Source organism: Nocardia sp. NPDC004573 (genome assembly GCF_053602135.1).
In genome coordinates, this window is the sequence record NZ_JBSGDA010000003.1 from 277298 (window position 1) to 390533 (window position 113236).

Sequence of the window (113236 nt, forward strand, 5' to 3'; positions counted from 1 at the left end):
GGAATCCACAGCGCCAGCGCGCGCATGCTGATCGCGACGGGCAGGTGCAGCAGGCGTCGCGCCTCCACCTCGGTGGGCTTGCGTGCGGCGTCGAGCCAGCCGAAGTACAGCTTCCGGTCGCGCACCGCCAGCACGATGCCGGCCAGGAACCCGACCGCCGGATAGATGCCGACGAAGGCCAGCGCCCGTGGCCAATCCGGGCCCAGCCTGCCCAGGAATCCGTTGAGCCACAGCTGGGTGACGATCACCGCGAGACCGCTGAGGTTCGCCGTAGTGACCAAGACGGCCAACCCACCTCGCGCTTTGAGCGCCCAGACGACGAACTTCGAGATCATCGGAGTCGCGATCGCGATGGCCGGCGATGGTCGGTGGCCGCCGACTCCGATGCGGTCGGCTCGGCCGGGATTCCTACGCCTGACCGAGCGAGCTCGCGGCTTCTCTCGTGGCCGCGCCCACGTCCGGGGTGCGGCACGGCGATGCCGTGCGCGGCGGCGAGGAGGAACACGAACGAGCAGCTTAGAGCCATGACGAGCGGTACAGGCGGTTTCCCGGTGAGCTCGCCGGGCATGCGCGGCGACCGGCCGTTCCGGAGCGCCGTGGGGCGCTCGCCATCCGGCCGTGTGCAGGCGATGGGATGGACGGGCGGGTACCGAAGCTCGCATTCACCGGCATCAGTCCGCTCCCGTCGGGGCGCATCCAGTCGTCGGCGGGCCGGGGACCGCGCCAGGGAGGTCGGGCCGCGTACCGCCGAGGAGACGAGTCCGGCGAGCACCGCCCGGCAGAACTCGGGCCCGCGCGCGTACCGGCGCGCTCGGCGCCGCATCGCCGCGCGGCTCTCGGACGCACGCTGTTCCATTGCCTGCGCCGCCCCTCTCGTCCGACCTCCCTGTCGACTCTATGCGCTCAGCGCAAGACGACGAGCCAGACGGCCGCGTAGTGAGTCAGTGCCGCGAGCACCGTGGCCGCGTGGAAGAACTCGTGGTGACCGAAGACGGTCGGCCACGGATTCGGCCATTTGGTGGCGTAGAGAATCGCGCCCCCGCTGTAGAAAAGGCCTCCGATCAGCAGCAGGATCAGCGGCGCGATGCCGATCTGGCCGTTGAGCTGCCCGGCCACCGGCACGATCGCCCAGCCCAGCAGCAGATACAGCGGAACACCGACCCAGCGGGGGGCGCCGGGCCACAGCAACTTGAGCGCCACTCCGGCCAGCGCGCCCGCCCAGACCACCGCCAGCAGCGTCTGCCCGGTGCTTCCGGGGAGGCCGAGCAGGGCGAACGGGGTATAGCTGCCCGCGATGAACAGGAAGATCATCGAGTGGTCCGCTCGCTTCATCCGGATGCGGGCGCGCGCGGTGGGCCAGGTCACCCGGTGGTAGACCGCGCTGACGCCGAACAATCCGCACACGGTGATCCCGTAGATCAGCGTCGACCATCCCGCGGTTGTCGAGACCGTGGCGGCGGTGGCGATCAGCACGATGGCCGCGATCGCCGCGACACCGACGGCCCAGGTGTGAATCCAGCCCCGCATGCGCGGCTTGACCAGCGCCTCCGCGAGCGCTTCGCCCGCCGAGCGGGGGACCGGTGCCACCGCTCCCGCGTCGGCGGTGCCGACCGATTCGGACACGAGTACCTCCTCGATGGGCAGCCGGGCGGTCACCTCGCGGCCCGGGAACGGGCGGGTCGGGACCGAGCGACTGAACCCGTCAGTAACCTACGCAACCGTAACTTGCGTGCTCCCGGCTACTGTACCGGCGTATCGCGGTCGATGCCGAGATCGTGTCCCCGAGGCGTAGGGTTGCCCGCGTGGAACTTCCGAGTCAGGTGCGGGGTCTGCCGTATCGCATCTACGAGGCCCGCCTGTCCAGGCAGCTGGCGGGCAAGCAACATCCCCGGCATGTCGCCGTGATGTGTGACGGCAATCGCCGGTGGGCGCGGGAGAACGGTTTCACCGACGTCAGCCACGGCCACCGGGTGGGCGCGCTGAAGATCGCCGAGCTGGTCGGCTGGTGCGAGGCCGAGGGCATCGAGATGGTGACCGTCTACCTGCTGTCCACCGAGAACCTCCAGCGCGATCCGGACGAACTGGAAACCCTGTTCGAAGTGATCACCGACGTGGTCGAAGAGTTGTCGGCGCCGGAGCAGAACTGGAGCGTGCGCATCGTCGGCTCGCTCGACGGCTTTCCCGAGCTGATCGCCAAACGGCTGCGCACCGCGGCCGAACGCACCGACGGCTGCAATGGCGTGCACGTCAACGTCGCGGTCGGCTACGGCGGCAGGCAGGAGATCACCGACGCGGTGCGCTCGCTGGTCCGTCAGGAGATCGCCGCGGGCGAGACCGGCGAGGACCTGGTCCAGTCGATCACCGTGAACGCGATCGGCCAGCACCTCTACACCTCCGGTCAGCCGGACCCCGATCTGGTCATCCGCACCTCCGGCGAGCAGCGACTGTCCGGGTTCCTGCTCTGGCAGAGCGCATACTCGGAGATCTGGTTCACCGAGGCGTACTGGCCGGAGTTCCGCCGGGTGGATTTCCTGCGCGCGTTGCGCGACTTCGCCGCGCGTCATCGCCGTTTCGGCGTCTGATTAGATCCCGGTCCGTGGAATCCGGGATCACCGGCGTCGGTCTCGCCTACCGTGCGGTCTTCTGAGCCCGTTCGACCGTCGGCCGCCGAAGCCGTACCGGGAGCCGGATGACTCGATCGGCTACGCGGATCCGCGATATCGACGTCGCGCACCGGCTGGAAGAGACGTGGAAATTGTAAGGCAAATCACAATTTCCGCAGCCGCAGGCGATTGATGCTGTGGTCGGCGTCCTTGCGTAGCACCAGGGTCGCGCGGGGACGGGTGGGCAGAATGTTCTCCACCAGATTCGGCCGGTTGGTGTTGTTCCAGATCTCCTGCGCGGCGGCGGTCGCCTGCTCGTCGGTGAATCCCGAGTAGTGGTGGAAATGCGCGTTCGGATCGGCGAAAGCGGTCTTGCGCAGAGTGAGAAACCGTTGCACATACCACTTCTCGATGTCCTCGATGCGGGCGTCGACGTAGATCGAGAAGTCGAACAGATCCGAGACCATCAGGCGCGGACCGGTCTGCAGCACGTTCAAACCTTCCACGATCAGAATGTCGGGCTGGCGCACGCAGTGCAGCTTGCTCGGCACGATGTCGTAGGAGATGTGCGAATACACCGGGGCGCAGACCTCGGCGGCGCCGGATTTCACCTCGGTGACGAAACGCAGCAGCTTGCGGCGGTCGTAACTCTCCGGAAAACCCTTGCGGTGCATGATGCCGCGCCGGGTGAGTTCCGCGGTGGGATAGAGGAACCCGTCGGTGGTGACCAGGTCGACCCGCGGGTGGTGATCCCAGCGGGCCAGCAGCGCTTGCAGCACGCGCGCGGTGGTGGACTTGCCCACCGCGACGCTGCCCGCCACCCCGATCACGAACGGTACCTGCTGGTCGGGATGGGTTTCGCCGAGAAAGGTCGCGGTCGCGGCGAACAACCGCTGACGCGCGGCGACTTGCAGATGGATGAGACGAGCGAGCGGAAGATAGACCTCCGCGACTTCCTCGAGATCGATCTGTTCCCCGAGACCGCGCAAGCCGATCAGTTCTTCCTCGGTGAGCACCAGAGGAGTCGATTTACGCAGGGTCCGCCACTGTTTCCGGTCGAATTCCACGTATGGACTCGGCTCGCTCATCCGTGCCACTTACCCGACGCTCCGTTTCGGCAAACACGCACAGTTACGGTGCGGATCCGGTGAGATTCGGTCTAGCTGTCGCCGCATAGCCGAATTCTGCTCCGCGCCACCCGAGTGGGATGAGCGGGGTACCACTACCCGTTGGTAACCCGCTCGATGACCCGGGTGTGAGCCGCTAATGTCGGCTGGCATGGAAGCGCATCCGCTCGTCACCGAATACCTGCGGCTCGGCCTCGCCTTCGACCGGCTGGAGGAAGGCTTCGTCGACGCCTACACCGGCGACCCCGCGCTGCGCCGCGAGGTGCAGAACGCGCCCGCGCCGCAGCCGCGCGAACTGGCTCGTCGCGCCGCCGAGTTGCGCGCCGCGGTGCCGGAGGCCGGGTTGGCGCCGGAGCGCACCGAATTTCTCGACGTGCACCTGCGCGCGCTGGAGTGTTCCGGACGGAAGTTCGCCGGCGACGACATCGGCTTCGTCGAGGAGGTCCGCGCCTACTTCGATGTCGACATCGCGCCCGGCGACGTGGACAACTACCGCGACGCGCACCGGCAGATGGACGAGGTACTCGCCGGAGACGGTCCGCTGGCCGAACGGGTGGCAGCGCATCGCAAGGCCGACGAGATCCCGCCGGAGCGCCTGGCGGTGTGCGTCGAGGCGTTCTCCAGCGCGCTGCGCGAACTGGTCCGCGCCCGGTACCCGCTGCCGGACCACGAGCACGTCACCTACGAGGTGGTCGGCGACAAGCCGTGGTCCGGATTCAACTACTACCTGGGCAACTATCACTCCCGAGTGGCGATCAATTCCGACCTGAAGCAGCACATGGCGCATCTGCCGCAGCTGATCGCGCACGAGTCCTACCCCGGGCACCACACGGAGCACTGCCGCAAGGAGGCCGGGCTGGTCGCCGCCGGGCAGGCCGAGCAGACGCTGTTCCTGGTGAACACGCCGCAGTGCCTGATGGCCGAAGGGCTCGCCGATCTGGCGCTGCGTTCGATCGTCGGACCCGGCTGGGGCAAGTGGGCGCAGGAGATCTACGCGGATCTGGGCCTGCGCTTCGACGGCGAACGAGCCGAACGTCTTTCGAACGCCTCGGCCGGACTGCTCAGCGTGCGCCAGGACGCCGCGCTGCTGCTGCACGACCGCGGGCGGTCGGCCGACGAGGTGGCGGAGTTCTTGCAGACCTGGAGCCTGACGACGCCGGAGCGGGCGCGCCAGTCACTGCGATTCCTGTCCTCGCCGCTGTGGCGCGCCTACATCTCCACCTACGTCGAGGGATACCGGCTGCTGGGCGGCTGGCTCGATCGCGCGGTGGACGCCGAGGAACGCGCCGATCGTTTCCGCAGACTGCTCGACGAGCCGCTGACACCGGGAGCGGTGCGCGCGGCGGCGTGAGGATTACTGGATCACCGCGCAGCCCTGTCCGCCCGCTGAGATGCTGCACAGCAGCAGCGAGAGGGTGCGCAGCAGCGCCTCGACCGGAGAGGTGGGCACCGAGACCGAGCCGACCATGTTCGTTCCCTTCGTCAGGTGTTCGTGAACTGTCACCAAGGAAACCGGTCGGCGCATCATCGTTCGTTACGGCTTGTGAAGCCCCATGAATCGGTGCTCAGGCGCCCGCGAACGTGATGCGCACCGAGATCGGGTCGCTTTCCAGCGCTTTCATGGTGCGCTCGGTGACCGAGGCGGCGACGCGCCCCTTGGCGAACGTGCGTGAGCGGGCCACCACGTCGTCCTCCGGAACGAACCTGGCCGTGCCGGTGCGCCAGTGGCTGCCCTGCCGGAGCCGGACGTGCGGGTCGGCGGCGATGTTGCGGGCCCAGCCGGACCGATGGCCGTGCTGCGAGATCAGCCACGCGCCCGTCGCGTCGATCGACGCGGTGACCGGCACGCGCCGCGGCAGGCCCGATTTCGCGCCGACCGTCTCCAGTTCGGCGATCAGCGACGACCGGAGGCCGAGCCGGTCGAGCAGGCCGACGGCCGGGTTGACCAGGTAGCGGCCGATCAAGCGTTCGCGCCGGAACTTGCGTACCGCGGCGCTGGGTGTTCGTCCCGCCATGGCAGTGCTCCTCAGGATCGATGGTGCGGGCGAAAAATGGCGCAGGTGGTGGTGGCGTGCGCGACCAGGCGGCCTTGCTCGTCGACCACGCGTCCCTCGGCGGTCGCGGTGGTGCGCCCGAGATGGATCGTGGTGCCGGTGGCGGTGAGGCGCTGTCCGTCGGTGGGCACGGCGCGGATGTAGTTGATCTTCAGTTCCAGCGTCGTGTACCCGACCCCGGCCTCCAGGGTGGTGTGCACCGCGCAGCCCATCACCGAGTCGAGCAGCGTGGCGCAGATGCCGCCGTGCGTGGTGCCGAGCGGGTTGGCGAAGTCGGGCCTGGTGCGCAGGGTGAAGACGACTTTGCCGTGTTCGAGCTCGCCGATCTCGATGCCGAGCAGGTCACCGATGAACGGCGGGCGGTCCGTCCTGGTCATCGCGGTGCGCAGGAGGTCGAGACCGGACAGCTGAGCCAGGTCGACGGTGGCTTCGGACATTTGCCCATCCTTTCGATGAACCGATCGGTCCACATCTGACATGATTGCAACATGGACCGATCGGTTCACGCAACCCTCGGGCAAGGAGTTCGCATGACGGCAGGGCCGCGCACCAGGCTGATCGAAAGCGCCATCGAACTGGTCCGCGAGCAGGGCGTGCACGCCGCGGGTCTGGCCACCTTGCTGGAACGCAGCAACGCCTCGCGCAACTCGCTCTACCAGCACTTCCCGGCGGGCAAGGGCGAGCTCGTCGAGACCGCCACCCGAGTCGCCGGCGCGCGGATCGGCGAGGTGATCGACAAGGTCACCGCCGCGCCGCCGCGGCGCTGGTTCGACGCGCTGCTCGGTTGGTGGGTCACCGCACTGGAGCGGACCGGCTATCGTGCCGGATGCCCGGTCGTCGGCGCCGCGCTGGCCGAGGCGGAGCCACGGGTGCAGGCCGCCGCGGGCGAAGTATTCGCCGCCTGGCACGAGCGGCTCGGTGCGGCACTGGTGGCCGCGGGCATGTCCGCCGAGGAGGCGCGTTCCTTCAGCAGCTTCGCGTTCAGCGCGATGGAGGGAGCCATCGTGCAGGCGAGGGCCATGAAGTCCACGCGTCCGCTGGAAGACGCGCAGCGGCATCTCGCGGCATTGCTGGCGAACTACCTGCCGGAGGACGACGAATCCCGCTGAACGTCGGTCCGCGGGGTCGGCGTAGGCCCGGGGCGTGTCGCACGTCACGAACGGACCGCGCGACGCGCCAGCGTCCACCGGGGAGGGATGAACCCCCTGCTCGAGGGCCGGGCGCACGGCCCATAGACTGAGGTCGTGACGCAGACGACCGCCTCTGTCAATTCCCAGTCTCTCGGTGAGCTCGATCCGGAGCTCGCTGCCGCGATGGCAGGCGAGCTCGCCCGCGAACGCGACACGCTCGAGATGATCGCCTCGGAGAACTTCGTGCCGCGCGCGGTGCTACAGGCGCAGGGAAGCGTGCTGACCAACAAGTACGCCGAGGGCTACCCCGGGCGGCGCTACTACGGCGGCTGCGAGCACGTCGACGTGGTGGAGACCTTGGCGCGCGACCGCGCCAAGGAGCTGTTCGGCGCCGAATTCGCCAACGTGCAGCCGCATTCCGGCGCGCAGGCCAACGCCGCGGTGCTGATGTCGCTGATGGACCCGGGCGAGAAGCTGCTCGGCCTCGACCTCGCGCACGGCGGCCACCTGACCCACGGCATGCGCCTGAACTTCTCCGGCAAGCTCTACGAAGTGCACTCCTACGGGGTGAGCAAAGAAGACCACCGCGTCGACATGGACGAGGTGCGTGACATCGCCTTGCGTGCGCGCCCGAAGGTGATCGTGGCGGGCTGGTCGGCCTACCCGCGCCACCAGGACTTCGCGGCGTTCCGCTCGATCGCCGACGAGGTCGGCGCCTACCTGTGGGTGGACATGGCCCACTTCGCCGGTCTGGTCGCCGCCGGTCTGCACCCCTCGCCGGTGCCTCACGCCGACGTGGTGTCCTCGACCGTGCACAAGACCCTCGGCGGTCCCCGCTCCGGCCTCATCCTGGCCAAGCAGGAATACGCGAAGAAGCTGAACAGCTCGGTGTTCCCCGGCCAGCAGGGTGGCCCGCTCATGCACGCCATCGCCGCCAAGGCCGTCGCGTTCAAGATCGCCGCGAGCGAGGAGTTCCGCAACCGTCAGGAGCGCACCCTGTCCGGCGCGAAGATCCTGGCCGAGCGGCTCACCGCCGCCGACGTCAAGGACAAGGGCATCAGCGTGCTCACCGGCGGCACCGACGTGCACCTGGTGCTGGTCGACCTGCGCAACTCCGAGCTCGACGGCCAGCAGGGCGAGGACTTGCTGCACGAGATCGGTATCACCGTGAACCGCAATGCCGTTCCGTTCGACCCGCGCCCCCCGATGGTCACCTCCGGCCTGCGCATCGGCACCGCCGCCCTGGCCACCCGTGGCTTCGGCGATACCGAGTTCGCCGAGGTCGCCGACATCATCGCGGGTGCGCTCGCCGGTAGCGCCGACCTGGACGCACTGCGGGCCCGGGTGAGCAAGCTGGCCGAAGACGTTCCGCTGTACGACGGCCTGGAGGACTGGCGCCTGCTGGGCTGACGCCGGGTTCGCTTCGTGCGTCCGGCGGGCCGGAGGCACGAAGCGGGCGCGCGACGAGTCAGCCGGGTAGGTCCATGCGCGCCCTGGCTCGCACGATCGACTCGTCCAGGTAGCGAGTGATATCGGCGCTGGTCCCGGGGCGGATCATCAGCGCCCGGTTCGCGGGGACCTCGCAGTAGCGGCCGTCCGGCGTGTCGATCCAGCGGAGGCGGCCGGTGCGCAACGGTTCGGCGTTGCGCGGGCCGAGGAGCACGACCGCGGTGCCCCGGGTGGTGCACGACTGCCGCCAGAAGCGCCGGTAGCGTTCCTTTGCCTGGCTGGCCGGCGCGTTCCCGAACAAGTCGGGGCGTTCGTCGTTGAGATCATCGAGCAGGAAACTCTTCTCACCGACGGTCCCGGCCGGGGTATCCGGCAGCAAGCGCACGACTTCGGTGGCGAGCTGGTCGGTTCGACAGCGCCGCAACAGCACTCGACCGCCATCGGGTGCGGGCGATTGCACGGCGAGCACGCCGGAGCCGCCGCGCGTCCCGCAGGCGACGACGCGCAGTTCGACCCCGTCGCGCGTGTTGTCGTAGCCGAACAGTTCGACGCGCCAGTCGGGAACGGCCAGCGTGGTGATCGCACCGCGCAGCGGCAGCCGCTCGTCGCGGCCGAGTTCCGCGCGGAACTGCCGCTGATACTCCTGGTACTCGTGCAAACCGGGGAACCGGCTGGTGAACCGGAACGGGAACGGCATGCGATCCTGTCCGGTCCCGAACCACGCCGCGGCGAACTGTTCGGCCGTCAGCGACCATTGCGCCGTCATTTCTCGCCCAGTGCGGGCGGCACGGTCGGCTGCACCTCACCGAGCAACTCCTTCGCGTGCTCCTCGGTGCGCAGGTATTTCGGCGACTTGTGCTCATCGTCCTCCGCGCGCCTGCCGCGCAGGCCCGGTGGGACCATGCCCGAGTAGCCCGAACCGGCGGACGCCGGCGAGCGTCCTGGCACGGTGGATTGCGGATTCGCCGCAGCCGGGGCGGTGGGCTGAGCGGGACGCGAAGTGCCCGATCGCGCCTGGTTGTCCGCGACGCCGGGGGAGCAGGCCGCTCCGGGCCTCCCCGGCCGGGCCTGCGTGCCGTTCGGCCTGCCGTCGAACGATGTCGGGACGACGGTGGCGGGTGTGGCGGCGGGCGTCGTCGGGACGAAAGATGTCGCCGGAGTTGTCGTCGTCTGCGTCCTCGCGGTGGACGCCGGCGTGGTCGATGCGGTGTCCTGGCTCTGCGACAGGGCCTGCGACGTGGTCGTTTCCCCGGTGCTCTCCGCCGTCGGCTGTGTCGGCTCGTCGGGCGTGCCTTCCCCCTCCGCCTCGCTGGGCGAGGCGGTGCCTTCGGATGTCGTCGGCTTGTCGTCGGTGGAGGAACTGCCGGGGGCAGGGCGGCCGCCGTCCACCGGCTGCGACCCGACGCTCGGGTCCACGTCCGTCGAGGCGCTCGTTTCGACACCCGTCGGCGTCGTGGCGGCGGGGCTGACCGGAGGCGGCAGCGTCGGGATGGCCGGGGCGGTGGCTCCGTACGGCTGGATGTACTGGGTGTTCATCTCGTCGCGGGCCTGCTCCTCCCGCGAGTTGCGCTGTTCCGGATTCGCCGCGCCGGCCGAGGCGTCCACCAGGTCGGGCACCGATGACTTGAACTTCGCCGCCGCGTTCGCCGCCGCCGACAGCGGCAGACTCTGCGCGCTCAGGGCCTCGCCCAGTTCGCCCACCCGCGCGGCGTAGTCCCGCACGCCACGGACCGCGCTCTCGGCCGCCGCGCCCTCCCAATGTTGTTCCACCGCCTTCTCGACGGCGTCCTCGAAGCGCTGCCCCGCGTTCGTGACCACGGCCGCGATGGCCGACCACGCGGCGAACGCGCCGTCGAGCCCGGCCGGATTCATGGCGTCGGCCGCCTGTTTGATCTCCGCGTGCGAGAAACTCTGCGCGTTCTCCGGATTGGTGATCGCGCGGCCGTCGGTTTGTCTCATAATTCGCTTCCCCGGTGCTCAGCTGCCCGCGGGCAGCAACGGTGCGACTGCTCGGGCGATATCGGTGGCGATATCGCAGGCGACGAGGTGCTTGTTCATCGACGTCTGCGGCACGTTCGTCAGGATGTAGAGCGAGCCGGACCCCATCTCGATGTTGATCGTGCAGCCGCCGGGGACATCCGGACGGGCTTCGTAGCGCACGGCTTTTCGATCGCCTGCCGGAATGTCCACGGCAGATGGATATCTGCTGCGCACCTGCTCCAGCGTGCCGTTAGTGGTCTCGATGACGAATCCGTACCCGGCCCGCGCGACGTATCGGCAGCCTTTCCAGCTGGTGCCGCCTTGGCTGTCCTGCCTGGGTTCCGGGGGTCTCGAGTCCCACTGGCGCGCTGCGAGGAATTGGGGTGTCAATGCGGTACAAGGATCGAACGCCGACTGCGCGTTCGGCCCTGACGATGAGTTCTGGCCGCCGGTCGCGCTGAGCGACGAGGTCACCGATTCGTCCGGTGCCATGTCGTCACCACATCCGGCGAGCAGGATGAGTCCTATCGCTCCGGCGGCGAATCCTGTTGTCCGAAGGTCTGTGCCCGCCCTCATACGCTGAGCTCCCGCATCGCGGCCGCGAATTCCGTATCTGTACGAACGTAGCCGTCGCGAATGGCTTGGAACAGGGAGCGGATCTCCTGCGCGGCGGAGATGTACTCCGTCAGCGTGTCGAATGCGTTGTTCGGACCGCCGAAGGCTTTCTCCCGGAACAGGCGCACGAGTTCGACTGCGGAGGTCAGCTTCGGATTGTCCTCGCCCAGACCCCAGCCCTGCCGTTCACCCAGCTCGCGCGCGTCGGTCTGTGCTGCCACCAGCGCATCGATCAACTCTCCGCACGCCTGGTCGATCTCCACGAACCCTTGCGGGTCCATCCGCACCCGCAAGGCCCCGGTTTTCGCAGCCTCGATGTACCCGGGAAACGGGCTGTCCGCCATCGCCGCCCCTTCCGTCAGTGCCGTCTGACCTTATAGACGCGCCCCGTCTCGCTCCGGTTCCATCGAAACACAGCGGGTTCCGCGGGGAGCCGCGTCGCGCCGATCGTCATGGCCGGTGCGACGGTCCCGAGCTGGGATGTTGTGCCGAAACCCGGTGGCCCGCAGGCTGTCAAGGCCGCTGACGAACGGTCAGCGCGGATACGTCGCTCCGACCAGCGCGGGGTAGTCCTGCAAGTCGATGTCGTTGGCGGCGCTGTCGCTGTATTTCGTCATCAGCGCGAACATCCGGGATCCGAGGAACCAGTTGCGCATCTTGATGCCGCGCGCGGTCCCCGGCGCCAGGAAGCGACCGGTGTTGCTGTTGCCCGCGATCTTCGAGTAACGCTTCATCATCGCGTCGTAGCGGGCGAAGGCGACGGTGTGATCCCCTTCTGCCGAGGCCAGTTCGCCCGCGATGACATACGCGCCGACCACGGCGAGCCCGGTGCCGAAGCCGCCCAGCGTGTTCCCGTACCCAGAGTCACCGACCAGCGCGACTCGTCCCCTGGTGTACCCGTCCGGCATCCTGACCTGACCGATCGAGTCCAGGTAGAAGTCATCGAATTCGTCGAGTTCGGCGAGCATTCGCGGCACCTCCCATCCCACCCCGGCGAAGGCCTCGGCGACGATGCGCCGCTGGGCCGCGCTGTCGTCGCGAGCGTAGTCGAGCTCGGGGGCGGCGAACATGTACATCTGCTGCGCCTTCGGGCCGCCGCTGATCGCGAGTCGTCCCGGCGCGTTGTGGGCGTGCGCGACCATCCGTTCGCGCGGCCCGGTGATCGTGCCGTGCCACGGGCTGGCGCCGGCGACGGCGTAGTAGTAGCCCAGGTGCTTCACGAAGTCCCGCTCGGGGCCGAAGGCCAGTCTGCGGACCCGCGAGTGGATGCCGTCGGCGCCGAAGACGAGGTCGAAGGTGCGGGCGGGCGCGTGCTCGAACTCGACGTGCACACCGGCCACGGTGTCCGTGAGCGCGGTGATCGAATCGCCGAACAGGTATTCGCAGTGGTCGGCAGTGCGCCGGTAGATGATCTCGGACAAGTCGCCGCGCAGGATCTCGACGTCGCCACCGGTGAATTCCCCCGACATCACCGCCAGTCGTGCGCCCCGCTCGTCCACGAAGACGGTGTCGGTGGTGCCGGTCCTGCGCTGCTCGATGTCGTCCAGGACGCGCATCCGCTCGAGCACGGTGCGGTGGGTTCGACCCTTGAAGTCGACCGCCTGACCGCCGGGGCGCAGTGCCGGAGCGCGCTCGACGACGGTGACCGCGAATCCGTAACGGTGCAGCCAGTAGGCCAGCGCGGGTCCGGCGATGCTCGCGCCGGAGATGAGAACGGTGGGGTTGCGCATGAGTGCTCCTCGGTGCTGATCTGCGTCCGACAGAAACTGTATCTGTCGGACGCAGATCAGCGTATGGTAGACACAGTTTTGCGTCAAGACGTTCTCCGGAAGGATTTCGGGCATGCCGACACCGACCGCACTCGAGTTGCTCTGGGGCACCGTTCAGCGCCCCAAACGGGGTCCGAAACCCGCCCTCTCACTCGAGCGGATCGTGGGGGAGGCCATCGCCCTCGCCGACGCCGAAGGGCTGGCGAACCTGTCCATGCAGCGGGTGGCCGAGCGGCTGGGCTTCACGAAGATGTCGCTGTACCGCTACGTGCCGGGCAAAGCCGAGCTCGTCGCGCTGATGCTGGACACAGCCCTGGGCGCGCCGCCGGAACTGCGCGCAGGCCAGGAGGGCTCGGAGGACGGCTGGCGCGAGCTGCTGAGCGTGTGGTGCGAGACGATCTACGAACGCTTCCGCGCCCACCCTTGGTCGCTGGAGGCGTCGGTGGGCGGGCGGCCGGTCGGCCCGAACGAACTGGCCTGGATGGAAGCCGCGCTCGGCGCGCTGGCCGGGACCGGACTCACCACCGCCGAACGCCTGGACACCATCGTCCTGCTGACCGGTCACGCCCGCAGCCTGGCGCAGCAGGTGCGCATGGTGGACTCCGACGAGTTCGAGAGGCAGGTCGCGGGGCAGTTCGCCGAAATGGTGGCCGCCGCGGCTGATCGATACCCGGCCTCGGCGGCGGCTTTCGCCGAGGAAGGCGCGGTCGGGGGAGGGGTGGGGGCGTTGAAATTCGGTATCGCGCGCATCCTCGACGGGCTGGCCGTGCTCATCGCGCGCCGCGGGTGACCGGCTCGGCCTACGCTCGGACCATGACCGACGAACCCGACCTGAAACAGGACGCGATCACCACTGTGCGGGAGTTCTTCGCCGCGCTCGCGATGGGCGCCTCCGAGGAGGCGATCGACCTGCTGCACCCGGACATCGTCTGGAAGAACACCTCGCTGCCCGATGTGCGTGGCATCCGGCGAGTCGGCGGCGTGCTGCGCGGGCTACGCCGCGACTGGCTCGGCTTCGGGGTGGACCTGCACCACATCGCCGCCGACGGCGACATCGTGCTCACCGACCGCACCGACTACCTGCGTTTCGGGCCGGTGCGCGTCGGGTTCTGGGTGACGGGCACGTTCGAGCTGCGCGACGGCCGAATCATCCTGTGGCACGACCACTTCAGCTGGGAGAACTTCTTGCGCGGCACGGCCGCCGGCCTGTGGCGCGCGGCGTCGGCCCGTCGCTGATCCGGTCTCAGGAATGCTTGGCGAGGTAGTCCAGATAGACCGGCCGCAATACCTCGGCGACCGCGCCGTCGCCCGCGTGCACATAGTCGTCGAGCATGGGCAGCACGTACTTGATGTCCGCCTCGCTTTCGCCGACATTGCCCGCGGCGGCCTCCGCGGCCGGGATCGACGTGAGCAGCCGCCACAGGAACTTCACGTCACCGCGTCGCACGGCGAGCCGCATCGCCCGGTCGTGCAGTTCCTTCGACGACAGCTTCTCCAAATCCTCGTTACCGGACATACCAGCGACTCTATCCGCCGAATCGGCCGACAGCGACGGCGTGGCGAATCCGGGGGCCGCTCGCACGCCGTGCTGCGATGACCGCCATGACCCAGCAACCGCAGCCCGGCTTCCGCGTCAAGCGCGTCTACGACGAACCCGACCCCGACGACGGCACCCGGGTGCTCGTCGACCGGCTCTGGCCGCGGGGCATCACCAAAGCGCAAGCGCGGGTCGATCGCTGGCCCAAAGCGCTCACCCCGTCCACCGAGTTGCGGCGCTGGTTCCACGCCGATCGGGACGCGCGGGGCCCGGAATTCGCCCGGCGCTACCGCGCCGAACTAGCGGTTCCGGAGGTTCGGCAAGATTTGCGGGATTTACGCGCTCTGGCCGCCGAAGGTCCGGTCACATTGCTCACGGCCGTACAGGATCCGGCGCACAGCCATGTTCCGGTGTTGCTCGATGTGCTCCGTTGAGCGCGGGTGACGTGCGGGTTTACCACAAATTCACGGACACGCCTCGCGGTCCCCGAGCGCGGAACGGGGGACCGCAGGTAGCGTCGGGTGTGCGGGCCGCGGCGGTGTGGCTCGTACGGGAGGTCCTGACCGTGACTGAGCTACTCAGTACGAGGGGGCCGGCACCCGGCCCTCGTGGCGCCTGACGGCAACGTCGGGTCCATCAGGACGGACCGGTCCAGCGAGATCGTTCGTGCGACTGCCGCGCGAACACAGAGGAGCCCACCGTGACTGCTGCACGCTCCGTTTCCGCTCCCTCGGCGAACTCCAGCTCCGCGAAAGGCGGAGCCGCCGCGAAGGGGGCCCGCCCCTCGCAATCAGCCGGCAAAACCTTCGTCATCGACACGTCCGTCCTGCTGTCGGATCCTTGGTCCTTCACGCGGTTCGGCGAGCACGACGTGGTGTTACCCCTGGTGGTCATCAGTGAACTCGAAGCCAAACGGCACCATCACGAGCTGGGCTGGTTCGCGCGCGAAGCCCTGCGCAACCTGGATGATCTGCGCCTGCAGTACGGCAGGCTGGATCAGCAGGTGCCGATCGGCACCGAGGGCGGAACGTTGCAGGTGGAACTGAACCACACCGATCCCGCGGTCCTTCCGGTCGGCTTCCGCACCGACACCAACGATTCCCGGATCCTCGCCTGTGCGCTCAACCTCGCGGCCGAGGGCCGCGAAGTGGTGTTGGTGTCCAAGGACATTCCGCTGCGGGTCAAGGCGAGCGCGGTGGGCTTGCACGCCGACGAGTACCACGCCCAGGACGTGGTGACCTCGGGCTGGTCCGGCATGGTGGAACTCGATGTCAGCACGGCGCGCATCGATCAGCTCTACGCCGAGTCCGTGATCGATCTCGATGAAGCGCGAGAGCTGCCTTGCCACACCGGCATTCGGCTGCTCGGCGTCAGTTCGAGCGCGCTGGGCCGGGTCACACCGGACAAGCGGGTGCAGCTGGTGCGCGAGCGCGAGGCGTTCGGGCTGCACGGCCGTTCCGCCGAGCAGCGCATCGCGCTCGACCTGCTGCTGGACGAGAGCGTCGGCATCGTCTCGCTGGGCGGCCGGGCGGGTACCGGCAAGTCGGCGCTCGCGTTGACCGCGGGCCTGGAGGCGGTGCTCGAACGGCGGGCCCAGCGCAAGGTGGTGGTCTTCCGCCCGCTCTATGCGGTGGGCGGCCAGGACCTGGGCTATCTGCCCGGCACCGAGAGCGAGAAGATGGGCCCGTGGGCCCAGGCGGTCTTCGACACGCTCGACGGGCTGGCCAGCCGTGAGGTGATGGAGGAGGTGCTCAGCCGCGACATGCTGGAGGTGTTGCCGCTGACCCATATTCGCGGGCGGTCGCTGCACGACTCCTTCGTGATCGTGGACGAAGCCCAGTCGCTGGAGCGCAATGTGCTGCTCACGGTGCTCAGCCGGCTGGGAACCGGCTCGCGGGTGGTACTCACCCACGATGTGGCCCAGCGCGACAATCTGCGCGTCGGCAGGCACGACGGTGTCGCGGCGGTGGTCGAGAAACTCAAAGGCCACCCGCTTTTCGCGCACATCACGCTGACCCGTAGCGAGCGCTCGCCGATCGCTGCGCTGGTCACCGAGATGCTGGAGGAGTACGGTCCCAACGCCTGATCCGGCGGTGCCGTCCGACGCGGTGTTTCACGGCATATCCGGTGGGTATCATCCGCCGCGATAGCTGTTCGGTATGACCCGGTGACCGTCCTCGGTCACCGGGTCATCGCCTGACAATCGGCCGAGGCTACTCGTGGCGCCGTCACGGAGTCCGTGGTGTGCCGGTAGCCCACAGCGAGAGGATGGACATGCACCACTTCGCTCGACGAACGGCTGGATTCACCGCAGTGCTCGCCGCGGCAGGGCTGGTCTTGGCCGGCTGCGGCGACGATGACGACAAAGGCGACGGCGCCAAGACCGGCATGGCCAGCATGACCGGCATGGTCACCTCGATGGTCAGCCCGGGCAGCGCCACCGGGAGCCCCACCCGCACCGGGGAGGAGCCGACCGGCACCACGGGCGCCACGGCCACCACGGGGGCGAGCGCGGAGGGCACCAAGATCGCCACTCCGGCCGGTGAGATCAGCGTCGACGGCGACATCTACGAGAAGTACATGCAGCTCGGTGGCCCGACCGGCACGCTCGGCCTCCCGCTGGAAGCCGAGGAGAAGGGACCCGACGACGGGGAATACCAGGACTTCGCGGGCGGCACGATCTACGAGCCCAAGGACGGCGAACCGCACGTCGTCTGGGGCGAGATCCGCAAGGCGTGGGAGGACAACGGTGGCGCGCAGGGGCCGCTCGGCTACCCGGTCAGCGACGAGAAGGATATCCCCGGCGGCAAGCAGAGCGACTTCTCCGGCGGCACCATCACCTGGGTGAACGGTACTATCACCGTCACGCCGAAGTAGGAGCCAGATATTCGGCGTCCGGGGTCGCGGTGTGGTCCCGGTTGCCTGTGAATCCCATCCATCCGCTCCCGCTCCGCGGGCCAAGCCGCTAGGTTATCTCGGTGCAAACTCTCCTGACCGACCGCGAACTGCTCGAATCGCTCGCGGTGGACGTAGAACTGCTGCTGCGTAAGCACGTCGATGTCGCCGACGGGTGGCAGCCCCACGACTTCGTGCCGTGGGACGACGGGCGCAACTTCGCCTTCCTCGGTGGTGACGACTGGACGCCGGAGCAGTCCGAACTCGGCGAAACCGCCAAACTGGCGTTGACCGTCTCGGTGCTGATCGCCGACAACCTGCCCTCGTATCACCGCGAGATCGGCAAGTACCTGCGCACCGGCGCCTGGTGGCGCTGGGTAGGCCGCTGGACCGCCGAGGAGAACCGCCACGAGATCACCATCCGCAACTACCTCATGGTCACCAGGGCCGTCGACCCGGTGGAGCTGGAGCGGTTGCGCATGGAGCACATGACCAAGGGCTTCCGCCGCCCGGCGATGCACCTGCTCGACGTGCTGGCCAACTGCGCTTTCGAGGAGGCCGCCAGCGCGGTCCGGCATCGCAACACCGCCGCGCTCGGCGAGAATCCCCTGGTCACCGCCATCGCCGAGCGGATCGCGGCGGACGACGAACTGCAGTCGGTGTTCTTCGCCGACCTGGTCGCCGCCGCGCTCGATCTGGTGCCCGACCAGACCGTTCGGGCCATCGCCGACCGGGTCGCCGGCTTCGAGGTCCCCACGGTGACGCTGCCCGACGGCCGCAGCAGCGACGCGGTGCTCGCCGAGGCGGGCATCTACGATCGCGCCAAGGAGGGCGAGCTGGTCTTCGCCCCCTTGCTGCGGCGGTGGAACATCTTCACTCGGACCGATTTCGGTCCGGACGGGGAGCTGGCGCGCGAGGAGCTCGCGCACTTGCGCGACTGACCTGGCGTCATCCGGTCCGTCGCGACGGCCTCGATCCCGAACGCCACCTCGGTAGCCGCACGGTTACCGAGGTGGCGTTCGTTTCGGCGGTGTGGCGCCGAGGGCGGTCTGGTCAGTCCTGGTCGGCCACCTTCGCCATGGCCAGGACATCGAGACGGCGGTCGAGTTCCTCCTCGGTCAGCTTCTCGCCCAGCAGACCGCGGTCGATGACGGTCTGGCGGATGGTCTTCTTCTCCTTCAGCGCTTCCTTCGCCACCGCGGCCGCCTCCTCGTAGCCGATCGCCGAGTTCAGCGGCGTCACGATCGACGGCGAGGACTCGGCGAGCGTGCGCAGATGCTCGACATTGGCGACCAAACCGCGCACGCACTTGTCGGCGAACAGGCGGGAGACGTTGGCCAGCAGGCGAATCGACTCCAGCAAGTTGCGCGCCATCACCGGGATGTAGACGTTCAGCTCGAAGGCGCCGTTCGCGCCCGCGAAGGCGACCGCGGCGTCGTTGCCGATCACCTGCGCGCCGACCTGGGTCACCGCCTCGGGGAGCACCGGGTTCACCTTGCCGGGCATGATCGAGCTGCCGGGCTGCAGATCCGGCAGCTGGATCTCGGCCAGTCCGGTGAGCGGGCCCGAGCCCATCCAGCGGATGTCGTTGGCGATCTTGGTGAGGCTCACCGCGATCGTGCGAAGCGCGCCGGACGCCTCGACCAGGCCGTCGCGCGCGGCCTGTGCCTCGAAGTGGTCCTCGGCCTCGCGCAGCGCGTCGATGTCGGTGGCGCGCACCAGTTCCGCGACGACCTTCGCGCCGAAGCCCTCCGGCGCGTTCAGGCCGGTGCCGACCGCCGTTCCGCCGATCGGCAGTTCGCCCAGCCGCGGCAGCGTCGCCATGATGCGGTCGATGCCCGCGGCGACCTGACGGGTGTAGCCGCCGAATTCCTGGCCGAGCGTCACCGGGACCGCGTCCATCAGGTGGGTGCGGCCGGACTTCACCACGGTCCGCCATTCCACCGACTTGTCCAGCAGCGCCAGCCGCAGATGCTCCAGCGCGGGAACCAGATCGGTGATGACCGCTTCGGTAGCGGCGAGATGCGTTGCGGTGGGGAAGGTGTCGTTGGACGACTGCGACATGTTCACGTCGTCGTTCGGGTGGACGGTGACACCTTTCGCCTTGGCCAGCGAGGCGATGACCTCGTTGGCGTTCATGTTCGAGCTGGTGCCGGAACCGGTTTGGAAGACGTCGATCGGGAACTGGTCGTCGTGCCTGCCCTCGGCGATCTCGTTCGCCGCGGCGATGATGGCATCGGCCTTCGCGGGATCGAGCAGACCCAGGTCGCGGTTCACCGTGGCGCACGCGGCCTTCAGCAGGCCGAGCGCGCGAATCTGCGCCCGTTCCAAGCCGCGTCCGCTGATCGGGAAGTTCTCCACGGCCCGCTGGGTCTGCGCCCGCCACAAAGCGTCCACCGGAACCCGGACCTCGCCCATGGTGTCGTGCTCGATGCGGTACTGCGTCTCCTCGCTCATGATCCCGACCCTATGCCGCACCCGCGTTCCGTGGGGCAGCCACGCCTGAGGTCATTCGCACACCTCGGCAGGCCTTTGTCGGGAATACGTACCGTTCGCTTGGTGGCGGCGCCGCATGCCGGGAGCTGCGCCTACCTACCAACCGCCATACGAGGTACATGCGAAGCAGACAATCGATCCGCGATAGGCCACACGGTGAAGAGCGGGGGGTCGAAGCGGGTGGCGGCCGAGCATGAAGCGGACCCTCCTCGACCAGAGTCCGCGATGCTGCGGAAAGCCACACCATCCGGTCGACCGTGCACAACAGCGCGCTCAGCACGCCATCGATATCCCATCGGTAGAAAGCGACCTGGACCCGATGAACGGCGCACATCCGGAGGCGCGATCTCCCAGCAGGAGTCAATGGCCGCGCAGCACGGAGCGCGCCGCCAAAGCCACGGCAGCGGTATCGGTACATGGAGGTGGAGGTGCGATCACCGCCCCCGCGCCCAGCGCACCTCAACCACGTCTTTCGAGCGAAGCGAGACCGAGCATTGCCCGTTCGCGGCCCGGCTCGCGTTTGCGGGGCCGCCGCGTCCGCGACGAAGTCGCAAGCGGTGGTCGCGCAGACGCGAGCCACAAAGGGGCCGCGAACACCCAGCGCCGCAGGCGCTGGAAAAAATTACGGCAGCGGCGGGACCGCGTGTTCGTCACCGATGAAATCGACCGAGGAGTATTCGCGCAGCTTGGTCAGGCGGTGGTAGGCGTCGATCATGCGGACCGTGCCGGACTTCGAACGCATGACGATCGACTGCGTGGACGCGCCGCCGCCGTAGTAGCGCACGCCGCGCAGCAGGTCGCCGTCGGTGACGCCGGTGGCGCAGAAGAAGACGTTCTCACCGGAGACGAGGTCCTCGGTGGTCAGCACGCGGTCGAGATCGTGACCCGCGTCGATGGCCTTCTGCCGTTCCTCGTCGTCCTTCGGCGCGAGCATGCCCTGGAGCTCACCGCCCATACAGCGCATCGCGGCGGCGGCGATGATGCCCTCGGGTGTGCCGCCGATGCCGACCAAGATGTCGGTGCCGGAGTCGGGGCGGGCCGCGGCGATCGCGCCGGCGACGTCACCGTCGGAGATCAGGCGGATGCGAGCGCCCGCGTCGCGCACCTGCTGGATCAGCTCGGCGTGCCGGGGACGGTCCAGGATGCAGACGGTCAGGTCGGACTTCGCGGAGTTCTTCGCCTTGGCGACCCGGCTGATGTTCTCGCCGATCGGGGCCGAGATATCGATCACGTCGGCGGCGTCGGGGCCGACGGCGATCTTGTGCATGTAGAACACCGCGGAGGGGTCGAACATGGCGCCGCGCTCGGCTACCGCGAGCACCGAGATCGCGCCGGGCACGCCCTTGGACATCAGCGTGGTGCCGTCGATCGGATCCACCGCGAAGTCCACTTCGGGGCCGGTTCCGTCGCCGACGGCCTCGCCGTTGTACAGCATGGGCGCTTCGTCCTTCTCGCCCTCGCCGATGACGACGACGCCGCGCATGGACACCGAGCTGACCAGCTGCCGCATGGCGTCGACGGCCGCGCCGTCGCCCCCCTCCTTGTCGCCGCGTCCGACCCACCGGCCCGCGGCCATCGCCCCGGCCTCGGTCACGCGGACCAGCTCGAGTGCGAGGTTGCGGTCGGGCGCCTCGCGGCGGCTAGGTGTGGGAGAAGTTGCCGTCATTGCGGGGTGCCTCCTGTGCGTCGGTACGTACCGGTCAATTGTCTCATTCGATGTGGCACGGGCGTACACCCCTGCTCGAGGTGTCGGGGTGCGCGGGGCGATGTCGCCGCGCGAGTGGATACTGGGAGCGTGTCGTACCAAAAGCCGCGCATCCTGAACGACTACCGGGATCTGTTCTGGTCGCTGATCCCGTTGGTCCTGATCGCGCTGGTGTTCGCGGGGCTGGCCAGCCAGTGCAGTTTCGCCGCCAACGGTCCGACGCAGGGTCAGATCCCGCACTTCGACGCGCGGGCGGCGCTCACCGCCGATGCTCGCTCCCTGCCGTTCCCGATCCGCAACCCGGATCTGCCCGCGGAGTGGACGCCGAATTCGGGTAGTCGCGAGTCCATCGGCGGCAACGGCGGCGGTCCGGTCAGCACGGTCGGCTACATCACGCCGCAAGGCACCTACATGCGTTTCAGTCAGAGCAATGCGACCGAAGAGGCGCTGGCCCGATTCGTGCTCGGGTCCCGGTACGCCACCGGCACCGAGCAGGTCGGCGCGCAGAAGTGGGTCGTCTACGCCGAGCAGGGCTCGGAGACGGCGTGGATCACCGACCTCGGCCGGTCCCGCGTGCTGATCACCGGCGCGGGCAACCAGGCGGCGTTCAGCACGCTCGCACAGGCGATCGCCGCCGCCCAACCACTGAAGCCCTGAAACACGCTTGCCTTCGTCCGCGCGCGGCCGTTAGGTTTGCCGCGGTAGGAGACACGTGCCGAACCGGATCTCGGAGGTCGATGAATATGGCTGTCATCAGCTGTATCCCGCATGCCCTTCGCCGGTTCGCGCGCCACTGATTCTTCCCGCAGACGCGTCGGCGCGAACCGGTCTTTTCTCGATGACCAGGAGTGTCACGTGTCTGTTTCTCTCTTCGCCGATCTGCTCACCGACCGCCTGATCCTGCGCTCGTGGACCGCCGCCGCGGCCGCCGACGTGCTCGGCGACGGGCGTCACGCCGGGTGGGCGGCGGACTTCCCCGCCGAGGGCGATCGCGTCATCGCCGGTCTGCTCGCCGCCCATCAGGACTGGTACGGGCCGTTCGGGCACCAGCTCGTCGTGGAGCGAGCCGGTGGGCTCGTGGTCGGATCGATCGGGCTGTTCTGGCCGCCCGCCGACGGTGAGCTGGAGATCGGCTACGGCATCGTCGCCTCGCGTCGCGGCCGCGGCTACGCCACCGAGGCCACCGTCGCGTTGACGGCGCACGCGCGCACCGCGCCCGGCGTCCACGCGGTGCGCGCCGACGTGGAACTGTCCAATCCGGCGTCGGCACGCGTACTGGAGAAAGCCGGGTTCGAGCAGGTGAGCAGCGCGGACGGCGTCGCACGGTTCCGCATCACACTGCGCTGACGGTGACCATGGGGACTGTCGTCAGCGGTGGCTGACCACGTTGACGACGGTCCCGCTCGGGTCGCGCACGAAGAAGCGGCGCACACCCCAGGGCTCGTCGCGCAAGGGGTAGACGACCTCGGCCCCGGCGGCGGTCACCGCCGCGTGCACGGCGTCGACGTCATCCACCTCCACACTCATATCCGGCTGGAGTTGTTCGGCGTCGGGACCGACGAGCAGGACTTGGGCGGTCGGGTTGGACGGCGAGGCCATCGCCACGACCCAGCCCAGGTCCATCGCCTCCTGGAAGCCGAGCAGCCGGTAGAACGCGCGGCTCGCGGCCAGGTCGGTGGTGCGGATATCGGGCGTGGCCCGGCGGATCGTCATTCCTGCCGCTCCAGGTCGGTGCGGTGCAGTGCGTCCTCGACGCGCTTGCGCGCGCCAGCCAGGTGCTCTTCGCAGCGAGTGGCCAGCGCCTCGCCCCGCTCCCACAGCGACAGCGATTCGTCCAGGTCGAGGCCGCCTTGCTCGAGCATCTTGACCACGTTGACCAGTTCGTCGCGCGCGCGTTCGTAGCCGAAACCGGCGATCTCGGCCGCGTCGTCGGCCGGATCGGCGCCTGTCCCGTTCTTGTCCGTGGACTTGCCGGATTCGGCCAAGATCAGTTCCTCCCTGTGTCGGTGTGCCGCGCGCCGAGCGCCTGGGTGCCGAGCGCGGCGGCGGTGACGGCCCCGTCGGCGACCCGGATGCGCAACTGGCTGCCCGCGGGCGCGTCCTCGATCGAGCGCACCACCTCCCGCTCCCGGCCGGTGACACGCTGTACGACAGCGTAGCCACGGGCCAGCGTGGCGGCGGGGCCCACGGCGGTGAGTTGCTCGCGCAGGTGCCGGGTGGCCGTCGCCTCGGTGCGGATCAGCTGCTCGGTGGAGCGGTGCGCGGCCGCGCGCAGGCGTTCGACCTCTTCCTGACAGCGCTCGATCTCGCGCAGGGGATCGGCCAGCACGGGCCGCGAGCGCAGCTGAGCGAGCGCCTTGGTCTCCCGGTCCACCCAGCCGCGCAGTGCGGCGGCGGTGCGTTCGCGCAGTTCGCGGATGCAGGCCAATTCGGCGGCGGCGTCCGGGACGATCCGCTTGGCGGCGTCGGTCGGGGTGGCCGCGCGCAGATCGGCCACGAAGTCGCTGAGCGGATTGTCCGGCTCGTGGCCGATCGCGCTGACGATCGGCGTGGTGGCGGCCACGATGGCACGACACAGTGCCTCGTCGGAGAACGGCAGCAGGTCTTCCACGCTGCCGCCGCCGCGCGCGAGCACGATGACCTCGACGGCCGGATGCCGATCGAGCTCGGCGAGTGCCGTGAGCATCTGCGCCACCGCGGTGGGTCCCTGTACGGCTGTGTTGCGAATTTCGAAGCGCACGGCGGGCCAGCGGTTCCGGGCGACGCTCAGCACGTCGCGCTCCGCGGCGCTCGCGCGTCCGGTGATCAGGCCGATGGTGCCGGGCAGGAACGGGATGGGGCGCTTGAGCCGGGGATCGAACAAGCCCTCGGCGGCCAGCAGCGCCTTCAAGCGTTCGATGCGGGCCAGCAGCTCGCCGATGCCGACGGGCCGGATCTCCAAGACGCGCAACGAGATCGTGCCGCGTCCGGTGAAGAACGAGAGCTTGCCGTAGACGACAACCCGGCTGCCCTCTTGCAGGGGCACGGGGGAATTGCGGATGAGATCCGGGTCGCAGGTCACCGACAGCGACATATCGGCGGACGGGTCGCGCAACACCAGGAACGCGGTGCGGGTGCCCGGACGGAGATTGATCTGGGTGATCTGGCCCTCGACCCAGATGCTGCCGAGCCGGTCGATCCACTGGGCGACCTTGATGGACACCGAGCGCACCGGCCAGGGGTGCTCGGCGGAGTTGGCCGGTGTGGCGGGTTGGCCGGAGGTCTCCCGGCCAGCCGCCGACGAGGGGGTCCGGGGTTCGGTCACTGGGCCTGCACAGTGGCGATCCGGTTCGTGAGCATGGTCACGAACGGCGCCCTGGCGCGGGTGTGCTGCTCGTACTCCAGCAGCGCGGTGAGGTCTTCGATCGTCAGCAGGCGCAGCCGGGCGCGCAGCTGGGCCAGGGTCATGTTGGCGTAGTCGTAGCGGACGGCGACCTCCGGCTCGGCGATGGCGGGCGCCTCGGCGACGGGGTCGGGGTCGGTGTCCGGATCGGCCGGTTCCGGCTCCACGGCCGGCGGCTCGGCGATCGTCGTCACCGACGCGATGTGGCCGTTGGTCGCACCGGTACGGGTGTCGTCGGTGAACGATTCCGGCGCGCGGAACGGTTCGGGATCGTCGGGGGTGTAGAGGTCGAATCGACTGGCGCGGAGCGTGGTGGGGCTCGGGTCGTCGGCGATGTCCTCGTCGAACGTGGCCCACTCCGGCTGTTCGACCGAGCGCTGGGACAAACGGTCGAAGACCGCGTCGCCCTTCAGCGCCAGACTCGTCACGAACTGCTGGACGTGCATCGTCGTCTGCAGCACCTGACTGATGGCCGTGATCGGGAAATTCATTGCCGCCGTGGGTAGGCGGCGGGATTCCTCGAGGGCGTATACGGCGGCTCCGGCGGCGACCCGGGCCAGAAAGGGTGGTCGAAACATGGTCCTAGCCTGCCCGAAATGGTGTGTTATGCAAAGGAGGGGTGCGCGCGGTTCGGATATTCGCCGGTTCCCACGCGCGGCCGATCGGCGGGAATTACGCGGCACTGTGCTCATAATGCGGAGAATAAACCCAGGTCCCGGCGGGAGTGTCCGAGACATTCGCCGCGGGCGGTTCGGTCATCCGATCGGGCCGGGCTTTCCACCGCAGTTCGCGGCCGTACGCGGCGGGCCGCGCGGCGATGTGACGGGCAACTCCCGGACGTGGCGTGCTCCCGGTCCGCACGTATCCTGTGGGCATGTCTTCGGCCATTCCCTTGAACGTCGGAATCGCCCGCTCGGCAGGCGCCGGAAACGCCGTCGCCGAGGGCGGAAAACGCGTGCTGCTCGCGGAGCCGCGCGGATACTGCGCCGGCGTGGACCGTGCGGTCGAAACCGTCGAGAAGGCGCTGGATAAGCACGGGGCGCCCATCTACGTGCGCAAGGAGATCGTGCACAACCGGCACGTCGTGGAGACGCTGCGCGACCGCGGCGTGGTCTTCGTCGACGAGACCGACCAGGTCCCCGAGGGCGCGGTCGTGGTGTTCTCCGCGCACGGCGTGGCGCCCACGGTGCACGCGACGGCCGCCGCGCGCAATCTGCACACCATCGACGCCACCTGTCCGCTGGTGACCAAGGTGCACCAGGAGGCGAAGCGCTTCGCCCGCGACGACTACGACATCCTGCTGATCGGTCACGAGGGGCACGAAGAGGTCGAAGGCACCGCCGGTGAGGCGCCCGACCATGTCCAGTTGGTCGACGGTCCCGACGCGGTGGACAAGGTCAGCGTGCGCGACGAGTCGAAGGTGATCTGGCTGTCGCAGACCACGTTGAGCGTGGACGAGACGATGGAGACGGTGCAGCGGCTGCGCGAGCGCTTCCCCGCCCTGCAGGACCCGCCGAGTGACGACATCTGCTACGCCACGCAGAACCGCCAGGTGGCCGTCAAGGCGATGGCGCCGGAATGCGACTTGGTGATCGTGGTCGGCTCGCGCAACTCGTCGAACTCGGTGCGCCTGGTGGAAGTGGCGCTCGGCGCCGGCGCCAAGGCCGCCTACCTGGTGGACTTCGCCCGCGAGGTCGACCCGGCCTGGCTGGACGGTGTCCGCACGATCGGTATCACGTCGGGCGCCTCGGTGCCCGACATCCTGGTTCGCGGCGTGCTGGACATGCTGGCCGAGCACGGGTACGGCGACGTCCAGCCGGTCACCACGGCCAACGAGACCCTCGTCTTCGCCCTTCCCCGCGAACTGCGCGACGCGCGCCGCTGACGCCGGGGCCACGCCGAGGGTGCGGGCTCCGATTACCTGATCGTCGGCTCAGGAATCCGGTATCACACTGCTGAACGGCCGCGGTCGTAACCGGGTGGGTCGTCCGGGTCCCGAGAGACGAGGTGCGGTGGGTCTTGACTGCACCGGTCACTTCGTCGTCGGCTGTCGCCGGGTACGCGTGGACCGCGGTGCGAGTCCGGCGGGATCGCGCGAATCCGTCTCCGTATCCGGCAGCGCAGAGCCTGGCCACCCGTCTCCGGGCGATCCGGCAGCGCAGAGCCTGGTCACCCGGTCCGGGCGGATCCGGCAGCGCCGTGCCGGAGAAGTCGAGGGACGCGGGTCACCGCCACCCGGTGGCTCTCCGCTGTGGGCGACTCGCACGATCCCGCGATGTCCGGCTCGTTGTGGGTCAGCACGGTTCTCGCCGATCAGCCGGCACGGTGTCGGCATGCGACGCTCGGACCGGTGGCGCCGAGGCAGACTTCGCGAGCCCGGTGAACGCGCTTACGAGTTCTCCGGCCTGCGCCGTTCCGGACGGCCCGGATCGCGCTCGCGGTAGCGCACATTGGGCTGGGGATGCGGCGGCATGTCGCGGCGGCGGTTCGCGCCGCGCGGTGGTTCGCCCTCGGGACGCGGCATGGCCGCTGTCGGGCGAGGGGCGCCCCGCGCGGGAGCCCGTCCTTCCCGCGGACGAGAGGGCGCGACGCGCGGCGGGGTGTCGGCGACCTGCGCGGCGGGTCGGCGAGCCGGGCGCGCAGCGGGCTCGTTCAGGTCGGCCGACTCCGGTTCGTCCGGCTCGTCCTTCGGGCGGCGGCCTTTGCGGCGGGCCGAAGCGGGGGCGCCGGGGGACGAACGGCCGGGCCTGCTCTTCTTCGCCGGCGACTTGCCCCAGCTGTCGCCGCGGCGCGGCGCCCGCGGCCGGTCGGTCTCCTCTTCACGGCGGTGCAGATAGATCCGAGCGCCACCGATCAGCAGAACGACGACCGTGGCGAGCACCATGGTAGGGAACCGGTTCACCAGCGGGATCGCCAGATTGAGCAGGATGTCCTTCAGCGACGTCGCGCCGCGGCCGGTGAGCTGCTGATAGGCCAGCGGCACGGCGACGAAGAGCAGCAGTGGTGGCAGCACCATCGTGCTGAACAAGCCGCGGTAGCGGACGGCGGCGACGGCCACCACACAGCCGAGGACGTACAGGGCGGCGAACGTGCCGGTCAGCTCGGCACCGCCGCCGACGGCATCGATCAAGAATCCCAGGAACGTGCAGGCAACCGCGATCGAGATCGCCGCGCCGACCGGGATCCCCGGCACCGACGGCAGGATCGAGCGTTGCGGCGCGGGCACCCGGGATCGCACACGTTCGGAAGCAGCCACGATATGCACACTAGTTGCCGTCGTTCGCGGCGGCGTGGCGGCACGGCCATAGTCCTGGTTACTCGCCCGCGCCGGCGAAGCCCACCGCGCGGGGCCGGGAATCCACCCGCCCGATCTCGGGCACTTCCTGCTCGGCTATCTCCAGATCGTGCAACTTGCGCGCGGTGACCAGCACACGCGACTCCACCGAGGCCACGGTGTAGTTGAAAGCCTCCACCGCCCTGCCGAGTTGCACGCCCAACCGGTCCAGGTGCTTGCCCGTCGTCCCCAGCCGTTGATACAGCTCACGTCCCAGCCGCTGCACGGTGGCCATATCCCTGGACAGCGCCTCCTGCCGCCAGCCGAAGGCGATGGTCCGCAGCAACGCGACGAGGGTGGTCGGAGTAGCGAGGATCACGTTGCGGCCGAACGCGTACTCCAGCAACTCCGAGTCGGTGGTCACGGCGGCGTCCAGGAACGGGTCGCCGGGTACGAACAGCACGACGAACTCCGGTGCGGGATCGAAGGCGGCCCAGTACGCCTTGTCGGCCAGCTGGTCGACATGCGCGCGCAGGTGTTTGGCGTGCCGGGTGAGCAGCTCGGCCCGCATGTCGGGCTCGTCGGTGTCGCAGGCGTCCAGGTACGCGGCGAACGGAACCTTCGCGTCCACCACGATGTGCCGTCCGCCCGCCAGCCGCACCACCAAATCCGGCCGGACCGTCCGGTCGTCCGCGCCGCGGCCGGTGCGGCTCACCTGGGTCTGGAAATCGCAGTGCCTGGTCATCCCGGCCAGCTCGACCACCCGCTCCAGCTGGATCTCGCCCCACCGGCCTCGTACCTGCGGCGCGCGCAGCGCCGCGACCAGCCGCCCGGTCTGCCCGGTGAGCTGATGGGAGGTGCGCTGCATGCTCGCCACCTGTTCGCGCAGGCCGGAATACGCGGTGAGCCGCTGCCGCTCCACCTGCTGGATCTGCTCGTTCAGCGCACCGACGGCCGCGCGCAGCGGCTCCACCATCGCGCCGACGGCATGCGAATGCCTGCGTGCGGCATCCTCGTTCGCCGCGGTGAGCGACTGCCGCAGCAGCCGTTCGTTGTCCGCGGCCGCCGCCAGCCGCGCCTCTGCCGCCGCGGCGCGCTGCCCGGCCCGCGCCGCGTGGCCCAGCCAGCCCAGGGCGCAACCGGCGGCGAACACCAGCAGCAGTGCGGCGAGCATCGGTGCGGTCATAGCGCAGATAGTGCCGTACGTCACCGACAAGAACGAGCACCGAGCAACTGTCCGGCATCGCGTCGGCCACCGGTCCTGCCAGCGGATCTCCGTCTGTGTCGGATACCTATCCGGCTGCTGGCATCCGGGCCTTCCCAGGTCGGGACGTGGTAGAGGTCAAGGGGTTGTGCGATGTTTCGGCCGGTCCGGCCAGGCGCCCCAACACGTGCGCCCGCTCGGACGGACACGCCGTGCCCGGGCTGGGCGAACCCGACTCAGCGGCCGGGGCGATTGAAGTCTGTCGGTGGGTTGCCCTACGGTTTCGCGGCATGCGGATGCTGCACACCTCGGACTGGCACATCGGGCGCACGTTCCACGGGGTCGATCTGCTTGCCGACCAGGCTCGTTCACTGACCGCGATCGCCGAGCTGGTGGCCGAGGAGTCGGTCGACGTGGTGGTGCTACCCGGTGATGTGTACGACCGGTCCATTCCCAGCGCCGACGCGATCGCGGTGTGCAACCGGGGATTCGAGGCGATCCGCGCCGCCGGTGCCCAGATCGTCGCCACCTCCGGCAATCACGATTCGCCCGCGCGTCTGGGCGCGGGCGCGAGTTTCGCCGCCGCAGGTGGGCTGCACCTTCGCACCACCGTGGCCGAGGCCGATAGCCCCGTCCTGCTGGCGGACGCGCACGGGCCGGTGGCGTTCTACGGCATCCCGTATTTGGAACCGGAGATCACCCGCGCCGAACTCGAAGTGCCGCAGGCGCGCTCGCATGCCGAGATCCTGGACGCGGCCATGGCCCGGGTACGTGCCGACATCGCGCGGCGACCGGGGGTGCGGACGGTGGTGCTGGCGCACGCCTTCGTCGTCGGCGGCGAGGCCACCGGATCGGAGCGCTCCATCTCGGTCGGCGGTGTGGAGACGGTCCCGCTGGCCGCTTTCGACGGCATCGACTACGTGGCGCTCGGCCACTTGCATTCGCCGCAGACGCTCGCCGACCAGGTCCGCTACTCCGGCTCGCCGCTGCCGTATTCGTTCGGCGAGAACGCGCATCGGAAGGCGGTCTGGATCGTCGACTTGGACGCGTCCGGCTTACAAGCGGTGCGCCGCCGGGAGCTGCCCACGGTCCGGGGCCTGAGCAAAGTGACCGGCACCCTGGACGAGCTGCTGAACGGCGCGGAGTACGGCGCGGCCGAAGAGCACTACGTGTCCGCCGTACTCACCGACGTCGCCCGCCCGGTCGACGCCATGCGCAAACTGCGCCAGCGGTTCCCCTACGCCGTCCACGTCGAATGGGCGCGGCCCGAGGGGAGCCCGGAACTGCGCTACCGTGAGCGGGTGCACGGCCGCCGCGACATCGAAGTAGCCCGCAGCTTCCTCAGCGACGTCCGTGGCGCACCCAGCTCGAGCGAGATGGCCTGGCTGGAGCGGGCGCTCTCGGCCGCCGTCGCCGAGCCGGAGCAGATCTCCGCCGTGGCCGCCGCCGAGGAACTGACCGCATGAGCGTCCTGCCGAAGCCGGGCGTAGGCGCGGTGGCATGAGGCTGCACAAGCTCGAGATGACCGCTTTCGGCCCGTTCGCGGCAACCACGGTCGTCGACTTCGACGCGCTCGGCGCCGACGGATTGTTTCTCCTGCACGGCCAGACCGGCGCGGGCAAGACCACGGTGCTGGACGCCATCGCGTTCGCCCTCTACGGTCGCGTTCCCGGCGCGCGAGGGGAAAGCAAGCGACTGCATTCCGATCACGCCCCGGAGCACACGCCGCCGCAGGTGGTGCTGGAGGCGACCCTCGGCGGTCGGCGGCTACGGCTGACCCGCAGCCCCGAGTTCCAGCGTCCCAAGCGCGACGGCACCGGTATGCGCACCATCAACCCGAAGGCGACGCTGACCTGGCTGGACGGCCGCGGGGAAAACCTGTCCCGGATACCGGATATCGGGGAGGAGGTGTTGCGCCTGCTCGGTATGAGCGCCGATCAGTTCTTCCAGGTGGTGCTGCTGCCGCAGGGCGATTTCGCGCGCTTCTTACGAGCGGACAACGAAGATCGCGAGAAATTGCTCGAAAAGCTCTTCGACACCAGACGTTTCGGCACCGCCGAACAGTGGCTGGCCGACAAACGCCGCGCTGCCGAAGCGGATCTGGATGCTCGTACCGACGGGATCAAGCGGCTGATCACGCAGGTGGGCATGGCGGCCGGAGTGGCGGATTCGGTCGGTACCGCGGAGTGTGTCGCTTGGTCCCAGGACCTGCTGGCCACCGCTCGCACGGACCTGGCTGCCGCCGTCACGGAAATGGAACGCTGCCAGCGGGAATCGGCGCGGGCCCGGGAACAGGCCGAACAGCAGCGTCGCCTGCACGAGCTGCGGCGCCGCATGAGCGCGGCACGCGCGCACCTGGACGATTACGCCGCGGGCGCCGATCGCCGGGCCGCATTACAAGCCGAGCTCGACCTCGCCCGCCGGGCCGACCCGGTCGCCGCCGCGATCGATGAAGCGCGTGCGGCGGTCCAGACTCAGCGTCGGCTCGACAGCGAAAAGCGCACAGCGGCAGAGCGGCTCGCGGTCCGGCTGCGAGAGCCGGCGAGCGCCGAACTCGGCGGCGCGGAACTGCTGCATTCCGACGCCGCGCAGGTGCGCGACGACGCCGATCTCGACGCGGCGATCCGGCGCTGGAGCGCGCAGATCGGCGCGCTGGACGAAGTGCGGACCGATGCCGCCACCGCCACCCGGCTGGGCGGGGAGATCGACGCGTTGCGCACCGAGGACGCGACGTTGGCCCGGCGCGTCACCGCGCTCACGGCCCGGCGCGACGAACTGCCCGCGGCCCGCACCGCGGCCGAGGCCAGGTTGCGGGAGGCGGCCGAAGCCGTGGCGGCCCTGCCGGGCATCACCGCGGAGACCGAACGGCTGCAGGCCGCGGCGACGGCCGCGGTCGAGCTGGCCGCCCGCCGCACCGCGCTCGACCACGCCCGCGTCGAGTTCGACGCCGCCCGCATCGCGCATCTCGACGCCCGAGAACTCGTCCTGGATCTGCGCGAGCGCAGGTTGAGCGGGATGGCGGCCGAATTGGCCGGCGAGCTGGTCGACGGCAGCCCTTGCGCGGTCTGCGGTTCCGCCGAGCATCCCGCACCCGCCCGGCCCACCGCCACCGCGGTGTCCAAGGACGAGGAGGAGGCCGCCGCCGCGGCCGAGCGCGCCGCGGAGGACACCCGCGACCGAGCGCTGGCCCGCATCACCGATCTCGAGCGCGAGATCGAAGCGCTGGTCGCTCGCGGCGGCGATACCGATCGAGTCGAGCTCGCCGCCGCCCTGCGCGCCGCGACCGACCGCTACGAGGACACCTCGGAGCTGGCCGCCTGCGCCGATGGACTGGAAGCCGAAGTCATCCGCTTGCGCGAGGACGAGGCACGCCTGCACGAGGAGCTGCGCACGTCCGAGGCGCGCCGTGGCGCGGTGGCCGCCACCATCGTCTCCGGCGAGACCCGCCTGGCCGAACTCACCGAACGGCTGCGCACCGCGGCGGGCGCCGACCAGACCATCGACCGCCGCCGCGCCCGGCTGGCCGCGCTGGTCAGGGACGCGACCGCCCTGCGCGATGCCCGCGCCGAAGCGGTGGCGGCGCGGGAGCAGGTGTCGGCGATCGCCGGCCGTGTCGAAAGTCTCGCTCGGGCGGCGGGTTTCGTGCCGAAGGGCGAGGTCGGCGGTCCACTGCCCACTTCTGCCCCGGCCGGCGCGGCGGACTCGCCCAGTACGGATTCGGCCCCGGAGTCCGGCGACACGGAAGCCACCCCTTCGGCAGCTGCAGGCGCGGAGGATCAGCTGCGCCGCACCGCCGACATCGAGGTCACCGCACGCGACGACGTCGCACTCTTGACCGCCTACGCGAAGGTGGTCGCCGCCGCGTCACGCAGCCCGCAGCAGCAGGCGGAGACGGAAGCGGAACTGGTGGCCGCCGACCGTGCCCGCGCCGCGGCGGAAGCGGTGCTGGCGGAACCGGAGGTCCGCGCGGCGGCCGAACAGGAGCCCGGCGATCCGGCCGAGCTCGACGCGCTCGTGGCAGCCGCGCAAGCAGCGCTCAACGCGGCGGTGGCCGCCCATGCGGAGGCGAGCAGGCGCGCGAGCCAGCTCGAGGAACTCGGTGGCCAGCTCTGGGCCGCCGTGGATCGGGTCGCCCCGGCACAGCAAGCGTTCGAGGAACTGAACGGTCTCGCCGACGTGGTCGCCGGACGCGGCGCGAACAACCGCCGCATGTCCCTGCACTCCTACGTCCTGGCCGCCCGTTTGGAGGAAGTCGCCCAGGCGGGATCGCTGCGGTTGCGCAGGATGTCCGGCGGACGGTACGAATTCGTCCACTCGGACAAGGCCGGTCCGCGCGGCCGTCGGGGCGGACTCGGCTTGGACATCCGGGACGACTACACCGGAGCCGTCCGCCCCGCCAAGACGCTCTCCGGCGGCGAGACCTTCATGGCCTCACTGTCGTTGGCGCTCGGCCTGGCCGACACCGTCGCCGCCGAATCCGGTGGCCTGGTGCTGGACACCTTGTTCATCGACGAGGGTTTCGGCGGCCTGGACGCCGACACCTTGGACGCCGTGATGGGCGTGCTGGACGAACTCCGTGCCGGCGGCCGCGTAGTCGGCGTGGTCAGTCACGTGGACGAGATGCGCCAACGCATACCCAGCCGCCTGCACGTCCTGCGCGGCCGCGACGGCTCCCACCTCCAGGCGACCATCGCCTGAGGGTTGGCTGTGCCGCCGTCGCCGGCTCACCCCTCGTGGTCGAGCAGCCACCGCTTCACCGGCAACCCCCAACGGAAGCCGCCGAGTGCGCCGCCGATGCGGAGAATGCGGTGACAGGGCACGAAGAGGGCGGCGGCATTGCGAGCGCAGGCGTTGGCCGCGGCGCGCGTGGCGTCGGGGCGACCGGCGCGGGCGGCGAATTCGGTGTAGGTGAGCGGGCTGCCCGCCGGGACGGCGCGCAGTATTTCCCAGGCGTGCACGAGGAATTCTCCGGACCGCTGGCGAACCGGAATCGGGTCGATCGCGGTGAGATCACCTTCGTGGTAGGCGGTGACCGCGCCGGTCACCTCGCCCAGCGAATCCCGTTGCCGTAATCCGCCGGGGCGCAGGGCGGGGTGGATCAGGCCGCGCAAGTTCTCCGCGTCGGAGGTCCAGCCGGAGGCAAGGACCGCGCCGTCGGAGTCGACGAGCGTGGTGAACGGTCCGAGCGGAGTCGCGGTGACCGCGAAATCCGCTGTGCTGGTGGAAATGCCGCCGATCGCGTTGTCGACGGCGATGCTGGTGCTCATGATTCGTCACTGCCTTTCGTGGTGGCGAGCGCGGGGCTACCGGAAGCTGTGGCGCGGCTGGTCAGCGCCGCTTTCCACAAATGCATGGACAGGTACGACCGCCACGGCGCCCAGCGAGCGGTGTCCGTGAGATGGATGCCGAGCAGGCTCGCGCCGCGGCGGACGACCAGGTCGGTGCCGAGCAGGACGTCCGGATCGGCGAGCAGGCGCATGGTCACGTAGTCCGCCGTCCACGGTCCGACGCCGTCCAGCGCGAGCAGGTCGCGGCGCAGGTCGGCGGCGGTGCGTCCTTGGTGCAGCAGCAGCTCACCGGACGCGAGTGCCTCGGCTGCCGCGATGATGGAACGGATGCGCCGCGCCGGTCCGGTCAAGACTTGGGCGCCCCGCTCGGCGATCACATCCGGTGCGGGGAAAAGCAACGGGATCGGCCCGTCCACCCGCTCGCCGAGCGCCTCGACCAGTCGCGCGGTGTGCGTGGCCGCGGCGGACACCGAGATCTGCTGCCCGATCATCGTGCGCAGCAGGAGTTCGGGTGCGTCCACGCACCCGGGCACCCGGATACCCGGTGTGAACGACGGGCCCGCGAGCGGAGGCAGCTCGGGCGAGTTCTCGCTCTCGGGCGGCGAGCCCGCCCCCGCATCCGGCAGGTCCTCGGCAGCATGTTCCGGCAGGCGGTTCCCGGAGGACCCGCGCGCCGCGGACCCGACACCGAGCGCTTCATCGATCCCGACCGGATCGGCGTCCAGATCCAGCAGGTGCCGCAGCCTGGTCACCGTCGGTGCGAGATCGCGCATATCGTGCAGGGACAGTTCCGCCCGCACGTGGTCGCGCTGGAAGCTCAGTCGCGCGGTGGCGTGCCCGTGCGGGGTGCGCAGATTCCTGGTGTAGGCGCGGTTCTCCCACAACTCCATGCCCGGCACGGCGTGCGCGGACAGGAACCACTCCAGCCAGGCCCGGTCCAGGGGCTCGCGATAGGGCAGCCGCAGCGTGAGCGAGCCGCTCCCGCCCGGCGCCGGGCGCGCGGGGGCGGCGGTTTTCGCGCGCTGCGCCTCCAGCCGCATGGTGGTGGGGCTGACCGCGAACACCTCGCGCACCGTGTCGTTGAACTGGCGGATCGAGGCGAAACCCGCCGCGAACGCGATATCGGACATAGCCATCGCGGTGGTCTGGATCAGCAGCCGCGCGGTGTGCGCCCGGTGCGCCCGGGCCAGCGCCAGCGGCCCGGCGCCGAGTTCGGTGGTCAGCACCCGGGTGAGCTGCCGCTGCGAGTAACCGAGCGTGGCGGCCAGCCCGGGCACGCCTGCCCGCTCGACCACACCGTCACCGATCAATCGCATCGCCCGCGCGGCCAAGTCCGCCCTCGTGTTCCACAGCGGCGAACCGGGCGCCGCGTCGGGCAGGCAGCGGCGGCAGGCGCGGTAGCCCGCCTGCTGGGCCGCGGCGGCGGTCGGCAAGAACGTCACGTTGGCCCGCTTCGGCGTGATCGCCGGACACGAAGGGCGGCAATAGATTCCGGTGGTGCGCACCGCGGTGAAGAATTGCCCGTCGAATCGAGAGTCCCGGGTCGACACCGCCCGGTAGCAACGTTCGAAATCAAATGCCGTGATCGTCACGTCCACCACAATGGCAGCTGCGGCGAACCCGTGCTAGCGGGAATCGGTCACCACCGCGGGGGGTGGTCACCACCTCACACAACGGTCATGGCATCGCACAGTTGTCGCCTGGTCGGCGGGTGTGACGACTACCGAAGCGGTGTGTGGCGGCTCGGCCGGAAAATCTTTTCAGCAGCACCGGTTGGTCGGATTGCGATCCGCCTCGGCATGCCGCTGCCGCCAGTACTCCCGCTCGGTCGGCACGGCGCGGTCCGGATGCCTGCGCCGCAGGTGCTCGACGTAGCGCTGGTAATCCCGGCCCCCGAGGATCGAGTCGAACCACCAGACGCCCGCCCGGATGCCGTCGCCGCACACGCGGGCCGCGGCGCGCAGCCGGGCGCCGACCGGTCGCGCGGACCGATCGGCACCCGGCGTCGCGGGGTCGCTCATTGCGCGTGGACGTGCGCCGCGCCGGAGGGGCGCGCCTTCCCGGACGCGATCAACTCGTCCCACTGCTTCTGGACTTCCTTCTCCGCGGCGGTGGCGACGAACCCGCTGGGTGCGAAGATCTTCGACGGCTCTTCCGGCGTCTCGGAGGTCGTCGTCTCCCCGGAGCGCCAGGCGCGGAAGGCCACCAGCGCGCCGACCACCGCCACGATCAGCACCAGCACCGCGAACACGATCGACAGCGTGCCCTGGATGAAGGTGTTGCGCACGATCGCGTTCATGTCGTCCTGGGTCTTCGCCGTCAGGCACAGCTTCCCGGCTTCCTGCGCGGCCTGGCAGATGCTGTGCTGCTTCCAGTAGCCGAGCTTCGGATCGGCGGAGAAGATCTTCTGCCAGGACGCCGTCATGGTCACCAACAGATCCCAGACCAGCGGAATCGCCGGAATCCAAGCCCATTTCACGAGGCCCTTCTTCACCACGATCACCAGCACCACGGTCAAGGCGATGGCCGCGAGCAACTGGTTGGCGATGCCGAACAGCGGGAACAGCGTGTTGATCCCGCCCAGCGGGTCGGTGACGCCCATCAGCAGGATCGAGCCCCACGCGCCGACCACGACGGCCGAGCACAACCACGCGCCCACCCGCCAGGACGGATCACGGAACTTCTTCGCCGCGCCACCGAAGTTGCCCAGCGCGTCCGAGAGCATGAACCGGGCTACGCGGGTGCCCGCGTCGATGGTGGTAAGGATGAACAAGGCCTCGAACATGATCGCGAAGTGGTACCAGAACGACTTCATGCTCGCGCCGCCGAGGAACTGGTGGAACACCTCCGAGATGCCGACCGCCAGCGTCGGCGCGCCGCCCGTGCGCGAGATGATCGACGATTCGCCGACATCGCTCGCCGCCTGGCTCAACTCCGCCGGAGTCACCGCGGGTCCGCTCAGCCCGAGGCTGTTGGTGTAGGCCGCGGCCTTCTCCGCGGTGCCGCCGGTGAGACCGACCGGCGCGTTCATCGCGAAGTACAGGTGCTGGTCGATGATCGAGGCGGTGATGATGGCCATGACCGCGACGAACGACTCCATCAGCATGCCGCCGTAGCCGATCATCCGCGCATGCGATTCCTTCTCCAGCAGCTTCGGCGTGGTGCCGGAGGAGACCAGCGCGTGGAAACCACTCAGCGCGCCGCAGGCGATGGTGATGAACAGGAACGGGAACAGCGAGCCCGCGAAGGCCGGTCCGGTGCCGCTGGCGGCGAACGACGAAACCGCGGGCGCCTGCAGCACCGGCAGCGTGACCAGGATGCCGACCGCGAGCAGCACGATGGTGCCGACCTTCATGAACGTCGACAGGTAGTCGCGCGGCGCCAGCAGCAGCCACACCGGAAGCACCGAGGCGACGAAGCCGTAGGCGATCAGCAGCCAGGAGATGGTCACCGGCGAGAGCGTGAACCAGTCCGCGCCCCAGTCGGTTTCGGAGACCCAGCCGCCGCCCACGATGGCCAGCAGCAGCAGCGCGAACCCGATCACGGAGACCTCGCCGACCTTGCCCGGCCGCAGGAATCGCAGGTACACGCCCATGAACAGGGCGATCGGAATGGTCATGCCGATCGAGAAGACGCCCCACGGGCTGTGCGCCAGCGCGTTGACGACCACCAGCGCGAGTACCGCCAACAGGATCATCATGATCACCAGGACGCCCACGATGGCCGCCCAGCCGCCGATCACGCCCAGTTCGTCGCGGGCCATCTGCCCGAGGCTGCGCCCGCGCCGCTTCATCGAGACCCACAGCACCAGGTAGTCCTGCACGGCGCCGGCCGCCACCACGCCGACCACGATCCAGATGGTCCCCGGCAGGTAGCCCATCTGCGCGGCCAGCACCGGTCCGACCAGCGGACCCGCGCCCGCGATGGCGGCGAAGTGGTGCCCGTAGAGCACCCGCCGGTCCATCGGCATGTAGTCCTTGCCGTTCTCCAGGATCTCGGCGGGCGTGGCCAGGTCGTCGCGCGGTTTCACGATCTTGCGTTCGATGAACCTGGCGTAGAACCGATACGCGATGACGTAGGTGCACACCGCCGCGATCACGATCCACACCGCGTTGACCGATTCGCCGCGTGAGATGGCGAGCACCGCCCACGCTATGGCGCCGAGGACCGCGATTCCGGCGAAGATCAGTTTCTTGGCCGGGGTGATCGGGGACTTGTCGACCACGCCGACAGGCGGCAGATCGGGATCGGTCCGCAGATATTCGATTGTCGCCATCTGCCTACTCTCCTGTAAAACGCGCAGGATCTTGCTGAAACACGTGACAACGTATCCGATCGATGAGCGCCGTCGTGCCGATTCCGGACGCCGGGCGGGCACCGTGAAATATTGTTCATGTGTCGGCCGTCACCACGTGATTGCCGAACGTATGCTGCCATGCGGTTCGAGAAGCTCCACATCCGCCCCGGAGGAGGGCTGTGTTGCGTGCGAATCCCGTCGGCCGGGTCCGTCGCCGGACGGTGCTCGGGTCGGCGCTGGCCGCCCCGCTGCTGGCGAGCGGCTGCGGCTCCGACGACGACGCGTTGACCTTCTTCTTCCAGGCCAGGCCGGAAGAGGCCCGGGTCCGGCGGAAGATCATCGACGAATTCCGGAAGCTGCACCCCGACATCAGGATTCGCACCGTGATGTCCGGGCCGGACCCGCTGCAGCAGATGCTCACCTACTGCGCGGGCGGGAAATGCCCGGACGTGCTGATGGCGTGGGAGCTGCTCTATTCCGGACTGGCCGAGCGCGGGGTGCTGCTCGATCTCAACACGCTGCTCGCCCGCGATCCGCAGTACGCCGCCGAGCTGAAGGCCGACAGTTACCCGGCGCTGTACGACACCTTCGCCTACGCGGGCGGGCAGTACGCCTTGCCCGAACAGTGGTCCGGAGTGTTCCTGTACTACAACCGGGAACTGTTCGACGAGGCCGGGATCATCCCGCCCGCGCGCTGGCGTGACGCCTGGTCGTTCGACGAGTTCCTGTCCGCTGCGCAGGCGTTGACCAGGTACGACTCCTCCGGCCGGACTCGGTGGGGCTTCGCCGACGCCTGGGTGCCGTACTTCTCGGCGGCTTGCTTCGGCATGAACAACGGCGCCGAATGGTTCTCGCCCTCGGTGCGCCCGACCAGAACCAACCTCGGCGATCCGCGGTTCGCCGCAGGATTCCAGTTCTACGCCGACCTCGCCGTCCGTCACCGGGTGGCGCCGAAAGCCGCCGATACGCTCTCGGTTTCGGCGCCCGACCTGTTCCGGCGGGGTCGAGCGGCGATGGCACTGGGCGGACACTGGCTGTATTCCGAGTTCGCCGGGCACGACGACCTCCCGATCGACGTCACGGTGCTGCCGGTCGGCCCGCACGGCGGTCCCGGCGCCGTCACCGACGTCGGCAGCACCGGGTTGGCTATCGCCGCGGACAGCCCGCGCGTCGAGCAGGCCTGGGAATTCGTCAAGTTCGCGACCGGGCCGGTGGGGCAGGCTATCATCGCCGCGTCCGGCCTGTTCGTGCCGGTGCTCGAGTCGGCGATGAGATCGCCGGGGTTCGCCGACGCGCACCGTGAGATCCGCAATCTCGCGGTGTTCACCGAGGGCCCGGCCAGCTCCCGCCCCTTGCCGGTGACGCCCGCCTGGGGCAAGGTGTCGGCCTTGCTCGAACACGGCTCCAACCGGGTGCTGCGTGGCGCCGCCACCGCCGCGTCCTTGGGCGGGCGTTTCGCCGCCGACGTCGACGCACTGCTGGACGCACCATGACCGGAGCGCAGCCGTCGCAAACCTCGGGCAAAGACCTGCGCGGCGTCGCGTCCCGGTTGGCGCGGCGGCGAGAGCGCGCCGGGTGGGTATTCGTCGCGCCCAACGTGGCAGCTGTCGCGATTTTTCTGTTGTTTCCGTTGGGATTTTCGCTCTATCTGAGTTTTCATTCGTGGGACTTGTTCGGCCCCATGCGTTTCGTCGGTGTGGACAACTATCGGCGGCTGTTCGCGTCCGATCCGTTGTTTCTCATCGCGGTGCGCAACACGGCCGTTTTCACGGTGTCGACGCTGGCGCCCACGGTGGCGATCGGACTCGCCGTCGCCGCCGCGTTGAATCGAAAGTGGCGCGGTATCGGCATATTTCGCACCATCGCGTTTCTCCCGCTGGTCGCCTCGGCGGTCGCCATGGCCGTGGTGTGGCGGTTCCTGTTCACCGACGACGGGCTGCTCAACGTCGCGCTCGGCCGGCTCGGCATCGATCCGGTGCCCTGGCTGACCCACCCCGACTGGGCGCTGGTCTCGCTCAGCATCGTCACCGTGTGGAAAAGCGTGCCGTTCGCGACGGTCATCCTGCTGGCTGCCATGCAGGGCGTGCCGGAGACGCTCTACGAGGCGGCGAAGATCGACGGCGCCGGCGCGCTGCGGCGGTTCTTCTCGATCACGCTGCCGCTGATCCGGGGCCCGCTGTCGTTCGTCTTCATCATCACGATCATCAATTCGGTGCAGGCGTTCGACCAGGCCTACGCGCTGACCGGCGGCAACGGGGGACCGGAGACGGGTACGTATCTGCTGGGGATCATGTTGTTCCAGAACGCGTTCGGCTTCTACGAAGTCGGTTACGCCTCCGCCCTCGCCTGGGTGATCTTCGCGATGCTGTTCCTGCTGACTCTGGTGCAACTGCGGATGGCCCGGCGCTCGGAGGTGGAACAGTGAACACCTATGAAGCGGCCCGGCGCGCCCTGCCGGTGCGGCGCGACCGCGCGATCGTCGCGGTGGGCAGGGTCGACCGGGCCATCGTGCGACGGGTTGTGCGCGGGACCGCGACATACGCGGTGCTGGTCGGCATCGCATGGTGCGCGTTGCTGCCGATCCTGTGGGCGGTGTCGGGTTCGCTGAAGCGGGATGGCGAGATCGCCGACGCGGCATTGCTTCCACAACGGCCGCAGTGGTCGAACTACGGGAAGGTCTTCGAGCTGCTGCCGATGGGGCGGATGCTGCTCAACACGACGATCTACGCGCTGTGCGTCACGGCCGGGCAGGTGTTCTTCTGCTCGCTGGCCGGATACGCGTTCGCGCGCTTGCGTTTCCGGGGACGGGACATGCTGTTCCTCGCCTACCTCGCGACGCTCATGGTGCCGCTGACCGTGACGGTGATCCCGCAGTTCCTGCTGATGCGGGCGTTCGGCTGGGTGGACACCCCGTGGGCGATGATCGTGCCCGGCCTGTTCGGTAGCGCCTTCGGCACGTATCTGATGCGGCAGTTCTTCCGCACGTTGCCCGAGGAACTCGAGGAGGCCGCCATTCTCGACGGCTGCTCCACCTGGCAGGTCTACTGGCGGGTGCTGCTGCCGCACACCCGCCCGGCCCTGATGGTGCTCGCCGTGCTCACCTGGATCACCGTGTGGAACGACTTCCTCTGGCCCCTGGTCATGATCCAGCGCGAGGACGTCGCCACCGCGACCCTGGGGCTGGTCCGGCTGCAAGGTCAGTACCACACCCAGTGGCCGATCCTCATGGCCGCCGCGATCGTCATCCTGCTTCCGCTGCTGCTCATCTATGCGATCGCCCAGCGCGCGTTCATCCGCGGAATCGCGATGTCGGGGCTGGGCGGGCGCTGAGGGGAGGCGCCCAGTCCCGGGCGGCTTCGCGCGCTCTCTCCGTTGCCGGTGAGCACGACGGTCGTTCGGCGCGTTCGTCTGCACCATGCCATTGCGTCCTCGCTCGGCGCGGGCGGTGAACGAGCTTTCCGCACCTGCTCCGGTTGCCGATCTGCGATCGCCCTGCGCGCGTTCATCCGCGGAATCGCGATGTCGGGGCTCGGCGGGCGCCAGTGGGTGCGCCTGGTCCGGAGCGGCTTCGCGTGCGTGCTGTGTTACCGGTGGCCACGCTGATCGTCCAGTGCGTTCCTTCGCGCCATCGTGACGTTCGGCGGTCGGTGGCCGAGTGGGCTACCCTCGCGTCGGTTCGACCACGCGCGGTCGGCGGGAGAACGCGGCCCGCCTGATTCGGCCGGTGATCCATCTGGCCGCCCGGCGCCGCTCTCGGGTTCGCCCGGTCCCGGATGGGCGGCTTCGTTCGGCCGGTCAGGTACCGAGAGCACGGGGATCGCCAGCGCGTCGGTCTCCCGCCGACACAGTGTTCGGCGAACGATGACTGGCTGCGCTCCGGTTCACTGCGGCCGGGGTAGTCGCGGCTGAACTTCGCCCGCGTCCTCGGCGCGGTACCGCGGCCGGGCGGAGGTCTTCGCCGGCCGCGGCTGCGCTCTGTGAGGGGGCGTCGCTTCCGCGCCGATCAAGCGCCCCAATAGGTGCCGAAGCTCCAGAGGTTGCCCTCTGGGTCGCGGACGGTGAAGCCGCGCGAGCCGTAGTCCTCGTCGCGCAGGCCACGGACCACTTCGGCGCCCGCGGCGGTCGCGCGGGCGAACAAGGCATCGGGCTCTTCACAGACCAGGTAGACCGAGTCGGTGCCGGTCGGGCGGGTGCTGAACGGACTGTCGTCCTTACCAGCCGAGCCGAACATGACGCCGCCGCCCAGCGGCCAGCGCAGTTCCGCGTGCTCGATGATCGACGGGTCGTCCTCGCGGGTGTAGCGCGCGGCCTCCCGGAAGCCGAACGCCTCGACCAGGAAGGTGGCCATGGCGCGGGCATCGCGGAAGGTCAGCGTTGGCCAGACGGCGGTACGGGTACTGGTTTCTGTCGGATTCGTCATGGATGAATCGTCATCCGGCGGACAGGTCGGGGGCTTGGACGGATGGAACCTCCTCGGCCAGCCACGACGTCGGGCTCGTGCCGGCGAGATCGGCGAAGTCGCGATCCAGATGAGCCTGGTCGTAGTACCCGCACGCGGCGGCCACCTGGGCGATGGTGACGTAGGAGGGCGTGTGCGCGAGCATGCGACGGGCCCGTTCGAAACGGGTGATCCGGGCGGCCAGTTTCGGGCCCAGACCGAATTCTCTGTTGAAACGGCGCGCCAGATGCTGCCTCGTCCACCCGATCTGCTCGGCCAGCGGGCCGATCGCGATGCCGCCCCCGGAATCGACCACAGTCCGCCAGGCCCAGCTGAGTTCCGGACCGACCGAGCGATCCGGATCGGCGAGCGCCGAAAGCACCTGGTCGCAGGCGGTGAAACGGTCCCGCCAGGTCGGCGCGTATTGCAACCGCTCCCATAACTCGAGGCCGACGGGCCCGACGACATCGGAGAATTCGACGGACGTATCCCAGAGCGCCGCCGCCGGCATGCCGAACAAAGTGCGGCAGCCGAGCGGCGTCAGCGCGACGGCCACGCCCTCCTGGTGACCGTTGTGCGTGATCAGCGCCGTGCTCGCCTGTAAGCCGCTCAGCACGCACCGGTAGTTCTGCGGCGACTGGCGCGGATCGGTCTGCTCGACGACGTCGATCGTCGGACCGATCGCGACGATGAACGTCATGTGCCGCGACGGCAACCCGCGATGGATCGACGCCGCGAACCCGGACATGCGATATCCCACGTAGCGGTCGATGAACGCGGCGAGCACGGGCGCCGGACGCGCAGTCACCACCTCGGTGGTCGGCTCCATACAGGCCACGCTACGCCGGGGGACCGTTTCCGGCGTGTTCAGGAAACGTCGCGTCCTTCAGAGCAGAACCCGTGGGGGTGGCGGAGAGCGGCAGTGCAGAGGAAATCCTGGCGCCGTTCTGATGCTTGGGTGCCCGCGCTCGTGGTACGGGGTGTCGTAGTCTGTGGCAACGTTCGCCGTCGCAGACTGTCAGTGGCCACCGGAATCTCCGCGTGCGGCCAGCTGCGATTCCCTGATCGGCGGCTGGTTGCCGCCCGCTGGCGCACCGCCAGCACGCCCGCGCGAACATCCGGTACTGCCGGCGAGCGGATGTCTGTGCTGGCTACGGTGGCGTCGCACCCGGTGCCGTTACAGGTGCGCCGCGAGTGCCGCGACATCATGAACGGGACGATAGCCCAGCTTTCGCTCTGCCTTGCCGGAGTCGTAAACCCGGTCGATCCGGGCCGGTAGAGGCCAGCCCCGTCGCCGGAACAACGCCACCGTCTCCGGCGCCCGGTGGGTGAGTAGCGCCGTGGCGTCGCGCCACAACTGCCGTGTGTCGTCGGGGCCGAACACCATCGGACCGGCGATGTTGAACAGGCCGGTCACCGCGGGGTGTTCGGCGGCCAGTCGGTGTGCGCTGGCAACGTCGCGGACGTCGACCCCACGGTAGAGGCGGTGCGCGGCCTGAACGGCCGGCGGCTCGGGAAAGCATCGGGCGATGCGCAACACAATCGTCGAGAACGGGTGATCGGCCGCCCGGACGAGAACCTCCGCCGCTAATTTGGTTTCGTCGTAGATATCGCGTGGCTCGGCCTGCAGTGACTCGTCGACCCAGACTGCGCGATCATCGGGTACCAGCGCATGCCCGTATACCGAGGTAGAGCTGGTGTAAATCACCCTCCGCACACCACAGTCTGCCGCTCGTGCGAGCAAATCGGCGGTGGCATCCACATTGACGGCACGGAATTCGCTATCGGGCACAGAACCGACGTGCGGGGCATGCAGGGCGGCCAGGTGTACTACAACGTCCACACCGTCGACGGCGCGTGTTCGAAGCTCCGCATCACGCAGGTCGCCGCAGTAGGTCGTCCACCGCCCCGCGCGCCGGTCCCATCCACGCACTTGCCAACCCGCGGTATGCATTTCATATGCGACCGCAGCACCGACAACACCGGAGGAACCGGTTACCAACACCACTCCCGACACCATGTACGTCGACCCTACTGCGCGTCGCCTCGGCTCCGGCCCCGCCAGGTTATGGATTGACATCCCATAATGCCGCGATCCGCGCGGTCCTGAGGGCAGGGCCCCAGCTGCCGAACACACTCAACTGCCGCCCACAGCGCTGAGCGAAGCGGCCACGTCGTGGTAATCGGCGGGCCAGACCGGTTGCGGCTCAGCACATCCGGTGGTGCCGATCAGCGGATCTCGACCACCACTTTGCCCAGGGCGCGTCCCGCACCGACGTGGGCCAGCGCGTTCGCGGTCTCGTCGAGGGGGAAACTGCGGTCGATGTGGATACCGATCCGTCCCGCGACACACGACTCCGCGAGGGGTGTGAAGTGCGCGGGCCCTTCCTTCACCGCGAGGACTCCGAGCCCGCGGCCGGTCACCATTCCGGCGACCACTCCGACCGTTGTCAACCGCAGCAACGCGCGCGTGGTGCCGCCGACGCAGCGGTACCGGCCGCCACGCGCGACCGACCTGCGATAAGCGAAGACCGACCGGTGGGCGACGAGGTCGAGTACCCGGTCGTACGGTCCGGTTCGGGTGAAGTCCTCAGCGCGGTAGTCGATGACCTCGTCGGCGCCGAGCGTGCGCATGAACGCCAGTTTGGCGGCGTTGTCCACCCCGGTCACATGCGCCCCGGCACTCTTGGCCAACTGGATCGCAAACGCGCCGGACCCGCCGCCCGCTCCGTTGATCAACACCGACATACCGGCTGCGATGCCGGCCGTGCCCTGCAGTGCGATCGCCCCCGCCTGTGGCAGCGTCGACGCCTCGGCGAAGCTCAGCGACACCGGTTTGTGCGCCAGCGCCGATTCAGGAATCACCGCATACTCCGCGAACCCGCCCTTGAGCATGAGATTGTCGCCGTAGACCTCGTCACCCGGTGCGAACAGTGTGACCTCGGAGCCGACGACTTCGACCCGTCCGGCGATATCGGAGCCGAGAACCGGGCGTCTGGGTGCCCGGAGCCCGCCGATGCGCGAATACAGCGGCGTCCCCCGCAGTGTCTCCCAGTCGGAGAGGTTGATCGACGTCGCGTGCACCTGGACGAGCACCTGTTTCGGCCCTGGGGAAGGCGCTGGGACCTCCGCGACCGACAGCACCTCGGGGCCGCCGTAGCGGTCGTACACGACGGCCCTCATCCGATTCCAGCACCGAGGATCGAGCGACAGCCTGACACACGACAAACTCTAGTCGGCGGGCCGCCCCGCGACCGGCGAACTGTGCGTCGGCATTCGCCGCGACTCGCCGAACCCTCTCCCGTAAACCAGCACCTTTGATTCGCATCGGTGCTTGCTGGGATGCTCCTTCGCGCTGACGCGGGAACAGTCGTGACCGCTCATGGCCGCAGAGGTGGCAGGAGCGGCCGTGTCCCGCTCCGCTGTGCGCAGCGTCCGTCTGCCGGATGTATGGCACCGGTTTACTCGAGGGCTCTCCACCGGTTCCGGCCGCCGGTGAGATGTACCACTACAGCGTGTAGTGGACTGTGCTCACCGGTTACCGTTGCGCCTCCTAACGATTTCTGGAGGTGTGATGCGGCGGGTGCAGTACGAGCGCAGCGGTGGTCCCGAGGTGCTCGAGCTCGTCTCGGTCGAGGTCCCGGCGCCAGGGCCGGGTGAGCTGCTGGTCCGCGTCGAGGCGGTCGGGGTGACCCTGCCGGTGGTGCGGAAGGTGCGCGAGCAGCGCGAACCGACCGCGCTGGGTGGCGAAGTCGCGGGCGAGGTAGTGGCGGTAGGGGAGGGCGTCGATGACTACGCGCCCGGCTACCGCGTGACCGGCCTGGTCTTCGGACACGGGTACGCCGACTACGCCCTGCTGTCGGCGGCCATGGCGTCGCCCATCCCCGATGGGGCGTCGGCGGTCGACGCCGTCGCGCTGGTGCGCAGCGGCCTGGTGGCGCTCGGCGCGCTCGATGCCGCGGCTCCGCAGGAAGGCGAGTCCGCCTTGATCACCGCCGCCGCGAGCGGCGTCGGTCACCTCGCGGTTCAGTTGGCGCGGGTGCGCGGTGCCGCGCGCGTGGTCGGCGCGGTGTCGGATCTCGCCAAGGCGGAGTTCGTCCAGAAGCTCGGCGCCGACGACGTGGTCGAGTACGGCCGGCAATCCTGGGGCGCTCCCGCCGACTACGTGCTGGACGCGGTCGGCGGCGAGCTCCTCTCGCCCGCGTTGGCGGCGCTGGCCACGGGCGGACGCCTGGTCGCGTATAGCTCGGGAGGCGGCACCATCGAGGCATACGACCTGCTCGTCGGCGCGAAATCCGTCATCGGCTTCCAAATGGCCCGCATCGCGCGAAGCCGGCCCGACGTGTACGAACACTGGCGTCAAGAGCTCTGGCAGTACTTCGCCTCCGGCCAATTACGCCCCGCCGTACACGCCCAATACCCCCTCGAGGAGGCGGCCACCGCCCACACCGTCATCGAAGCCCGCGCCAACCTCGGCAAAGTCGTCCTCATCCCCTGACCGGCCGCGCGAGAAGACCTCTCCACCATCTGCCACTCGCGGGACGCGTAGACTCTGTTCCTCGTGAGTCTCACCCTCGGAATTGTTGGCCTGCCGAACGTCGGGAAGTCGACGCTGTTCAACGCGTTGACCAAGAACGACGTGCTCGCCGCGAACTATCCGTTCGCGACGATCGAGCCGAACGTCGGCGTGGTTCCGCTGCCCGACCCGCGGCTGAACAAGCTGGCCGAGATCTTCTCCTCCGAGCGGATCGTGCCCGCCACCGTCTCGTTCGTCGACATCGCGGGCATCGTGAAAGGCGCCTCCGAGGGCGCGGGCCTGGGCAACAAGTTCCTCGCCAACATCCGCGAGGCCGACGCCATCTGCCAGGTGGTGCGGGTGTTCGCCGACGACGACGTGGTGCACGTGGACGGCCGCGTCGATCCCGGCGCCGACATCGAGGTGATCGAGACCGAACTCATCCTCGCCGACCTGCAGACCCTGGAGAAGGCGGTCGTGCGGTTGGAGAAGGAAGCCAAGGTCAAGAAAGACCGCAAGCCGGTCGCCGACGCGGCCAAGACCGCGCAGGAGATTCTCAACAGCGGCACCACCCTGTTCGCCGCGGCCGACAAGGTGGACACCGAGCTGCTGAAGGAGCTGTCGCTGCTCACCACCAAGCCCTTCCTCTACGTCTTCAACGCCGACGAGTCCGTGCTCACCGACGAATCGAAGGTCGCCGAGCTGAAAGCTTCCGTCGCCCCGGCCGATTCGGTCTTCCTCGACGCCAAGGTGGAAGCCGAACTGCTCGAACTCGACGAGGAATCCGCGATCGAACTCCTCGAATCCATCGGACAGACCGAACCCGGCCTGCACGCCTTGGCCCGAGCCGGCTTCCACACCCTCGGCCTGCAGACCTACCTCACCGCGGGCCCGAAAGAGGCCCGCGCCTGGACCATCCACCAGGGCGACACCGCCCCCAAGGCCGCCGGCGTCATCCACACCGACTTCGAACGCGGCTTCATCAAGGCCGAAGTCGTCGCCTTCGACGACCTGGTCGAAGCAGGCTCCATGGCGGCCGCCAAGGCCGCGGGCAAGGTCCGCATGGAAGGCAAGGACTACGTCATGTCCGACGGGGACGTGGTCGAGTTCCGCTTCAATGTGTAGTCATCACATTGGGGCAATCACTAACTCGACGGTAACGCAGCTGCGAAGGTGCCCGACCCGGCGATGTCCCACACCACGCTTGGCCGCTCTCGGTTTAACTGATTCCTTCTGGAGCTAGAACTCCGAGCTAGCGAGCTAGCGATTAACGCGCATTCGCTGGACATGGCAAGATATGCCATTGGCTGTCGCGGCCACCGTACCATGCGACTTTTCGTAAAATGGCGTAGCAGTGTTGTATATCCTCACAAGTTGGTCTCCAACATGTAGAATCCGTCAGCGTGGGGTTTTCAAACCGTGACGTGGTTTGGTCCCCGGACGTGCGAGGAAGGGCTCACGGTGTCGGGCAACGAGGGGTTGACGAGGTATAGCTGTCGTATCGCCAGAAATATTTGAGACTACATGGATTGAACTCAAACGTTTAAATCAAAAAGGGTATTTACGTAAGCTGGTATTTGAAGAGTGCATTGGCACTGACACGGTGCTTCCTCGGCTCTCATCCAAGCGACGCTCTGGATCAATTCCAACGAGCCGTTTCCTCATTCCGAAGGGATCTGTCTCAGGGGCAACGCTCGGACGAGTCGGGTTGCTGGTATCAAGTCTTTCAAATTTGCTTGATATACCTCATGAGCAAGCCTCTCGAATCGTAAGTGAATACCTGTCTGGTAAACGTAACTCCTCAGATCTCGGGTCACGCCGGTCACGGCTTCATGCGTTGACCGAGGTGACGGATCGCGTATTTTCGGTGAGTGAGAAATGATAATTCGAACAAGGTTCGAGGGGGTGAGGCATGCGCGGAGGAATCGGGACGGGAACTTTGACTTGTTTGAGAGGCTGAGGGATCGCAACTTCAATGGGCGCGAAATAATTGGTAGGGTCGCTGAATGTGCAGATATTCTCTGGTGAGAGGCATCCCATAAAGGGATGGTTTCGTTCGTGCAGGCCGCCTCTGAACGCATTCTGATTCGGTCGAGCAGCAAGGTATGGTGGGCTCGTGATTGCCGCGGTTGTCTTTGATGTCGGAGAGACGCTGGTCGATGAGACTCGGGAGTATGGAACGTGGGCGGACTGGCTTGGCGTGCCCAGGCATACGTTCGCGGCGGCGTTCGGAGCTGTTATCGCAACCGGTCTCGACTACCGCGAGACGTTCCAAATCTTTCGTCCTGGGTTCGATCTGGACGAGGAACGGCAAGCACGAGCTGATGCAGGGCAGGCTGAGTGGTTCGGCGAGGATGACCTCTATCCCGATGTGCGTCCTGCGTTGTCGAAGCTGCGGGAGATGGGGATTTGGGTCGGGATCGCCGGGAATCAAACAGTGCGCGCGGGGACTTTGCTCCGGGGGCTGGACCTGCCCGCCGACTTCATCGCTACCTCTGACGACTGGGGGGTGCAAAAGCCTTCGCTCAAGTTTTTCGCCAAGCTTGTCGAGGCGGCGGGCCGACCAGCGGAAGAGATCATCTACGTCGGTGACCGCATCGACAATGATGTCGCTCCCGCGAAACGAGCCGGTATGCGGACGGCCTACCTTCTGAGGGGTCCTTGGGGGTGGATCCACCGCGACAAGAAGGAAGTCGCTGATCTGTCCGATTGGCAGATCAGCGACCTCAACGAACTGGCGAACATCGTGGTGGCAGAGAATTCCGCCGGTTAGCCGACCAAAGAATTGACGGTCGTATGCCAGTCGTACAACCGGGCGTCGAGCTCTCGGACCGAGGGCAAGGAATCCCACTGTGTGAGCGTTTGACGCACGGCCTTGATTCGATCCAGCGCAGTCGCGTACCAGTTGCTCGCGAGTAGATCCAAGGCTTCCTCGAGGTATCGGCACGCCTGCTCGGGGTTCTTCTCCAGCACGGCTGCGGCGGCCGCGTCGGCGAGATAGATCGACCTCTGCTTCGCATCCGCATCGGGTAGGACGCTGAGTACTTCCTCCAGGGTCTCGCGCGCTTCGCGGCCTCGGCCGGCGAGGATGAGCGTGTTTCCTTTGAAGCCTGCGAGCCTGACTGGAGAAAACCAGTCGAACCACTCTGGTGACGGATGTGAGTTGCTGTCATGTTCGCCGTAGACTTTCTCGGCGTGATGGATGAGGGCAAGCGCCCGGCGTGGATCACCTAGCCGAGTTTCGACCTCCGCTTCGACAGCGTCCAGCCAAGCCATCGTCTCGGAGTTGGCGTTGCCCCTGCTCGCGAAAGCCCGTGCGGCACGCAGTCGTTCCCGAGCCTCCTCGGCGCGAGATGCGTCGCCCGAGAACGCTGGGGCGAATGCCATGTGCGCGAGCGCAGCCGCGCCGAGAAGCGAATCTCCAGCTTCGTGCGCAGCTTGAAGTGCGAGGACGAGACTCGGCTGCGCGAGCTCGGGCTGTTGTAGATCGAAGAATCCCAAGCGCCCGGCTAGAAGACTCGATTCCGAGACGGCTCGTGCCAGAATCGTCTTGGCCGCACCCGCAATCCGCGGCAAGAGCTCGAGTCCGAACTGAGCATGCTCGGCGACAAGACGGTGCAGGCGGGCCGCTGGGGTCGACCAGTACAGGTGGCGGTGGGACGCTGTGATCGAGGCGAACTCCTTCGCGACCGAAGCCGGTAGGAGCGATGCGGCTGTGCCGAAACCGCCGTGCCTGAACGGAAGTGCGTGTCTGTCAGTGAGCTTCTGACCCGCACGTGGATCGCTCTCCGCTTCCGTCCACGGTGGTGAGAAGCCCAACTCGGTAACCGGCCGCTTGAAGAGCGCCTCCAGTGCCGCCGCGTGGTCGGGATGTGGCCAAGGCGGATTCGCGGATTCCCACCTACGGACCGTTCGGCTGGCGACCTCGATGCGCAGTCCGATCTGACGCGCAGCTTCCGTCACAGCTTCCGCGAGTGCTGTTTGGGATCGAAAGCCGAGCGCCTGCCTGGCCGCGCGGAGTGAAGCGTTCCCTGTCGATGCCATAGGGGTCAGGTTAGTCCACGTAGGGGACTTTCTCGCAAGGGAACTGAGCATGAAGGTCCTATTGATGTCCCATTGCATGGCCTTTATGCGGACGTTGAGTTTTGCGAATCTCATGAGAGATCCACAGCTGCCGCTCAGCGGAAGCGATGCTCATCCGAGCCGCGGCTGACCAAAGTCAACGGGAGGGAAGACGGATGGTGGAACAGGATGTCGGCTTGTCAGGAGATGCCCGGCCGCGAATCACGGTCAGCATGTGCGGCGCCGCTTATGCGCGCGGAGTGACCGGCCCGATCGAGCAGGTCATGTGCCTGCTCTGTCAGCGGATGGTGCCGGTGATCGATGGGCGGATCGGGGAGCACCGTACTGATGGGCCGGATACGTGCACATGGACCGGTGTGAAGGTCATCGATGACCGGCCTGCAGAACTGAGGGGAGGTGCGCGTTGACGTCGATCGGTCGCCCCCGGGCCATCGGATTCTTGCGGACGGATATCGCAGGCTCGCATCAGAAATGGCTGGAGACGACAATGCGGAGCTTGGCCATGCGGCTTGGCTATGACCTGTGCAAAACCATTGCGCTCTCGGCGAAGACGGACGATCCGGTTGGCTTGTTACTCGCTCAGATTGAGCGGACCGAGGCGGAAGCGGTCGTCGTGCCGGGGCGCGCGCATTTGGATGGTCACATCGAGCGGGTGATGCGGCGCGCCGATGTCATCTTCGATGTCGATGACGTGGAGGCTCGCTGGCCGATTACGGCTGTGATCGATAGGTGGCATCCCTGACTCCGATTCTGCGCCGGGCTAACCGCTTCGCCGTCGGACCACACCGCCCGGCGGCGAAGCGAGTGGCTTGATCGGGGAGACCGGCATCCACCACGTCCATCACCGTGGGCAGTAAAGCGGCACGCATCGCACGACCCACACACCAGTTCTGGTGAGTGCGATCCGGTTCGTCATGCTGCCGAGAACCTTGAGATATGTGCGTACCGACGGCGCAGGTCGATCGGCAGGCCGTCGTCCGGGGTGGGGCCGCGCGCGCCAGGTGAGTGGTACCTGGTAGTCGGCGGGAACGGTCCATTCGTACCGCAGCAGCGTTCGGTGCATGATCGACTTCACGGTCATCCTCTTCACCCCGGTCATCGCCCAGGCCGCCGCGAAGTTCGCCGGTTGACATCATCGGCATGAGCGCGCACTGCGGTTCGCCAGGGCCAGTCGGGCCGGAACGTCAAGTCTGACCCTCTGCATAGAAGTAGTGAAGCGCGCACATCGCTGGTGGTAGAGAATCTGCTGAGCCCTCATCCGGTATCCCGGGTGGGACTCGGCTGTACTGCGGGGCTGCGCGCTGACCAGTTCGGTCGGCGCGGTATGCGGCTGAAGCGGATGGCCGGGAGGTTGGCCATGGCCGGGCTGTTGACGACCCGCGTGGTGGTCGACCCTTCCGCAGCGGATGACCACCGCAGTCGCCGATCTGGTGCTTGTGACGGTCGTGGAGATGAGGCGGATGACGAGGGAAGAAGGATTCGATCGTCGGATCGAACCGTTCCGGACGGAGCTGCCGGCGTACTGCTACCGGATGCTTGGCTCGGCGCACGACGCAGCGGACCTGGTCCAAGACACGTCTCTGCGGGCGTGGCGGCCGCGGCAGCTGTACGACGAAGTGCGCAGCTCACTGCGCACTTGGCTCTACCGGATCGCGACCAACGTCTGCCTGACCGCGCTGCAGGCTCGCGGCGGCCGACCGCTGCCATCGGGACTGGTGGCCGCGGCGGATCCGCTCGGGCCGTTCGTACGGGCGGCGTTATCCCGCGACGCAGTGACGACCCGCGACATGTCGCGGGCGGCGCGTCTGCACGCCCGCCCACAGCGCCGTCTCCACGGCCCTGGCGCTGCACAGCGATCACGCGTTGCGCGAGCTCGTGGACGCGGCCGCGCCGATCGGCGCCGGTATCGGCGGGAAGTCGGTGCTGCTGGAGGTCGCCGGAACCCCGGTCTTCGTGAAGCGAGTGCCCCTCACCGATCTGGAACGGCAGCCGGAGCACGTCCGGTCCACGGCGAACCTGTTCGATTTGCCGCTCTTCTGCCATTACGGCGTCGGCCTCATCGGCGGGCCCGGCTTCGGGGCCTGGCGCGAGCTCGCCGTGCACACCATGACGACGAACTGGGTGCTCGCCGCCGAACACGAGGGCTTCCCGCTGATGTACCACTGGCGGGTGCTGCCGGACACGACGCTGCTGCCGGAGGAACTCGCCGACATCGATCGTGCCGTCGCCTACTGGGACGGCCGACCGTCGGTACGCCACCGGATCGAGGCCCTACAGGATTCTTCGGCGAGCATCGCGCTGTTCCTGGAGTACATACCGCAGAACCTGCACGACTGGCTGAACGACCGGATCGAGGCGGGCGACGAAGCCGCCGACCGAGCCTGCGCCATGGTGGAGCGGGAACTTGCCACCGGCACCGCGTTCATGAACAGCCGTGGGCTGCTGCACCTCGACGCGCATTTCGAGAACATCCTGACCGACGGTCGACGTCTCTACTTCGGCGACTACGGCCTCGCGCTCTCCTCCGGGTTCGACCTCTCCCCGGAGGAGGCCGCGTTCTTCGACCAGAACCAGAGCTATGACCGTGGCTTCACCGCCACCTACTTGGTGAACTGGCTGGTCACCGCCCTCTACGGGCTCCGGCGGGAGGACCGGGAGGCGCGCGCCGCGATGGTGTGCGAGTTCGCCGAGGGCAAGCCGCCGGAGGGTATCCCTGGGCAGGCCGCCACGGTCATCACCCGGTACGCGCCGATCGCCGCGGCGGTGTCCGCATTCGCGCGTGCGTTCCAGCAGGCGAGCCGGAACACCCCGTATCCGGACGAGGAGATCAGCCGCCTGCTGGGCGGCCGGGCGATGTGACGAGAGGATCGGTGCCTGCCCCGGTTCGATCGGTGAGCTACGCGCAGAGGTTGTTGGCCTCATAACGTGAGTCGAGCGTCGAACAGCGGGTTTGACGTGCGGATATCGGATGTCGAGGGGATCGAGGTCCGCTTCGATGTCTGAGAAGAAGTAGCGCGGCGGGTGTATCACTGCGGGTGAAGATTCTGCTGAGCCCATCCGGTGTCCGGGTGGGGGCTCGGTCGTTTCTCTGGCACACGGTTCAGCGCGGTGTGCGGCATCAACGCGGATTGATCAGGCTCGAACACCGTGCGTTCGGGTCCGCTTCCTGAGCGGCGAGCTAATTTCATTGTGCCGCAGTGCCGGTGAAGTGATCGAATGTCGTCATGGCCGGTATGAGCATCACGGTGTGTCTCCCAGCGCGTGACGCTGTGCGGGTGGAGGCGGCGGTGGCGGACGCGATGGCACCCTTCGAGATCGACTTCACGCGTGGCGAAGAGCTCGACATCTGGGATGCTTGGCGCATCACGGGCGGCACCGTGCACGGCGGCGGGTTCAACGTTCTGCCCGGCCATGAAGAAGACTCCAGGCTGATCCATGAGGTTCTGAGTCGTTGGCCGACCAGATCCACAACGACTCCCGACGACTTCGGCTGGTGCGCGGGCGGGCCTCGCGAGCTTCTCGATTTCTCGGCGTCGCGGGAAGAAGCGGCCGAGTTGGCGGAAGCGGCCTGGCGGCGGTGGCGGGAACTGGCCGCGGAACTGCCTGCGCCCCGACCTCGAGAGTTCTACGATGCTCGCCGCGAGGTCGATCCGTGGGGATATTCGCCCGAGCAGGCATCGGCGGACTACGACGCCCAGCCTCTTGTTCGGGCTTTTGACGACTACCTCCAGACGCTGCCCACCGAACGCTACCGGTTTTGCTTCTTGCGTCCGGTAGACCCTGTCATCAGCATCGGATCCGTCGGCAGGGAGGAGTTCGTTGCGAGGGCGGTGGAAGGGGCCCTCCGCGAGCGCAATCTCCTGTCGTTGGAGGGCTGGTGGTACGAGGACGGCGGTTCGGGAATCCACGGCGCCTGTCACAGTCCTGCCGACTGCCCGCACGAGCCGGAGTTGACCGCCGGCTACGCCAACATCGACTGCTACCTCACGGCCCTGCCTGGCGATACGCTCGTGATCAACGTGCGTTGCCACGTCTGATCATGAGCACGCCTCTCGGCCGCAGTTGAAAGACTTCGGCAGACAGGTTGTGCACGCTCATCGACATTGTCAGGTGTTCCGCGCGGACGTCAACGGCCCGAGATAGCCTCGGGCCGTTGATCCTTGGACTGTCGCATCTGGCCGCAGGCAGGAGACCGACAGCGTCCTCCGTGACGAAATCCAGCGTCGAATATGCCGCTACTCGACCGAGTCGGCCAACTGATCGGCATATCTGGCAATGAATTTTCCGACAAAGGGAAGCTCTGCGCGGACACCGCCGGTGTTGTTCGCCTGGACCATGGCCATGATCCAGACGACGACTGCGAAGACCGCGACTGCGAGTCCGGCGAGGCTGAAGATGATCCCCAGGCCTCCGAGGAGCGAGCCGATGATGCTCAGAACAATATTGACCACCGAGACCGCTCCGAAGAAGACGATCGATTGCGAGGCATGGAATTTCACATCGGGATCGTTCTTGCCCACAAAGAGGAAGATGATTCCGGTGAGCCACCCCAGTGCGTACGACAGGATCGCGCTGGTCTTCTTGTCCAAGCCGGCGGGCTGTGGTCGGTTCGTAGGAGATTGTGAAGATGTCATGGGGTTAGTAGATGCTGCGCACGCCACCTACCGATCCCAGGTTTCAGCGCGAACCCCAGGTCGCCGGCCGGCGGGCACCGGCACCCGGAAGGAGTCGAAGTTCAGCCGTTTCCTCGGAAAAGCTACTCACCAATACTGCGATGAGCGGTATTCCGAGGGATTCAGCGCAGTGCCGTTACCCGTGGCTGGTCAGCAAGCGGACGCGCGGCAGCGGCTTGGATGAACGCGGATAGGGCAGCTTCGAAGCCTTTTCTCGGGGTCCGCAGGTGACTCCTGCGACCGGTCGACGCCGCGACGTAGTGGTCCTCGCGGGATAGGATCTAGCTGCACGGTTTCCCGCCCGAGTAACAGTTGTTCAGTAAGGGAGTCCGAGCGGATGGATCGCCGGAACACGGGGATCAGCCGGCGTGTGCTGTTGACGGCTGGAGCCTCGATCGCAGTCACCGCGATGGCGCCGCCCACGCAGGCGGCGCCGATCACACGGACGATCTCCGCCGGCCCCGAGGAGCCCGGAAAGCGGGCGGACCTGGCGGAACAGGCGATCGTGCAGCGGCACCTGCGCACGCTGTGGGGTCAGCCGCAGAGGCGGCTGGGCACGCTCGTCTGGCCCGCGTCCGTGCTGGACCAGGCGTTCCTGCGATGGTGTTACTGGTGGCAAGCCCACCTTCTGGACTGTGCGGTGGACGCCGCGTACCGCGCCCGTACCCCCGAACGCATCGATCGGGTCGTCGCTCTCGCACGCGGTATCCGGACCCGCAACCTCACCGGCTGGACCAACCGGTACTACGACGATATGTCGTGGCTGGCGCTGGCGCTCGAACGCGCCGACCGGCTGCTAGGCGTCCGATTCGGCGACGCTGTCGGCGAGCTGCGGGCCGACTTGATCGGTGGCTGGAACCCGGTCGTCGGCGCGGTGCCTTGGCGGTCCGGCGACGAGTACTACAACACCCCCGCGATCGGTCCGACCGGTATCGCTCTGGCCCGACTGGGCGAGCTGTCCCGCGCCCGCCAACTTGCCGATTTCCTGTACACCCGATTGCGTGACGCCGACAGCGGCCTGATCCTCGACGGTGTGCACGAGCCCGGCGGACGAGTGGACCGGACCGTCCACACCTACTGCCAGGGCGTGGCGATCGGCCTGGAAACCGAGTTGGCAGTACGCACGGGCGAATCGAGCCATCACCGGCGCGTGGCCGCCCTTGTTGCCGCAGCCGGGGACGGGCTCACGAACGCAGGGGTGATCGCCGCGGCCTCCGGAGACGACTCCGGGCTGTTCATGGGCATCCTCGCCAGATATCTCGCGGAAGCGGCGCTGGCCTTGGGCGACACCACCGCAGCGGATATCGTGCACGCTTCCGCGCTGGCCGCCTGGAAGCACCGCGCCGAGGTGGACGGGCTGCCGCTGTTCGGCATGGACTGGTCGCGCCCGGTCGCGGTGCCGGAGCATCCGGGAACCTTCCCCCAGCTCACACCCTCCTCCGCCGTTTCACCGGCGAATTCGAGCCGCGATCTCTCGGTGCAGCTGAGCGGCTGGATGCTGCTCGAAGCGGATCACCGGCTCAGCGCCGCCGGACGCTGAGCCCGCGGCGGCGGGAGATGCCCCCGGGGGCTCAGCCCCGTTACCGGTACTGATGCTGTTTACCGTCGGTGTCGGCGACGAAGATGACCGCGTCGGCGATCTCCAGGTCTGCCGGCGCGAGCAGATTGTCGGCCATCATCTCGGCTCGCAGGCTTAGCAAGGCCGATGCGATCGGTGCGGGGCTCGCCATCGCCGCGTGATAGCGCAGCAGGCCAAAGACGGTGCGTACGTGAGCGACGACCTGCTCGTAACCGGCCGGGTCGCGAGACGCAGGCCCACCGCACTGGCGACGTCGTGGGTGACGATACGCGGGGCGCGAGCGCGGTCGGAGTCGCCGATGGACGCTCCCGGGCGAACATGGCCCACTGGTTCGTCCAGTCCGCGTCCTCGCCGAGCAGCGCGTCGAGGTCGCGGACCACGGCGGGCCGCAGCGCCTCGGGAGGTAGTCGGCGGCCGAGGACAGCGTGCGTCGTAGCTTTGAAGAATCATGCGAAACTTTCGCGCTTCCTCCCTGGAATCGAGAGAACAAAGCCTCGATCGGAGGTGCGAGCTGCGGCCCATCGACCTTGCCCGGGAACACGGATTGTCCGCACAGGCGATCCGCAACTACGACGACGCGGGCATCCTCCCGCCCACCGAGCGCAGCGATACCGGTTACCGGCGCTACACGCCACTGCACGCGCAGGCTCTGCGCGCCTTCCTCGCGTTGCGCGGTGGCCATGGGCACCAGCGGGCGACGGAGATCATGCGCGCGGCCAACCGGGGCGACCTCGAGTCCGCCTACCGGCTCATCGACGCCGCGCACGTGGAGCTGTTCGCCGAGCGCGACACCCGCACCGAGGTCGCCACCGCTTTGGCCGGCCTGTCCACCGCGGTGCCGACACCTGTCCACGGTGGATCGCTGACCGTAGGCGAACTCGCGCGCCGACTCGGCGTGCATCCGGCGACATTGCGCACCTGGGAGACTCAGGGCATCCTGCGCCCCGAGCGCGAACGTGCGACGGGTTACCGCCGATACGGGCCGGACTGCGTACGCGACGCCGAGATCGCACGACAGCTGCGCCGGGGCGGCTACCTGCTGTCGGAGGTCGCGCAGTTCATCGCGTCGCTGCGCGAGGCGGGCGGCGCGGAGGCGTTGAGCGCGTTCCTCGACGTCTGGCAGGACCGGCTGACCACCCGCAGCCGCAACCTCCTCGCCGGAGCGGCCCAGTTCGATACCTACCTCGCTATGCTCGACCAGACGTAGCAGCCCGCCGTCGATCGAGCGGTGGCGCCGATGTTCATCGGTCGACCTCGTTCGGCTGCGGGACTTTGCGTGTCGACCCTCCCAGTGTCGGGAATGGGCGATCTTCCGTTGCGCAATACTCGGTGGTGTCGCAGTGAAGCAGGCCGCGCGTGGCCTGATAAGGGTTGCCAGGCGTGAGGTGATGATGGCGGTGTTCGCGGAGCGGCGGCCGGCCCGGGCACGGGAGCTGCGATGAGCCCCGAGCGCTGGGTGGTGAAGCTGGACCCGCCCCCGGGCGTTCGCCCCTGGTTCATCGAATTCCTTGCGATGGTGCAGGAGGCTATTCAGACCTCCGCCGATCTGCTGGCGACAGGTACGCCCTCGCAGGCGCCGGATCTGTTGAAACTGCTGCGCGATGAGAAACTCGTCACCGGTCACGACCAAAAGTCCGCGATGGCCGACGGCCATGCCGAGCGTGTGCGCGAGTACGACGAGATCAAGGACGAAATCCACAAGCAGGACAAGAGCATCGACCTGTCCGCTTACGGCGCCTACGAAATCTCCAGCGGTGCTTTCGCGGCGGTCAAGCGACACGTCGAACTTCTGCAGGGGGCCCTGCGCGACACAACGAAGCCCAGCCCGGGTAAGGAGTTCATCGACCCCGACATCGAAACCAGGTTGGCGAACACCGTGCTGCGGACGGTCGACGACGTGAACGATGAGATCCAGAAGGCGAACGACCGGGTCCAGGTGCACGCGAAGGACATCGACGCCTCCGCTCCGACGTACGCGGGCAACTCCATGCCGAGCAACTACGTGCCGAGCAACTACATGCAGCGCAGCTATTCGCCCGGCCCGGATTTCGTGCCTGCCGCGACCAGCGCCGACTACGCCCGCTACGAGGGCAACGTCACGGTGAACGCGGCCATCGACGGCGCGCTCGATGCGCTCGGTATCACCGATCCGGTGGCCCGCGAGAACTGGAAGCGAGGCTACCAGGTCTTGATCAAGCGGGAATCCGACAATAATCCGAACGCCGTCAACGACTGGGACAGCAACGCCGCCAAAGGACAGGCATCGAGGGGGCTTACCCAGACCATCCCCAGCACCTTCCAGGCTTATCACGTGGCGGGAACATCCAACAACATCCACGATCCGGTGGCCAATGTCGCCGCCAGCATGAACTATGTCATGCATCGGTACGGCGTCTCCCGAGACGGTCACAACCTGCAACAGAAGGTTCAGCAGGCGGATCCGGGACGTTCGGCGATGGGCTATTGAGCGCAGGCCCGGAGGGTCGATCGGCGTGGTCGTCCGAGCTCTGTCCGCTCGCTTCGTCCCGCTGCGCGGTGGTCGCGGCCGTTCGGTCCCGTTTGCTCGTCGGGTCGAACGGAATTCGATGACGGGTTATCTTTTCGGTCTCAGCCGGGTCGGTCATCCGATCCGGCGGAAGTGGTCGACGGCCGAGGCAGCTATGGCGCGCTGCGTCTGGAACACTCGATCGTCGGAAAGGTTCTTTGCTGATGTTCCGTCGTTTCACGACCCACGCGCCCACGGGGGCGCCGCCGGTGGATGATCTGGTGGCCGGTGCGCTGCCGGACCGGGTGCAGATCGCGCATGAGCGGTTGGCCCACCAGGATGATCCGGCGCTGCTGGAAGCTTTGTCGGAGCGTGAGCTCGCCGCCTCCCGCGAGTTGGCCGAGCTTGTGCGCGATTACGAACGCCACGAGAAGCGGGCGCGGATCCAGGCGGCCGCCGACGCCGCCGAGCGGGTGCGGCGCACAGCCGCCGAGCTGGCCGAACGCGAGGCCGCCGACCTGCTGCGGGCCGCGCAGGCGATCGGCGAACAGCGCCACAGCAGCAGCCCGCACGCGAAAGTCGCTCGCCTGCACCAGCGCAAGCCGCGGGTGCTGGGGTTGCTCGCCGGTGTGGTCGCGTTCTCGATGCTGTTCTCCGCGGTCACCGTGCAGCAGAACATCGCGCCGACCGGTGGTGCGAGCAATCCGATGTTCTGGCTGTCCTACGGCCTGGAAGCCCTGATCAGCGCGGTGCTCGTCGCGCTGATGCTGTCCACCGGGGATACCGCCGAGTGGGGTGTGATCGATCGGCTGTGGCAGGTCTACACCGTCGAGGGCGTCCTGTTGACGGCGAGCATCGCGCTGAACACGTTCCCGTACTTCCGGACAGGTGACTTGGCCGGAATCGGAATCCACGCGATCGCACCGATCATGATCGGCGTCGCGCTCGTCACCCACCGGCTCGTCGCCGAGCGGTACGGGCGCGCGATCGAGCAAGCGACCGCCGCCGTGCCCGACCACGAAGATCTCCAGGAACGACTGGCGGCGCTCACTCAGGTCGGCGGGGCCGGGAACCAGATCCTGCCGAGCATCCTCATGGAGCCGGCGGTGCCCGTACACCGCGCGGACGAACCGGCCGCGACCGAACCGCCCGCACCGGCGGCGCAGGGCGCCGCTATCGCGGGGCAGGCGCCGGTGCAGGACGACAACGGCGCCGCGGTTGCCGGGCAGTCCGCCGGGGCTCCGAGCGCGCCGCCTGTTCCGGCTCCGGAACTCACGGAGTTGTGGTTGGCGACGACGCCGCTGCCCGCGGTCGAGCGGCCCGCCGAGCAGGGTGCGCACCCTGCTGCCGGAGACAACGCTGACGAGGCCGTTCTCGACGCGCGGTTGGCGGCGGCGGTGCGGCAGACCCTCGACCGGATTCGGTTCAGCAAGCAGCCGGAGCCGGGCGGGCAGCCGGTGCAGGACGCCCCCGTTTCCGCGCCCGAACCCGATGCTCCCGAACTCGCCGAGGCGTCCGCCGAGCACGGCGCACGCGAAGCCGCCGAGGCGCTTCCCGAGGCGAACGCCCACGACGCGGCGGCGCAGGTGATCGAGCGTGGCGCCGATGGGCCGCAGGTCACGGGCTCGGAGATCGCCGCGACGCACCACGAACCGGATGCTCGCGCGCTGGAGCCGATCAATGCGGGCATGGCCCAGCATTACGCACCAGGCGTGGACGGCAGCGAGCGCCCGGCCCGGATGCAACAGGTCGCACCGGTCGGTGCCGCGGGCATGTCGCCGATCGGGCACGAACCCGACGACGCCGCCGCGACCACACCGCGTGCCGCGGTCCAACCGCAGCTCACCATTCGCTGATTCGAGCGCGTCACTGTCCGGCGCTGCCCGGGGCCGCAGCGGCTCCGGTGCGGCGGTCCGGCTACGGCGCTTCGCTTTCGGCGTAGGGCTTCCCGGTCGACCCGATGGCGGAATGGACGTAGCGTCGAATTCGTGAAAGTTCCCGCACACCTGCCCACCACCGCGGGCGAACTGCGTTCGGCCGGCTACCTGCCGCGTGGGGTGAAGACCGAGATCCGCGAGAACCTGCTCGCGCTGCTGAGTTCAGGCGGCGACCCGTGGCCCGGAATCGTCGGTTTCGACCGGACGGTCGTGCCGCAGCTGGAACGCGCGCTGCTCGCGGGACACGACGTCGTGCTGCTCGGCGAACGCGGCCAGGGCAAGACCCGGCTGTTGCGTTCCCTGGTCGGCCTGCTGGACGAATGGACGCCCGTCATCGCAGGCGCCGAGCTGGGCGAACATCCGCTCGACCCGATCAGCCCGGCCGGCAGGCGACTGGCCGCCGAACTCGGCGACGACCTGCCCGTCGCGTGGCGGCACCGGTCGCAGCGGTACGCCGAGAAACTCGCCACGCCCGACACCTCCGTCGGTGACCTGATCGGTGACGTCGACCCGGTCAAGGTGGCCGAAGGGCGCAGTCTCGGTGATCCCGAGACCATCCACTTCGGGCTCGTCCCGCGCGCGCATCGCGGCATCGTGGCGATCAACGAACTGCCCGACCTGGCCGAACGCATCCAGGTCGCGCTGCTGAACGTCATGGAGGAGCGCGACATCCAGGTCCGCGGCTACATCTTGCGGCTGCCGCTGGACGTGTTGCTCGTCGCCACCGCCAACCCGGAGGACTACACCAACCGCGGCCGGATCATCACGCCGCTGAAGGACCGGTTCGGCGCGGAGATCCGCACCCACTACCCGCTCAGCGTGGCGGCCGAGGTGGCGCTGGTGCGCCAGGAGGCCGAGCTGGTGGCCGAGGTGGGCGACCCGCTGATCGAAGTCCTCGCTCGGTTCGTGCGGCAACTGCGGGAGTCGTCCGCGATCGACCAGCGCTCGGGGGTGTCGGCGCGCTTCGCCGTCGCCGCGGCCGAGACGGTGGCGGCGGCGGCCTTGCGCAGGTCCGCGGTCACCGGGGAGAGTCCCGCCGTGGCGCGGCCCGTCGACCTCGAATCCGTGCCCGCGGTGTTGCGCGGCAAGCTGGAGTTCGAGTCCGGTGAGGAGGGCCGGGAGCAGGAGCATCTCACCCACCTGCTGCGCCGCTCGTTCTCCGAGACCGCGCGGGCGCTGCTCGGCGGCCTGAACCTGCGTCCGCTGGCGGAGGCGGTCGGCGATGGGCATCTGGTCACCACCGGGGAACGCGTGCCCGGCGAGGAAGTCCTCTCGGCGCTGCCGGAACTGCCCGTGCTACACGAAGTGGCCGGACGCCTCGGTGTGGACGCGGCCGACCCGCCGCCCCGGATCGCCTCCGCCGTCGAGTTCGCTTTGGAGGCGCTTTACCTGGCCAGACAGATCGCGAAGGATTCCGACGACGGTCTGGCGGTGTACGGCCGATGAGCGCCGCTGTTGCCGGCGGGGCATCGTGACGACCCCGGACCGCTACTCCTACGGCCCCTATCACGACGGGCCCGATCCCTTGGCGCCCCCGCTCGATCTGCGGGAAGCGCTGGACAGCATCGGCCGGGACGTGATGGAGGGCAGTTCGCCGCGCAACGCTCTGCAAGAGCTGTTACGACGCGGCACCAGCTCCATGCCCGGGCTGGAGGAGCTGACTCGCCGGTTGTGGCAGCGACGCGCGGAGATCGCCCGCACACACCGGCTCGACGGCACGTTGCAGCAGGTCCGGGAATTGCTGGAAGAGGCACTGGAGGCCGAGCGCGGCGCCCTGTTCCCCGACCCGTCCGACGACGCCAGGTTCGCTGAGGCGCAGCTGGACGCGTTGCCGTCGAGCACGGCCGCCGCCGTCACCGAACTCGCTGAGTACACCTGGCGATCGGAGACCGGCCGTGAGAACTACCGGAAGATCCGGGACCTGCTCGGTCGCGAGTTGCTGGAATCGCGCTTCCAGGGCATGAAACAAGCCTTGCAGAACACCACTGCGCAGGATGTCGAGCGGGTCCGGCGGATGATGTCCGACCTGAACGACCTGCTCGCCGCCCACGCCGGCGGCGAGAACACCGAGCAGCGTTTCGCCGAGTTCATGGCCGAGCACGGCGAATTCTTCCCGGAGAACCCGCGCGACACCGAAGAACTGATCGACGCGCTCGCCGCTCGCGCCGCCGCCGCGCAACGCATGATGAACTCGATGTCCGAGCAGCAGCGCGCGGAGCTGTCGGAGCTGATCGGGCAGGCGTTCGGCGATCCGGGCATCGCCCGGCAAGTGGCCGCGCTGGACGCGAATCTGCGCGCGCTGCGCCCCGGCGAGGACTGGAACTCCCGGCAAAGGTTCCGCGGCGAGGATCCACTCGGGCTCGGCGAAGGTGCGCAAGCCCTGCAGGACCTCGCCGAACTCGACGCGCTCGCGGAACAACTCGGCCAGTCCTATGCCGGCGCCCGGTTGGAGGACATCGACCTGGACGCACTGGCGCGCCATCTCGGCGCGGACGCGAGTGTGGACACGGCTCGCCTGGCCGAGCTGGAACGCGAACTACGCAGGCAGGGCGTCTTCGAACGGGGCGAGGACGGCTCACTGCGGTTGACGCCCAAAGCGTTGCGGCGGCTCGGCGAGACGGCGTTGCGAGACATCGTCGGACGCTTGCGATCCCGGCGTGGTGAACGGGACACGGCCTTGGCCGGTGCGGCGGGCGAGCCGACCGGCGGCTCCCGGGCCTGGCGATTCGGGGACACCGAACCGTGGGATGTGTCGCGGACCGTGCGCAACGCCGTGCTGCGCTCGGCGTCGGCGGGCGATCGCCGGGTGCGACTGGACGTCGCCGATGTCGAGATCATGGAGACCGAGCAGCGGTCCAGGGCCGCGGTGGCGCTGTGCGTGGACACGTCCTGGTCGATGGTGCAGGACGGCAGGTGGGTGCCGATGAAGCGCACCGCTCTCGCGCTGCACCACTTGATCGGCACCAGATTCCGCTCGGACGCGCTGAGCGTGATCACTTTCGGCAGGCAGGCGAGCACCGTCGACATCGGCGCACTGACCGCACTGGAAGGCGTCTGGGAGCAGGGCACCAACCTGCATCACGCGCTGCTGCTCGCGGCGGGACACCTGCGCAGGCATCCGGACGCGGTGCCGGTCGTGCTCGTGGTCACCGACGGTGAGCCGACCGCCCACCTGGAGCCGGACGGAGAGACGTACTTCAACTGGCCGCCCGCGCAGCGCACGCTCGCCGTCACGATGGCCCAGGTCGACGCCTTGGCCAAGCTGGGTGCGTCGGTGACCGTCTTCATGCTCGGCGAGGACCCGCGACTGGCCGCGTTCGTCGACCTGATGGCCCGCCGCAGCGGCGGCCGTGTGGTGGCGCCCGATCTGGACGGTCTCGGCGCCGCCGTGGTAAGCGACTATCTGCGCGGCCGGGGTTGAACTCGGGGCAGTGAAGACGTCCGAGGACGCGGGCGGCCGGCCCTACACTGAGCGTGTGGCTTTTCGTCGGTTCGTCGCAGTGTCCTTGTTCGCCTTGGTGACTCCGCTGGGCGTGGCTGCCTGCACGGCGGAAGGTCCCGGTTCGAAGACCGATTGCGCGGTGAGCGGCTGCACGGTGACGTTCGCCCGGGGCGTGGACGCCAAAGCGAGCATCCTGGGCATCGAAGCGAAACTGATTTCGGTGAACGGCAATCTGGTCACGCTGTCGGTGGGCGGTCAAGAGGTCACGGTCCCGGTAGGGGAGACCCGGTCCGCCGACGGGAGCACCGTCACGGTGCAGGAGGTGACCGACGACAAGGTCGTGGTCAAGATCTCCACCGGCCTCACCGGCGGCTGATTTCGTCATCCGGTGCCGCATCCACCGGAGCGGCATCTGTCCGATGTTGTAATTGCTGCGAGATCACTGCGGTCGTGCGGATCTCGTCTGTCGCCGTGCGCCGAGCACAGCGGGAAAGCCCGTGCGGCTGCGCCCTTCGCGGAACACATGTTCGTGCGTGCGCAGTCGCAGGCGTGTCGCGAAAGTGGCACGGGAGCACTCGAGTGGCCGTATCGAGGATTTATTGTGGCATTTTCGACGTGTCGGCAATGGAAACCAAAAGGTATTGAATACCGGGAGGTTTGAATACCGGAAGGTATTTATTTCGCGCTGCCAGGGGGAATCATTTTTACCGGAAATTTCTCCCCGATTTGCTGTACACCGCACCGTGCCCGTGTGTAGCGTCTGGAACCCGTAAACCCCCTCATGACAAGTGGTGGCGCGTGATCGGTATCGACGGCTGTCTGAAACGCATCATGGATATTCCTGGTGCGCGCAGTGTGACGTTGGTGGACGGTGCGAGCGGTCTGGCGATCGCCGCGGACGGCAGGCACGAACTGGTGGACGAGCACGAAGATGCCGCCGCCACAACGGATGTCGTACGCGCGGTGCTGGCCTGCCCGGCCTTGTCCAGCGGCGGCGACGGTGACGACGTCACCGAGATCATCGTCTGCGGGACCCGCGGATATCACCTGCTCAACCTGCTGAACGGCGACTTCGACGGACGGCTTTTCGTGCACGTGCTGTTCGACGAGGACGCCGGAAATCTCGCGATGGCGCGATTCCAGTTGCACGCAATTCTCGACGAATTGGCCGAGGGCGCGCATGAGTCCTGAACTCGCGGTCGAATTGCGGCGGCTGGAGAAGGAAGGAAGTACGGGCGTGCTGCGGGCGGGCGACGGTGCGTTTCATCTCGCCGAAGGCGCGATCGTCTCCGCCGACTGCCGCCGCACCACCGGGCTGGACCGGCTGGTCGTCGAGGCGGGCGTGGCGACCGCCGAGGACTGGCGGCGCGCCGATGCGGGGGATCCCGGTCGTGTGCTGGGGCGGCCACGGCTGGAAACCCTGGCGATGCTGTCCGTCTTCGATGCCGCCTACTTCCTGCTGGCCTCGCCCGCCGTCCCGGAGTTCCGCCCGGCCCCGCCGCACTGGCTGGCCCCGGTCTGCCACATCACGCCCCGCGCGCTCGTGCAGGAGTGTGCGCGGCGCGGCGATCCCGAGTCCGGGCCGTGGCCCGCCGACCTGGTCGATCGCGTCCCGGTGGTGCCGGTCCGCCGGGTGCGGCGCCGGCGTCTGGTGCTCACCGGCGGGCAGGCCGAGGTGCTGGCCGCCGCCGACGCCCGGCGCAGCATCGCGGGAATCGGCCGGGAACTCGGCCGCACGACCTACGGATGTCTGGTGGCGGTTCGGGATCTGACCACGGCGGGGCTGATCGAGCCACCCACCGCGGCGTCGGTTCCCGTGGCGGCCGGGCCGTCCGCGCTCGCGTCGCCGGTCGCCGAACGCCCGGCGGTCGCGCCCGTGGCCGCCGCACCGGGCCGGCTTCCTCGCCGCCGGGGCAGGCACTCGGCCCCGCCGGCTCCTGTCGAACGCTTGGAGCCGCCGGACCGGGACCTGCTCGTCCGCCTGCAAGCGGCTTTGGAGGAACTCGCGTGACCGCGCGGAAGAAACTGCTCGGCGATTGGATGGGAAGGTTGACAAAGGTGGGGATGTCCGGACCCGAACCGAACGCGGCGGTGCTCACCGAGTTGAAGGCACTGCGCGATCGCGTCCCGGGGCTGACCGGCGCGCTCGTGGCCTCCAACGACGGGCTGCTCGTCGCCCACGATCTACCCCCGCAGATCGAGCCCAACGGGATGGCCGCCATGGCCGCCTCGCAATTGTCACTGTCCCATCGGCTGGCGACCACCGCGCACGGCGGCGGGTTCAGCGAAGTGGTGGTGCACGGCACCGGGGGGCACGTGGTCATCTACGCGGCGGGCTGGACCGCACTGACCGTCCTGGCCGCACCCGAGGTGAACATCGGTCGGCTGCATCTGGAATCCCGTCCGGCGGCCCGTGCGATCGCCGATTTGCTGACGCCGGTGGCAGCCGACGCAGAGAGCCGACTGGCAACGAAAACCCACTGAAAGGAACACATATGTCCAATATGGATCTGGCACTCAAAGACATGATGGTGATCGACGGCGCGATCGGCGCCGCCGTGGTCGACTACAACAGCGGCATGGCGCTGGGCATGCTCGGCAGTTCCAAGTCGCTGGATCTCCAGGTCGCGGGTGCGGGCAACACCGAGGTGGTGCGCGCCAAGCTGCGGACCATGGACCAGTTGGGGCTCAAGGAGGACATCGAGGACATCCTCATCACGTTGTCCGGGCAGTACCACATCATCCGGCCGATGACCGGTCGCAAGTCCAAGGGCCTGTTCCTGTATCTCGCGCTGGACCGGGGGCGGGCGAATCTGGCGATGGCCCGGCACCGCCTGCGGGGCATCGAGGAGGATCTGGAGGTCTGATCGGCGCGTGCCGATTTGACCTGAACTTCGGTTCAGGTTCGACGCTGATTCCGTACCGAAAAGCGTCGAAGGGAATCCTCATGCCCGACCTCCCGATCCAGCTCGCCGTAATTGTCGGCAGTACCCGAGCGGGCCGCTTCGGCCCCACCGTCGCCGAGTGGTTCGCCGCACATGCCGACCGGCGCGACGACGTCACCGTCGACGTCGTCGATCTGGCCGAAACGCCACTGCCGGACCGTCTTTCCCACCGTCCCGAACCCGAGGCGGCGCGGGCGCTGGCAGCCGTCGGCCCCCGACTGGCCGCGGCGGACGCTTTCGTCGTGGTGACACCCGAGTACAACCACAGTTATCCGGCGTCGGTCAAGAACGCCATCGACTGGCACTACACCGAATGGCGGGCCAAGCCGGTCGGTTTCGTCTCCTACGGCGGCATCTCCGGTGGTCTGCGTGCCGTGGAGCACCTCAGGCACGTCTTCGCCGAACTGCACGCGGTAACCGTGCGCGACACGGTGAGTTTCCACGATGCGGGGAGTCGGTTCGATGCCGCGGGCCGGCCGGCGGATCAAGAGATGCCTGCCGTCGCGGCGGACAAACTACTGGGCCAATTGGTCTGGTGGGGTCGCGTTCTGCGGTCGGCCCGCGCCGAATATCCCTATACCGCATAGTGCTTCCGGATCTGCTGTGCCGATAGCCCCGGTGCACGACGGCGCCGGACGGCCGAGTCGATGGGCTCGGCCGTCCGGCGGCCCGAATCTGCGCACCGGGACGTTCGCAAGGGCCGCATTCTGCGGTTTCGTCGTGGCATCCGGCGTACGCTGTGCGGCGACGAAAGGACTCGACGATGCGAAAAATGCTCGCGGCGTTGGTGATCGCCGGTTCGTTCATGGCAGCGGGGACGACGATCGCGCAAGCGAACCCGCCGTCCCAGCCGCCCACTCCGCTCTGCCTGGTGGTGGGCGGTGCCATATGGGTGGTGCGTAACAGCATCGACCCGTACGGCCTGTCGCAGGATCCGCTCGCGGTCGCGTTGCGGAACGCGCATCAGCAGGTCTGCGGCTAGCGGCTACGTCGAGCTTCGCCGGCGCTGCTTGCCCCACCTGCGCAATGCAGGGCTGACGCTCAGTGCCGTGACCCCGGCGAGAGAGGCAAATCGCGGGCATCCGGTTCGATCGGCGGCGGCGTGGCCGCGCTCGGCTTGCCCTCGCGAGTGTTGAGCCACGCCCCGGCGAACATCAATGCGGCGCCGAGGGCTTGGACCGGGGCGATGGATTCGCCGAGCAGCAGCCACGCGCACGCGAGACCGAAAGCGGGGACCAGGAACATGGCGGAGGCGGCTGTCGCCGGGCCCACCTCGCCGACGGCGCGGTAGTAGAGAACGTACGCGAGCGCGGTCGGCAGGACGCCGAGGTATGCCTGATTGAGCCAGAATTCGGCATCGAGTTCGGACCAGGCCACGTCGGTCAGGTGCGGCGCCGCGACAATGCCGAGTGCCAAAGCTCCGATGGCCGTGGCGTATACCGTCACCGTAGGCGCCGCCAGCCGGGCGAGCGCCGGAGCGCCGAGCATGGTGTAACAGGCCCAGCACGCCGCCGCGCCCAGGAAGACGAGGTCGCCGAGCAGACGATCTCCGCCGCCGGAGGGGATGCCGAGGAAGAAGACGACACCGCCGCCGACTGCCAGAGCGAGCCCGAGGGCTCGAGCCGCGGTCGGCCGGGTACGGGTCAGCGCCGTCGTGACGGCGACGGTGATGACCGGGGCCGCCATCGGCACGATCACGCTGCCATCCGCCGCGGGCGCCAGGGCGAGAGCGAGGAAGAACAGGACGTTGTAGCCGAAGACGCCGATCAGTCCGAGCGCCGCCACCCGCCCGGCTTCCCGCACCGCGAGCCTGGGCAGGCGCAGCACGACGAGCAGGACGACGGCGCCGAGGAAGAAGCGGAGGAACCCCGCCACCTCGTGCGGCACTTCCCGGATCGCGAGTTTCGAGGACGCGAACGCGCTACCCCATAAAGCCATGACCACGACGAGCAACAATCGGATACGCACGGATCCGATCCTGCTGAGGGGCGGCCCCGCGGTCTTGAACGCTGGTGCGCGCACAATGGGATGGTGGCCGACGGTGAGTGGGTGCGATACCGGCGAATGCCGAACCGCCCGGTGGAGTTGATGCGCGCGCACTTCGAACGGCACGTCTACCACGCGCACAGTCACGAGACGTATTCCTTCGGCTGCACCGAGTTCGGCGCGCAGAGCTTCGATTGCCGCGGCGCGGCGCGGACCAGCGCGGCGGGCATGGTGATGGCCTTCAACCCGGATGAGCCGCACAACGGCCACAGCAGCACCGAGGCGGGCTTCACCTACTCCATCGTGCACATCGGCGCCGAGTTGGTCACCGATCTGCTGTCCGACCAGGCCGGTCGTCCGGCCGGGTTGCCGCTGTTCACCGAGCCGGTGCTGCGCGACCCGGTGCTCACCGCGGCGCTGCGCCGGCTCAGCGCCGCCCTCAGCGGCCCGGCCACCGAACTCGCCGCCGACGAGGCGCTGGCCGCTTCCGTCGCGGCGTTGGCGCGGCGTGCGGCGCGTCGTCCGCTGGTGCGCTCGACGGCCGAGCCGGGCGCCGCGATCGCCCACCGCGTCCGCGCCGTGCTCGACGACCGCTATCTCGATCCGCTTTCGATGGACGACTTGGTCGAGGCGAGCGGCGCCAGCCGCTTCGCCTTGTACCGCGCTTTCCGCGCGAACTACGGTCTCGCGCCGAGCGATTACCAGCGTCTGCTGCGGCTGCGCGCGGCTCGCCGGTTGATCGCGGCGGGCAGGCCGGTCGCCGAAGCGGCCGCGGCGGCGGGTTTCGCCGACCAAGCACATCTCACCCGCTGGTTCCGCCGCTGCTACGGCATCACTCCCGGCGTCTACTCCGCCGCGTGACCGCTCGTCACGCCGGTTCCGGCGGGCGCGGCCAAGGATTCTGCTCCTTGTCTTCGACCGACTGATTGAAGCGCTCGATGAGTTTGCCGAGTAGTTCGACGTCGGCCTCGGTCCAGTCGGCCACTACCGCGCCGATGCCCTGCCTGCTCTGCATACGGTCGGAGGCCAGTGATTCCAGGCCTTTCGCGCTGGCGCGGACCTTGCGGGCGATGCCACCGTCGGGATCGGGCACCCGGTCGACCAATCCTTGCTTGAGCATCGCTCCGACCTGGCGGTTGATGGTGGAAATGTCCAGTTGGAACGCTTCGGACAACTCGCGCAGGCTCAGCGGGTGGTCCAGTTCCAGCCGGGTCAAGATCAGGTACGCCGAGCGGTCGAGCCGGAAGCCGGGACGCCGCAGCAGTGCGGCGGGGAAGTGCCTGGACAGCAGCGACAGTTCGAAGGTGAGGCGCTTCAGCGCCGCACTGTCGTCGCCGGGGCCGGAGTCGGACATACCTCACTATGTCGCGGGCATCACGTCGATACCAAATTGTGCAGCATACACACCATATGTACCGTGCACATGGTGACTGTAGCTGCCGACGCGTCCTCGAGCGTCTCTGAATCCGGCGACCGGCGGCGGCCCACGCCGGCCCTGCTCATCGCGACGCTCGGCATGGTCGGTGTCGTCGTCTCGCTCATGCAGACGCTGGTTATTCCGATCATTCCGTCGCTGCCCGTCCTGTTGCACACCTCCGCGTCCAACGCCTCCTGGGTCGTGACGGCCACGCTGCTGGCGGGCGCGGTGGCGACCCCGATCAGCGGCCGCCTGGGCGACATGTTCGGCAAGCGCCGCATCTTGTTCGCGAATCTGCTGCTGCTCGTGGCTGGTTCGGTGGTCTGCGCGTCGTTCTCCACGCTGCTGCCGGAGATCGTCGGCCGCTCGCTGCAAGGCGCCGCGGTCGGCGCGATCCCGCTCGGCATCAGCATCATGCGCGACGAATTGCCCGCCGAGCGGGTGGGTTCGGCGATGGCGATCATGAGCGCCACGCTGGGCGTCGGCGGCGCGATCGGCCTGCCGGTGGCGGCGGCCATCGCGCAGAACGCGAACTGGCACGTGCTGTTCTGGACTTCCGCCGCGCTCGGCGTCGTCTGCGCCGCCCTGGTGTTCGTCTTCGTGCCGGAATCGCCGGTGCGCACGCCCGCCCGCTTCGACTTCGGCGGTGCGATCGGGCTGTCGGCGGCGCTGCTGGCGCTGCTGGTCGCGATCACGAAAGGCGCGGACTGGGGCTGGGCCAGCGCTCCGATCCTGATTCTGTTCGCGACGTCTGTGGTGGTGTTCATCGGTTGGGGCGCTTTCGAACTGCGGCAGCGTTCGCCGTTGGTGGACCTGCGGGTTTCGGCGCGGCCGCGGGTGCTGTTCACCAACGCGGCCTCGATTGCCGTCGGATTCGCGCTCTACGGCATGTCGCTGACCTTCCCGCAGCTGCTGATGGCGCCGGAGCGGACCGGATACGGCTTCGGGCTGTCCATGATCAGCGCCGGGTTGGCGCTGGCGCCGACCGGTTTCGTGATGATGCTGCTGTCGCCGGTGTCGGCGCGGCTGTCGGCTAGCCGCGGGCCCAAGGTCACTCTCGCGCTCGGGTCGGCGGTGATCGCCGTCGGTTACCTGTGCGCGGTGGTGTTGATGAACAGCGTCTGGCAGATCATGCTCGCCGCGGTGATCGTCGCGGGCGGTGTCGGCCTGGCCTACGCGGCGATGCCCGCGCTGATCATGGGCGCGGTGCCGATCACCGAAACGGCGGCGGCGAACGGCTTGAACTCGTTGATGCGCTCGATCGGCACCTCGACCTCCGCGGCGGTGATGAGCGTGGTGCTCGCGCACATGACCATTCAGTTCGGTCCGCACCTACTGCCCTCGCGCGACGGGTTCCACACCACCTTCCTCATCGCGATGGTGGCAGCGCTGGTCGCGATCGGGCTGTCCGCGTTGATCCCGATGCGCAAGAGCGCCGACGCGGCGACCACCACCGGGCATTCCTGACGGCCGCCGCACTCGGTACCGGATTCCGTCGTCCGCGACTCTGCTTGTCGGGTGCCGCCACCCGCGCGAGGTCTCGCGCGGGTGACCGTGCACCGCGTCGGTGGTCGGCGAATGACGTTCGGTCGCCTCCGTGATCAGGTGTCGGCGACGGCCTCGGTGTACCGGCGGCCGAGGGTGCGGATGTGGGCGACGAGCTCCGGCGGGCCGTCGACGCGGAAGTCCATCATCAGCATGGACAGGTAGATGGCGATCGTCTCCAGCGCGTCCGCGCCGGTGTACAACACACAGGTGTCCGTGTCCACCGCCTCGACCACGCCGACGGCGGGATTGATCCGGGCGATGACCGTTTCGGCGGGCGCGAGCACGGTGACCCGGGCCTGCACCCGCCACCCGGTCGTGGCGATGTGGCGCATGACGAAGGCGACCAGATCGTCGTCGGGCAGCGCGCGGGCGGCGAAACGGCGCGAAGTCGTCTCCGCGCGCACGACGCGGGCGACCGGGATCGCCCGCCAGGAGTGGTCTTCCAGGCTGTAGACGACCAGGTACCAGCGGCGCTGCCAGTTGATCAGCCGGTACGGCTCGATCTCGATCGAAGATTCGGCTCCGGCTTCGGCGATGCGGACCGTCGCGCCGTCACGGATGGCGCCGGCCAGGGTGGTGAGCACCGCGGCGGGCACCGGCGCGTCCGGTTCGCGCGATCCGGTGGTGGCCGGGCCGATCGCCGTCGCCTCACGCAGTGCGGACACCTTGCGCTGCAAGCGTTTCGGCAGGATCTGGTCCAGCTTGCCCAGCGCTTTGGTGACGTGCTCGGCGATGTCCGCGATACCGGTGGAGCCGTCCTCGGCCAGCCCGACCGCGACGGCCACGGCCACCGCTTCGTCGTCGTCCAGCAGCAAGGGGGGCATGGTCGCGCCGCGGCCGAGCCGGTAGCCGCCGATCGCGCCGCGTCCGGCGTGCACCGGATAGCCCAGCTCGCGCAGGCGCTGAATGTCGTGGCGCAGGGTGCGATCGGTGACGCCGAGCCGCTCCGCCAGCTCGCGGCCGGTGTGCGCACGGTCTTGGAGCAATGCGAGCAACCGCAGCAGACGTGGTGTGGTCGACGCCACTTTTCATCTCCTTATCAATCAGGAAGGAAACTAGCCTAATGTGCGAATAGGCTTGTGTCATCAGCAAGAACGACCGAAAGGCTCCCGACATGAACGCCACCACCACCGCCGCCGCGACCCTGCGCCCCGTGTGGCGCGACGTGCTCGCCGACTCCCACCGCGCGCTCGAGAGCGTCGTCGCCGGCGTGCGCGCGGATCAGTGGCACCTGCCCACCCCGTGCTCGGAATGGGACGTGACGCAGGTCGTGCAGCATGCCGCCGGTGACCAGCTGGCGTACGCCAAGTCGCTCGGCATCGGCGACGGTCCGGCCGACAATCCGTTCGCGCCCTCCGGCACGATCGACGGCACCCCCGCGGACCTGGTGCGCGCGGCGATCGAGCAGACCGCGTTCGCCTGGACCACGGTCGACGACGCCACCGATACTGTGCCGACGCCGCTGCCGCACGGTGCGCTCGCCACTCCGGTGGCCGCGGTCCTGTGCGCGCTGGATGCGGCGGTTCACGCCTGGGACATCGCGATCGCGACCGGCCAGCCGTCCCCGTTGACCGACGAACTCGCCGCTCACCTGCTCACCGCCGCCCGGGCCACTCATCCCGCGCCCGGCACGGGCGAGACGGCGGAGATCACCGAACCGCTGCGTCAGTGGGGGGCCTACGCCGCGATCGTCGACGGCCCGTCCGATGGCGCTCTGGGAGAACTGCTGCGCTACCTGGGCCGCGATCCGCGCTGAGCAGCCGTCGACGCGGGGCTCACCGACCGAGCCCCGCGGACGGCGTAGCGGCGCCGTGCCCTCCAGTGGTGTGGTTCATCGGACGGCCTCCGGCGGGAGGTGCCTTATTCACTCGACGGTCAGAGGGCGGTGACGAACCCCTGGGCGACCATCCAGTCCCGGGCCACCTCGGCGGGTTCGCGTCCGTCCACATCGACCCGACGGTTGAGCTCGGTGATCGCCTCGTTGGTGAGGCGCTGCGAGATCGGCGTCAGGATCGTGATCACCTCCGGGTGCTCGTCGGCGAAACTCTTGCGCAGCACCAGAGCGGCGTTGTATTTCGGGAAGAATCCGCGATCGTCCTGCAACAGCACCAGATCGAGCGCCGGGATGCGTCCGTCGGTGGCGGCCACCGAGCCGAAGCGGCACTGTCTGCCGTCGGCGGTCGCCTGGTAGACCACCGGGTCCTGCACGATCTGCTTGCGTACCTTGCCCGCATCGATCTCGTATCTGCGGGCCAGACCGGGGAAGCCGTCCTGCCGGACGTTGAATTCGGTGCCGACGCAGATGGCCGCGGCGGCGGGGTCGGCAGCGACGAGCCTCGCGTAGTCCGACAGTGTGCGCACACCGGTCTCCTGAGCGGTCCGCGCGCTCATGACCAGCGCGTAGGTGTTGTTCATCGGCGCCATGGCGGCCCACACCATGCCGTGCCGGGCGAGGTCGGCGTCGCGCACCGCCTCGAACTGGCCGATCTCGTCCGGGACCGCCGTCTCGTTGCCGAGGTAGTTGATCCAGCCGGTGCCGGTGTAGTCGTAGGCGAGGTCGATCTGCCCGTTCAGCTGGGCGTCGCGCACGCTGTTGGAGCCCTGGATATTGGTCAGATCGCGCACCTCGGCGCCCGCCGCCGTCAAGGCGAACTCGATGAGGTACCCGAGAATGTTCTGCTCGGTGAAGTCCTTGGACCCCACCGTGACGCGCACACCGTCGAGTTCGGGGATCGGGCGGATGCTGCCCGGCCCCACCCGCAGCGGCACCGCGCTGCCGGATTGCAGCCCACAGGCCGCCAGCAATGCCATCCCCACCCCGAGGGCGAGCGCGCGCCACCCCCGGCTCATTTCAGCCCCCTCGGCCCGAGGAACGCTTCGGCGACCGCGCCGAGCCAGTCCACCAGCAGGGCCAGTGCCACCGCGAGCACCGCGCCGACCACCAGCGTGACGTTGTCACGCAGTTTGTAGCCGGTGTCGATCAGGATGCCGAGCCCGCCCGCGCTCACCAGGAACGACAGCGTCGCGGTGCCGACCGCGAGCACCAACGACGTGCGCAACCCCGCCAGGATGTACGGCACCGCGAGCGGAAACTCGATGCGGCGCAATACCGCCAGGGCCGACATGCCCTGACCGCGGCCCGCGTCGACGAGCGTGGGGTCCACCTGCTGGTAGCCCAGGATGGTGTTACGGAGCACGGGAAGCAGCGAGTAGAACGCGATCGGCGCCACGCCGATCCAGAAGCCGGTGGTGCGGGTGGCCAGGTAGAACAGCACGATCAGGCCGATGGCCGGCGCGGCCGCGCCGATGTTGGCGATGCCGACGAAAACGGGTGTGAGACGACGGAATCCCGGCCTGGTGAGCAGGGTGCCCAGCGGGACGGCCACCGCGACCACGATCAGCACCACCGTCGCGGTGATCAGCACGTGCTGCCAGGTGACGGTCGCGACATTGCGCGCGTTCAGGCTCGCTCGCTGGGTGGCGGTGAGGTCGCGGGCGAACGCCCACACCAGCACGCCCGCGGTGAGCACGAGCACGAGCAGCGGTTGCGCGACCAGCCGGAGGCGTTCGGCGCGGCGCTGGGCGGGGGGAGTCACGGCGGCCGTGGTCATGGCGCGCCATCCGTCCCGGAGCGGCCGCCGTGTTCGGCCCGCAGCGCCGACAGGTGCCCGATCAGGGTGTCGATGGTGATCAGCCCGACGTATTCGCCGCGCGTCCCGGTCACCACCGCGGTGGCGCTCTGATGCGTCAGCAAGGCGTCCAGCGCGTCTTGCAGCGTCGACTTCAGCGACAACGTCTCCGGCACGGGTGAGCCGAGGCCGTGCAGCGAGTCGGCGTGCGCCAGCTGTTCGGCCGAGACCCAGCGGCGCGGCCGGCGTTGACCGTCCAGCACCAGCGCCCACGGCCAGTCCCGGCTTGCGAGCGTGGCGCGCAGTTCATCGATCGGGTCCTGCTCGGTGGCGGTGGGGCAGTCGCCGAGGTCGACGTCCCCGACGCGGGTGAGGGTGAGCTGTTTGAGCGAGGCGTCCGCACCGACGAAACCGGCGACCGTCTCGTCCGCCGGATCGGCGAGGATCGCTGCGGGCGTGTCGTACTGCAGGATCCGGGACCGGTCACCGAGCACGGCGATGCGATCGCCGAGTTTGACCGCCTCGGTGAAATCGTGGGTGACGAAGACGATCGTCTTGCCGAGTTCACCTTGCAAACGGAGCAACTCGTCCTGCAACAGCCCCCGGGTGATCGGATCGACCGCCCCGAACGGCTCGTCCATCAACAGCACGGGCGGGTCGGCCGCCAGCGCCCTGGCCACGCCGACGCGCTGCTGCTGGCCGCCGGACAGCTGCCGGGGATACCGGTCGCGGAAGGTGGCCGGGTCGAGTCCGACCAGCTCCAGCATCTCGTCGACCCGGGCCGCGATGCGCCGCCGGTCCCAGCCGATCAGCCCCGGCACGGTGGCGACGTTCTTCGCGACAGTCAGGTGCGGGAACAGTCCGGCCTGCTGAATCGAGTAGCCGATGCCGCGGCGCAGCCGGTCGGGATGGATCGTGGCCGCGTCGCGCCCGTCGATCGTGATGGTGCCCGAGGTGGGCTCGATCAGCCGGTTGATCATCCGCATGGTGGTGGTCTTGCCGCAGCCCGACGGTCCGACCAGCACCACGATCTCACCGGCGGGGATGGTCAGCGAGACGCTGTCCACGGCCGGGTCGCGCTGCCCCGGATACTGTTTGGTCACCGAGCGCAGCACGATCTCGACGCCGGAGACGACGGATCCCGCAGTGGCGCCGGGTGTTTCGGTCTCAGTCACGGATTCCCCTCGAGGTGGTGAGCCGGCCGATCAGCACGTAGATGCCGTCGAGTACGAGCGCGAGCACGACGACGAGGATCGTGCCGACCAGAGCCTGCGGCACCGCGTTCGGGCTGCCGAGGCGCGCGAGGCCGGAGAAGATGAGGTTGCCGAGCCCGGGGCCTTTGGCGTACGCGGCGAGCGCGAGGATACCCATGATCAACTGGGTGCTCACTCGCATGCCGGCCAGGATCGCGGGCCAGGCCAGCGGCAGTTCGATGCGGGCGAGCACCCGCAGGCGGTTCATCCCCACGCCGCGGGCCGCATCGGTCACGGCCGGGTCCACCGAATCGAGTCCGATGATGGTGTTGCGCAGGATCGGCAGCAGCGCGTACACCACGAGCGCGGTGATCGTCGGTGCGACGCCGAGGCCGAGAATCGGGATCAGCAGGCCGAGCAGCGCGAACGACGGAACGGTGAGCACCGCGCCTGCCAGCGCGGAGGCGATCGATGAGCCGAACGGACTGCGGTAGACCAGAACTCCGATGAGCACCGAGACCATCGTGGCCAGCAGCACCGATTGCACCACGGCCGAGACGTGCAGGTAGGAGTCGACCAGCAACTGGTGCCGCCGGTGCACGATGAATGTCCACAGCGTGTCCAGGGCCGTACCTCCCCATCGGCTGGTCTCTCCGGAGACTAGCGCGGTTTTCCCGGTGCCGTACCCGATTTCGGTTCCTGCGGGTTGCCTCGCCACTCGACCGGGCGAAACCGATCGTAGGGCGTCGGGAACCGTTCGGCGTGCTCGCGCGTCGAAACCCATAAGCTCGACAACAGCATCACAGGAATGGATCGGGGGAGCGATGGCACAACAGCTGAGATCGCGGGCGGGACGGTGGATCGCGCTCGCGTTGGTGGTGCTCGGCGTGGCCGCAGCCGGGCTCGCCGGGGCCCTGTGGTGGCAGGACCGAGCCGATCGCGAAGCGGTCGTGGGTGAGCGCCTCACCGAATTCCCCGCGCTGGACCGGTCGGCGCTCGACGCGGTCCAAGCCGGAATCGTCGCGGTCGCCGAGCGCGAGTTCGCCGAGCCGGGCGCGGGCACGAAATACGCGGAAGGCGCCGAAGAGGCGTGGTGCGCCGACTTCGTCAGCTGGGTGTTGCGCGAGGCGGGTGCGCCGCTGGCCAACCCGCATTCGGGCTCCTGGCGGATTCCCGGCGTCTACACCTTGCAAGAGTATTACGAGAGCGCCGGCCGCTTCGTCCCACTCGGCTCCGGCTACCGCCCGCGCACCGGTGACGTGCTGCTGTACCGGGAATCGAGCCCGTTCGGCCAGCACACGAACATCGTCTTGCGGGCCGAAGCCGGGCAGGTGACCACGATCGGGGGCAACGAGTACGGCGAGATCCGGATCCACCGCTTCGCGCTCGACGACGTGCCGGGCGTGGTCGGTGTCGGGCGATTGTGATGAGCACCCCTCCCCGGTGAGCGGAATCTGTCCGCGTATGCGGGTGAATCGGCGTGCCGGATGGTCCTACGATGGACTCGGCGGCGCCCGGCAGCGCCGCCGCCGGTCCCCGCCCTGCTTCCCCCTCATCGGCAGGACGGGGATCTCAGGCTGACCACCGCGTTCCGGGGCGGCGCAAGATCGGTCGCGTACCGTGTCGGGTGTCCATCGAGAGGTGAGGGTTCCGGAACTCCTGATGCATCCGACCGACGAATCGAGTAGCGCGCCCGCGTGGATCGACTACGCCGAGTTCGGCGAGCGTTTCGTCACGCACGCGGTGAATGCCGCCCGCGTCGAATCCGCCGTCGCAGGCATGACGGGTCGTGGTGTGACCATCGGCCCGGTCTCGATCGGCCCGGCCGGACTCGCCGGTTTCGTGGCCGAGGGCAAAGTCGGCGCCCCGCGCGTGCTGCACAGCGGTCCACGGGTGACCTTCGAGGTGACCATTCCGGTCTCGCTCACACTGAAGGTGCTGCTCGGCGGCCGGAAACTGCGTCTGGAGGCCAGGGTCGAGATCGATCTGACCCTGCACGCCCGCACCGCCGAACCCGTGCTCATCATCATCGACATCCCGCCGATCACACAGCGGGACATCAGCTTCGTCCTGCGCGCCCAAGCGGTCGAGTCGGCTTGGGAATGGCTGCTCGACCCGATCGCCGGCGTGGTGCAGCGGGAGGTCGCCTCGCGGGTGAATGCCATGCTGGCCGATCCGCAGACCCGCCGGGGGCTGGTGTTCGACGTGGAAGCGATGGTCGCGGGCAAACGGTCGGCGTATCGGGACAAGCGCGCGTTCGAGTGGATCGGCTACGACGAGTTCGGGCATCGGTTCTTCGCTCGCATCGTGACGCGCGACCGGGTGTACGACGTGGTGGAACGCTTGGCGGGCAGGCCGATCGAAGTCGGTCCGCTGCGGACGGGCCCGCGCGCAGGCGCCGTCGTCACCGTTCGCGGAGCGGTCCGGATGCCACGGTTGACGGACCGGTCGGCGAATCCGGTCGCCTTCGACCTGACGCTGCCGGTGACCCTGGACATCACCGTGGACGTACTGAAAGCCAATCGCTATCGCGCCGACGTGGAGGTGCCGTTGGTGCTCACCGCCCGCGCCGCCGACCCTTTGCGCGTGGTGATCGACGTGCCGCCGCCCGACCCGGCCGACATTCGGATGGAGTTCACCGCCCACGGTGCGCGCGCGGCCGCCCTCGGTGCGCTCGCGGGGATAAAGAAGCAGGTCATCGCCCAGGTGGCGGCGGTGATCCGCAAAGAACTCGCCGACCCGGCGATGCGCACCATCGACGTCGCCGCGCGCATCGACGGCATCGCCTGACGTCCGTCACCCGTGCGCACGGTGTGGCGAATGTGAAACATGTTTCTGTTGGGTCTAGCGGTTCCAATGTGAATGTGGTGAAATGAGTTCACGTTCGAGGCTCCCGGCGCGCGACAAGGTATGGGGAAGGTGCGCCGGGCACGCTGCCATCCATGTCGGGGTTGCGCGAAGGAGTCGACGATGCGTTCCATTTCGGTATCCCGGCGTGATCTGTTCGTCTACGCGGCCGCGGCGGCCGTCGTCGGCGTGACCGCCGCTCCAGCTCCCGCCTCGGCGCGGCCCGCGCTCGGGACTCTGGTCGATTACGCCGGCGGCGTCCCTTCGGCCGCGGCGATCCGCGATGCCGGACATATCGGCGTGATCCGTTACGTGTCCGATCGCAGGCCCGGCGCCGAGTGGATGGCGGGAAAACCACTGCGCTCCCCGGAAGTCGACGACCTCAAAGCGGCGGGTCTGCAGATCGTGTCCTGCTACCAATTCGGGAAAGGGCCGACCGCGGACTGGCGCGGCGGGCTGGAGGCGGGCAAGCGGCACGCCGAGCGCGGACTCGCGTTGCATCGCGCCGCCGGTGGCCCGGACAACGTCCCCATCTACGCGTCCATCGACGACAATCCCTCTCCGGTCGACTTCGCCACCATGATCGCGCCCTACCTGCTGGGCTGGCAGGCCGTGCTCGGCAAGGAGAACACCGGCATCTACGCGAACACCCCGACCATAGAACTGGCCCGCACCGCGGGCCTGTGTTCCTGGTACTGGCAGCACAACTGGGGAACGCCCAAAGGCTTCGTCCATCCGGCCGCCAACCTGCACCAATTCGAGATCGACAAGCGCTCCATCGACGGGGTGGGGATCGACGTGAACAACGTGCTCACACCCGAGTACGGGCAGTGGTGAAGGGGCTCGCCCTATCCGCTTCCCCGCAGACTCGTTCGACTACCTATACGCCCGAGCGGCCGCAGTCCGGCTGACGCCCGAATGCCCACCGTGTAAGTGACGGTGGCCCGGGCGATCCTGTCATCGACCGCACGACGGCACGAATGGCATCGACGCGCTGGTCGGCGACGCGATCACCGGTGCGACGCACCCCAGCGAAGCGAGATCGAGCATTGCCCGTTCGCGGGCGCTGGAAAGTTACGTCTGGCAGTGGCTGATCGGTGTGACGCGCAGGTCGGGCTCGTCGTCCGGGACGACCCGCAGGGAGGGACGGCTGTCCGGGGCTTCGTGGTCGCCGAGCCAGGAGAACATCGACCACCGGGACAGGCCGGAGAACGCGGAACCGAGGCTGGCGAACGAGAACGACGAGATCGCCGATCCGAACGATCCCACGGACCCGATCGACAGCACCGAGCCCACGCTGCCGATGGACAGGATCGAGTAGGCCGACCCGATGGACAGGATCGACCCCTCCGAGCGGATGGACAGGATCGAGCGGTGCGAGCGCCTGCTGCGGATCGAACGAGCCGTGCGTATCGAATGATCGATGGTCGCCATAGTTAGCGGTCTACCACAGTCCGGACGGATCGTGGGGCGTCGCGGCGGATCCGTTCGAGGTTTCGGTGCGGACCCCCGGAACGACCGAGGGCGGCGACCCCGATGGAGTCGCCGCCCTCGACCGAGAACTCAGCCTACGGTGAAGAACCCGAGCGTCGGCAAGAACGAGCAGGTCCGAGCCTCCCCGTCCGCGGACTGGGTGGTCAGCGAGCCGGAGACGACCGCGACCACGCGGCCGAAGCCCGTGTCGGCGATCGCGGACAGCGTGGCGGGGCCGTCCGGGTTGATCTTTGCCTCGTCGGTCAACGGCAGGACGCCGGACTGACGGGTGTCCAGATTCAGCCACTGCACCGTCATCGGCGGGTTCTGCACCGGAGTCGGCGACTTGGTGCCGAGCGCGGTGAAGACGAACCCGGTCTGGCCCGCCTGCGGGCCGGGCGGCGGGAGCGTGGCCGGGCCGGGCACGGCGAGAGCGGTGCCGACCGAGTCGGCGCTCGGGCCGATGCAGCCCTTGCCGATGGTCGGGTAGAGGAACTGCGCGATCGCCGGACCGTCCTGCGGCACCTCGGGACCACCGCCGCCGCTGCCGTCGAGGAAGGTGATGATCCGTTCCAGCGTCGACTTGATCTGCGGCGGGAGGTTCAGGGTGGCCAGCAGCCTGCGCGCCTGATCCAGGATGGCAGATTGCGGGCCTGCGACGCCCGCGGGGCTCGCGATATCCGCCGGGCCGGCCGCGGCGCCGACAATGGCCGGGGCGAGTGCGGCCAGCGCGTCCACCGGTACGCCTTCGGGAACCATGGGCACGCTGTTCGTAAGCGCCGCGGGGGCGGTCGCAGGAGCCGCGATTGCTGTCGTCGGCGCGGCAAGCGTGGCACTCGCCGCGATGGCGAGTGCGGACAATGCAATCCGCGATCCTCGGGTGCGAAGCACTGGTCTGGCCGTCCTTACCTCGGGTACATCAGGGTTCGATTGCTAAAAGCCATCGTTTCGGGGGTCACTCTAGGGACATTGCGGCTATGTGTACAGCCGCGGCGTCCGGAAGGCGCCGTGGACGATCAGTGTGAGCCGAACATACCGCGCCCCGATGTTACTGGTGTGAAAGTTGATGCAAATGTTACCGGTGGTTCGAGGGTGCGACCGACCGCATTCGCGCTGCGGTTAATCTAATCGTTGCCGTCCGCGCTGTCGCCTGAACATCGAAGTCCGGGCGTGCCCCGCCGACGCACCGCACTCGAGCCGAAAGCCAGTGATTTGAATCGTCACCTCCGATGGGCTTTGTCGGCGCTGGGCCTGTCCGTGCTGGCCCGGCTGCTCTGGATGCTGCTGTCCCCGAACGGGATGAACCTGGTCGACCTGCACGTCTACGTCGGTGGATCGGCCGCGCTGCTGACCGATCAGCTCTACGACTTCACCTACGCGGAGAAGACGCCCGACTTCCCGTTGCCGTTCACCTACCCGCCGTTCGCGGCGTTGGTGTTCTTCCCGCTGCACTACCTGCCGTTCACCGTGGTCGCGGTGGCTTGGCTGCTGGCCATCGCCGCGGCGTTGTACGCGGTGGTGCACATCAGCCTGGAGTTGATCTTCGGGGCGCAGCGGCTGCGGACGCCGCAGTGGCGGGCCGCGGCCGTCGGCTGGACCGCGCTGGGCCTGTGGCTCGAACCGGTGCGAACCACGATGGATTACGGCCAGGTCAATGTGTTCCTGGTGCTCGGCGGGATGCTCGCGGTGCGCAGCTCGCGGTGGTGGATCTCCGGCGGCCTGGTCGGGATCGTCGCGGGCATCAAGCTCACGCCCGCGATCACCGGCCTCTATTTCGTCGCGCGCGGACGCTGGGCGACCGTGGCGTGGTCGGCGGTGGTCTTCGGCGCGACGGTGGGGGTGAGTTTCCTGATCGCGCCGGTCGAAGCGCGCCGGTACTTCGGCACCCTGCTCGGTGACGCCGACCGGATCGGCCCGGTGGGATCGGTGTGGAATCAGTCGCTGCGCGGCACGTTGAGCCGGATTCTCGGCTACGACGTGGAATCCGGTCCGTGGTGGATCGCGGCCGTGCTCGTGGTCGCGGTGCTGGCGTTCCTGGCTTGGCGCGCGCTCGGCCCGGACGACCGGCTCGGCACGCTCATCGTGGTGCAGCTGTTCGGGCTGATGGTCTCGCCCATCTCGTGGTCGCATCACTGGGTGTGGCTGCTGCCCGCGGTGCTATGGCTGGTCTACGGGCCGCTGCGCCGGGCGCCCGGTGCGCGCGTCGTGGCCGGATACTGGCTGGTGACCATGCTCGTCGGCGTGCCGTGGGTGCTGTCGTTCTTCCAGGATTCGATCTGGACCATCTCGCGCCCCGGCGTGCTGTCCTGGCTGGGCGCCGTCGACGTGCTCGGCGTCGTGGCGTTCTACCTCTGGGTGATCCGCTTCGGCCCCCGGTTCGCGAGCTCGAACCCCGCCGAAGCGACGCGTGAGAGCACGGAGGGCCGCGCCCGCACGGCGTAGTCGCGGCGCGGCCGAAGCGCGTCGGATCGGATCCGGCCGCGACGCCCAGGTTCGGCCACCGGTTTCGAGCGAAGCGAGACCGAGCAGTTGGCGTGCCCGCCGCGTAGATGATGAAGGAGGCGGCGGTCGGTCCTGACCGACAGCGCCTCACTACCACCCGCACACCTTGGTAGCGGCGTCGTCACCGACGCGCCCAGCTCACCGAACCACGTCTTTCGAGCGAAGCGAGACCGTGCATGTGCCGTTCGCGGCCCGGCTGGCGTGTGCGTGGCCGCCGCATATGCGACGAAGGTGCAAGCGGCGGTCGCGCGCACGCAAGCCATAAGGGGGCCGCGAACACTCAGCGCCGCAGGCGCTGAAAATTCAACACAGCTGATCTATTTGGTGCGCCAACGCGACGTCGAGCGCCGTGAGCCCGCCCGCGGAGTGGGTGGACAAGCTGAAGGTGACTTTGCGCCAGCGGATGTCGATGTCCGGATGGTGATCGGCTTCTTCCGCGACTTCGGCGACCCGGCGCACGAGTTCGATGCCCGCGGGGAAGGTGGGCGCCTCGACGGTGCGGACCAAGGCGTTCCCTGACCGTGCCCAGTCCGGCAGTTCGGTGAGGGCCTCGGCGATCTCGGTATCGGAGAGCAGTGTCTGCTGGGCCATAACACTCCTTACTACTCGCCACGGGCCGCCCCGGAAAGGTGGCGGCGGGGGTCAGGCGGCGCGTGCCTGTTTGAGTGCCTTCTTCAGATCCTTGCCGGTGACTCCGGCCGCTTCGCACTTCTTCATCCGCATGATGACCACGGGGCACTTCAAGCAGCGCGTCTTCTTCCGACAGCACTTCTTCTTGGGTTTCAGGCTGGAAACCTTCTTCGCTTTGACCTTGCCCACGGGGGTTAGCGTACCCTAAGTACAAAGCCTGAAACGTTGCGCTAACGGACTGCCGGTAGGGTGTAGCTGGCCGCGATGCCCGGTGAGTTTCGATTCTCCACCTGTCTGCAAGGAGCCCGGCGGGAGCGTCAGGACCCGGAGGCGGCAGCCTGCGTAAACCACGTAGGGTCCCGTCCAGGCCGGACACCGAGCACCGTCGGCTCCCACACCGAACAGCAGGAGGATTCAGGCGTGTCGTCTGCACGCGATTTTCGCAACGTCGCCATCGTGGCCCACGTCGACCACGGCAAGACGACCCTGGTCGACGCCATGCTGCGCCAGTCGGGCGCTTTCGCCGAGCGGGCCGAGCCCGTCGACCGCGTGATGGACTCCGGCGACCTGGAACGCGAGAAGGGCATCACCATTCTCGCCAAGAACACGGCGGTGCACCGCCACCACCCGGACGGCTCGGTCACCGTCATCAATGTCATCGACACCCCCGGCCACGCCGACTTCGGCGGCGAGGTCGAGCGCGGCCTGTCCATGGTGGACGGCGTGGTGCTGCTGGTGGACGCGTCCGAGGGGCCGCTGCCGCAGACCCGGTTCGTGCTGCGCAAGGCGTTGGCCGCTTCGCTGCCGGTGATTCTGGTGGTGAACAAGACCGACCGCCCCGACGCCCGCATCGAAGAGGTCGTCGAGGAGAGCCACGATCTGCTGCTCGACCTGGCCTCCGATCTGGACGACGCCGCGGCCGAAGCCGCCGAACTCGCGCTGGATCTGCCGGTGCTGTACGCCTCGGGGCGCGAGGGCAAGGCGTCCAAGGAACGTCCGGAGAACGGCAACGCCCCGGACGCGGAGAACCTCGACGCGCTGTTCGACGTGCTGCTGGAGCACATTCCCGCGCCGAAGGGCGATCCGACCGCGCCGCTGCAGGCGCACGTCACCAACCTGGACGCCTCGGCGTTCCTCGGTCGCCTCGCGCTGGTCCGCATCCACAACGGGGAACTGCGCAAGGGGCAGAACGTCGCCTGGATGCACGCCGACGGCGTCAAGCAGGTGAAGATCACCGAGCTGCTGCAGACGATCGGCGTGGAGCGCCAGCCCGGTGAAGTGGCCGTGGCGGGCGATATCGTCGCCATCGCGGGCATCCCGGACATCATGATCGGCGACACGCTCGCCGACATCGACGATCCGGTCGCGCTGCCGCGCATCACCGTCGACGAACCTGCCATCTCGGTCACCATCGGCACCAACACCTCACCGCTGGTCGGGCGGGTGCAGGGCCACAAGCTGACCGCTCGCATGGTGAAGGCGCGCCTGGACCAGGAGCTGGTCGGCAACGTGTCGCTGCGCGTGCTCGACATCGGCCGCCCGGACGCCTGGGAGGTGCAGGGCCGCGGTGAGCTGGCGCTGGCCATCCTGGTCGAGACCATGCGCCGGGAAGGCTTCGAGCTGACCGTCGGCAAGCCGCAGGTGGTCACCAGGCAGGTCGACGGCAAGGTGCACGAGCCGTACGAAGAGCTGACCATCGACTGCCCCGACGAGTACCTCGGCGCGATCACGCAGCTGCTGGCCGCGCGCAAGGGCAAGATGGTGCAGATGAGCAACCATGCCGCGGGCTGGGTGCGGATGGAGTTCATCGTTCCCTCGCGTGGCCTGATCGGCTTCCGCACCGACTTCCTCACCGAGACCCGCGGCACCGGCATCGCCAACGCCGTCTCGCACGGCTACGCGCCGTGGGCGGGCGAGATCCGGGCCAGGCACACCGGCTCGCTGGTCTCGGACCGGTCGGGCACGGTGACGCCGTTCGCCATGATCCAGCTGGCCGACCGTGGCCAGTTCTTCGTGGAGCCCGGCGCGGACACCTACGAGGGCCACGTGGTCGGCGTCAACCCGCGCGCGGAGGATCTCGACATCAACGTCACGCGCGAGAAGAAGCTGACCAACATGCGCAGCTCGACCGCCGACGTGATCGAGACCCTGGCCAAGCCGCTGCAGCTGGATCTGGAAGGCGCCATGGAGTTCTGCGCCGCCGACGAGTGCGTCGAGGTCACCCCGGAAGTGGTCCGGGTCCGCAAGGTGATCCTCGGGCAGAACGAGCGGGCGCGGGAACTGTCCCGCCGTAAGGCGCGGGACCGCGCGGCGCTGTAATCGTTTGCGACGAACGGGATTCGATGGCGCTGCTGTCGAATCCCGTTCGTCGGTCGGGCGAAAGCCCGCAGGCGTCCACCCTCTCGCCGTGTGAAGATTCGCGGATTCGGCTCGGGTGGGAGTCGAGTGCGGTCGGCATTTCGATGCGGAGAAATTCGCGCTCGGCGAGACGATATTCGAAACCGCTTCGTGATGTGATCTCGGCATAGCCCGGCACCGGACCATCTCGCCGCAGCAAATCAGCTTCCGGCAATTTTCCGTCCTGGAATCATCGGACGGACGCGGTACGAATTGACTTGATATGATCCGTCCGCGCAGAATTGCCTCGAAGGATGCTTCCGTCCGGGGACCGGGTTGATCGGTAACGATACCGCTGTATAGAAGTCACGCGTATGCGGTGGACATCGTCGAAATTCCTCCCGCTTTATCGCGATCGCTTAGATGCTCGCACGTGCGGCTGGTCGGGATCAGCCGCCCCGGCGGCTGGACGCTTGCGGTGCAGCTGTCCGAGGCTTTGTGGAGGGACGTGGTACCCGCGGTTGGATCCGCGAAGCAAAGAATTCGGTTTCTGTTCGGCTTATCGTCGCGTTGGTGCACTTCGATGGGCGAATGCATTCCGCTCGGTTGCGTGCAGGCGCGTCCCCTCCGGATGTGTGCGACGAATATTTGCGGATGTTCCGGCAGGTATGCACGTGGGGTGCGCCGGGCGAGGTGGCGAGCTTCGTGTTTCGGCCGGCGTCGATATCCGTGCGATCGTGTCGTTTTTCCGCTCGTCCGCAGGAATCTGGGAACGGACTCGACCGTACGGTAGAGTTCCCGAGCGTGAAAGTGGGCGCAGGAAAACGCGCAGCGTGGCGCACGTTGTTGCCGGCCGTGGCAGTGCTGACCTTGATCAGCAGCTGTGCGGCGAATCCGCCGCCGCCCATCGAGAGCACCGACAGCCCGAAGACCACGCCGGTCAAGCCCGCGGAGACGACCGTGGTGGTCGCCCTGGACACCATCGGTACCGCCTTCAATCCGCATCTGCGCTCGGACCAGTCCGCCGCCACGTCCGCGATCGCGTCACTGGTGCTGCCGAGCCCGTTCCGGCCGGTGCTCGATCCGGCGCGGCCGGGGGCGACGGCCTGGATGCCGGATTCGTCGTTGCTGGTCTCCGCCGAGGTGACCGCGCAGGAGCCGTTCACGATCACCTACAAGCTGCGCAACGAAGCGTCCTGGTCGGACGGGGCGCCGATCGCGGCCGAGGACTTCCGTTATCTGTGGCAGGAGATGATCTCCGAACCGGGGGTCGTCGATCCGGCCGGATACCGGATGATTTCGGACGTGAACTCCTCGGCGGGCGGCAAGACGGTCACCGTCGTGATGTCGCAGCCCTACCCCGGCTGGCGCGAGTTGTTCACCGATCTGCTGCCGTCGCACCTGCTGAAGGACGCGCCCGGCGGGTTCGCCCGGGGCATGAACGGCCAGGTCAACGGCGTCCGGGTGTCCGGGGGACCGTTCGGGATCCGTTCGGCGGACCCCGGCCGGGACGAGATGCTGCTGGAACGCAACGATCGCTTCTGGGGCACACCGGCGATGCCGGGCCAGATCCTGCTGCGCCGCGGCGGCACGCCCGCGCAACTGGCGGGCTCGCTGCGCACCGGCGACGTCCAGACGGCGCTGGTCCACGGCGGTGTGGCGACCCAGGCGCAACTGGGGGCGATTCCCTCCGTGCGGACCGCGATCATGCCGCAGTCGCGGGTGCTGCAGATGGTGCTGAACGGGCGCAAAGGCGACCTGAGCGATCCCAGGGTCCGCTCGGGTGTGCTGGGCCTGCTCGATCCCGCGCTGCTGGCGACCGTGGGCGCCCAGACCGGCAATTGGGTGGAGCCCGCCCGCGCGCAGGTGCTCGCGCCGTCCGACCCCGGTTACGCACCGACCGCTCCGCCGCGGCCGTCGGCGGAGGAGGCGTTCGCGCTGCTCGCCGCCGCGGGGTACGGCCGCGCGCCGGAACCGCCGCACGCGACCTCCCCCACCTCGCCCGCGCCGCAGCCGCGCACCGTGGGCAAGGACGGCAAGCCGCTGGTCGTGCGCATCGGCGCGGTCGACCGGGACGCCACCGCCTTGGCGGTGGCCAATACCGCCGCCGACCAGCTGCGCAGTGCCGGCATCGACGCGACGGTGCGCAGTGTCCCCGCCGACGAGTTGTACGGCAAGGAACTGCTCGAGGGCACGGTGGACGCGATCGTCGGCTGGGAGGTGGCCGGGTCCGATCCCGCGACCGTGCTGGCGTCCCGCTACGGCTGCCCACCGCCCGCGCTGCCCGGGGTCACCGGCCCTGCGCAGGCCATCGCGGAAGCGGCGCAACGGGCTCCGAGCAACCTGTCCGGAGTATGCGATCCGGCGCTGCAACCGGCGATCGAGGAAGCCTTGCGCGGCGGTGACGTGGGACGGGCGCTCGCCGAAGCGGAGCCCAAACTGTGGGCCATGGCGACGGTGCTGCCGATCGTGCAGGACAACGCCGTCGCCGCGGCCGGACCCCGGCTGGACGGCGCCTCGCTCAGCGGCGCGATCCAGGTCGGCATCTTCGGCGACGCGTCCATGTGGCGCAGGATCCCGTGACGGCGGCAACGGGCGGGTTGCTGCTGGTCCACGCCCACCCGGACGACGAGTCCATCACCACCGGAGGCACGATCGCGCACTACCGCAGGCGCGGCGTGCCTGTCACCGTGGTCACCTGCACCCTCGGCGAAGAGGGGGAGGTGATCGGCGAGGAGTGGGCGCTGCTCACCGCGGAGCACGCCGACCAGCTCGGCGGCTACCGCGTTCGCGAGCTGGCCCGCGCGCTGGAGGCGCTGGACGCGGGCCCGCCCCGTTTCCTCGGTGGCGCGGGACGCTGGCGCGACTCCGGCATGGCGGGCACGCCCGCCGCGGACAAACCGCGGGTCTTCGTGCGCTCCGGGAACGAGGCGGTGCGGGCGCTCACGGACGTGCTGCTCGAACTGCGGCCACGCGTCGTGGTCGGCTACGACCCGAACGGCGGCTACGGCCACCCCGACCACATCCGGGCCCACGAGGTCACCACGGCCGCGGTGCAGGACGCGGCGGGCCGAGGGTGGGACACACCGAAGTTCTACTGGACCGTCACCGACGCCGACATGCTGCGGCTGCACACCGCCGCGCTGGCCCGGCGCACGGCCGCGGGCCTGCCCGGCGCGCTGCCGCCCGGGTGGCGGCTGCCCGCCGAGGGCGAGCTCGCGAGCGTGCCCAGCGATGCGGTGACCACCACGATCGACGTCTCCGAAGTGCTGACGGCCAAGCGCGCCGCGCTGCGCGCGCACGCCACCCAGGTCACCGTCGCGCCGTCCGGCCGCGAGTTCGCGCTGTCGAACAATGTCGCTCAGCCGGTGCTGCCCGAAGAGCACTTCATCCTGGTGCGCGGACGACTCGGCCCGCTCGGTCCGGACGGGCGGGAACACGATCTGTTCGCCGGACTGGACTGACGCGGGATCCGCTTTGCCCGAGGGTTGCCATCGAGCGGTACCGGCGCGGCGGGTACCGTTCGGCGGGATCTCGCGACATCGAAAGGGAGGATCCGGCGTTTCATGACAGCGCGCGGCGACACCGATCACCTCACCATCGAGGACCACGGGTACCACAAGAGTCTGAAGCCGCGGCAGCTGCAGATGATCGCGATCGGCGGGGCCATCGGCACCGGCCTGTTCCTCGGCGCCGGCGGGCGGCTGGCCAGTGCCGGACCCGGATTGTTCCTGGTCTACGGGGTGTGCGGGTTCTTCGCGTTCCTCATCCTGCGCGCGCTCGGTGAACTCGTGCTGCACCGGCCCTCCTCGGGGTCGTTCGTCTCCTACGCGCGCGAGTTCTTCGGAGAGAAGGCCGCCTTCGTCGCCGGCTGGATGTACTTCTTGAACTGGTCGATGACCGGCATCGCGGACACCACCGCGATCGCGCAGTACTTCCACTATTGGTCCGGTTTCGCCGCCGTCCCGCAATGGGTGCTCGCCCTGATCGCCTTGGTCCTCGTGCTGAGCGTCAATCTGATCTCGGTGAAATGGTTCGGCGAGATGGAATTCTGGGCCGCTCTGGTGAAGGTCTTCGCGCTCAGCGCCTTCCTCATCGTCGGCACGATCTTCCTGCTCGGTCGCTTCACCGTGCAAGGTGACGCGACCGGACCGAGTGTGATCACCGAGCACGGCGGGTTGTTCCCGACCGGCATCATGCCGTTGGTCGTCGTGGTCTCCGGTGTCGTCTTCGCCTATGCCGCCGTCGAATTGGTCGGTACGGCGGCGGGCGAGACGGAGCAGCCGGAGAAGATCATGCCGCGGGCGATCAATTCGGTGATCGCCCGGATCGCCGTCTTCTACGTCGGTTCACTGGTCCTGCTCGGATTGTTGCTGCCGTACACGCGGTACACGGCCGACGAGAGCCCGTTCGTCACCTTCTTCACCACGCTCGGCGTCCCCGGTATCGGCAGCGTGATGAATCTCGTGGTGCTCACCGCGGCGTTCTCCAGCTTGAACGCCGGGCTGTACTCGACCGGGCGCATCCTGCGTTCGATGTCGATGAACGGCAGCGCGCCGAAGTTCACCGGCGTGATGGGCAGCAACGGTGTTCCCTACGGCGGCATCCTGCTCACCAGCTTGATCGCGCTGGTCGGCATCGCGCTCAACGGGATCGTCCCGGACCGGGCGTTCGAGATCGTGCTGAACATGGCGTCGCTGGGCATCGTCGCCTCCTGGGCCACCATCGTGTTGTGCCAGCTGCAGTTGTGGCGCTGGTCCAGGCAGGGACGCGTTGAGCGGCCCGCGTTCCGTCTCTTCGGCGCGCCTTACACCGGGCTGCTCACGCTGGTGTTCCTGTTCTTCGTCGTCGTCCTGACCGGGTTCGACTACCCGGTGGGAACCTGGACCGTCGCGACCATCGCCCTGATCGTCCCCGCCCTGATCATCGGCTGGTTTGCCGCGCGTAAGCGGGTGCTGGCGATCGCCGCGGAGCGCCGCGGCCCGCCCGGTGAATTGCCGGTGGTCGCCGCCCTGCCCGCCGACCGGGAGAATTGATCATGCGCCCGGTAGCGCCGGAATAGACTCGGCAGTATGTACAACTGGGAGCTCCAGAACGCGATCGCGGCGTTCGTCGACAGCATGCGGCCGCATTGGCAGGAGCAGCACGACCTGTATCTGACGGTGCTGTACGCGTTCGCCGACATGCAGAGTCACCTGTTGACCCTCCTCGGCTATCCGCCGGTGCCGTGACGACGAAAATCGACGACCACGCGGGTGACCGCGCTTCCGTGGCGGCCGGCGCCACCACCCGCCCGATGGGCGTCGTGGGGGTGGCGATCCTCGTGCTGCTGGTTCTGAACGCCCTGCTCACCTTGGCGCTCGAGGTGTTGTACCTGCCGATCTATCTGGGCTCCGTCGCCTTCCCGGTGTCGGCCGTGGTGGCGGGCGTGGTCAACGTGCTGCTCGTCGCGGGGGCGCGCTCGATCTCCCGGCGGCCCGCCGTCCTCGGCCTTCCGTTGGTGGCCTGGGCATTCGGCTTCCTGGTGTGCGCGAGTGCCGGCCCGGGTGGTGACGTTCTGCTGGGCAGTGATTGGCGGACGGCGCTGCTGCTGTTCGCCGGGCTGCTGCCGCCGCTGGCGTACCTCTACATTCAGGCGAACGCGAGCGTCTTCGGTCGCCGCTGAACTCGGCGGTCACGCGAGCCGGACCGCCAGGGTCGCGATCACGGCGTCGGTGCGGGCGCGCAGCGCGGCGGTCAGCACCGGTCCGCGCGGATTGTGCAGCGGGCGTTGCCACCAGTGCCGGGTTTCGACATGCGCGAGCAGCACGGTGACGCCCAGCCCGGCTGCGGTCTGCTTCCGGACGTAGCCGACAAGAGTGGATACCAGACTGCGATGCGGGCACGGCAGCACCGCGAGCGGAATGCCGGGATTCCACTCCTTCCATTGGGCGCTGAGCTTTTTGGTCGTGGCCGGATCGATGTCCGCGGCCACCGCGATGATCTCGCCCCGCATGCGCAAGGCGGCTTGCACGGCGCGATAGGTCACTTCGCTCATGGCCACCACCGGGACGACCACCAGGTCCTTCGACTCGGGCGCCGGCTGCGGCCGCGGCGGTATCCGGCCCAGCCGCAGCAGGCGCGCGACCTCGGCGTAGTAGTTCTCGATCCGGAAGAAGAGGGTCACCAGCACGGGGATGATCAGTAACAGCAGCCACGCTCCCTCGGTGAACTTCTCCGCGAGCAGGACGACGCCCGCGACCGCCGTCAGCGTCGCGCCGAATCCGTTCAGCAGTGCGCGCGGGACCCATCCCCGCCCACGCGCCCGCCACCAGTGCAGCACCAGGCCGGTCTGGCTGACGGTGAACCCGATGAAGACGCCGATCGCGAAAACCGGCAGCAGGCGATGGGTTTCGGCATCAACGGAAACCAGCACCAGCCCGGCCAGCAAGGCGAGCGCGGTGACTCCGTACCGGAAGACCGGTCGCTCGGAGCGCAGCGCGAACAGCGACGGCGCCCTGTGGTCCTTGGCCAGCAGCGCCAGCAGCACGGGAAGACCGCCGAAACTGGTGTTCGCCGCCAGCAACAGCACCACGGTGACCGCGAGATTGGTGAGATAGAACAGCCAGCCGGTCCCGAAGGCCGCCGCTGAGAGTTGCGCCAGGATGGTCACGTCCGCGCGCGGCGTCACGTGGTGCTCGCGGATCAGCACGGCCAGGCCGAGCAGCATCGCACCGAGCAGAACGCCGAGCGCCACTTCGGTGTGCTGAGCGCGGCGCACCGCCGGCGTGCGGAAGGCGGGCACCGCGTTGGCGATCGCTTCCACACCGGTCAGCGAGGAGCATCCCGCGGCGAATGCCTTGAGCAGCAGAACGAATCCGAGCGCTTCGATCGGCTCGATCGGGCCGCGGTCGGCGCCGATCACCGCGACCGGGTCCGGCCGCAGCAGTCCCACGACGATGACCCCCGCGATCAGCACGACGAACAGGATCGCGGGCCCCATCAGGACCCGAGCCGATTCCGCCACCCCGATCAGGTTGATCACCGTCAACACGGCCAGCCCGGCCAGCGTCATCGGCAGCAGTTCGTCGGCCAGTGCGGGAAAGGCACTGGCCAGGCTGGCCGCGCCCGCGGCGAGGCTCACCGCGACGGTCAGCACATAGTCCACGACCAGGCTGGCGGCCGCCAGCAGGGCGGCGGGCCTGCCGAGTTGCTTCTTGGCGACCGCGTAGGCGCCGCCGCCGTCCGGGTGCACCGCGATCACCTGGCGGTAGGAGAGCACCAGCACCAGCAACAGCGCGGCGATCGCGCAGGACACCGGCAGTGTCCAGGCGACGGCCGCCGCGCCCGCCGCGACCAGCACCAGCACGATCGCCTCGGGCCCGTAGGCCACGCTGGACAGTGCGTCCAGGGAGAGCGCGGCGAGCCCGCCCACCGCGGTCAGCCGGAACTTGTCCGCCCGCTGCAGCTGCCGGAACCGGCGATCGGCGATCCCCGGCTCCGACGACGGCGGCTGGGTCTTGGTCACCACGGCGTCCATTGAACTCCGCCGTCGCCCGGCAACCGATCAGCCACACCGGGCGGGTCACCGCGTGCCGGGCAGCCCCGGCGTGACGGTTTCGATGAGCCGCCACGCCTCGTCGGCAGGCAGGTCGACCACCGTGTAGCGCTTCTTGCCCGCCGCGGTGGCCGCGACGATTGTGGCGACCCCAGCGCGCCGCTGGAAGAAGGTCCGCCGCACCGTCCAGCCGATCACGCCCGGGGCTTCCAGGCAGTCGCGGTCCCGGTCGAGCGACCCGGCTCGGGTGATCAGCCAAGTCGGGCTGGTGGCCGTGCGGGGCAGTACCGCGTGCCCGAGGCCACGGTAACGGTCCTCCGCGAGGGCAAGGGCCACCGGCAACATGAGCCCCGGCACCAGCCACCACCACGGCGAATAGTGTTCTCCCGCAAGCTGGACACCGGCCATCGGCGCGGCGATGAGCACCACCGGCGTGAGCGTGCGGGTGTATCTGCGCCGCCGCGCGGCGGGTCCGTGCGCGGTCAGGGGGGCGCTGCCCGGCTCCGGGACGGCGTGCGGGTCCGATGCGCCCGCGCCGGTGGGTGCCGGGGCCGGCCGGACGGGAAGGTCGTCCCGTATCTCCTCCGGGGCGAGCAGGTGGCCGAGGGTGTGCTCGACGGCGCTGCGCGGAGCCTGCGGGAGGATTTTCTGCCGGGGCTTCTCCCCGGTCATGATCGCTTCGAGTTCGGCGCCGCCCGCCAAGCGCAGCAGCAACGGTTCGTTGACCGTAGCTCCGCGCAACCGGGCCCGGTCGAGGGTGATCTGGCGGGTGGTGAACAGGCCGTGGCGCAGCTGCAAGGTCTTGCCGTCGTCGCGGACCCGAAGCCCGAAGTAGGTGGCCAGATAGTGACCGCACGCGGCAGCGCTGACCACGAACACGATGGCGCACAGCAGTGCGGCCCCGGCCAGCGCCAGGACGAGCCCGCCGCCGTCTTCGACGTCGTGCACCGCGTCCGACCGGAACACGACCTCGCCGAGCCCGTACTGCAGCGCGAAGCCGACGATCGGCGCGATGATGGCGAACCCGGTCAGCGACAGCGGGGCGTAGCGCACCCACGCCGGTCGCCAATGCCCGATCTCGCGCGGCCGCGTGCGCGCGGCGGAAATGTCACCGGACGCGTTGTCGCTCCGATCTTTTCGATCCGCCGTCGGTTCCGCCCGGCCCGCCGTGTGGGCGAGCAGCGCGGTGCGCAACGGCGGTACTCCGCGTGCGTCCAAGGCGTCGAGCTTGAACTGCTCGCCCGTATCGGCCTGCTGGCCGGTCCCGATCGCCAGCACCGCGAGTCCGAGCACGCGGTGCAGCAGGTCCGCTTCGATGTCCACCGAGCGGATCCGCGACCGCGGCACCGAGAGTTTCTTGCGTTGCAGGAGTCCGGTCCGCAGTTCCACGTGAGTGGGCCCGATCCGGTAGGTGGTGGTGAACCAGCGGGTCAGCGCGAATCCGACGATCAGCACGATCGGGATGACGCTCCACAGGTGGTTGCCGCTGCTGGTGCCGAGGATCACCGAGCCGATCAGCACCGGGACGAATTTCACCACCTCGGTGATCGGATGGACCAGCAGCATCCGCTTGTCCAGCCGCTGCCACGGCTGTTCGGCCTGCGCCGCGGCCGCCGCGTCCGCCGCGGGCTCGGCGGTCATGTCGCATCGCCGCGGTGCTGGGCGGCGATGCCGGTCAGCCGCGTCACGGTCTCCTCGGCGACCGGGAGGTCCAGCGCGGTGATCTCGACAGCGCCCGCGGAGGACGCGGTGGTGACGGTGACCGTGGCCAGGCCGAGCAGGCGCTCGAGCGGCCCGCGCTCGGTGTCGACGGTCTGCACCCTGGATATGGGCGCCACCCGGCTTTCCTGGGTGAGCCAGCCGACCCGGGTGTAGACCGCCTCATCGGTGACCTCCCAGCGGTGCACGGCGTAGCGCCACCACGGCGCCACCCCGATGTTCACGGCGGCGGGCCCGAGCGCGACCAGGAAGAATCCGAGCTGCCAGCCTCGATGCGCGGAGTCGAGCACCGCCCACACCAGCAGCGCCGCGAACGGAATCACCCAGGCCAGGGCGGCCTGCACGGTCCACAGGAGCTTCGCCTTCGGACTGGGGCGCCAGGCCGGGTCGGCCATGATCGTGCGCGGCTGCGACATGCTGCCAATCGTTGCACGCCCGAGCGTGCGCTGTCCCCGTCGATCGTCGGGGGAGCAGCGCGCATGGGAACGGTGGATTCGGCGGCGCTCACCGAGGTCGCCATCGAGAGCTCGGCGCCGGCGTCGCCCTGGAATAGCCTCGGCCACCGCACAGTTGTCAACGCTCAACGGTGCACCACGTCCCCGCGTGGGCTCCGTGGCGAGCGGAGTCGTGGCGTGTCCGCTTCGCCGCAACCAGCACTGGAGGGAGACAGTTCCGGATGTGTAGCGCATGATCGAGGGCGTGACCGACCTACCGAACCCGAGCGTCCCATCCGCTCCGCCCAGTCCATCGGCCATGCGCCGGGCGTTGCGCAGGGCCCGCGACGGTGTCACGTTGAACGTGGACGAGGCCGCGGTGCTGTTGCACGCGACCGGCGAGGATCTAGCCGACCTCTGTCGCAGCGCCGCGCGGGTGCGCGATGCCGGGCTGGCGTCCGCCGGGCGTCCGAACACGATCAGTTATTCCCGCAACGTCTTCATCCCGCTGACCCGGCTGTGCCGGGACAAATGCCACTACTGCACGTTCGTCACGGTGCCGGGCAAGTTGCGCGCCGAGGGCAAGGGCATGTTCCTCGAACCCGACGAGGTGCTCGACATCGCTCGCCGCGGCGCCGCGCTCGGCTGCAAGGAGGCGCTGTTCACGCTGGGTGACCGGCCGGAGGATCGCTGGCCGGAGGCCGCGCAGTGGCTGGACGAGCGCGGCTACGACTCCACGCTGGACTACCTGCGCGCCGTATCGATCATGGTGCTGGAGGAGACGGGCCTGCTGCCGCACCTCAACCCCGGCGTGATGTCCTGGGAAGAGATCGCGCGGCTCAAGCCGGTGGCGCAGTCCATGGGCATGATGCTGGAGACCACCTCCACCCGGTTGTTCACCGAGAAGGGCAACTGCCATTACGGCAGCCCCGACAAGGACCCGGCCGTGCGCCTGCGGGCCATCACCGATGCGGGCAGGCTCTCGGTGCCCTACACCACGGGCATCCTCGTCGGCATCGGCGAGACGATGGCCGAGCGGGCCGAGTCGATCATGGCGATTCGCAAGCAGCACAAGGCGTTCGGGCACATCCAGGAAGTCATCGTGCAGAACTTCCGCGCCAAGGACGACACCGCCATGCGCGACGTCCCGGACGCGGGCCTGGAGGAATTCCTCGCCACCATCGCCGTCACCCGCGTCCTGCTCGGGCCGGACGTGCCGGTGCAGGCGCCGCCGAACCTCGTCTCGCATGCCGAGTGTCGCGCGCTGATCGAGGCGGGCATCGACGACTGGGGCGGCGTCTCGCCGGTGACGCCCGACCACGTGAACCCGGAGCGGCCGTGGCCGAACCTGGACACCCTGCGGGAGATCACCGGGGCTGCGGGCTATCAGCTGGTCGAGCGGACCTCCGCGCACCCCAAATACGTGCGGGCGGGTAACCCGTGGGTCGACCCGCGAATCGGCGCGCACGTCGCGGCGCTCACCGACCCGGTGACCGGGCTGGCGAAGCCGGACGCGATCCCCGCCGGGCTGCCCTGGCAGGAACCGGAGGAGTCCTGGGAGTCGGCCGGACGCGTCGACCTGAACACCGCCATCGACACCGAGGGCCGCAACACCGAGGCCCGCAGCGACGCGGCGCTGGGACAGGACATCGTCGGCGCCTTCGGCGACTGGGACACCATCCGCGAACAGGCGCGCGACCTCGCTGTCACGGCGCCCCAGCGGCTGGACGCCGACGTGCTCGCCGCGCTGCGCGCCGCCGAACGCGACCCGGCGGGGCTCGGCGACGCCGAATACCTCGCGCTGGCCACGGCGGACGGCGCGGAGCTGGACGCGGTCGCCGCGCTGGCCGACCGGCTGCGCCGCGACACCGTCGGCGACGACGTCACCTACGTGGTGAACCGGAATATCAACTTCACCAACATCTGCTACACCGGGTGCCGGTTCTGTGCGTTCGCCCAGCGCAAGGGGGACGCGGACGCGTTCACCCTGAGCACGGAGGAGGTAGCCGACCGTGCCTGGGAGGCGCACGTCGACGGCGCGACCGAGGTGTGCATGCAGGGCGGCATCGACCCCGACCTGCCGGTCACCGGGTATGCGGATCTGGTGCGGGCGGTCAAACAGCGGGTGCCGTCGATGCATGTGCACGCCTTCAGCCCGATGGAGATCGTCAACGGCGCCTCGCGCGGCGGTCAGAGCGTGCGGGATTGGCTGGTCGCGTTGAAGGAAGCGGGCCTGGACACCATTCCCGGCACCGCCGCGGAGATCCTGGACGACGAGGTGCGCTGGGTGCTCACCAAGGGCAAATTGCCCACCTCGGCGTGGATCGACGTGATCACCACGGCGCACCGGATCGGCATCCGGTCCAGCTCCACCATGATGTACGGCCACGTGGACAATCCGAAGCACTGGGTCGGGCATCTGCGCGTGCTGCGCGGAATCCAGGACGAGACCGGCGGCTTCACCGAATTCGTGCTGCTTCCGTTCGTGCATCAGAGCGCGCCGCTGTACCTGGCGGGCGCCGCCCGTCCCGGGCCGACCAACCGGGACAACCGCGCCGCGCACGCGCTGGCCAGGATCATGCTGCACGGCCGGATCCGTAACATCCAGACCAGCTGGGTCAAGCTCGGCACCACCGGGACCCGGGTGATGCTCGAGAGCGGGGCCAACGATCTGGGCGGCACGTTGATGGAGGAGACCATCTCCCGGATGGCGGGCTCGCAGCACGGCTCGGCGAAGACCGTCGCCGAACTCGTGGAGATCGCGGCGGGCATCGGGCGACCGGCTCGGGAACGGACGACGACCTACGGCGTGCCCGAGCACAAGAGGCTCTCCGCTGCTCCGGGACTGCAGGCCGTGCTGGTGGAGTGACTCAGGCGACCGAGACCGGCGCAATGACCGACCGGTCGCGGCGCGCTCCGGCGTTACCTCGGAGTTCGAGCTCCGCACCGCGCACGGCGCGTGGCGGAGTCGATTTCGTCCCTCGCGCCGCCGTGCGCACGGCCGGAAGTTAGGGCAGGCTGACCAGTAGTAACGTGGGGTGCCGGGATAGGGTTTCGCCGGGCGGACCATCCCGCAGGCGAGGACAGACTAGGAGAGCGGCAGTGCCGTACATCATCGCTGAACCGTGCGTTGACGTGAAGGACAAGGCATGCATCGAGGAATGCCCCGTGGACTGCATCTACGAGGGCGGCCGCATGCTGTACATCCATCCCGACGAGTGCGTGGACTGTGGTGCATGTGAGCCGGTGTGCCCGGTGGAGGCGATCTTCTACGAAGACGACACCCCGGACCAGTGGAGCGGATACGTGAACGCCAACGTCGATTTCTTCGACGAGCTCGGCTCGCCCGGCGGCGCCACCAAGGTCGGCAAGGTCGACTACGACCCGCCGTTCATCAAGGAACTGCCTCCGATGGCGAGTGAGTGAGACCTGACGTGTCACCGCGTGGCCGGGTGAGCAGCCTGCTACCCGATTTCCCCTGGGACACCATCGCTTCGGTGAAGGTTCGAGCGGCCGCCCACCCCGGCGGGATCGTCGATCTGTCCGTCGGCACTCCGGTCGACCCGGTCGACCCGCTGATCCGGACGGCGCTGAACTCCGTCGCCGAGGTGCCCGGCTACCCGACCACGCACGGCACCCCCGAGCTGCGCGCGGCCGCGGTCGACGCGCTGAAGCGGCGTTACGGGATCACCGGCCTCCAGACGGCGGCCGTGTTGCCCGCGATCGGCACCAAAGAGCTGATCGCGGGCCTGCCCCGGCTGCTGGGGCTCGGCGCGGGCGACCTCGTCGTCATCCCCGAGGTCGCCTATCCCACCTACGAGGTCGGCGCGCTGCTGGCGGGCGCGCAGGTATTGCGCGCCGATGGGCTGACGAGGCTCGGTCCGCAGAACCCGGCGTTGATCTACGTCAACTCGCCGTCCAACCCGACCGGCCGGGTGCTCGGCGTCGAGCATCTGCGCAAGGTGGTCGCCTTCGCCAGGGAGCGCGGCGCGATCGTCGCGTCCGACGAGTGCTACCTGGGACTGGCGTGGGAAGGCCGCGCGGTCTCCTTGCTCGACCCGGAGGTGTGCGAGGGCGACCACACCAACCTGCTGGCCGTGCACTCGCTGTCCAAGACCTCCAATCTGGCCAGCTATCGCGCCGGTTTCGTGACGGGCGACCCCGCGCTGATCGCCGAGCTGCTCGAAGTGCGCAAGCACGCGGGCATGATGGTGCCGTTCCCGATCCAGGCCGCGATGACCGCCGCGCTCAGCGACGACGCGCACGAGGCGCGCCAGCGCGAGCGGTACCGCGCGCGCCGTGACGTGTTGCGGAAGGCGCTGGAAGGCGCGGGTTTCCGGATCGATCACTCCGAGGCGGGCCTGTATCTGTGGTCCACGCGCGCAGAGTCCTGCCGGACCACCATGGACTGGCTGGCCGAACGCGGCATCCTCGCCGCTCCGGGCGATTTCTACGGCCCCGGCGCGAGCGAGCACGTGCGGATCGCGCTCACCGCGACGGACGAGCGGATCGCGGCGGCGGCCGAACGCCTGGCCGGCTGACCGGCAGCGCTGCGACGCCGGCGAGCTCGCTCGATCGGCGGCCTCCCTGATTCCGGGTGTGTCGGCACCCGTGCGCGCCCGCGCCCGCGAGCTAGCCTGAGGTATGGACGCTGTCACGGTTGTCCCCACGCCCGGCAACGAACCGGTGCACTCCTACGCGCCGGGAAGTCCGGAGCGGGAGCTGTTGCTTGGCAAACTCGCCGAACTGTCCGCCGAGCCTGTCGAGGTGCCGCTGGTGATCGGCGGCAAGCACCGCCCGGGCATCGGTGAACGGCACGACATCGTCGCACCGCACCGGCGTCGCCACGTGCTGGGGACCTACACCGATACCACGCATTCGGAAGCGCACGCGGCCGTCGACGCCGCGATGACGGCCGCCCCGGGATGGCGGGCCCTGCCGTTCGAGGAGCGCGCCGCGGTACTGTTGCGCGCCGCCGACCTGCTGGCCGGGCCGTGGCGGGAAACCGTCGCGGCCGCCACCATGCTCGGGCAGTCGAAATCGGCTCAGCAGGCGGAGATCGACGCGCCGTGCGAGCTGGTCGACTTCTGGCGCTTCAATGTCGCCTTCGCGCGGGAAATCCTGGAACAACAGCCGCAGTCCAGCGCCGGAGTGTGGAACCGGATGGACTATCGGCCGCTGGAAGGATTCGTCTACGCCATCACGCCGTTCAACTTCACCGCGATCGCCGGGAATCTGCCGACCGCGCCCGCGCTGATGGGCAACACCGTGGTGTGGAAGCCCTCGCCGACGCAGACGCTGTCGGCTTTCCACACGATGCGGTTGCTGGAGGCGGCGGGCCTGCCGCCCGGCGTGATCAACCTGGTCACCGGTGACGGAGTCCAACTGTCGGAGGTGGCGTTGGCCGATCCACGGCTGGCCGGCATCCATTTCACCGGTTCCACCAAGACGTTCCAGTATCTCTGGCAGCAGGTCGGCGCGAATGTCGGTCGCTATCACGGCTATCCGCGCCTGGTCGGGGAGACCGGCGGTAAGGACTTCATCGTCGCGCACTCCTCGGCCGACCCTGCGGCGCTGCGCACCGCCTTGGTCCGCGGGGCCTACGAGTATCAGGGCCAGAAGTGCTCGGCGGCCTCGCGCGCCTACATCGCGCGGTCGGTCTGGCGGGCGATGGCCGACGAATTCCTGCACGACACCGGCGAACTGAGTTACGGCGACGTCGCTGATCTGTCGAATTTCGGTGGGGCGCTGATCGATCGGCGCGCATACGACAAGAATGTGGCGGCCATCCGGCGCGCGGTCGACGCGGGCGTCACCATCCCGGTCGGCGGAACCTACGACGACAGCGAGGGGTGGTTCGTCCGGCCGACCGTTCTCCTGGCCGACAATCCACACGACGAATCGTTCGCCACCGAATACTTCGGGCCGATCCTGTCGGTGTACGTCTACGACGACAGCGAACCCGGCGCCTACAGCGCGATACTCGCCGAAGTCGAGGCGGCGGCGCCCTACGCGCTGACCGGCGCGGTGTTCGCACAGGACCGGTACGCGATCGAAGAGGCCGACGCCGCGCTGCGATTCGCGGCGGGCAACTTCTATGTCAACGACAAGCCAACGGGTGCGGTGGTGGGGCAGCAGCCGTTCGGCGGGGCACGCGCCTCGGGCACCGACGACAAGGCGGGCTCGCCGTTGAACCTCTTGCGCTGGGTCGCGCCGCGGACGATCAAGGAGACCTTCGTGCCGCCGGTCGAGTACCGCTACCCGCACATGGGGTGACTAGACCAGTGGCTTGCCCCGCCGCAGCCGCCTGCGCAGGTCGAAGTGGTAGGCGTTGAGCGGGAACATCCGGGCAGGCTTCGGCAGTCGCCGGTGCACCGCGCCGATGGCCCGCAGCAGCCGGTCCAGGCGACGCTGGTCGCGGTCGGCCCAGGTCATGCCCATCTCGCTGCGCAGGTGCTGGGGAAGCAGCCCGGTGACGATGAAACGCTGCAGTCCGGCGAAGGCCACCTGCACCGGGCGCGGCATCATCTTCAGATCGATCAGCCCGTTGAAGTAGTCCCGCAGCTCCGGCTCGATCCCGCGCAACTTCAGATTCTCGTCCCAGTACTGCTGGAACGCCGCGCGATCGGCAGGCCACATCTCCGGCCGCATCTGCAGGGTGGTGCCCAGGCGCGCAGCGTAAGCGTAGAAGGCGTCGGCGGTGGCGGGGTCCATCGGGCCGTGCATGCGGGTGTAGAGATCATCGATGCCCCAGTACAGGCAGGCGGCGACCCACAGTTGGAGGTTCGGATCGAAAGCGTTGTACTTCACCGGGCTCGCCGCCGTGGAGCGCACCGACCGGTGCGACACGTTGACGGCCTCACGGTAGGCGTCCCGTTCGTCGTCCGATCCCAGCAGCGCGACGGCTATGTAGGTCAGCGTGGTGCGCAGCCGTTTGATCGGATGCAGCGTGACCTTGCCGCTGTCGACGGTGCTCTCCAGGACGCCGCGGCCCACGGGGCGCAGGCTCAACTGCATGATGACGTTGGCGGCGCCGCCGAGGAAGGCGGCGATGCCGTCCACGTACTCGGTGACGGTCTCCGGGGTGAGAGCCTGGCTCGGGTCCGGCTCGTGTTCGGCGGTGCGCAGCGGCGCGGTCATCATCGACCTCGTCTTTCCTGTCCGCCCGATCCCGGAGAATCGGTCGATGAAAGGATTATTTCCTAACGTTCTCATCGACTCGCACCGCTGTCAATGGCACATAACGACGGTGACGGTATGCGATGCTGAAAGTGTCATCGTTTCGTTATCGCGATAGGGTTGAGCTATGGCCAGGCTGACCAGACTGCTGCCGCTGGTGCGCAGCGCCGCCCCCGAGGACCACAACCAGGCACGGGTATTGGACGCGGCGCTGCTGGCGTTCCTCGACTTCGGTATCAAGCGCACCAGCATGGTGGAGGTGGCGCGCCGCGGCGGATTGTCCCTAGCCACGCTCTATCGCCGTTTCGCGAGCAAGTCCGATCTGATCAAGGCCGTCGGGCTGCGGCAGACTCGCGATTTCATCGACGAGGTCGACGCCGCGCTCCAGCGCCAGGTGGACCGGAACGCGAGCGCGGAGGACCAGATCGTCGAATTGTTCGCCGCGTTCATCAACGGGTTGCGCGGAAATCAGCTGATCCACCGGCTGCTGGCCACCGAGCCCGAATTGGTGCTGCCCTATCTCACCACCCAGGGGGCCCCGGTCATCGAACTCGGCCGGGACTACCTCGCCGAGTTCATCATGCGCTTGCAGCGGGAGGGCAAACTGCCGGAATACGATCCGGAGCCCTTGGCCGAGATGATCGCTCGCACCGCGCTGTCGTTGGCGCTGACGCCGCAGACCGTCATCCCGCTCGGTGACGACGCGTCGATCCGGCAGTTCGCGCGCGACCACGTGGTGGTGTCGTTCCGGGTGCGCTGAACCGGGCTCAGCGAAGCGGGGCGAATCCCAGGATCATCGCTCCGAGCGCGGCCATGACGTCCGCGGTCTGCTCGGCCGCCGTGCCGCGGGTGTGCGCGGTCACCGCGAAACCGGGGCCGTAGGACGCCGAGGCCACCTCCGGCTCCCCGGCATCCGACCAGCCCCATTTGGTGCCCTGCACGAACGGCCAGCGGGCGGTGCCCCAGTCCTGTTCGGTGCCGTCTCGGGCGGTCGATCCGGCCGCGGCCATCCATTCGAAGATCGGCGATCCCGGGTCCGTGCGCAGTTTGGTGGCGAGGAAGTCCGACACGTCCGCGGCGCTGGTGGCTCCGGCGCCCCAGTTCGGCCCGGGCACCGTCTCGTGCAGGCCGTATTCGGCGGCGATGGCGGCGATCGCCTGGGGATATTTCGCCTCCATCACGGTCGCCGCTCCGTCATCGGAATAGCGAATCATTTGCTCGCCAAGCATGCGGTCCTCGGGCGAGCCGTCACCGTGGCGCAGGGCGTAATCGGCCAGGAACAGTTTGGCCAACGACAGGCTCGCGCGCGACTCGTGTTCGTTCGCCGTCCCCCAGTCGATGCCGACCGACGTGCGGACCGAGAGGGCTGTGCGCGGCGGAATGGCGGCTACCTCGGTCTCTGCTGGGGGCTCTGCGCAGGCGATGGGGGCGGTCAGAGTCAGGAACGCTGCCGCCACGAGGGCGGTCGTCGTCATTCGACAACGCATCTTCTCCTCCTGACTCGCGGCGGCGACGTTCCCTCGATCGGATAGATGAGATGCGATTGCCCAGAGATTGCTCTGTGAAACGGCGCGCGTGCTCGCTCACACCAGGCGCAGACCGAGCAGTCGCCGGACGCGCATGTCGAGGAGGTAGGCGTTGAGGGGAAAAGCGCGAATCGGCCGCGGGAGCCGGGATTGTGTCGCCCCGACCGCGCGCAGGATGCGGGCGAGCACGCGCTCGTCGCGATCGGTCCAGGTCATGCCCATTTCCTTGCGCAGGTGCTGGGGCAGCAGGCCGGTCACGAAGAAGCGGTGCAGGCGCCCGAACGCCAGCTGCGCAGGTCGCGGCAGCATGCGCAGATCGATGAGGTCGTCGAAATAGGCGCGGATCGTGGGGTCGATGCTGGTCTTCGCCAGGTTCGCGGCCCAGTACTCGTCGAAGGCGCGACGGTCGGCGGGCCACATCGTTTCGGGCATCTGGAGGGTGGTGCCCAGCCGGGCGCCGAGGTGGTAGAACGCATCGGCGGTGGCATCGTCCATCGGGCCGTGCATCCGCTCGTAGAGATCCTGCGCGCCCCAATGCAAACAGGCCGCGACCCAGAGTTGCAGCTCGGGATCGAAGGCGTTGTAGTGCACCGGACTGGAAGCGGTCGAGCGGACCGGGCGATGCGAGACGTTCACCGCTTCCCGGTAGGCGGCGCGCTCCTCGTCGGTGCCGAGCATCGCCACGGAGAGGTAGGTCAGCGTGGTGCGCAGCCGTTTGACCGGGTGCAGCATGACGTTTCCGCTGTGCACCGTGCTTTCCAGCACGCCGTAGCCGACCGGCGGAGTGCTCAGTTGCATGATGACGTTGGCCACGCCTCCGAACAGGCCGGCGACGCCGTCGATGTACTGCCCGATGTCGAAGGAGTCCGGCGGTTCGGGGCGATGCGTCGCGGGAAGTGGCCTGGTCATCGTCGACCTCGCAGTACTGAGAGAGCTATACGACAACGGTCTCACCACGTCAGGGGGGGTGTCAACCATCGCATTCGGGCCCGGTTCGGGCGGGACGCCGCTACTTCGCCGCGGATCCGGCGAAGTAGCGTGAGCGAATGCCGTTCGGTCCGCCGCTGCTGCTCAGCTCCCTGAACCCGCTCGCCGTCGCAGGTGGAGCGGACATCCCCGACGCCGTCACCATCGACGGAACCACTCTGTCGCGCAGTGACCTGCTCGGCGCGGCCACTTCGGTGGCCGAACGCGTCGCGCGTGCGGAGCGCGTGGCGGTCCTGGCCGAGCCGACCGTGGAGACCGTGCTCGCGGTGGTCGGCTGCCTCATCGCGGGCGTCACGGTCGTGCCGGTGCCCCCGGACTCCGGCACGGCGGAGCGGGCGCACATCCTCGCGGACTCGGGCGCCCAGGCGTGGCTGGGCAAGGCGCCGGAGGGCGCAGGCCTGCCCGTGGTGCCGGTGCGGCGCCATGCCAGGTCGTGGCACACCTATCCCGAACCGGACCCCGCCGCCACGGCTTTCGTGCTTTACACATCCGGCACCACGGGCTTGCCCAAGGGGGTGCTGCTCAGCCGGGGCGCGATCGCCGCCGGTCTGGACGCCCTCGCCGAGGCATGGGCGTGGACCGCGAGTGACACACTGGTGCATGGACTTCCGTTGTTCCACGTGCACGGTCTGATCCTCGGCGTGCTGGGCCCGCTGCGCGTCGGCAGTCCGCTGATCCACACCGGCAAGCCGACGCCGCAGGCGTACGCGGCGGCCAAGGGGTCGCTGTACTTCGGTGTGCCGACCGTCTGGTCCCGGATGGTCGAGGAGCCGGACTCGGCGAACAAGTTGGCCGACGCGCGGTTGCTCGTCTCCGGGAGCGCGCCGCTTCCCGTGCCGGTGTTCGAACGACTGCGCGAACTGACCGGGCACGCGCCGGTCGAGCGCTACGGCATGAGCGAGACCATGATCACGCTGTCCACCCGGGCCGACGGCGAGCGCAGGCCCGGTTGGGTCGGCACGCCGGTGCGCGGGGTACGCACCCGGCTGCGCGACGAGTCCGGCGCGCCGGTCCCGCACGACGGCGAGAGCATCGGCGGCCTCCAGGTCTCCGGGCCCATGCTCTTCGACGGGTACCTGAACCGCCCGGAGGAAACCGCGCAGACCTGGACCGCCGACGGGTGGTTCCGGACCGGCGACGTCGCCGCCATCGATGAAGAGGGCTTCCACCGCATCGTCGGCCGGGAATCGGTGGACCTGATCAAGTCCGGCGGCTACCGGGTCGGCGCGGGTGAGGTCGAGACGGTGCTGCTCGGTCACCCCGCGGTCGCGGAGGCCGCGGTGGTCGGCCTGCCCGACGACGACCTCGGCCAGCGCATCACCGCCTTCGTCGTGCTGCGCGGCGCCGCGACCGAGCGCGAGCTGATCGACCATGTGGCGGGGGAGCTTTCGGTGCACAAACGCCCGCGCGAGATCCGGGTGGTAGACGCACTGCCGCGCAACGCCATGGGCAAGGTGCAGAAGAAGAAGCTGAGCTGACCGCGGGGATTGACCTCGAGCTAGGTAGAGGTTCTACGGTCGGCGCATGACTTCCACCCTGACGTCCGAACAGATCGACTACCTGCACACCCAGCGCCTGGGCAGGCTGGCCACCGTGCGCCCCGACGGCACCCCGCAGAACAACCCGGTCGGCTTCCGCTACAACGCCGACCTCGGCACCATCGACATCGCGGGTTGGAACATGGGCGCTTCGTGGAAATTCCGCAACCTCGCCACCAACGACCGCGTCGCGTTGGTCGTCGACGACGTCGCCTCGGTCCAGCCCTGGCGCGTCCGCTGCCTGGAGATCCGCGGCACCGCCGAAGCGCTCACCGACGTCGACCCCTACATCTCCGGTGTCTCCCGGGAAATGATCCGCATCCACCCCCACCGAGTCATCGCCTTCGGTCTCTCCGACGAACAACCCGCCCGCACCTGATCCACCCGACCTGCCGAAGTCCGAGCGGATCCGGAGTCGGCAGAGGCCGCCTCGAAGGCCTTGGACGTTGCGAAAGGGGCCATCCCCTTTCGTGCCGATGGCGACGAGATATGCGTACGAAACCGCTTCGCCATGTGCCGCTCGCGGAAGTTCTAGTCGTTGGCGTGCAGGTCGGCGTTGAGTTCGATGCCGGTGCCCTTGCGGGGGACGACCTCGACGGCGCCGGTGGTGGAGTTGCGGCGGAACAGCAGGTTGTCGCGGCCGGCCAGTTCGGCTGCCTTGACCAGGGTGCCGTCCGGGGTGGTGACCTTGGTGCCCGCGGTGAGGTAGAGGCCCGCCTCCACCACGCAGTCGTTGCCGAGGGGGATCCCAAGGCCGGAGTTCGCGCCGAGCAGGGACCGCTCGCCGATGGAGATGACGGTCGTGCCGCCGCCGGACAGGGTGCCCATGGTGGACGCGCCGCCGCCGATGTCGGAGCCGTCGCCCACCACGACGCCCGCGGAGATCCGGCCCTCGACCATGGACGCGCCGACGGTGCCGGCGTTGAAGTTCACGAAGCCTTCGTGCATGACCGTGGTGCCGGAGGCCAGGTGCGCGCCGAGACGGACCCGGTCGGCGTCGCCGATGCGGACACCGGAGGGCAGCACGTAATCGACCATGCGCGGGAACTTGTCCACGCTGTACACCGTGACCGGACCGCGGGCGCGCAGCTTGGCGCGGGTGGCCTCGAAGCCCTCCACCGCGGCGGGGCCGTGATTGGTCCAAGCCACGTTGGTCAGCAGGCCGAACTGGCCGTCCAGGCTCACCTCGTGCGGCTTGACCAGGCGATGCGAGAGCAGGTGCAGGCGGAGGTAGACGTCGTGCGCGTCGACCGGGGCGGCGGACAGGTCGGCGATCGTGGTGTGCACCGCGATCACGTCGACCCCGCGCGCGTCGTCGAAGCCGAGCAGCGCCGCGTACTCGGCGGGCGCCTCGTCCAGGCGCTTGGTGCCGGTCTCCGCGAACTCGCCGAGCTGCGGGTTCGGGTACCACGTGTCCAGCACGGTCCCGTCGGCGGTCACGTTGGCGATACCGATTGCTGCTGCTCCCTGGATGCTCACGGCCTAGAGGTTACCGATCCGCGCCGGACAACGGTGCGGCTGCTCCGCCGAGCGCGTTTGCTCGGCTTCGGCCGCGCTGAATTCGCTGCGGCGTCGACCGGCCTGCGCCGCGGCACGGACGGTCAGCCGTTGTGGCGTGCGGGTGTCTGCTCGATCAGGGTGGCGGTGGCGCGATCGAGGAATTCGCAGAACCGCTTGTGCTCGTCGGCGGTGAAGCGGTCGGTGAGGGCCCGTTCGAGCACGATGACCTCCTGGTAGGCGCGATCGAGCTGCTCGCGTCCCGTCGGGGTGAGCGTGGCGATCATGACTTTGGCATGCACGGGGGATGGGTTGCGCTCGACAAGTCCTTTGTTCTGCATCCCGGTCAGGACGGTGGCCATGCTCTGCTGGGTGACTCCGCAGGCGCGGGCGAGCTGGGCGCCGGACATGCCGTCCTCCCTGGACAGCGTCAACAGCACCGTGTACTGGGTCATCGTCAGCCCGTAGGCGCGCAGCACCGACTCATGGTGGCCCGTGAGCGCTTGCTCGGCGCGGCGGATCCGGCTGCACACGTACTCCTCGACAGGCACCTCTGGCATATAACAACTCCCTGAGTTGACTCAACTATCTTATATTCGGTAGGTTTCCGTATCAGGATACTGATTCAAGACAGAAGGTTGTATGAGATGAAAGCAGTCGTTCTGGACGCCGACGACCGGTTCCGAATCACCGACGTGGCCGAACCGGTGCCCGGGCCGGGGGAAGTCGCGATCAGGGTCGCCTATGCAGGGGTGCAGTACGGTGACGTGCTGGTGCGGGCGGGGCACTTCCCGATCCCGCGCCCGTTCGTGCCCGGTTTCGAGGCGGCGGGTGAAATCGTCGCGGTGGGCCCGGGCGTGGACGAGGCGCGCGTCGGTGAACAGGTCACCGCGTTGCTCACCGGGGGCGGTTACGCCGAAGTGGTGACCGCACCGGCGGTGCTAGCGATCGACACCGCCGGGGTCGGTCCGCTCGAGGCCGCCGGGTTCGGATGGGTCACGCCCACCGCCTACGACCTGATCAACACCGTCGCCCGGGTGGGTGCAGGGGACAGTGTGCTGATTCATGCCGCTGCCGGTGGTGTCGGCACGCTGGCCGGGCAGTTCGCCACGGCCGCCGGTGCGGCGCGGATCGTCGGGGTGGTCGGCAGTGGCGACCAAATCGACTACGCCCGCGGATTCGGATATCACGAGGTACTGGTGCGGGAGCAGTTTCCCGATGCCCTCGGTACCGAGAAGTTCGACGTGATCTTGGATCCGATCGGCGGGCCCACCCGAGTTGCGAATCTGGAACGATTGGCGCTGCACGGGCGGATCGTGGTCTACGGCAATATCGCCACCTTCGAACCGGTGACCGTGTCGGCGAACGACCTGCTCATGCGGGGGCAGTCGCTGATGACCTACAACAGCAGCCTGGCCGGTGAGACGAACCCGAAGCGGTTGGCAGATAGCGCCGCCCGTGCTCTGGCACTCGTCGCGGACGGGTCCGCGCGGATCGATGTCACCGCCGAATACGCTCTCGCCGACGTCGAGACCGCGATCGCGAACCTGGCCGGCGGACGGACCCGAGGCAAGAGCGTTGTCCGCGTCGGGTGACCCCGGCGGTCGCCTCGGGAGCATCCCGCCGCGAACTTCGCCGGATCGGTGAACTGCGCTGCGAGTGACGCCGTCGGCGAGGAAGGCGCGGTGCCGGTGTGCGGGCGTCTCGGGCACGCGGTCGTAGGGTGGAGCGCGTGACCATCGACCTGCATGCCGACCCGATCGCACTGACCGCCGCACTCGTCGACATCCCGAGCGTCTCGCGTGACGAGGCGGCCATCACCGACGTGGTGGAGCGGGCGCTGCGGGAGCAGACGACGGGATTCGAAATCCTGCGGCACGGGAACGTGGTGCTGGCCCGCACCCACCGCGGGCTGCCGACCCGGGTGATCCTGGCAGGGCATCTGGACACCGTGCCCATCGCCGACAACGTGCCCGGCCGGTTCGAGGTCGGCGCGGCGGGTGAGCGGGTCCTCTACGGCTGCGGCTCGGTGGACATGAAGTCCGGCGACGCGGTCTTCCTGCACCTGGCCGCGACCATCGCCGACCCGGTGCACGATCTGACCCTGATCTTCTACGACGGCGAGGAGATCGCCGCCGAGTTCAACGGCCTCGGGCACATCGAGCGCGATCTGCCCGAGTGGCTCACCGGCGATCTCGCCGTCCTCGGCGAACCGTCCGCGGGCTGGATCGAGGCAGGTTGCCAAGGCGTGCTGCGCATCGGGCTGCGCACCGCGGGCGTGCGCGCGCACTCGGCGCGTTCCTGGCTGGGCGACAACGCGATTCACCGGCTGGCCCCGATGCTGCAGCGGCTGG

General features: G+C 68.7%; 110 protein-coding genes and 1 pseudogene (2 of these 111 cut by a window edge). 61 read left to right on the forward strand and 50 right to left on the reverse strand.

Annotation, left to right across the window (positions count from 1 at the left end):
- On the reverse strand, positions 1-335 hold the 5' end (the start) of the coding sequence (locus ACWEKR_RS06855; RefSeq protein ID WP_452353672.1) for an adenylate/guanylate cyclase domain-containing protein. 1294 nt of this gene lie to the left of the window's left edge; 335 of the gene's 1629 nt are visible here — the first part of the coding sequence; its start codon is at positions 333-335; the stop codon falls past the left edge of the window.
- 568 nt (positions 336-903) lie between these two features.
- The gene (gene trhA, locus ACWEKR_RS06860) at positions 904-1587 is read right to left on the reverse strand and encodes a PAQR family membrane homeostasis protein TrhA (RefSeq protein ID WP_452353804.1); all 684 of its coding nucleotides are present in this window, start codon (positions 1585-1587) and stop codon (positions 904-906) included.
- Between the two features lie 215 nt (positions 1588-1802).
- Here trhA and ACWEKR_RS06865 point away from each other — a divergent pair, with 215 nt between their 5' ends.
- Positions 1803-2582: an isoprenyl transferase gene (locus ACWEKR_RS06865; protein ID WP_452353673.1), complete on the forward strand. Its 780-nt coding sequence runs from the start codon at positions 1803-1805 to the stop codon at positions 2580-2582.
- Between the two features lie 185 nt (positions 2583-2767).
- Here ACWEKR_RS06865 and coaA read toward each other — a convergent pair whose 3' ends face one another.
- A complete protein-coding gene (gene coaA, locus ACWEKR_RS06870) occupies positions 2768-3700 on the reverse strand; it encodes a type I pantothenate kinase (protein ID WP_039800785.1) in 933 nt (310 codons plus the stop codon).
- A 181-nt stretch (positions 3701-3881) separates the two neighbouring features.
- On the opposite strand from coaA, the gene ACWEKR_RS06875 reads away from it, so the two are divergent.
- Positions 3882-5081 carry a DUF885 domain-containing protein gene (locus ACWEKR_RS06875; RefSeq protein ID WP_452353674.1) on the forward strand — a complete coding sequence of 400 codons (1200 nt, stop codon included), beginning with the start codon at positions 3882-3884 and terminating at the stop codon, positions 5079-5081.
- Positions 5082-5084: 3 nt separating this feature from the next.
- Here the strand turns inward: ACWEKR_RS06875 and ACWEKR_RS06880 are convergent, their stop codons facing one another.
- From ACWEKR_RS06880 to ACWEKR_RS06890, 3 genes are all read right to left on the reverse strand, one after another.
- On the reverse strand, positions 5085-5234 hold the full coding sequence (locus ACWEKR_RS06880) for a hypothetical protein (RefSeq protein ID WP_452353675.1): 150 nt from the start codon (positions 5232-5234) through the stop codon (positions 5085-5087).
- Positions 5235-5295: 61 nt separating this feature from the next.
- Positions 5296-5745, reverse strand: a complete 450-nt coding sequence (locus tag ACWEKR_RS06885) for a nitroreductase family deazaflavin-dependent oxidoreductase (protein WP_452353676.1) — start codon at positions 5743-5745, stop codon at positions 5296-5298.
- Between the two features lie 11 nt (positions 5746-5756).
- Entirely contained in the window at positions 5757-6221 is a 465-nt protein-coding gene (locus ACWEKR_RS06890) for a PaaI family thioesterase (RefSeq protein ID WP_195085981.1), read from the reverse strand.
- Between the two features lie 93 nt (positions 6222-6314).
- Between ACWEKR_RS06890 and ACWEKR_RS06895 the strand changes: the two genes are divergently transcribed.
- Positions 6315-6893, forward strand: a complete 579-nt coding sequence (locus ACWEKR_RS06895) for a TetR/AcrR family transcriptional regulator (protein WP_452353677.1) — start codon at positions 6315-6317, stop codon at positions 6891-6893.
- A 135-nt stretch (positions 6894-7028) separates the two neighbouring features.
- Positions 7029-8324, forward strand: a complete 1296-nt coding sequence (glyA, locus tag ACWEKR_RS06900; protein WP_452353678.1) for a serine hydroxymethyltransferase — start codon at positions 7029-7031, stop codon at positions 8322-8324.
- 58 nt (positions 8325-8382) lie between these two features.
- Here the strand turns inward: glyA and ACWEKR_RS06905 are convergent, their stop codons facing one another.
- The 5 genes from ACWEKR_RS06905 to ACWEKR_RS06925 form a co-directional block, all read right to left on the reverse strand.
- A complete protein-coding gene (locus ACWEKR_RS06905; RefSeq protein WP_452353679.1) occupies positions 8383-9129 on the reverse strand; it encodes an ESX secretion-associated protein EspG in 747 nt (248 codons plus the stop codon).
- A complete protein-coding gene (locus ACWEKR_RS06910; protein WP_452353680.1) occupies positions 9126-10322 on the reverse strand; it encodes a hypothetical protein in 1197 nt (398 codons plus the stop codon). The genes ACWEKR_RS06905 and ACWEKR_RS06910 overlap by 4 nt, the downstream gene beginning before the upstream one ends.
- 18 nt (positions 10323-10340) lie before the next feature.
- Positions 10341-10919 carry a DUF3558 domain-containing protein gene (locus tag ACWEKR_RS06915; RefSeq protein WP_452353681.1) on the reverse strand — a complete coding sequence of 193 codons (579 nt, stop codon included), beginning with the start codon at positions 10917-10919 and terminating at the stop codon, positions 10341-10343.
- Positions 10916-11302, reverse strand: a complete 387-nt coding sequence (locus ACWEKR_RS06920; protein ID WP_452353682.1) for a hypothetical protein — start codon at positions 11300-11302, stop codon at positions 10916-10918. The genes ACWEKR_RS06915 and ACWEKR_RS06920 overlap by 4 nt, the downstream gene beginning before the upstream one ends.
- A 189-nt stretch (positions 11303-11491) precedes the next feature.
- Entirely contained in the window at positions 11492-12688 is a 1197-nt protein-coding gene (locus ACWEKR_RS06925) for an FAD-dependent monooxygenase (RefSeq protein WP_452353683.1), read from the reverse strand.
- 112 nt (positions 12689-12800) lie between these two features.
- On the opposite strand from ACWEKR_RS06925, the gene ACWEKR_RS06930 reads away from it, so the two are divergent.
- Together ACWEKR_RS06930 and ACWEKR_RS06935 are read left to right on the forward strand one after the other, a co-directional pair.
- The gene (locus tag ACWEKR_RS06930; RefSeq protein WP_452353684.1) at positions 12801-13517 is read left to right on the forward strand and encodes a TetR/AcrR family transcriptional regulator; all 717 of its coding nucleotides are present in this window, start codon (positions 12801-12803) and stop codon (positions 13515-13517) included.
- A 23-nt stretch (positions 13518-13540) separates the two neighbouring features.
- Entirely contained in the window at positions 13541-13963 is a 423-nt protein-coding gene (locus ACWEKR_RS06935; RefSeq protein WP_195085972.1) for a limonene-1,2-epoxide hydrolase family protein, read from the forward strand.
- Between the two features lie 7 nt (positions 13964-13970).
- On the opposite strand, the gene ACWEKR_RS06940 is transcribed toward ACWEKR_RS06935, so the two are convergent.
- On the reverse strand, positions 13971-14243 hold the full coding sequence (locus ACWEKR_RS06940; RefSeq protein WP_159843202.1) for a hypothetical protein: 273 nt from the start codon (positions 14241-14243) through the stop codon (positions 13971-13973).
- Between the two features lie 86 nt (positions 14244-14329).
- Between ACWEKR_RS06940 and ACWEKR_RS06945 the strand changes: the two genes are divergently transcribed.
- The 4 genes from ACWEKR_RS06945 (at position 14330) to ACWEKR_RS06960 (ending at position 18100) form a co-directional block, all read left to right on the forward strand.
- Positions 14330-14698, forward strand: a complete 369-nt coding sequence (locus tag ACWEKR_RS06945) for a DUF488 domain-containing protein (protein ID WP_159843204.1) — start codon at positions 14330-14332, stop codon at positions 14696-14698.
- Positions 14699-14964: 266 nt separating this feature from the next.
- Complete coding sequence (locus ACWEKR_RS06950; RefSeq protein ID WP_159843206.1) at positions 14965-16350, forward strand: PhoH family protein; 1386 nt, start codon at positions 14965-14967, stop codon at positions 16348-16350.
- 188 nt (positions 16351-16538) lie between these two features.
- Positions 16539-17141, forward strand: coding sequence for an LGFP repeat-containing protein (locus tag ACWEKR_RS06955; protein WP_195085970.1), 603 nt, complete (start codon positions 16539-16541; stop codon positions 17139-17141).
- Positions 17142-17242: 101 nt separating this feature from the next.
- A complete protein-coding gene (locus tag ACWEKR_RS06960) occupies positions 17243-18100 on the forward strand; it encodes an acyl-ACP desaturase (RefSeq protein ID WP_452353685.1) in 858 nt (285 codons plus the stop codon).
- A 112-nt stretch (positions 18101-18212) separates the two neighbouring features.
- Here the strand turns inward: ACWEKR_RS06960 and ACWEKR_RS06965 are convergent, their stop codons facing one another.
- On the reverse strand, positions 18213-19616 hold the full coding sequence (locus ACWEKR_RS06965) for a class II fumarate hydratase (RefSeq protein WP_452353686.1): 1404 nt from the start codon (positions 19614-19616) through the stop codon (positions 18213-18215).
- A 661-nt stretch (positions 19617-20277) separates the two neighbouring features.
- Positions 20278-21321 carry a class II fructose-bisphosphatase gene (gene glpX, locus ACWEKR_RS06970; protein ID WP_159843215.1) on the reverse strand — a complete coding sequence of 348 codons (1044 nt, stop codon included), beginning with the start codon at positions 21319-21321 and terminating at the stop codon, positions 20278-20280.
- 129 nt (positions 21322-21450) lie between these two features.
- On the opposite strand from glpX, the gene ACWEKR_RS06975 reads away from it, so the two are divergent.
- Both ACWEKR_RS06975 and ACWEKR_RS06980 read left to right on the forward strand, forming a co-directional pair.
- Positions 21451-22017 (forward strand): DUF4245 domain-containing protein, encoded by a 567-nt coding sequence (locus ACWEKR_RS06975; protein WP_452353687.1) that lies wholly within the window; start codon positions 21451-21453, stop codon positions 22015-22017.
- A gap of 198 nt (positions 22018-22215) precedes the next feature.
- Complete coding sequence (locus ACWEKR_RS06980) at positions 22216-22707, forward strand: GNAT family N-acetyltransferase (RefSeq protein WP_452353688.1); 492 nt, start codon at positions 22216-22218, stop codon at positions 22705-22707.
- Between the two features lie 21 nt (positions 22708-22728).
- On the opposite strand, the gene ACWEKR_RS06985 is transcribed toward ACWEKR_RS06980, so the two are convergent.
- From ACWEKR_RS06985 to ACWEKR_RS07000, 4 genes are read right to left on the reverse strand one after another with little or no spacing between them, the layout of a single operon-like run.
- The gene (locus ACWEKR_RS06985) at positions 22729-23073 is read right to left on the reverse strand and encodes a VOC family protein (RefSeq protein ID WP_159843221.1); all 345 of its coding nucleotides are present in this window, start codon (positions 23071-23073) and stop codon (positions 22729-22731) included.
- Positions 23070-23345 (reverse strand): exodeoxyribonuclease VII small subunit, encoded by a 276-nt coding sequence (locus tag ACWEKR_RS06990; RefSeq protein ID WP_452353689.1) that lies wholly within the window; start codon positions 23343-23345, stop codon positions 23070-23072. The genes ACWEKR_RS06985 and ACWEKR_RS06990 overlap by 4 nt, the downstream gene beginning before the upstream one ends.
- 2 nt (positions 23346-23347) lie before the next feature.
- A complete protein-coding gene (gene xseA / locus ACWEKR_RS06995) occupies positions 23348-24664 on the reverse strand; it encodes an exodeoxyribonuclease VII large subunit (protein ID WP_452353690.1) in 1317 nt (438 codons plus the stop codon).
- The gene (locus tag ACWEKR_RS07000; RefSeq protein ID WP_452353691.1) at positions 24661-25320 is read right to left on the reverse strand and encodes a lipid droplet-associated protein; all 660 of its coding nucleotides are present in this window, start codon (positions 25318-25320) and stop codon (positions 24661-24663) included. The genes xseA and ACWEKR_RS07000 overlap by 4 nt, the downstream gene beginning before the upstream one ends.
- A gap of 296 nt (positions 25321-25616) precedes the next feature.
- Between ACWEKR_RS07000 and ACWEKR_RS07005 the strand changes: the two genes are divergently transcribed.
- Positions 25617-26627 carry a 4-hydroxy-3-methylbut-2-enyl diphosphate reductase gene (locus tag ACWEKR_RS07005; RefSeq protein ID WP_195085965.1) on the forward strand — a complete coding sequence of 337 codons (1011 nt, stop codon included), beginning with the start codon at positions 25617-25619 and terminating at the stop codon, positions 26625-26627.
- Positions 26628-27131: 504 nt separating this feature from the next.
- Here the strand turns inward: ACWEKR_RS07005 and ACWEKR_RS07010 are convergent.
- Both ACWEKR_RS07010 and ACWEKR_RS07015 read right to left on the reverse strand, forming a co-directional pair.
- Positions 27132-27998 (reverse strand): DUF6542 domain-containing protein, encoded by an 867-nt coding sequence (locus ACWEKR_RS07010; RefSeq protein ID WP_452353692.1) that lies wholly within the window; start codon positions 27996-27998, stop codon positions 27132-27134.
- Positions 27999-28056: 58 nt separating this feature from the next.
- Positions 28057-29202 (reverse strand): DNA recombination protein RmuC, encoded by a 1146-nt coding sequence (locus tag ACWEKR_RS07015; RefSeq protein WP_452353693.1) that lies wholly within the window; start codon positions 29200-29202, stop codon positions 28057-28059.
- 308 nt (positions 29203-29510) lie between these two features.
- Here ACWEKR_RS07015 and ACWEKR_RS07020 point away from each other — a divergent pair, with 308 nt between their 5' ends.
- Positions 29511-30686: an exonuclease SbcCD subunit D gene (locus ACWEKR_RS07020; RefSeq protein WP_452353694.1), complete on the forward strand. Its 1176-nt coding sequence runs from the start codon at positions 29511-29513 to the stop codon at positions 30684-30686.
- 34 nt (positions 30687-30720) lie between these two features.
- Positions 30721-33918, forward strand: coding sequence for an AAA family ATPase (locus ACWEKR_RS07025; RefSeq protein WP_452353695.1), 3198 nt, complete (start codon positions 30721-30723; stop codon positions 33916-33918).
- Positions 33919-33944: 26 nt separating this feature from the next.
- Here ACWEKR_RS07025 and ACWEKR_RS07030 read toward each other — a convergent pair whose 3' ends face one another.
- From ACWEKR_RS07030 to ACWEKR_RS07045, 4 genes are all read right to left on the reverse strand, one after another.
- On the reverse strand, positions 33945-34487 hold the full coding sequence (locus ACWEKR_RS07030) for a methylated-DNA--[protein]-cysteine S-methyltransferase (RefSeq protein ID WP_452353696.1): 543 nt from the start codon (positions 34485-34487) through the stop codon (positions 33945-33947).
- Positions 34484-36100, reverse strand: a complete 1617-nt coding sequence (locus tag ACWEKR_RS07035; RefSeq protein ID WP_452353697.1) for a DNA-3-methyladenine glycosylase 2 family protein — start codon at positions 36098-36100, stop codon at positions 34484-34486. The genes ACWEKR_RS07030 and ACWEKR_RS07035 overlap by 4 nt, the downstream gene beginning before the upstream one ends.
- Before the next feature lie 168 nt (positions 36101-36268).
- Complete coding sequence (locus tag ACWEKR_RS07040; RefSeq protein WP_324198196.1) at positions 36269-36439, reverse strand: YbdD/YjiX family protein; 171 nt, start codon at positions 36437-36439, stop codon at positions 36269-36271.
- 86 nt (positions 36440-36525) lie between these two features.
- Positions 36526-38784: a carbon starvation CstA family protein gene (locus ACWEKR_RS07045; RefSeq protein WP_452353698.1), complete on the reverse strand. Its 2259-nt coding sequence runs from the start codon at positions 38782-38784 to the stop codon at positions 36526-36528.
- Positions 38785-38987: 203 nt separating this feature from the next.
- On the opposite strand from ACWEKR_RS07045, the gene ACWEKR_RS07050 reads away from it, so the two are divergent.
- From ACWEKR_RS07050 to ACWEKR_RS07060, 3 genes are read left to right on the forward strand one after another with little or no spacing between them, the layout of a single operon-like run.
- Positions 38988-40298, forward strand: coding sequence for an ABC transporter substrate-binding protein (locus tag ACWEKR_RS07050; RefSeq protein ID WP_452353699.1), 1311 nt, complete (start codon positions 38988-38990; stop codon positions 40296-40298).
- A gap of 56 nt (positions 40299-40354) precedes the next feature.
- Complete coding sequence (locus tag ACWEKR_RS07055) at positions 40355-41230, forward strand: carbohydrate ABC transporter permease (protein ID WP_452353805.1); 876 nt, start codon at positions 40355-40357, stop codon at positions 41228-41230.
- 59 nt (positions 41231-41289) lie between these two features.
- Positions 41290-42135 carry a carbohydrate ABC transporter permease gene (locus ACWEKR_RS07060; protein WP_452353806.1) on the forward strand — a complete coding sequence of 282 codons (846 nt, stop codon included), beginning with the start codon at positions 41290-41292 and terminating at the stop codon, positions 42133-42135.
- Between the two features lie 673 nt (positions 42136-42808).
- On the opposite strand, the gene ACWEKR_RS07065 is transcribed toward ACWEKR_RS07060, so the two are convergent.
- The 4 genes from ACWEKR_RS07065 to ACWEKR_RS07080 form a co-directional block, all read right to left on the reverse strand.
- Positions 42809-43225, reverse strand: a complete 417-nt coding sequence (locus ACWEKR_RS07065) for a VOC family protein (protein ID WP_452353700.1) — start codon at positions 43223-43225, stop codon at positions 42809-42811.
- 10 nt (positions 43226-43235) lie between these two features.
- Entirely contained in the window at positions 43236-44072 is an 837-nt protein-coding gene (locus tag ACWEKR_RS07070; protein ID WP_452353701.1) for a helix-turn-helix domain-containing protein, read from the reverse strand.
- A gap of 348 nt (positions 44073-44420) precedes the next feature.
- Complete coding sequence (locus ACWEKR_RS07075) at positions 44421-45263, reverse strand: NAD-dependent epimerase/dehydratase family protein (protein ID WP_452353702.1); 843 nt, start codon at positions 45261-45263, stop codon at positions 44421-44423.
- Positions 45264-45472: 209 nt separating this feature from the next.
- Positions 45473-46426: an NAD(P)-dependent alcohol dehydrogenase gene (locus ACWEKR_RS07080; protein ID WP_452353703.1), complete on the reverse strand. Its 954-nt coding sequence runs from the start codon at positions 46424-46426 to the stop codon at positions 45473-45475.
- A 391-nt stretch (positions 46427-46817) separates the two neighbouring features.
- Here ACWEKR_RS07080 and ACWEKR_RS07085 point away from each other — a divergent pair, with 391 nt between their 5' ends.
- The 3 genes from ACWEKR_RS07085 to ACWEKR_RS07095 all read left to right on the forward strand — a co-directional run bounded on the left by ACWEKR_RS07085 (position 46818) and on the right by ACWEKR_RS07095 (position 50532).
- On the forward strand, positions 46818-47741 hold the full coding sequence (locus tag ACWEKR_RS07085) for a quinone oxidoreductase family protein (RefSeq protein WP_452353704.1): 924 nt from the start codon (positions 46818-46820) through the stop codon (positions 47739-47741).
- 63 nt (positions 47742-47804) lie between these two features.
- Positions 47805-48884: a redox-regulated ATPase YchF gene (gene ychF / locus ACWEKR_RS07090; RefSeq protein WP_452353705.1), complete on the forward strand. Its 1080-nt coding sequence runs from the start codon at positions 47805-47807 to the stop codon at positions 48882-48884.
- Positions 48885-49875: 991 nt separating this feature from the next.
- Positions 49876-50532 carry an HAD family hydrolase gene (locus ACWEKR_RS07095; protein WP_452353706.1) on the forward strand — a complete coding sequence of 219 codons (657 nt, stop codon included), beginning with the start codon at positions 49876-49878 and terminating at the stop codon, positions 50530-50532.
- Here ACWEKR_RS07095 and ACWEKR_RS07100 read toward each other — a convergent pair.
- Positions 50529-51803 (reverse strand): hypothetical protein, encoded by a 1275-nt coding sequence (locus ACWEKR_RS07100; protein ID WP_452353707.1) that lies wholly within the window; start codon positions 51801-51803, stop codon positions 50529-50531. The two genes, ACWEKR_RS07095 and ACWEKR_RS07100, sit on opposite strands and share 4 nt — an antisense overlap.
- A 194-nt stretch (positions 51804-51997) precedes the next feature.
- Between ACWEKR_RS07100 and ACWEKR_RS07105 the strand changes: the two genes are divergently transcribed.
- The 5 genes and pseudogenes from ACWEKR_RS07105 to ACWEKR_RS07125 all read left to right on the forward strand — a co-directional run bounded on the left by ACWEKR_RS07105 (position 51998) and on the right by ACWEKR_RS07125 (position 55879).
- Positions 51998-52249 (forward strand): hypothetical protein, encoded by a 252-nt coding sequence (locus ACWEKR_RS07105; protein WP_452353708.1) that lies wholly within the window; start codon positions 51998-52000, stop codon positions 52247-52249.
- A gap of 89 nt (positions 52250-52338) precedes the next feature.
- Positions 52339-52584 (forward strand): hypothetical protein, encoded by a 246-nt coding sequence (locus tag ACWEKR_RS07110; RefSeq protein WP_452353709.1) that lies wholly within the window; start codon positions 52339-52341, stop codon positions 52582-52584.
- A gap of 709 nt (positions 52585-53293) precedes the next feature.
- Positions 53294-53590 (forward strand): annotated as a pseudogene (locus ACWEKR_RS07115) (sigma factor); the annotation flags it as partial.
- Positions 53591-53705: 115 nt separating this feature from the next.
- A complete protein-coding gene (locus ACWEKR_RS07120) occupies positions 53706-54701 on the forward strand; it encodes a protein kinase family protein (RefSeq protein WP_452353710.1) in 996 nt (331 codons plus the stop codon).
- A 416-nt stretch (positions 54702-55117) separates the two neighbouring features.
- Positions 55118-55879, forward strand: coding sequence for a hypothetical protein (locus ACWEKR_RS07125; RefSeq protein WP_452353711.1), 762 nt, complete (start codon positions 55118-55120; stop codon positions 55877-55879).
- A 198-nt stretch (positions 55880-56077) separates the two neighbouring features.
- On the opposite strand, the gene ACWEKR_RS07130 is transcribed toward ACWEKR_RS07125, so the two are convergent.
- Positions 56078-56431, reverse strand: coding sequence for a DUF4870 domain-containing protein (locus ACWEKR_RS07130; protein WP_452353712.1), 354 nt, complete (start codon positions 56429-56431; stop codon positions 56078-56080).
- Between the two features lie 421 nt (positions 56432-56852).
- Between ACWEKR_RS07130 and ACWEKR_RS07135 the strand changes: the two genes are divergently transcribed.
- Complete coding sequence (locus ACWEKR_RS07135) at positions 56853-58055, forward strand: glycoside hydrolase family 76 protein (protein WP_452353713.1); 1203 nt, start codon at positions 56853-56855, stop codon at positions 58053-58055.
- Positions 58056-58095: 40 nt separating this feature from the next.
- On the opposite strand, the gene ACWEKR_RS07140 is transcribed toward ACWEKR_RS07135, so the two are convergent.
- Positions 58096-58245 (reverse strand): hypothetical protein, encoded by a 150-nt coding sequence (locus ACWEKR_RS07140; protein WP_452353714.1) that lies wholly within the window; start codon positions 58243-58245, stop codon positions 58096-58098.
- A gap of 360 nt (positions 58246-58605) precedes the next feature.
- On the opposite strand from ACWEKR_RS07140, the gene ACWEKR_RS07145 reads away from it, so the two are divergent.
- From ACWEKR_RS07145 to ACWEKR_RS07200, 12 genes are all read left to right on the forward strand, one after another.
- Positions 58606-59301: a MerR family transcriptional regulator gene (locus tag ACWEKR_RS07145; RefSeq protein WP_452353807.1), complete on the forward strand. Its 696-nt coding sequence runs from the start codon at positions 58606-58608 to the stop codon at positions 59299-59301.
- Between the two features lie 231 nt (positions 59302-59532).
- On the forward strand, positions 59533-60561 hold the full coding sequence (locus ACWEKR_RS07150; RefSeq protein WP_452353715.1) for a transglycosylase SLT domain-containing protein: 1029 nt from the start codon (positions 59533-59535) through the stop codon (positions 60559-60561).
- Between the two features lie 242 nt (positions 60562-60803).
- Positions 60804-62435: a hypothetical protein gene (locus ACWEKR_RS07155; protein WP_452353716.1), complete on the forward strand. Its 1632-nt coding sequence runs from the start codon at positions 60804-60806 to the stop codon at positions 62433-62435.
- 132 nt (positions 62436-62567) lie between these two features.
- Positions 62568-63962 (forward strand): sigma 54-interacting transcriptional regulator, encoded by a 1395-nt coding sequence (locus tag ACWEKR_RS07160; RefSeq protein WP_452353717.1) that lies wholly within the window; start codon positions 62568-62570, stop codon positions 63960-63962.
- A gap of 25 nt (positions 63963-63987) precedes the next feature.
- Positions 63988-65937 carry a vWA domain-containing protein gene (locus tag ACWEKR_RS07165; protein ID WP_452353718.1) on the forward strand — a complete coding sequence of 650 codons (1950 nt, stop codon included), beginning with the start codon at positions 63988-63990 and terminating at the stop codon, positions 65935-65937.
- Positions 65938-65992: 55 nt separating this feature from the next.
- Positions 65993-66334: a hypothetical protein gene (locus ACWEKR_RS07170; protein WP_159848234.1), complete on the forward strand. Its 342-nt coding sequence runs from the start codon at positions 65993-65995 to the stop codon at positions 66332-66334.
- A gap of 455 nt (positions 66335-66789) precedes the next feature.
- Positions 66790-67149 carry a hypothetical protein gene (locus tag ACWEKR_RS07175; RefSeq protein WP_228829795.1) on the forward strand — a complete coding sequence of 120 codons (360 nt, stop codon included), beginning with the start codon at positions 66790-66792 and terminating at the stop codon, positions 67147-67149.
- The gene (locus ACWEKR_RS07180) at positions 67139-67969 is read left to right on the forward strand and encodes a hypothetical protein (RefSeq protein ID WP_452353719.1); all 831 of its coding nucleotides are present in this window, start codon (positions 67139-67141) and stop codon (positions 67967-67969) included. Before ACWEKR_RS07175 ends, ACWEKR_RS07180 begins: the two co-directional genes overlap by 11 nt.
- The gene (locus ACWEKR_RS07185; protein WP_452353720.1) at positions 67966-68442 is read left to right on the forward strand and encodes a roadblock/LC7 domain-containing protein; all 477 of its coding nucleotides are present in this window, start codon (positions 67966-67968) and stop codon (positions 68440-68442) included. Before ACWEKR_RS07180 ends, ACWEKR_RS07185 begins: the two co-directional genes overlap by 4 nt.
- Positions 68443-68453: 11 nt before the next feature.
- On the forward strand, positions 68454-68825 hold the full coding sequence (locus ACWEKR_RS07190; RefSeq protein WP_063023959.1) for a hypothetical protein: 372 nt from the start codon (positions 68454-68456) through the stop codon (positions 68823-68825).
- An 80-nt stretch (positions 68826-68905) separates the two neighbouring features.
- Positions 68906-69490 carry an NADPH-dependent FMN reductase gene (locus tag ACWEKR_RS07195; protein WP_452353721.1) on the forward strand — a complete coding sequence of 195 codons (585 nt, stop codon included), beginning with the start codon at positions 68906-68908 and terminating at the stop codon, positions 69488-69490.
- 176 nt (positions 69491-69666) lie between these two features.
- Positions 69667-69885 carry a hypothetical protein gene (locus ACWEKR_RS07200; protein ID WP_452353722.1) on the forward strand — a complete coding sequence of 73 codons (219 nt, stop codon included), beginning with the start codon at positions 69667-69669 and terminating at the stop codon, positions 69883-69885.
- A gap of 59 nt (positions 69886-69944) precedes the next feature.
- On the opposite strand, the gene ACWEKR_RS07205 is transcribed toward ACWEKR_RS07200, so the two are convergent.
- On the reverse strand, positions 69945-70871 hold the full coding sequence (locus ACWEKR_RS07205) for a DMT family transporter (RefSeq protein WP_452353723.1): 927 nt from the start codon (positions 70869-70871) through the stop codon (positions 69945-69947).
- A gap of 63 nt (positions 70872-70934) precedes the next feature.
- Between ACWEKR_RS07205 and ACWEKR_RS07210 the strand changes: the two genes are divergently transcribed.
- Positions 70935-71750, forward strand: a complete 816-nt coding sequence (locus tag ACWEKR_RS07210) for an AraC family ligand binding domain-containing protein (RefSeq protein WP_452353724.1) — start codon at positions 70935-70937, stop codon at positions 71748-71750.
- Between the two features lie 7 nt (positions 71751-71757).
- On the opposite strand, the gene ACWEKR_RS07215 is transcribed toward ACWEKR_RS07210, so the two are convergent.
- The gene (locus ACWEKR_RS07215) at positions 71758-72243 is read right to left on the reverse strand and encodes a MarR family winged helix-turn-helix transcriptional regulator (protein ID WP_195085938.1); all 486 of its coding nucleotides are present in this window, start codon (positions 72241-72243) and stop codon (positions 71758-71760) included.
- A 69-nt stretch (positions 72244-72312) separates the two neighbouring features.
- Here ACWEKR_RS07215 and ACWEKR_RS07220 point away from each other — a divergent pair, with 69 nt between their 5' ends.
- Entirely contained in the window at positions 72313-73773 is a 1461-nt protein-coding gene (locus ACWEKR_RS07220) for an MFS transporter (protein WP_452353725.1), read from the forward strand.
- 134 nt (positions 73774-73907) lie between these two features.
- On the opposite strand, the gene ACWEKR_RS07225 is transcribed toward ACWEKR_RS07220, so the two are convergent.
- Positions 73908-74879, reverse strand: a complete 972-nt coding sequence (locus ACWEKR_RS07225; RefSeq protein WP_452353726.1) for a helix-turn-helix transcriptional regulator — start codon at positions 74877-74879, stop codon at positions 73908-73910.
- 89 nt (positions 74880-74968) lie between these two features.
- Here ACWEKR_RS07225 and ACWEKR_RS07230 point away from each other — a divergent pair, with 89 nt between their 5' ends.
- Positions 74969-75610, forward strand: coding sequence for a TIGR03086 family metal-binding protein (locus tag ACWEKR_RS07230; protein WP_452353727.1), 642 nt, complete (start codon positions 74969-74971; stop codon positions 75608-75610).
- A 119-nt stretch (positions 75611-75729) separates the two neighbouring features.
- Here the strand turns inward: ACWEKR_RS07230 and ACWEKR_RS07235 are convergent, their stop codons facing one another.
- Genes ACWEKR_RS07235 through ACWEKR_RS07250 form a run of 4 tightly spaced genes read right to left on the reverse strand, consistent with a single transcriptional unit; the run spans position 75730 to position 79301 of the window.
- On the reverse strand, positions 75730-76704 hold the full coding sequence (locus tag ACWEKR_RS07235; protein WP_452353728.1) for a glycine betaine ABC transporter substrate-binding protein: 975 nt from the start codon (positions 76702-76704) through the stop codon (positions 75730-75732).
- Positions 76701-77465: an ABC transporter permease gene (locus ACWEKR_RS07240; RefSeq protein WP_452353729.1), complete on the reverse strand. Its 765-nt coding sequence runs from the start codon at positions 77463-77465 to the stop codon at positions 76701-76703. The genes ACWEKR_RS07235 and ACWEKR_RS07240 overlap by 4 nt, the downstream gene beginning before the upstream one ends.
- Positions 77462-78658, reverse strand: a complete 1197-nt coding sequence (locus tag ACWEKR_RS07245) for an ABC transporter ATP-binding protein (protein WP_452353730.1) — start codon at positions 78656-78658, stop codon at positions 77462-77464. The genes ACWEKR_RS07240 and ACWEKR_RS07245 overlap by 4 nt, the downstream gene beginning before the upstream one ends.
- Positions 78651-79301 carry an ABC transporter permease gene (locus ACWEKR_RS07250; protein ID WP_452353808.1) on the reverse strand — a complete coding sequence of 217 codons (651 nt, stop codon included), beginning with the start codon at positions 79299-79301 and terminating at the stop codon, positions 78651-78653. The genes ACWEKR_RS07245 and ACWEKR_RS07250 overlap by 8 nt, the downstream gene beginning before the upstream one ends.
- 199 nt (positions 79302-79500) lie before the next feature.
- Here ACWEKR_RS07250 and ACWEKR_RS07255 point away from each other — a divergent pair, with 199 nt between their 5' ends.
- The 3 genes from ACWEKR_RS07255 (at position 79501) to ACWEKR_RS07265 (ending at position 82360) form a co-directional block, all read left to right on the forward strand.
- Entirely contained in the window at positions 79501-80103 is a 603-nt protein-coding gene (locus tag ACWEKR_RS07255; protein ID WP_452353731.1) for a CHAP domain-containing protein, read from the forward strand.
- A 235-nt stretch (positions 80104-80338) separates the two neighbouring features.
- Positions 80339-81466, forward strand: coding sequence for a hypothetical protein (locus ACWEKR_RS07260; protein ID WP_452353732.1), 1128 nt, complete (start codon positions 80339-80341; stop codon positions 81464-81466).
- Between the two features lie 180 nt (positions 81467-81646).
- A complete protein-coding gene (locus ACWEKR_RS07265; protein WP_195085929.1) occupies positions 81647-82360 on the forward strand; it encodes a DUF1906 domain-containing protein in 714 nt (237 codons plus the stop codon).
- 237 nt (positions 82361-82597) lie between these two features.
- Here ACWEKR_RS07265 and ACWEKR_RS07270 read toward each other — a convergent pair whose 3' ends face one another.
- The gene (locus tag ACWEKR_RS07270) at positions 82598-82957 is read right to left on the reverse strand and encodes a hypothetical protein (RefSeq protein ID WP_159848283.1); all 360 of its coding nucleotides are present in this window, start codon (positions 82955-82957) and stop codon (positions 82598-82600) included.
- Positions 82958-83086: 129 nt separating this feature from the next.
- Complete coding sequence (locus ACWEKR_RS07275; protein WP_195085927.1) at positions 83087-83887, reverse strand: Rv1157c family protein; 801 nt, start codon at positions 83885-83887, stop codon at positions 83087-83089.
- Between the two features lie 321 nt (positions 83888-84208).
- Here ACWEKR_RS07275 and ACWEKR_RS07280 point away from each other — a divergent pair, with 321 nt between their 5' ends.
- Positions 84209-85438, forward strand: a complete 1230-nt coding sequence (locus tag ACWEKR_RS07280) for a mannosyltransferase (protein ID WP_452353733.1) — start codon at positions 84209-84211, stop codon at positions 85436-85438.
- 363 nt (positions 85439-85801) lie between these two features.
- Here ACWEKR_RS07280 and ACWEKR_RS07285 read toward each other — a convergent pair whose 3' ends face one another.
- Together ACWEKR_RS07285 and ACWEKR_RS07290 are read right to left on the reverse strand one after the other, a co-directional pair.
- Positions 85802-86089, reverse strand: a complete 288-nt coding sequence (locus ACWEKR_RS07285; protein WP_195085925.1) for a 4a-hydroxytetrahydrobiopterin dehydratase — start codon at positions 86087-86089, stop codon at positions 85802-85804.
- A gap of 51 nt (positions 86090-86140) precedes the next feature.
- Positions 86141-86317, reverse strand: coding sequence for a hypothetical protein (locus tag ACWEKR_RS07290; RefSeq protein WP_085994939.1), 177 nt, complete (start codon positions 86315-86317; stop codon positions 86141-86143).
- Between the two features lie 231 nt (positions 86318-86548).
- On the opposite strand from ACWEKR_RS07290, the gene typA reads away from it, so the two are divergent.
- From typA to ACWEKR_RS07320, 6 genes are all read left to right on the forward strand, one after another.
- Positions 86549-88447 (forward strand): translational GTPase TypA, encoded by a 1899-nt coding sequence (gene typA / locus ACWEKR_RS07295; RefSeq protein WP_195085924.1) that lies wholly within the window; start codon positions 86549-86551, stop codon positions 88445-88447.
- Between the two features lie 822 nt (positions 88448-89269).
- On the forward strand, positions 89270-91048 hold the full coding sequence (locus ACWEKR_RS07300; RefSeq protein WP_452353734.1) for an ABC transporter family substrate-binding protein: 1779 nt from the start codon (positions 89270-89272) through the stop codon (positions 91046-91048).
- Positions 91045-91929, forward strand: a complete 885-nt coding sequence (mshB, locus tag ACWEKR_RS07305) for an N-acetyl-1-D-myo-inositol-2-amino-2-deoxy-alpha-D-glucopyranoside deacetylase (RefSeq protein WP_452353735.1) — start codon at positions 91045-91047, stop codon at positions 91927-91929. The genes ACWEKR_RS07300 and mshB overlap by 4 nt, the downstream gene beginning before the upstream one ends.
- A 102-nt stretch (positions 91930-92031) precedes the next feature.
- On the forward strand, positions 92032-93501 hold the full coding sequence (locus ACWEKR_RS07310) for an amino acid permease (RefSeq protein ID WP_452353736.1): 1470 nt from the start codon (positions 92032-92034) through the stop codon (positions 93499-93501).
- Positions 93502-93537: 36 nt separating this feature from the next.
- Positions 93538-93696, forward strand: a complete 159-nt coding sequence (locus tag ACWEKR_RS07315) for a hypothetical protein (RefSeq protein WP_195085919.1) — start codon at positions 93538-93540, stop codon at positions 93694-93696.
- Entirely contained in the window at positions 93693-94130 is a 438-nt protein-coding gene (locus ACWEKR_RS07320) for a hypothetical protein (RefSeq protein WP_452353737.1), read from the forward strand. The genes ACWEKR_RS07315 and ACWEKR_RS07320 overlap by 4 nt, the downstream gene beginning before the upstream one ends.
- 9 nt (positions 94131-94139) lie before the next feature.
- Here the strand turns inward: ACWEKR_RS07320 and ACWEKR_RS07325 are convergent, their stop codons facing one another.
- From ACWEKR_RS07325 to ACWEKR_RS07335, 3 genes are read right to left on the reverse strand one after another with little or no spacing between them, the layout of a single operon-like run.
- Positions 94140-95972 carry an APC family permease gene (locus tag ACWEKR_RS07325; protein ID WP_452353809.1) on the reverse strand — a complete coding sequence of 611 codons (1833 nt, stop codon included), beginning with the start codon at positions 95970-95972 and terminating at the stop codon, positions 94140-94142.
- 57 nt (positions 95973-96029) lie between these two features.
- Positions 96030-97643: a PH domain-containing protein gene (locus ACWEKR_RS07330; RefSeq protein ID WP_452353738.1), complete on the reverse strand. Its 1614-nt coding sequence runs from the start codon at positions 97641-97643 to the stop codon at positions 96030-96032.
- A complete protein-coding gene (locus ACWEKR_RS07335; RefSeq protein WP_452353739.1) occupies positions 97640-98137 on the reverse strand; it encodes a PH domain-containing protein in 498 nt (165 codons plus the stop codon). The genes ACWEKR_RS07330 and ACWEKR_RS07335 overlap by 4 nt, the downstream gene beginning before the upstream one ends.
- A gap of 271 nt (positions 98138-98408) precedes the next feature.
- Here ACWEKR_RS07335 and ACWEKR_RS07340 point away from each other — a divergent pair, with 271 nt between their 5' ends.
- The 4 genes from ACWEKR_RS07340 (at position 98409) to pruA (ending at position 104431) form a co-directional block, all read left to right on the forward strand.
- Complete coding sequence (locus ACWEKR_RS07340; protein WP_452353740.1) at positions 98409-101024, forward strand: bifunctional FO biosynthesis protein CofGH; 2616 nt, start codon at positions 98409-98411, stop codon at positions 101022-101024.
- A 233-nt stretch (positions 101025-101257) separates the two neighbouring features.
- Positions 101258-101581: a ferredoxin gene (gene fdxA, locus ACWEKR_RS07345; protein ID WP_014987978.1), complete on the forward strand. Its 324-nt coding sequence runs from the start codon at positions 101258-101260 to the stop codon at positions 101579-101581.
- A gap of 26 nt (positions 101582-101607) precedes the next feature.
- Complete coding sequence (gene dapC / locus ACWEKR_RS07350) at positions 101608-102696, forward strand: succinyldiaminopimelate transaminase (RefSeq protein ID WP_452353741.1); 1089 nt, start codon at positions 101608-101610, stop codon at positions 102694-102696.
- 103 nt (positions 102697-102799) lie between these two features.
- A complete protein-coding gene (gene pruA, locus ACWEKR_RS07355; protein WP_452353742.1) occupies positions 102800-104431 on the forward strand; it encodes an L-glutamate gamma-semialdehyde dehydrogenase in 1632 nt (543 codons plus the stop codon).
- Here the strand turns inward: pruA and ACWEKR_RS07360 are convergent, their stop codons facing one another.
- Positions 104432-105295 (reverse strand): oxygenase MpaB family protein, encoded by an 864-nt coding sequence (locus ACWEKR_RS07360; protein ID WP_452353743.1) that lies wholly within the window; start codon positions 105293-105295, stop codon positions 104432-104434. It lies immediately after the preceding gene.
- Between the two features lie 166 nt (positions 105296-105461).
- Here ACWEKR_RS07360 and ACWEKR_RS07365 point away from each other — a divergent pair, with 166 nt between their 5' ends.
- Entirely contained in the window at positions 105462-106094 is a 633-nt protein-coding gene (locus ACWEKR_RS07365) for a TetR/AcrR family transcriptional regulator (RefSeq protein ID WP_452353744.1), read from the forward strand.
- A 7-nt stretch (positions 106095-106101) separates the two neighbouring features.
- Here ACWEKR_RS07365 and ACWEKR_RS07370 read toward each other — a convergent pair whose 3' ends face one another.
- Positions 106102-106809: a hypothetical protein gene (locus ACWEKR_RS07370; protein ID WP_452353745.1), complete on the reverse strand. Its 708-nt coding sequence runs from the start codon at positions 106807-106809 to the stop codon at positions 106102-106104.
- Positions 106810-106917: 108 nt separating this feature from the next.
- Entirely contained in the window at positions 106918-107769 is an 852-nt protein-coding gene (locus ACWEKR_RS07375) for an oxygenase MpaB family protein (protein WP_452353746.1), read from the reverse strand.
- 137 nt (positions 107770-107906) lie between these two features.
- Between ACWEKR_RS07375 and ACWEKR_RS07380 the strand changes: the two genes are divergently transcribed.
- On the forward strand, positions 107907-109325 hold the full coding sequence (locus ACWEKR_RS07380; protein ID WP_452353747.1) for an acyl-CoA synthetase: 1419 nt from the start codon (positions 107907-107909) through the stop codon (positions 109323-109325).
- Positions 109326-109371: 46 nt separating this feature from the next.
- Positions 109372-109764: a PPOX class F420-dependent oxidoreductase gene (locus ACWEKR_RS07385; RefSeq protein ID WP_452353748.1), complete on the forward strand. Its 393-nt coding sequence runs from the start codon at positions 109372-109374 to the stop codon at positions 109762-109764.
- A 152-nt stretch (positions 109765-109916) separates the two neighbouring features.
- On the opposite strand, the gene dapD is transcribed toward ACWEKR_RS07385, so the two are convergent.
- Both dapD and ACWEKR_RS07395 read right to left on the reverse strand, forming a co-directional pair.
- Positions 109917-110864 (reverse strand): 2,3,4,5-tetrahydropyridine-2,6-dicarboxylate N-succinyltransferase, encoded by a 948-nt coding sequence (dapD, locus tag ACWEKR_RS07390; protein ID WP_452353749.1) that lies wholly within the window; start codon positions 110862-110864, stop codon positions 109917-109919.
- 122 nt (positions 110865-110986) lie between these two features.
- Positions 110987-111442 (reverse strand): MarR family winged helix-turn-helix transcriptional regulator, encoded by a 456-nt coding sequence (locus ACWEKR_RS07395; RefSeq protein ID WP_452353750.1) that lies wholly within the window; start codon positions 111440-111442, stop codon positions 110987-110989.
- Between the two features lie 87 nt (positions 111443-111529).
- Between ACWEKR_RS07395 and ACWEKR_RS07400 the strand changes: the two genes are divergently transcribed.
- Positions 111530-112477, forward strand: a complete 948-nt coding sequence (locus tag ACWEKR_RS07400; protein WP_452353751.1) for a quinone oxidoreductase family protein — start codon at positions 111530-111532, stop codon at positions 112475-112477.
- Between the two features lie 137 nt (positions 112478-112614).
- Positions 112615-113236 carry the 5' portion of a succinyl-diaminopimelate desuccinylase gene (gene dapE / locus ACWEKR_RS07405; protein WP_452353752.1) on the forward strand. The gene runs 482 nt beyond the window's last position, so 622 of the gene's 1104 nt are visible here — the first part of the coding sequence; its start codon is at positions 112615-112617; its stop codon lies off the right edge, out of view.

Excerpts from the sequence above, each read along its gene's own strand:
- ACWEKR_RS06875 (WP_452353674.1), top strand. The coding sequence starts at position 3,882 with ATGGAAGCGCATCCGCTCGTCACCGAATACCTGCGGCTCGGCCTCGCC.
- ACWEKR_RS06885 (WP_452353676.1), bottom strand. The coding sequence starts at position 5,745 with ATGGCGGGACGAACACCCAGCGCCGCGGTACGCAAGTTCCGGCGCGAA.
- ACWEKR_RS06890 (WP_195085981.1), bottom strand. The coding sequence starts at position 6,221 with ATGTCCGAAGCCACCGTCGACCTGGCTCAGCTGTCCGGTCTCGACCTC.
- ACWEKR_RS06895 (WP_452353677.1), top strand. The coding sequence starts at position 6,315 with ATGACGGCAGGGCCGCGCACCAGGCTGATCGAAAGCGCCATCGAACTG.
- ACWEKR_RS06905 (WP_452353679.1), bottom strand. The coding sequence starts at position 9,129 with ATGACGGCGCAATGGTCGCTGACGGCCGAACAGTTCGCCGCGGCGTGG.
- ACWEKR_RS06910 (WP_452353680.1), bottom strand. The coding sequence starts at position 10,322 with ATGAGACAAACCGACGGCCGCGCGATCACCAATCCGGAGAACGCGCAG.
- ACWEKR_RS06915 (WP_452353681.1), bottom strand. The coding sequence starts at position 10,919 with ATGAGGGCGGGCACAGACCTTCGGACAACAGGATTCGCCGCCGGAGCG.
- ACWEKR_RS06920 (WP_452353682.1), bottom strand. The coding sequence starts at position 11,302 with ATGGCGGACAGCCCGTTTCCCGGGTACATCGAGGCTGCGAAAACCGGG.
- ACWEKR_RS06925 (WP_452353683.1), bottom strand. The coding sequence starts at position 12,688 with ATGCGCAACCCCACCGTTCTCATCTCCGGCGCGAGCATCGCCGGACCC.
- ACWEKR_RS06930 (WP_452353684.1), top strand. The coding sequence starts at position 12,801 with ATGCCGACACCGACCGCACTCGAGTTGCTCTGGGGCACCGTTCAGCGC.
- ACWEKR_RS06935 (WP_195085972.1), top strand. The coding sequence starts at position 13,541 with ATGACCGACGAACCCGACCTGAAACAGGACGCGATCACCACTGTGCGG.
- ACWEKR_RS06940 (WP_159843202.1), bottom strand. The coding sequence starts at position 14,243 with ATGTCCGGTAACGAGGATTTGGAGAAGCTGTCGTCGAAGGAACTGCAC.
- ACWEKR_RS06945 (WP_159843204.1), top strand. The coding sequence starts at position 14,330 with ATGACCCAGCAACCGCAGCCCGGCTTCCGCGTCAAGCGCGTCTACGAC.
- ACWEKR_RS06955 (WP_195085970.1), top strand. The coding sequence starts at position 16,539 with ATGCACCACTTCGCTCGACGAACGGCTGGATTCACCGCAGTGCTCGCC.
- ACWEKR_RS06965 (WP_452353686.1), bottom strand. The coding sequence starts at position 19,616 with ATGAGCGAGGAGACGCAGTACCGCATCGAGCACGACACCATGGGCGAG.
- glpX (WP_159843215.1), bottom strand. The coding sequence starts at position 21,321 with ATGACGGCAACTTCTCCCACACCTAGCCGCCGCGAGGCGCCCGACCGC.
- ACWEKR_RS06985 (WP_159843221.1), bottom strand. The coding sequence starts at position 23,073 with ATGACGATCCGCCGGGCCACGCCCGATATCCGCACCACCGACCTGGCC.
- ACWEKR_RS07000 (WP_452353691.1), bottom strand. The coding sequence starts at position 25,320 with ATGTTTCGACCACCCTTTCTGGCCCGGGTCGCCGCCGGAGCCGCCGTA.
- ACWEKR_RS07005 (WP_195085965.1), top strand. The coding sequence starts at position 25,617 with ATGTCTTCGGCCATTCCCTTGAACGTCGGAATCGCCCGCTCGGCAGGC.
- ACWEKR_RS07015 (WP_452353693.1), bottom strand. The coding sequence starts at position 29,202 with ATGACCGCACCGATGCTCGCCGCACTGCTGCTGGTGTTCGCCGCCGGT.
- ACWEKR_RS07020 (WP_452353694.1), top strand. The coding sequence starts at position 29,511 with ATGCGGATGCTGCACACCTCGGACTGGCACATCGGGCGCACGTTCCAC.
- ACWEKR_RS07025 (WP_452353695.1), top strand. The coding sequence starts at position 30,721 with ATGAGGCTGCACAAGCTCGAGATGACCGCTTTCGGCCCGTTCGCGGCA.
- ACWEKR_RS07030 (WP_452353696.1), bottom strand. The coding sequence starts at position 34,487 with ATGAGCACCAGCATCGCCGTCGACAACGCGATCGGCGGCATTTCCACC.
- ACWEKR_RS07045 (WP_452353698.1), bottom strand. The coding sequence starts at position 38,784 with ATGGCGACAATCGAATATCTGCGGACCGATCCCGATCTGCCGCCTGTC.
- ACWEKR_RS07065 (WP_452353700.1), bottom strand. The coding sequence starts at position 43,225 with ATGACGAATCCGACAGAAACCAGTACCCGTACCGCCGTCTGGCCAACG.
- ACWEKR_RS07070 (WP_452353701.1), bottom strand. The coding sequence starts at position 44,072 with ATGGAGCCGACCACCGAGGTGGTGACTGCGCGTCCGGCGCCCGTGCTC.
- ACWEKR_RS07075 (WP_452353702.1), bottom strand. The coding sequence starts at position 45,263 with ATGGTGTCGGGAGTGGTGTTGGTAACCGGTTCCTCCGGTGTTGTCGGT.
- ACWEKR_RS07080 (WP_452353703.1), bottom strand. The coding sequence starts at position 46,426 with ATGAGGGCCGTCGTGTACGACCGCTACGGCGGCCCCGAGGTGCTGTCG.
- ACWEKR_RS07085 (WP_452353704.1), top strand. The coding sequence starts at position 46,818 with ATGCGGCGGGTGCAGTACGAGCGCAGCGGTGGTCCCGAGGTGCTCGAG.
- ACWEKR_RS07100 (WP_452353707.1), bottom strand. The coding sequence starts at position 51,803 with ATGGCATCGACAGGGAACGCTTCACTCCGCGCGGCCAGGCAGGCGCTC.
- ACWEKR_RS07105 (WP_452353708.1), top strand. The coding sequence starts at position 51,998 with ATGGTGGAACAGGATGTCGGCTTGTCAGGAGATGCCCGGCCGCGAATC.
- ACWEKR_RS07135 (WP_452353713.1), top strand. The coding sequence starts at position 56,853 with ATGGATCGCCGGAACACGGGGATCAGCCGGCGTGTGCTGTTGACGGCT.
- ACWEKR_RS07140 (WP_452353714.1), bottom strand. The coding sequence starts at position 58,245 with ATGGCGAGCCCCGCACCGATCGCATCGGCCTTGCTAAGCCTGCGAGCC.
- ACWEKR_RS07150 (WP_452353715.1), top strand. The coding sequence starts at position 59,533 with ATGAGCCCCGAGCGCTGGGTGGTGAAGCTGGACCCGCCCCCGGGCGTT.
- ACWEKR_RS07155 (WP_452353716.1), top strand. The coding sequence starts at position 60,804 with ATGTTCCGTCGTTTCACGACCCACGCGCCCACGGGGGCGCCGCCGGTG.
- ACWEKR_RS07175 (WP_228829795.1), top strand. The coding sequence starts at position 66,790 with ATGGATATTCCTGGTGCGCGCAGTGTGACGTTGGTGGACGGTGCGAGC.
- ACWEKR_RS07180 (WP_452353719.1), top strand. The coding sequence starts at position 67,139 with ATGAGTCCTGAACTCGCGGTCGAATTGCGGCGGCTGGAGAAGGAAGGA.
- ACWEKR_RS07190 (WP_063023959.1), top strand. The coding sequence starts at position 68,454 with ATGTCCAATATGGATCTGGCACTCAAAGACATGATGGTGATCGACGGC.
- ACWEKR_RS07195 (WP_452353721.1), top strand. The coding sequence starts at position 68,906 with ATGCCCGACCTCCCGATCCAGCTCGCCGTAATTGTCGGCAGTACCCGA.
- ACWEKR_RS07200 (WP_452353722.1), top strand. The coding sequence starts at position 69,667 with ATGCGAAAAATGCTCGCGGCGTTGGTGATCGCCGGTTCGTTCATGGCA.
- ACWEKR_RS07215 (WP_195085938.1), bottom strand. The coding sequence starts at position 72,243 with ATGTCCGACTCCGGCCCCGGCGACGACAGTGCGGCGCTGAAGCGCCTC.
- ACWEKR_RS07220 (WP_452353725.1), top strand. The coding sequence starts at position 72,313 with ATGGTGACTGTAGCTGCCGACGCGTCCTCGAGCGTCTCTGAATCCGGC.
- ACWEKR_RS07230 (WP_452353727.1), top strand. The coding sequence starts at position 74,969 with ATGAACGCCACCACCACCGCCGCCGCGACCCTGCGCCCCGTGTGGCGC.
- ACWEKR_RS07235 (WP_452353728.1), bottom strand. The coding sequence starts at position 76,704 with ATGAGCCGGGGGTGGCGCGCGCTCGCCCTCGGGGTGGGGATGGCATTG.
- ACWEKR_RS07240 (WP_452353729.1), bottom strand. The coding sequence starts at position 77,465 with ATGACCACGGCCGCCGTGACTCCCCCCGCCCAGCGCCGCGCCGAACGC.
- ACWEKR_RS07255 (WP_452353731.1), top strand. The coding sequence starts at position 79,501 with ATGGCACAACAGCTGAGATCGCGGGCGGGACGGTGGATCGCGCTCGCG.
- ACWEKR_RS07260 (WP_452353732.1), top strand. The coding sequence starts at position 80,339 with ATGCATCCGACCGACGAATCGAGTAGCGCGCCCGCGTGGATCGACTAC.
- ACWEKR_RS07265 (WP_195085929.1), top strand. The coding sequence starts at position 81,647 with ATGCGTTCCATTTCGGTATCCCGGCGTGATCTGTTCGTCTACGCGGCC.
- ACWEKR_RS07270 (WP_159848283.1), bottom strand. The coding sequence starts at position 82,957 with ATGGCGACCATCGATCATTCGATACGCACGGCTCGTTCGATCCGCAGC.
- ACWEKR_RS07285 (WP_195085925.1), bottom strand. The coding sequence starts at position 86,089 with ATGGCCCAGCAGACACTGCTCTCCGATACCGAGATCGCCGAGGCCCTC.
- ACWEKR_RS07310 (WP_452353736.1), top strand. The coding sequence starts at position 92,032 with ATGACAGCGCGCGGCGACACCGATCACCTCACCATCGAGGACCACGGG.
- ACWEKR_RS07315 (WP_195085919.1), top strand. The coding sequence starts at position 93,538 with ATGTACAACTGGGAGCTCCAGAACGCGATCGCGGCGTTCGTCGACAGC.
- ACWEKR_RS07330 (WP_452353738.1), bottom strand. The coding sequence starts at position 97,643 with ATGACCGCCGAGCCCGCGGCGGACGCGGCGGCCGCGGCGCAGGCCGAA.
- ACWEKR_RS07335 (WP_452353739.1), bottom strand. The coding sequence starts at position 98,137 with ATGTCGCAGCCGCGCACGATCATGGCCGACCCGGCCTGGCGCCCCAGT.
- ACWEKR_RS07340 (WP_452353740.1), top strand. The coding sequence starts at position 98,409 with ATGATCGAGGGCGTGACCGACCTACCGAACCCGAGCGTCCCATCCGCT.
- pruA (WP_452353742.1), top strand. The coding sequence starts at position 102,800 with ATGGACGCTGTCACGGTTGTCCCCACGCCCGGCAACGAACCGGTGCAC.
- ACWEKR_RS07360 (WP_452353743.1), bottom strand. The coding sequence starts at position 105,295 with ATGACCGCGCCGCTGCGCACCGCCGAACACGAGCCGGACCCGAGCCAG.
- ACWEKR_RS07365 (WP_452353744.1), top strand. The coding sequence starts at position 105,462 with ATGGCCAGGCTGACCAGACTGCTGCCGCTGGTGCGCAGCGCCGCCCCC.
- ACWEKR_RS07370 (WP_452353745.1), bottom strand. The coding sequence starts at position 106,809 with ATGACGACGACCGCCCTCGTGGCGGCAGCGTTCCTGACTCTGACCGCC.
- ACWEKR_RS07375 (WP_452353746.1), bottom strand. The coding sequence starts at position 107,769 with ATGACCAGGCCACTTCCCGCGACGCATCGCCCCGAACCGCCGGACTCC.
- ACWEKR_RS07380 (WP_452353747.1), top strand. The coding sequence starts at position 107,907 with ATGCCGTTCGGTCCGCCGCTGCTGCTCAGCTCCCTGAACCCGCTCGCC.
- ACWEKR_RS07385 (WP_452353748.1), top strand. The coding sequence starts at position 109,372 with ATGACTTCCACCCTGACGTCCGAACAGATCGACTACCTGCACACCCAG.
- ACWEKR_RS07395 (WP_452353750.1), bottom strand. The coding sequence starts at position 111,442 with ATGCCAGAGGTGCCTGTCGAGGAGTACGTGTGCAGCCGGATCCGCCGC.
- ACWEKR_RS07400 (WP_452353751.1), top strand. The coding sequence starts at position 111,530 with ATGAAAGCAGTCGTTCTGGACGCCGACGACCGGTTCCGAATCACCGAC.